The organism is Variovorax sp. OV329 (assembly GCF_900114785.1).
In the GTDB taxonomy this organism is placed as follows: Bacteria; Pseudomonadota; Gammaproteobacteria; order Burkholderiales; family Burkholderiaceae_C; genus Variovorax.
In genome coordinates, this window is the sequence record NZ_FOUG01000017.1 from 56,631 (window position 1) to 139,471 (window position 82,841).

Here is an 82,841-nt window from a genome sequence, read left to right on the forward strand (position 1 = left end):
CCGGCAGCGCCGATCAGCCCGCCCTCCTCGTCGAAGGCGCCGATCACGACGCTGTCCGCATCCTCGCCGGGCGGCAATCGCTCGGCCCACCAGGAGACCGGCAGGCGCGCGCGTTCGCTGGTGCTGCTGGTGAAGGCATCGGGGTGCCGCTCGTAGGCCTCCAGCATCAGGGCACGGTGCGCGGCGGCGTCGGCGGGCGTGAGGCGGCGGATGGTCGTGGGCATGAGCCAGGATTCTCACCGATGGCCCCGTTCCTGAAGGCTGGGCCGTCCTCGCGCAAAATGGCGCCATGCAACTCAATTTCATTGGCAATTCGAACGTTCTGTCTGCCTCGGGCAAGACCCTGCCGGTGCTCGATCCCTCCGACGGCCAGGTCTTCGACGAACTGCAGTGCAGCAACGCCGAGGACATCGACGCCGCGGTGCGCGCGGCCCGCGACTGCTTCGACAACACCTGGCACAAGGTGAGTGCCGCCGAGCGCGGCCGGCTCATGATGAAGCTGGCCAACAAGATCGCCGAGCACACCGACGAGCTGGCCCTGCTGGAACAGCGCGACTGCGGCAAGCCGGTGAAGCAGGCCCGCGCCGACGCGCTGGCCCTGGTGCGCTACTTCGAGTTCTATGCCGGCGCCTGCGACAAGCTGCACGGCGAGACCATTCCCTACCAGGACGGCTACAGCGTCTTCACCTGGCGCGAGCCGCACGGCGTCACCGGCCACGTCATTCCCTGGAACTACCCGATGCAGATCTTCGGGCGCAGCGTGGGCGGCGCCCTGGCCGCGGGCAATGCCTGCGTGGTCAAGCCGGCGGAAGACGCCTGCCTGTCGCTGATCCGCGTGGCGCAGCTGGCGGCCGAGGCCGGCTTTCCGCCCGGCGCCATCAACATCGTGACCGGCTACGGCCACGAGGTGGGCGACGCGCTGGCGCGCCACCCCGGCATCGACCACATCAGCTTCACCGGCAGCCCGCGCGTGGGCACGCTGATCCAGCAGGTGGCGGCCGAGCGCCATGTTCCGGTCACGCTGGAGCTGGGCGGCAAGAGCCCGCAGATCGTCTTCGCCGACGCCGACCTCGATGCGGCCATCCCGGTGCTGATCAACGCCATCGTGCAGAACGCCGGCCAGACCTGCTCGGCCGGCTCGCGCGTGCTGATCGAGCGCGGCATCTACGAACCGCTGCTGGACCGCCTGGGCAAGGCCTTCTCGGCCCTGCGCGTCGGCCCGGCCGCCATGGACCTGGACGTGGGCCCGCTGATCCGCCAGTCGCAGCAGCAGCGCGTGTGGGATTTCCTCAGCGACGCCCATGCGGCCAACATCCCGATGGTGGCCCAGGGCGTGGTCGTGGACGAGGCACCTGACTCGGGTTTCTACCAGGCGCCCACCCTGCTGCGCGACGTGCCCGTGGCGCACCGCCTGGCCCAGGAAGAGGTCTTCGGCCCGGTGCTGGCCGCCATGCAGTTCGCCGACGAGGACGAGGCCGTCGCCCTGGCCAATGCCACGCAGTTCGGCCTGGTGGCTGGCGTGTGGACCGAGAACGGCGCTCGCCAGTTCCGCATGGCCAAGCGCCTGCGCAGCGGCCAGGTCTTCATCAACAACTACGGCGCCGGCGGCGGCGTGGAACTGCCTTTCGGCGGTGTGAAGTCCTCCGGCTACGGCCGCGAGAAGGGCTTCGAGGCGCTTTACGGCTTCACCACCTTGAAAACGGTGGCGGTGAAGCACAACTGAGCGGAATTGACCACGGTCAGTGCGCTCTTCCCACGCATGCACTAAAACTGTCCTGACATGCCGCAAGCCGTCATCCCCATCGCCGACCTCGGCCGCGCCCGCCGCGCGGCCGTGCCGACACAGGCCGTGCCCACCAGCGGCTTGCTGCTCGACCAACTGGGGCGGCCGCTGACGGACCTGCGCATCAGCGTCACCGACCGCTGCAATTTCCGCTGCAGCTACTGCATGCCCAAGGAAGTCTTCGACAAGGACTACCCCTACCTGCCGCACAGCTCGCTGCTGAGCTTCGAGGAGATCACGCGGCTGGCGCGTATCTTCGCGGCCCACGGCGTGCACAAGATCCGGCTCACCGGCGGCGAGCCGCTGCTGCGCAAGAACATCGAGCTCCTGATCGAGCAGTTGGCGCAACTGCGCACGCCCGACGGCAAGTCGCTGGACCTGACGCTGACCACCAACGGCTCGCTGCTGGCGCGCAAGGCGCAGGCCTTGAAGGACGCCGGCCTGCAGCGCGTCACCGTCAGCCTGGACGGGCTGGACGACACGGTCTTCCGCAGCATGAACGACGTCGACTTCCCGGTGGCCCAGGTGCTGGCCGGCATGGACGCCGCGCACGCGGCCGGCCTGGGGCCGATCAAGGTCAACATGGTGGTCAAGCGCGGCACCAACGAGAACGAGATCCTGCCGATGGCGCGGCGCTTCCGCGGCACCGGCATCGTGCTGCGCTTCATCGAGTACATGGACGTGGGCGCCACCAACGGCTGGCGCATGGACGAGGTGCTGCCCTCGGCTGAGGTGGTGCGCCGCATCGCCAAGGAATTCCCGTTGGTGCCGCTGGAAGCCACCGCGCCGGGCGAGACCGCGCAGCGCTGGGGCTACGCGGGCGCCGATGGCGGGCACGACCCCGCCCTGGGCGAGGTCGGCGTGATCAGCAGCGTGACCCAGGCCTTCTGCCACGACTGCACGCGCGCGCGGCTGTCGACCGAAGGCAAGCTCTACCTGTGCCTGTTCGCCAGCGGCGGCCACGACCTGCGCCCGCTGCTGCGCGAGGAACAGGCCAGCGACGAGGACATCGCTTCGGCCATCGGCCACATCTGGCAGGGCCGCGCCGACCGCTATTCGGAACTGCGCAGCCAGCTCGCGCCCGACGACAGCGGCGCACCGGGCGCACGACGCGTCGAGATGAGCTACATCGGCGGATGACCCCACAGCGAACGCTTCGCGAGGGCCGATGGGCCCGCGCGTCCTGCTAAAACACGAGGCATGCAAATCACAGCAGACGACATCACCGGCCTGGTGCTGGCCGGCGGGCGCGGAACGCGCATGGGCGGCGTGGACAAGGGCCTGCAGAACTTCAACGGCACGCCGCTGGCCCTGAACGCGCTGCTGCGCCTGGCGCCGCAGGTGGGCCACACCATGATCAACGCCAACCGCAACCTCGCGGCCTACGAATCCTTCGGCACGCCTGTCTGGCCCGATGGCCTGGCCGACTATGCCGGCCCGCTCGCAGGCTTCCTGGTGGGGCTGGAGAACTGCGAGACGCCCTGGCTGCTCACCGTGCCCTGCGACACGCCCCTGTTCCCCACCGACCTGGCCGCGCGACTGGCCGAGGCCGTGTCTCGCGAGGACGCCGACATCGCCATGGCGAGCGGCGCCGAGCCTTCGCGCGACGGCAGCGTGCAGATGCGCACCCAGCCGGTGTTCTGCCTGCTGCGCGCCGACCTGCTGGAAAGCCTGGTGCGCTTCACCCAGGGCGGCGGCCGCAAGATCGACGCCTGGACGGCCACGCACAAGACGGTGGAAGTGCCCTTCGACCGCGAAGGCGACGCGTCCCAGGCCTTCTTCAACGCCAACACGCTGGCCGAGCTGCGCGCACTCGAGCAGCAGCGCCCCGGCACCTGACGCATGACCCGCATCGAAGAAATCGCCGCGCAGCTGGCCGGCTACGACCCCAAGGCGCTGGGCGTGGACGGCGTGCAGTCCTTCCTGGCAAAGATGGTGCAGCCGGCCATCATCACGCAGCGCGAGGAAGCCGCCCTGTTCGACGCGCTGGACCGCGTGCTGGCCGAGGACATCGTCTCGCCCTTCAACGTGCCGCCGCACGACAACTCGGCCATGGATGGCTTCGCCCTGGATGGCGCCGTGCTGGATGCAGCCGGGCCCGATCAGGAGATCGAGCTGCGCGTGATCGCCACCGCATTCGCGGGCGCGGCCTGGCGCGGCACGGTGGGCGCTGGCGAGTCGGTCAAGATCATGACCGGCGCGGTGATGCCCGAGGGCCTCGACACCGTGATCCCGCAGGAGTTCTGCACCGTCGAAGGCGACACCGTACGCTTTCCCGCCAAGGCGCTACGGCGCGGCGACAACCGCCGCCGGGCCGGCGAGGACCTGCGCCAGGGCGAGCCGGCCCTGCGCCGCGGCGACCGCTTCACGCCCGCGGCGCTGGGCATGGCCGGAAGCCTGGGCCTGCCGCGCGTGCCGGTGCTGCGGCGCCTGCGCGTGGCCTACTTTTCCACCGGCGACGAGATCCTCAGCGTGGGCGAATCGCCGCGCGAAGGCGCCGTATTCGACAGCAACCGCTACACCGTCTTCGGCCTGCTGCGGCGCCTCGGCTGCGAGGTCATCGACCTCGGCCTGGTGCGCGACGATCCGGCCACGCTGGAAGCCACGCTGCAGCGTGCCGCCAACGAGGCGGACGCCATCATCACCAGCGGCGGCGTGAGCGTGGGCGAAGCCGACCACACGCGCGCCGTGATGAAGCGCCTGGGCGACATGGCCTTCTGGCGCGTGGCGATGCGGCCGGGCCGGCCCATGGCAGTCGGCCTCATTCCCAGGCAGGACAAGGCCAGCCAACCGGCCGTGCTCTTCGGCCTGCCGGGCAATCCGGTGGCGGTGATGGTCACCTTCCTGGCCTTCGTGCGCCCCGCCCTGCTTCGCATGATGGGCTGCAACGAAACGGCCGGCGCACCCGCGCCGCTGCTGCGTGCGCGCAGCACCATGGCCATCCGCAAGAAGCCGGGCCGCACCGAGTACCAGCGCGGCTGGGTCACCCAGGTGCCGGGCGGGCTGCCCGAGGTGCGCATCGCCGGCAACCAGGGCTCGGGCGTGCTCAGTTCCATGGTCGAGGCCAACGGCCTGGTGGTGCTGCACCACGGCCAGGGCAACGTCGCGCCCGGCGAGGAAGTGGACGTGATGATGTTCGAGGGCGCCATCTAGGCGCCCTCGCTCTCTCGACGGCCCCGCTCAGCGTGCGCGCGGCGGGCGCTTTTCCAGCAGCGGCTGCGACACGCCCTGCACCCCCACCAGGCCCAGCACCGTCACCAGCGAGTTCTGCGCGCCCTTCCAGCCGTCGGTGACGTCGATCCATTCGGTCAGCGCGTGGAAGCCGCCGGTCTTGCCGCCGCCACCGATGATGATGGCCGGCACGCCCAGCGACATGGGCAAGTTGGCGTCCGTGCTGGCGCCGGTCAGCACCGTCTTCTGGCCGAAGGCGGTGTTGGAGCGCACGGCCGCCTCGACGATCACCGAGTCCGCCGCGGTCATGCCGCCCGGCCGGTCGCCGATCAGCTTGTTGCTCACGCTGAGGGTGTTGACGTTCCAGCGCTTGTTCTCTTCGACCACCGCCTGGTCGACGGCGGCGAGCACCTTCTTCTCGGTCTCCAAGAGCGGCGCCATCTGGTTGGAGCGGATGTCCACCGCCATGCGCGCATCCGGCGCGATGGTGTTGACCGAGGTGCCGCCCGCCACCGTACCCACGGTGAAGGTGGTCTTGGGGTCGCTGGGCGTCTGGATGTCGGCGATCTTGGCAATGGCGCGGCCCATGCCGTGGATGGCACTGGGCACTTCGCCGAAGGCGCCGAAGCTGTGGCCGCCGGGGCCCTTGAAGTTGAACTCGTAGCGATGGCTGCCCGTGCCCAGGATGAGCACGCCGCCATCGGCCACCGGCTCCAGGCCCACCATGCCGTCGATGTCGCGGTGCTCGGCGAAGAGGTGCTTCATGCCGCGCAGGTTGCCCAGTTCCTCCTCGCCCACGTTGCCGACGAAGACCAGGTCGCCCACGGTCTTCACCTGGTTGTCGTTGAGCACCTTCAGCCACGAAAGCAGCACCGAGAGGCCGCGCGTGTCGTCCGAAATGCCGGGCGCATACAGCTTGCCGTCGCGCTCCTTCACCTTCACGTCGGTGCCGGCGGGGAACACCGTGTCCAGGTGCGCGGAGATGACCAGCTTGGGGCCGCTGCCGCTGCCCTTGCGCACGCCCACCACGTTGCCTTCGGTGTCGATCCTGGCGTCGGCGAGGCCGAGCGCCTTCATGCGGGCCAGGAAGGCTTCGGCGCGCTTCTGCTCCTTGAAGGGCGGCGCCTCGATCTCGGTGAGCATCTTCAGGTCTTCGACGGAGCGCTCGTGGTCGGCCTTCACCGCTTCCAGCAGCTTCTGCACCTGCGGCGCGGCCATCAGCTGCGTGTAGGCCTGCTCGACCGCCGGCCGCACCTGCGAGGGCGTGGGCGCGACTGCGTTGAGGGTCTGGGCCGATGTCACCGCGCTGGCAAGCAGCGCAACGGTGGCCAGGGAGACAGCCGCCAGCGGGCGGCCCATGGGCTTGCAAATCATCTTGTGTTCCTCCTTGATCGAACTTTGTGTTGGCACCTGACCATGGCACAGGCAGGCCATGGCCGGAAGGCCTTTCTTCTTTTCAGGGCCGCAAACGGACCCGGGTGTTGTTCAGATGCGGCCCAGCGCCTTGTCCACGCCCTTGTTGGCGAGCATGTCGGCGCGCTCGTTGCCCGGGTTGCCCGAGTGGCCCTTGACCCAGCGCCACTCGATCTGGTGGCCACCCTTGCTGACCAGTTCGTCCAGGCGCTTCCACAGCTCGACGTTCTTCACCGGCTGCTTGGTGGAGGTGATCCAGCCCTTGGCCTTCCAGCCGCGGATCCATTCGGTGATGCCCTGGCGCACATACTGGCTGTCCAGGTACAGCACCACCTTGCACGGCCGCTTGAGCGCGGCCAGGCCCTCGATCACCGCGGTCAGCTCCATGCGGTTGTTGGTGGTGTTGAGTTCGCCGCCGAACAATTCCTTCTCGGCGGCGCCGGCCTTGAGCCATGCGCCCCATCCGCCCGGGCCCGGGTTTCCCTTGCAGGCGCCGTCGGTGTAGATCTGCACTTCCGTCAATTGATTTTTCCGTGTGTGTCTAGCGGCGTCTGCTTGGCGCCTGTGGGCCATGGTCTCGCGCGAACGGCGCTACGCCGTTTCCAAATCACGCCGTCGACCAGATAGTGATGAAAGTTCAAGGTGAAGTGCGCAATGAGCACGGTTGGAAGGCCAAGCCAGAGCAACTGGCTACCCATCCAATCGAGTATCTGGAACAGCGCAGCGCCTACCAGCAGGCAAACGCCGCCATACCTGACCGCGTTCCTCCGCAAATCGGTGAACTTGGCCCCGGCACTTGCATTGCCCTCGTCTTGCTGCACGCGCCGAATGTTCTGCACCCAGACAAAGAGAAGGTACTGAGCGTTGTGCCAGATGTTGAGCACCAGCCACCCCAGCGTGATGTCAGCGATCCACACGTAGGCTGCAAGGGAGACACAGACATGTGAGGCCACGAAAGTGTCGTGCCGCCAATCTAATGTCCCCGTCATGGCGGCGCGGAATCGTCGCTGCAACCACCACGCACCGCAGGCGATCGTCACAAGTCCCACCGCATCGACGAAGCCCGTGGAGACGACAGGAAGTCCAATCGGGTAGCCCAGGAACTCCCGAGGCGCCTGCGCACAACGTGCGAGCACTCCCCACGCAGGCACCATGTAAATCAGCGCATCCGCCGACCCGTCCGTTGCGAAGGGCGTCCCGCTTGCACGCCTGTAAGACCTTGCGATGCCGAAGGACTGACGAGTCACGTGATAGCACTGCGCGATGAAATAGAGAGTGAACAGTCCGGCCACTTCGTAAGCCAAGGCGACGAGCACCACTCCGGCGAGCACGAGCGCAGGCAGGCCAAAGATGAGGAATCGATGCCGCCTGACATCGGCAGCGCTAGAGGTGATTCGCGTGAATGTGGCCACCACATGCGGATTGGCAAAGAGCCATATGTCGACCAGAACCACCACCAGAAGCGCAGTCGAGGAAACTGACGCCAATGCTCCCAGGCTCAGGGCCAACACCAGCGTGCCGAAAATCAGAACGCCGTCGAAAGCCGGATGGTGGGGCAGGAGACCCGCGCTTTCATCCTTCGTCCGAGGGAAGCCCTTCATGTCACGACAGGCGAAGGAATCGGAGGCCGTGGCGACCCGAGAGGCGCCGGCTTCGGCGGAGTGACGAACGTGCTTCTGGGACGCAAGTATCGCTCGGTGGCGACCTTGAGTTTCTCAAAGGCAAGTGCCCGCGCAGCGCTGAAGCGCGATTCGAGCGTCAACCGACTCTGCATGCCTGACAGGCCCACCGGCGGCAGCGACTGGTGGGGATCGTAGAGCTCCATCATCTCGCAGGGATTGCATAGGCCATCGGAGTCCAGTTGACCGGCGAGACCCACCTTGTACTCAACACCTCGGGGCTGCTGTGGATCGATGGGAAACGAAAACTTCAAACTGGCAAAGGCAGGCCGAGAACCGTCCTTTCCCTCTTCCAGGAAGACAAACCCGGCGTCGCGATAGGAGTCCACGACGATGGCCCTGAAATCGGCCGAGCCCAAGCCGACAACGGAGTTGCCATAGCGATTCACTTCTCCTTGCCACTGGTTCTTGTAGTTGAAACCGGCTTCCTGTTCCATGAATCGCCGCCCATCGACTCGGATCTTGGCATACGCGAGATCGATCGCCGGAAACAAGCGACTGCTCAGCTCGTATTGGTCCATCCAGGAAAGCACACTGAGAGAAGCGAAATCCTGCAAGGTTGTGTATCGCAAAAAACAGCTTGCGCACTTCTTGCCTTTGTCGAGATTTTCATCGACCCGCAAGATCAGCGGGACCTTCCTGATGCCCGTGCTCATCGGGATTGCATAGGAAAACTCGTATTGAGCCTGCTCGTCGTTCGCGCGCCGGATACCGGTCAGCGAAAACTGCGACGCCTCAAACGCCCCAACGACCAGCGCCCTGAAATTCTGGACGGGGATATTTTGATAGGCTGCTACCGGCAGCGAGGTCGCGTTAGGAGCCGGGTGCAAGCGGATTTGACCGAACGCGTTCCCGGTCAGCACCAAGCCCGACACAAGGAACAGTGCGATGACTTTCAGTAGTTTCAACAGCATTCCTCCCTTTCCAATTTCTTCTGTGCGCCTTGCCGTTGCTGGCTTCGGTTGGCCACCGCCACCGGCGCGGCGGCAATAGCCGGCTTGCGCTTCCAATCGGCCTGCAGCAGGGTCATGCCGCGCACCCGCTTCACAGCCACGATGAAATACACCGCGCCGAAGATGGGCCACCAGCGCTCGCCGGCCTTGTCGAGCCAGCGGAAGCGCTCCAGCCACGACTGGCTGCGCACCGCGGGCCGGTACAGGCCGAAGGTGCCCGATTCCACCTCGAAGTCGAGCAGCCGCAGCCAGTCCCGCATGCGCCAGTAGCCGATGAATTCGCCCGCATCGGGCAGGAACAGCTCGCCGAAGCCCAGCCGCTGGTAAAGGCGGGCGCGCCGCTGGCGCATGCCCCACAGGCTGGTCGGGTTCAATCCGCAGATCACCACGCGGCCGTCGGGCACCAGCACCCGCTCCACTTCGCGCAGCGTCGCGTGCGGGTCGGGGCTCAACTCCAGCGCGTGCGGCAGCACCACCAGGTCCAGGCTGTTGGCCGGAAAAGGCAGCGCCGTGAAGTCGGTGAGCAGCGCCGAGGGCCGCAGCACCGAAGGCCGCTCGGTGGCCAGCCAACGCCGCGGCATGCGGTTGCTGCGCAGGGCGTCCACCTCGGCCAGGCCCAGCTGCAGCGCGTGGTAGCCGAACACGTCCGCCACCACCTGGTCGAATTGGGCTTGCTCCCATCCGAGCAGATAGCGTCCCGGTGGGGTCTCGAACCAATCCTGCAAACCTATAATTTGACCGCTCATGACCCTCGTTCCGCTGCCCGCTTTTGCCGACAACTACATCTGGATGCTGCACGATGGGGTCGGCGCGATCGTGGTGGACCCCGGCGACGCCAGGCCGGTGACCGAAGCACTGGCCCGCGACAATCTGAAGCTGGCCGCGATTCTAGTCACCCACCACCACGCCGATCATGTCGGCGGCGTCGACGAACTTCGCAACGCCACCGGCGCCCCTGTCTTCGGCCCGGCGGGCGAGACCATTCCGGAACCTTACCAGCCGCTGGCCGAGGGTGACAGCACGCAAGTGCTGGGCCTGACCTTCCAGGTGCTGGACGTGCCCGGTCACACGGCCGGCCACATCGCCTATTTCCTGCCGGCCCATGCAGCATGGGACGGCACTCCCTTGCTCTTTTGCGGCGACACGCTGTTCTCCGGTGGCTGCGGGCGTCTCTTCGAAGGCACGCCGCGCCAGATGCTGGCTTCGCTCGACGCGCTGGCCGCGCTGCCGGCCGACACGCGCGTATGCTGCGCCCATGAGTACACACTTGGAAACCTGCGCTTCGCCAAGGCGGTGGAACCCGGCAACGCCGAGTTGACTCAGTACCTGGCGCAGTGCCAGTCACTGCGCGACCGGGGCACGCCGACCCTGCCATCGCGCATGGACACCGAGCGTTCCATCAATCCCTTCTTGCGCAGCCGCGAGGCATCCGTGCGCCAGGCGATCCAGGCCCATGCGGGACTGGACCCCCAGGCCGCCGACGCCGAAGTCTTCGCCGCGCTGCGCCAATGGAAAAACGAATTTCGATGAAGTTTCTGATCGCTGCCGGCCTGGCCTTCTCGCTCCTCCTGGCGGGTTGCGCCACCCCCGGCTCCGCCCCGCCCGCCGGCACCACCGAGGCGGCCGCCGGCCCCGCCCTCGTTCCTTCCGGCCCGCTCCAGCCCATCCTTCCCGCCGCCAGCCAGCCCGGCTCGCGCAGCGTGGCCCTGATGGCGCCCCCGGCCGACATGTGGGACCGCATCCGCCGCGGCTTCGCCATGCCCAACCTGGACAGCGACCTGGTGCGCACCCAGGAGCAGTGGTATGCCACGCGCCCCGACTACATCCAGCGCATGACCGAGCGCTCCAGCAAGTACATCTTCCACATCGTCGAGGAGCTGGAGCGGCGCAACATGCCCACCGAGCTGGCGCTGCTGCCCTACATCGAGAGCGCCTTCAACCCGCAGGCCGTCTCCAGCGCGCGCGCGGCCGGCATGTGGCAGTTCATGCCCGCCACCGGCACGGACTACGACCTCAAGCAGAACCTGTTCCGCGACGATCGCCGCGACGTCATCGCCTCCACCCGCGCCGCGCTCGACTACCTGCAGCGCCTGTACGGCATGTTCGGCGACTGGCAGCTGGCCCTGGCCGCCTACAACTGGGGCGAGGGCAACGTGGGCCGCGCCATCCAGCGCAACCAGCGCGCCGGCCTTCCCACCGGCTACACCGACCTGAACATGCCGGCCGAAACGCGCAACTACGTGCCCAAGCTGCAGGCGGTGAAGAACATCGTGGCCAACCCGGACCGCTACGGCGCCGACCTGCCCTACATCGCCAACCACCCCTACTTCCAGACGGTGGCCCTCAAGCGCGACATCGACGTCACGCTCGCGGCCAAGATGGCGGACGTGCGCATCGAGGACTTCCGCGCGCTCAACCCGGCGGCGCACAAGCCCATCCTGCTGGCCAGCACCACCACCGACCTCCTGCTGCCCTGGGACAACGCGGCGGTGTTCGAGCGCAACTTCACCGCCTACACGGAAGGCCAGTACGCCAGCTGGACCACCTGGACCGTGCCCGGCACCATCACCGTGGCCGATGCCGCGCAGCGCACGGGCATGAGCGAAGCCGATCTGCGCAGCATCAACAACATCCCGCCGCGCATGCTCATCAAGAGCGGCTCCACGCTGATCGTGCCGCGCTCGGCGCGCGAGCAGGAAGACGTGGCCGCGGTGGTGGCCGAGAACGGCACGCTGAGCTTCCAGCCCGAGATCGTCACCCGCCGCACCACCGTGACGGCCGGCCGCTCCGACAGCGTGTCCAGCATCGCGCGCCGATACAAGCTCAGCCCCGCCAGCGTGGCCGACTGGAACTCTGTGGCCGCCAACCACGTGTTCAAGCGTGGCATCGCGGTGGTGGTGTACCTGCCGGTGCGGGCCAATGCCGGGGCCAAGGTCGGCAGCGGCAGCGGTGGCAGCAGCAAGGCAAAGGCCACCAGCCAGCGTGCGCCGGCCGTCAAGAGCGCGGCAAGCGCCAAGCCGGCCATCTCCAAGACGGCGCGGGGCGGCACGCCCTCGAAGAAGAAGCGCTGAGGACGGGAAAGCAGCGGCCATGGACAAGCATCGAATCTTCGCGATGCCCTTTGCCAAGGTCTATCCGCTGTACATCCAGAAGGCGCAGCGCAAGGGCCGCACGAAGGAAGAAGTCGACCAGGTCATCCGCTGGCTGACGGGCTATGACGAGGCCGGACTGGCACGGCAGGTCGAACTGCAGAGCGACTTCGAAAGCTTCTTCGCACAGGCCCCGGCCCTGCATCCGAATGCGACTCAGATCAAGGGCGTCGTCTGCGGCATTCGTGTCGAGGAGATCGAAGACCCGCTGATGCGCCGGATCCGCTGGCTGGACAAGCTCGTCGACGAGCTCGCCAAGGGCAAGCCGATGGACAAGATCCTGCGCAGCTAGCCAGGACCTTTTCTACCGCGGACTTCAGTGCGCCGAATGGCGCAGATGCCGCCGCCGCCACACCGACTCCAGCACGGCCACGGCCACCATGACCGCGGTGGTCGCCGTGCCCAGCGCGAAGATGCTCAAGTGCGGTGCCGCGAACACCAGCAACGCCAGCACCACGAGCCCGCCCACGTGCGACTGCGGCAGGAAGCCGAACACCACCCGCTTGAAGAGCGCGTTGCCGAAGAGGTAGAGGGCCGGACCGCCCAGCAGCGCACCGACCTGCGCCCACTGGGCATGGTGGCCGCCTTCGGCGATCACCAGTTCGTCCGCCACTGCCGAGACGATGATGCCGGCCAGCAGGATCACGTGCGTGTAGTGGAAGCGCGCGCCGATGCGCCCCGGGTCGTGGGAGTGCTCGATGACGTGCGCGGCCTCCTTGCTGCTGGTGTCGAAGTACATCCACCACATGGCGATGCTGCCGACGAAGCCCACCAGGAAGGCCGCGAGTTCCGCAAGATGCCAGGCATGGTGATGGCCGAAGGCCACCCCGCTGGCCAGCACCGACTCGCCCAGCGCCACGATCACGAAGAGCTGGCAGCGTTCGGCCAGGTGGCCGCCGTCGATGGTCCACTCGGCCGTGCTGGAACGGCCGAGGCCTGGAAACGGCAGCCCGAACATGGGCGACACGTACTCCGCCAGCACCGCGATGAACCACAGCGCCAGGCGCCATTCGCCGTGGGCGAAGGCACCGCCGATCCAGAACACCGCAGCCACGCAGTTCCAGGCCAGCAGGCGCCTGAAGTTCGGCATCAGCGGGCTGCCCCGGCCCACCGCCAGCAGCATGCCGGCGGTGCGCCCGACCTGGATGACGGCGAAGCACAGCGCGAACACCAGGCCGCGCTCGCCGAAGGCCTCGGGCAGCGCCGAGGCCATCACCAGCGCCAGCAGCATGATCGAGAACAACGCGCCGCGCATGGGCAGCGCGCCTGGGTCGAACCAGTTGGTGGTCCAGGCGGTGTATTGCCAGCCCAGCCACACGGCAAACCACATCACCAGGGTCTGCAGCGCACCCAGCAGCGTGAGGTGGTCGAGCAGGTAGTGCGAGAGCTGGGTGACCGCGAAGACGTAGACCAGGTCGAAGAACAACTCTTCGTTCGAGACCCGTGCCGCGGAATCGCGCGAGCGAAGGAATGCGTGGCGTGCAGTGGCCATGGTGCGCCCTCCTCCGGCGCGGAATTTTCTTTGTTCTTCAGAGCTTCTCGGTCTCTCCCGCCTGCGGCTGCCAGGTCATGAGCCGCCGTTCGATGAGACCCACCACGCCATCGAGCACCAGCGCGAAGGCGGTGAGCACGATGATGCCAGCAAAGACCGTGTTGACGTCGAAGGTGCCCTCGGCCTGCAGGATCAGGTAGCCCACGCCGCGCGCCGAGCCCAGGTACTCGCCCACCACCGCGCCCACGAAGGCCAGGCCCACCGAGGTGTGCAGGCTGGAGAACACCCAGCTGGTGGCGCTGGGCAGATACACCGTGCGCAGCAACTGGCGCTGGTTAGCGCCCAGCATCTTCGCGTTGGCCAGCACCGTGGGGCTCACCTCGCGCACGCCCTGGTAGACGTTGAAGAAGACGATGAAGAACACCAGCGTGACGGCCAGGGCCACCTTGCTCCAGATGCCCAGGCCGAACCACAGGCCGAAGATGGGCGCGAGGATCACGCGCGGCATCGAGTTGGCAGCCTTGATGTAGGGGTCCAGGATCAGGCCGGCCGCGGGCGACAGCGCCAGCCACAGCCCGCAGGCCAGTCCCAGCACCGTGCCGATGGCGAAGGCCAGCACCGTCTCCAGCAGCGTGGTGCCCAGGTGCAGGTAGATATCGGCATTGCCCGCCAGGCCATCGGGAAAGAGCAGGTTGGGTGCCACGCTCAGCGGCACGAACCAGCTCCAGATGCGGCCCAGCACCCCGATGGGCTGGCCGAAGAAGAAGGCGATCTTGTCGCTGCGCGCGGCCAGGTGCCACAGCACCAGCAGCAGCACCAGCAGTGCGATCTGCCATGGGCGCGCATTGCGTTCGTTGGGTCGAAGGCTCATCTCAGGCCGCCTTCCTCAACTGCTGTTCGTAGCCCTTGAGAACCTCGTCGCGCAGCACGCCCCAGATCTGCGTATGCAGCTCCACGAAGCGCGGATGGGTCCGCACCTCGGCCACGTCGCGCGGTCGCGCCAGGTCGATGGTGAACTCGCCGATGGGACGCGTGGCCGGGCCGGCCGAGAGCACCACCACGCGGTCGCTCATGGCGATGGCCTCGTCCAGGTCGTGCGTGATGAAGAGCACGGCCTTGCGCTTGGCGGCCCACAGGGCGAGCACCTCGTTCTCCATCAGCTGCCGCGTCTGGATGTCCAGCGCGCTGAAGGGCTCGTCCATGAGGATGATGTCCGGGTCCAGCGCCAGCGTCTGCGCCAGCGCGGTTCGCTTGCGCATGCCGCCCGAGAGCTGGTGCGGATAGCGGTCGCCGAAGCCCGACAGGCCCACGCGGGACAGCCACTGCTGCGCTTCCTGCCTCGCATCCGTCTTGCTCATGCCGCGGTACTGCAGGCCCACCGCCACGTTGTCCAGCGCGCTGCGCCAAGGCATGAGCGCCTCGGTCTGGAACATGTAGCCGGCGCGCGAGTTGATTCCTGAGAGTTGCTGGCCGAACACCTTCACCATGCCCGACGAGGGCGCCAACAGGCCGGCGCCCACGTTCAGCAGCGTCGACTTGCCGCAGCCCGTGGGCCCGACCACCGACACGAACTCGCCCTCGCGCACGCGCAGCGTGGTGTCGGCCACCGCGGTGTAGCGCTGGGAGTGGTCGTCCTTGGACCGGAAGGTGCACTGGATGTCTAGCAGTTCGAGCGCGTAGTCGGACATGTCAGTTATCGCGGAGGTTCAGAAACGAAAACGCCCGGCACAGGGGCCGGGCGGTGTGCAGTTGCCATTGCATCAGGCCTTGAAGCGCTCCTTGGCGCGGGAGGCGAAGTCGTTGGTGTAGGTGCGGCCCAGTTCGATCTTGTCGGCCTTGATGGTGTTGTCGAAGCTGGCCAGCGCCGTGAGCGCGGTCTTGGGGCCGGCGGCCGGCATCACGCCGTCGATGGCGATGGCCTCGCGGATCTTGTCGAAGGAAGCCAGGTACAGCGCCCGGTCGCCCAGCAGGTAGGTCTCGGGCACGGTCTTGATGATGTCGCCGGGCCCGGCCGTCTGCAGCCACTTGAGACCATGCACGATCGCATTGGCCAGCGCCTGGCAGGTGTTGGGGTTCTTCTGCATGAAGTCGGCCGAGGTGTAGAGGCAAGCCGCCGGCATGGGCCCGCCGAACACCTCCTGCGTGCCCTTGAGGGTGCGCGTGTCGCTGATGATCTTCACGTCGCCCTTCTGCTCCAGCATGGTCATCACCGGGTCGGTGTTGCTGATGGCGTCGATCTGGCCCGAGCGCAGCGCCGTGAGCGCGCCGGCGGCCACGCCCACGCCGACGTAGCTCACGTCGGCAGGCTTGATGTTCGCGCGCGAGAGCACCAGGTTGGCCACCATGTTGGTCGAGGAGCCCGGCGCGGAAACGCCGATCTTCTTGCCCTTGAGGTCGGCCAGCGTGGAGTAGCTGGCCATGTTCTTGGTGGACACGCCCATCGCGATCTGCGGCGCACGCCCCTGCAGCACGATGGACTGCAGGAACTGGTTCTTGGCCTGCAGGTTGATGGTGTGCTCGTAGGCGCCGGAACACACGTCGGCCGAACCGCCGACCAGGGCCTGCAGCGCACGCGCGCCGCCGGCGAAGTCGGAGATCTCCACGTCCAGGCCTTCGGCTTTGAAATAGCCCAGCTGCTCGGAGATCGTCAGCGGCAGGTAGTAGAACGCGGCCTTGCCGCCTACCGAGATGGCGACCTTGGTTTTCTCGAGCTTGGGTTGGGCGTAGAGCGCCGGGACTGCGATGGAAGCTGCCGCGGCGGCAGAGGCAGAAACGAAGCTGCGGCGATTGAGCATGCGACAGGAGCCAGAGGCCGTGACTGTTGAGGGCCGACCCAGCTTAGGTGGCGCTCTATGTCACGGCATCAGGAACATCCCGTGCGGGTTTTTACGTAAGCACGAAGACCACGTTTTCAAAGGCTCAGGCGCCGATGAAGAGGATGGCGATGTTCACCAGAAATGCGAGCGCCCAGACAGCGCTGCGCAGGCTGCCTCGCCCCGCCACGTACATGCCGACGTAGACCACGCGCAGCAGCACATAGGCCAGTGCGAAGAGGTCCACGCGCGCCTGGTTGTAGCCGAGCTGGTGCGCGATGAGCACGGCGCCGATGAAGAAGGCCAGCCCCTCGAAGCCGTTGGCCTGCGCGGCCAGGGCGCGGGCCCGCCATCCGCTCTGGCGCGTGGCCCATTCGCGCGGCTGCTGGTTGTCGCGCGGGCCGAAGCCGCCCGCCTTGCCGATGTAGGCGCTGAGGTAGGGCAAGAGCGCCGCCGCCAGCACGCACCAGTAGGCCAGAGTCAGTCTGGAGAAATCCACGTCAGTCTCCTTGTTCCTGCAACGACGAAGGCGCCTTCAGCGCCGGTCCACCAGGGCGTGGGCGATGGTGCCCAGGTCCACGTATTCCAGCTCGCTGCCGGCGGGCACGCCGCGCGCCAGGCGCGTGACCGTGAGGCCGCGCTGCCTCAGCGCTTCGCCGATGACGTGCGCCGTGGCTTCGCCCTCGGCGGTGAAGTTGGTGGCCAGGATGACCTCGCTCACCTGCCCGTCGAGCGCACGCTCGAAAAGCCGCGCCAGCCCGATCTCGTTGGGCCCGATGCCGTCCAGCGGGCTGAGCTTGCCCATGAGGACGAAGTAGTAGCCGCGGAAGGCCCCGGTGCGCTCGAGCGCCGCCTGGTCGGCCGGCGTCTCGACCACGCACAGCTTGGTTGCGTCGCGGCGGGGATCGAGGCAGACATTGCACACCGGCGCCTCGGTGAAGGTGTTGCAGCGCTCGCAGTGGCGTACGTTGAGCGAGGCCTGCTGCAGGGCGCGCGAGAGCAGCTGCGCGCCGTCGCGGTCATGCTGCAGCAGGTGGAAAGCCATGCGCGAGGCCGACTTGACGCCCACCCCCGGGAGGCGGCGCAGCGCCTCGACCAGGGCATCTAGCGAACCGGAATCGGCCATTCAGTGCGCGGGCCTTCTCTCAGAAGGGCAGCTTCATGCCGGCCGGCAGGCCGGGCATGCCGGCGGTGATCTTGCCCATCTTCTGCTCGCTGGTCTCCTCGGCCTTGCGCACCGCGGCGTTGAAGGCAGCGGCCACCAGGTCTTCCAGCATGTCCTTGTCGTCGGCCAGCAGGCTGGGGTCGATGCTCACGCGCTTGACGTCGTGCTTGCAGGTCATCACCACCTTGACCAGGCCGGCGCCGGATTCGCCCTCGACCTCGATGTTGGCCAGTTCTTCCTGGGCCTTCTTGAGGTTGTCCTGCATGGCCTGCGCCTGCTTCATGAGGCCGGCGAGTTGTCCCTTGTTGAACATGATCTGAGTCCTGAAGTTGAATGGATGAAAGAAAAAGGAGGAATGCCCGCGCGGCTCAGACGGGCCGCAGGCTGCCAGGCACGATGCGCGCATCGAAGTCGCGCATCATCGCCTGCACCAGCGGATCGCCGTGGATCGCCTCTTCCGCCGCCCGCTGGCGCGCCTCGGCGGCCAGCTTGTTGCGGCGGGCCGGGCTGTCGCCCACCGCGCCGATCTCGATCGCGATTTTGACGGAATGGCCGATGGCCGACAGCGCATTGGCCAATTTATCGCGGCTGCCCGACTGCCCCAGCGATTCGCGCTCGACCCGCAGGAGCCACTGGTCCTCGTCGCGCCCCACCAGTTGCGACTGCAGCGCCAGCTCGCGGGTCAGCGCGCCGATGAGTTCCTGCGACACCATGCTGGAGACCGTGGCATACCAGAAATCGCCCTCCTCGCTCGGCTCGATGGGCGCGGAGGCCGCGGCCTGCGGGATGTCGCGCATGCCGGCCGTGCCCTGCACGCGCAGCGGCATGGCCTGCACCCTGGCGGTTGCGTTGGTGTCGGAGGCGGCCGACGGGCGCGCCTGCGGCGCGTCGAGCACGCGCAAGCGCTGGCCCGGGGGTGGCGGCGCCTCGTCCAGGTCGGCCGCCATGTGCGCCGGCGGCTCCTCGACCGGCTCGCGCACCGGCTCGGGCGTCGGGTCTGGCTCCTGCACCGGAAGCTCCGGCTCGCGCGGTGGCGGCACGGGTGAAGGTGCGGGTGCGGGCGGCGGCGGGACCGCTGCCTCGGAATTCAGGCGCCGGACGGCCGGCGCAGCCTCATTCAGAGTTTTTTTTTCCGCGGTGCCCGTGGGCTTGAAGGCCAGCGGCCGCAGCAGCACCATGGTGAGCGCCGCGTATTCGTCGGGCGCCAGCCCCAGTTCGCCGCGGCCGTGCAGGCAAAGGCTGTAGAGCAGTTGCGTCTCTTCGGGCGCCATCCCGGCCGCGAGGCGCGCCATCTCGGCGGCTTCGGCGTCCGCCGGGTCCAGGGCGGCAGCGCGGCCGGGCACGGCCTGCAGCACGGCCATGGACTGCAGCACGGACGTCATCTCTTCCAGCGTGGAAGCGGCCGACAGTCCGTCGCGCCGCAGCCCTTCGGAGATCTCGACCACGGTCTTGCCGTCGCCCTGCGCCAGCGCGTCGATCAGGCGGAACACATGGCCGCGATCCACACTGCCCAGCATCTGGCGCACGCCGGTTTCGGTCAGCTCGCCGTTGCCGTAGGCGATGGCCTGGTCGGTGAGCGAGAGCGCGTCGCGCATCGAGCCGCGCGCCGCACGCGCCAGCAGGCGCAGCGAGGACGTCTCGGCCGGCACGCCTTCGCCGGACAGCACGTGGGTCAGGTGCTCCAGGATGGTCTCGGGCGCCATCGGCCGCAGGTTGAACTGCAGGCAGCGCGAGAGCACCGTGACGGGCACTTTCTGCGGATCGGTGGTGGCCAGCACGAACTTGAGGTATTCGGGCGGCTCTTCCAGCGTCTTGAGCATCGCGTTGAACGCGGTGTTGGTGAGCATGTGCACTTCGTCGATCATGAAGACCTTGAAGCGGCCCTGCACCGGCTTGTAGACGGCTTGCTCGAGCAGTTGCTGCACCTCGTCCACACCGCGGTTGGAGGCGGCGTCGAGCTCGGTGTAGTCGACGAAGCGGCCCGAATCGATGTCGCGGCAGGCCTGGCAGACGCCGCAGGGCGTGGCGGTGATGCCGCCGTTGCCGTCGGGGCCCTGGCAGTTGAGCGACTTGGCCAGGATGCGCGAGACCGTGGTCTTGCCCACGCCCCGGGTGCCGGTGAACAGGTAGGCATGGTGCAGGCGCTGGGTGCCCAGGGCATTGGCCAGCGCCTGGACCACGTGCTCCTGCCCGACCATCTCGTTGAAGTTCTTCGGACGGTGTTTGCGGGCGAGCACGAGATAGGCCATCGGCGCATTTTAGGCGGCGCGCCTATCCCTTTTTCCGGACCGGCGTAGACCGTTCTTCAGATGAAGGGCCAGACCTGCTCGCCTAGCATGGTTCGTAGACCACGGAGGAGGTTGACCATGGCTGCAGCCCCGCGCAAGCGCTCCCGCACTCCCGCCGCAACAGCGGCCGCCGCCGGCACCGGCCCGCGCCGCTACTGCGCGCAGCCGGTGCAGATACCGCGGCAGTTGGACCCGAGCGTGCCCGCGGGGCGCGCCTCGGCCATCATCGCGGCCAGCAAGAAATGGGTGGTGGGCACCGAGCTGAGCTACTACTGCTACAAGAAGGGCGATGCGGTGCCCTCGGCCTGGTTCGGCAGCAACACCGACGTGGCCGAGGTCGACACGGCCTTCCAGGGCTGGGCGGCCCTGGGCATCGGCCTGAGCTTTCGCAAGGTGGCGCAGCCCGGAGACGCGATGGTGCGCATCGGCTTCGACCCGAGCGACGGCTCGTGGTCGTACGTGGGGCGCGACGTGCTCAACGTGAAGGACCCGTCGCAGCGCACCATGAACTTCGGCTGGGCGCTGAACACGCCCTACGGCCGCGACACCGCGCTGCACGAGATCGGCCACAGCCTGGGACTGGAGCACGAGCACCAGAATCCCAACGCCGGCATCACCTGGAATACGCAGGCGGTGCTCGACTATTTCAGCGGGCCGCCCAACAACTGGCAGCAATCGCAGATCGACTGGAACATCCTGCGCAAGATCCCGGTGGCAGAGGTCAAGGGCACCAACTGGGACCCGGACTCGGTGATGGAATACCAGTTCGAGGCCGGCCTGATCCAGGCCCCGCCCAACTACCAGGCCGGGCTGATGCCCAAGGGCGGCCTCTCGGCAGCGGACAAGTCCTGGGTGCAGGAGTCGTACCCCGGCATCAAGCCACCGCAGGTGAGCCAGTTGAAGGTGGGCCTGTCGCAACTGCTCAAGCTCAAGCAGGGCGAGACGCGCCTGTTCGAATTCGCACCCACGCGCACCCGCAGCTACAACATCGGCACCTTCGGCGTGTCGGACACGGTGCTGGTGCTGTTCGAAGTGGCCGCGGACGGCAGCCGCACGCAGGTGGCCGAAAGCGACGACAGCGGCAGCGACCTCAATGCCAAGGTCACGCTGCGGCTGCAGAAGGGCCGGCGCTACCAGGTTGGCGTGCGGCTGTACTACGCGGACGCGGCGGCGGAAACCTCGATCCAGGTCTGGTAATCCGGCCACCTCGGCCGACCCCTGCGGCACCTCGCCTACAATGGGGGCTGACGGGCCTCCCCGCATGGTGAAGCGGCCAACCGGGTCAGGTGGGGAACCAAGCAGCCCTAACTGCGTAGTCAGTGCCGGGGGTAAGGCTCGTCAACCTCTTCTCATCGTCCAGCGGTTCTCGCTGGGTGCATTCTCCGCGTCCAAGTTGTAAGCCCACGCCGGTCGAAATCGACCCGGCGCCGAGGGCGCGCGCGCCTTTGCCGCAAGGACTAGGGTCTCTCCCAAGGCCTTGTCCACTGGACAAGCCCTTGCGCGGGACGTGTAATGCAAAAGTTACAATAACTCCAAGAGTGACACCATGTCTTCTGCCGATGGAAGCGGCCGGGTCGCGGCTGCGTGGATCGAGCTCGAACGCGTCGCGGCCTCCAGCCTTTCCTACGAGGCCTACCTCCAGCGCTACGTGAGGGCCGGGCGGCCGGTGGTCATCACCGGCGTGGCACCCGAGTGGGCCGCAATGCGCAAATGGACGCCGCAGTACTTCAAGGAGCGCTTCGGGTCCAAGCCGGTGGCCGTCAGCTACACCGAGAGCATGCCCTTCGATGCCTTCATCGACGCAGTGGTCGGATCGAGCGACGCACGCCCTGGGCCATACATGTTCCGCAGCTTCCTGCACGAGATCCTGCCCGAGCTGCTGCCGGACGTCATCCCGCAGAACAAGTACGCATTTCCAGGCCGCCACGCGAGCCCCCTGATGCCCGAGAAGTGGCATCGGCCGGACGGCTACCTGAAGCTGCTCATCGGCGGCGTGGGCAGCAAGTTCCCGGTCATGCATTACGACGGCGAGAACTCGCATGCCTTCATCACGCAGATCTACGGCGAGAAGGAGTTCGTGGTCTTCGCGCCGGCCGACGGGGCCTATCTCTATCCGGGCGAGTTCGCCAATCAATCCGAGGTCGACAATCCGATCCAGCAGGACCGCGAGCGTTTTCCACTGCTGGAGAAGGCCACGCCCTACCGCGCGATGCTGGGTCCGGGCGACATGGTGTTCGTGCCGTGCAAGTGGTGGCACTCGGCCCGTGCCGCATCCACCTCGATCTCGGTGTGCACCAACATGCTGGACCGCTCGAACTGGGATGGCTTCGTGGCCGAGGTTTCGGGGTCCAGGCGCAAGACGCCGCTGCGATTGAGGCTGCACGCGGCAAATGCCGTCATGTCGGTATGCGAATGGCTGCAGGATCGCGCGCCCGGGGTCGCGAAGGCGCTGGTGCTGCCCAGGCTGATGTCGCCGACTTCTGCGGAGGCTGCACCTGAGCCTTCCGCACGCCAGCTGAACATTCGCATTCCCACGGCCTGATGTCGGTCGCCGCTTCCTCGTCCGCACCGGGTACTGCAAACATGGCCGGGCAACTCGTCGCCCAGTTGAAGGCACTCTGGACGCACCATTTCTGCAAGCTGCCTTTCTACGCGGTGGCAGGCCCCCACCGTGAGATCTACCTGGACCCGGCATCGGTGCCCGATTTCTACAAGGCCGACATCGCGAGCTTCTCGTTCAGGACAGTGGCGATGACGCGTGCCGACTTCGACAGGCTGCCCGCTCATCTGCGGGCGTAGGATTGCCGCCGAGGGACCGCCGGGTGCGCGGTCGGCAATGACCGCATGCAACACGCCAACTCCATCTTTCTCGAAGCGCGTTTCTGGTTCCTGATGCTGGGCTCAGTGGTGCTGCCCTTCGGCATCTACGCGATGCTCATGCTCAAGCGGGCCATCTCCAGGCGCACGGTGCTCCTGCTGGGCTTTGCGCTCATCGCCATCGCGGGCTTCGACGTCTACGTGCTGCAGAAGCTCTCGCAGGCGGCGGCGCGCTCGCCCTCGCGCTTCGATGACGCGCTGTTCGCGGGCGAAGTGTCGGTGGCGCTGTACCTGCTGCCCGCCCTGTTTGCCGGCCTGGGCATCAACATCATTGCGCACGTGTTGAACAATCACCTCGACGCCGCCGAACGGCGCTTTGCCAGGCAGCAGGGCCAGGACGACGAAGACCTAGCGCCCTGAGCGCTCCAGCCACCGCAACGCGCCGCGGGCGGCCACGACGCCGCTGGCCATGCTGGCGGTGATCAGGTAGCCACCGGTGGGCGCCTCCCAGTCCAGCATCTCGCCTGCGCAGAACACGCCCGGCACCGCATGCGCCATGAGGCCCGCGTCCAACGCCTCGAGGCGGACACCACCCGCACTGCTGATGGCCTCGTCGACCGGACGTGGCGCCACCAGCCTGATCGGCAGGGCCTTGATGCCGTCGGCCACCTTCTCCATGTCGTGCATGCCGTCGCGCCCCAGCACTTCATGCAGCAGCGCGGCCTTGACGCCATCCAGGCCCAGGCGACCCTTCAGGTGCCCGGACACCGAGCGCGAGCCGCGCGGATGCGTGGCTTCGGCGAGCACCTGCGCGGCGCTGCGGTCGGGCAGCAGGTCCAGCGTCAAGGTGGCACTGCCGCTGGCGGCGATCTCGTCGCGCAGCAAGCCGGATGCGGCGTAGATCAGGCTGCCCTCGACGCCGGTGGCGGTGGCGACGAACTCGCCCTTCCTGCGCTCGAACTGGCGGCCACGCGAATCGCGGAACTCGATGGCAACCGATTTGAAGGGCTGGCCGGCAAAGCGCTCCGCGAAGTAGTTGCTCCAGCCCACGTCGAAGCCGCAGTTGGCCGGCAGCACCGGCGCCACGTCGATGCCCAGGTCGGCCAGCCACGGCACCCAGGCACCATCCGATCCAAGGCGCGACCAGCTGCCGCCGCCCAGGGCCAGGACGACCGCATCGGCACGGAGGGCGGTCTCGCCGGCCGGCGTCGCGAAGCGCAGGGTCCGGCCTGGCATGGACGCATCGGAAGGCGCCTCGAGTCCACCCAGCCAGCGGTGCCGCATGTGGAACTGAACGCCAGACGCCCTCAGGCGGTGCAGCCAGGCGCGCAACAGAGGCGCGGCTTTCATGTCCGCGGGGAAGACGCGGCCGGAGGTGCCCACGAAGGTCTGGATGCCCAGGCCGTGCGCCCACTCGCGCAACTGATGCGAACCGAAGGCATCCAGCCATGGGCCGATCTGCGCGCTTCGCTCGCCGAAGCGCGATGCAAAGCGTGCAGCGGGCTCCGAATGCGTGAGGTTCAGCCCCCCACGGCCGGCCAGCAGGAACTTGCGGCCCACCGAGGGCATCGCATCGAAGAGTTGCACCTGGGCGCCCGCGGCGGCCAGGGTCTCGGCGGCCATCAGGCCTGCGGGACCGCCGCCGATGACGGCGACAACGGAAGAAGAGGATTTCATCGGGCTTCGCACCGGCGTCGCGGCCCGCCTGGCGGCAAGCTTTCCGCTATGGCTGCCATAGCCTGCGGGCCGGCACGCCGATACTTGGTTTCTGTCACAATGGCCTGCACTTTAGCGGCACCTTCCACACTGCCGCGCAGCCTCGCGCAAAAGGACTATTCCAATGGCCACTGATCTCATCAAACACATTTCCGACTCCTCCTTCGAAGCCGATGTGCTCAAGTCCGGCACGCCCGTGCTGGTGGACTACTGGGCCGAATGGTGCGGTCCGTGCAAGATGATCGCGCCCATCCTCGACGAGGTATCGAGCACCTACGAAGGCAAGCTCACCGTCGCGAAGATGAACGTCGACGAGAACCGCGACATCCCCGCCAAGTTCGGCATTCGCGGCATCCCGACGCTGATGCTGTTCAAGGACGGCCAGTTGGCTGCCACCAAGGTGGGCGCGATGAGCAAGGCGCAACTCACGGCCTTCATCGACCAGCAACTCGCCTGATCGCATGCCCATGATGCCGGCGCGCAACGCGCCGGCACTTTCGTCTTACTTCCTTACCCCCTCGCTTTTTTTGCTGTCATAATCAGCACGAATCGCCGGCCAGGCCCGGTTCGAATTCCCCGGTTTGAGAGGCATCTCTCGCCTCTTGCTCAAACCTCCCCCCGTTTTTCGTCAGACTGCCCCGCTCAAGGGGACATTCCATGCACTTAAACGAACTCAAGGCACTGCACGTGTCTGAAGTCCTCAAGCAAGCCGAAGCGCTCGAGATCGAAAACGTCGGCCGCATGCGCAAGCAGGAGTTGATGTTCGGCATCATCAAGAAGCGCGCGAAGGCCGGCGAACAGGTGTTCGCCGACGGCGTGCTCGAGATCCTGCCCGACGGCTTCGGCTTCCTGCGCAGCCCCGACACCAGCTTCACGGCCAGCACCGATGACATCTACATCAGCCCCAGCCAGGTGCGCCGCTTCAACCTGCACACCGGCGACATGATCGAGGGCGAGGTGCGCATCCCCAAGGATGGCGAACGCTACTTCGCACTCACCAAGCTCGATTCGGTGAACGGCGGCCCGCCGGAGCAGAACAAGCACAAGGTGATGTTCGAGAACCTGACGCCGCTGTTCCCCAAGCAGCTGATGCGTCTGGAGCGCGACAACTTCAAGGGCGACGAGAACATCACCGGCCGCATCATCGACATCATCGCCCCCATCGGCAAAGGCCAGCGCGCCCTGCTGGTGGCGCCGCCCAAGAGCGGCAAGACGGTGATGATGCAGCACATCGCCCACGCCATCAGCGCCAACTACCCCGAGGTGCACATGATGGTGCTGCTGGTGGACGAGCGCCCGGAAGAAGTGACGGAAATGCAGCGCACCGTCAAGGGCGAGGTCATTGCCTCCACCTTCGACGAGCCCGCCGCCCGCCACGTGCACGTGGCCGAGATGGTGATCGAGCGCGCCAAGCGCCTGGTCGAGCTCAAGAAGGACGTGGTGATCCTGCTGGACTCCATCACCCGCCTGGCCCGCGCCTACAACAACGTCGTGCCCTCTTCGGGCAAGGTGCTCACCGGCGGCGTGGACTCCAATGCGCTGCAGCGTCCCAAGCGCTTCCTGGGCGCTGCCCGCAACGTGGAAGAAGGCGGCTCGCTGACCATCATCGGCACCGCGCTCATCGACACCGGCAGCCGCATGGACGAAGTGATCTTCGAAGAGTTCAAGGGCACCGGCAACTCCGAAATCCACCTGGACCGCCGCCTGTACGAAAAGCGCGTGTTCCCCTCGATCCAGCTCAACCGCAGCGGCACCCGCCGCGAAGAGTTGCTGCTGCCGCCTGAGATTCTTCAGAAGACCCGGATCCTTCGCCAGCTCATGTACAACATGGACGAGATCGAGGCGATGGAACTCATGCTCAAGAACATGAAGGCCACGAAGACGAATGTCGAATTCTTCGACATGATGCGTCGCGGCGGATAACGCCCTCGCCTTCAGAGAGAAATGCCCGCCGCTCGCGCTGCGGGCATTTTTCTTTTCAGGTCGGGAGGGCCCGGCCCTCTTCCGCGCTGCGGCGGCCCAGGTCCAGCAGTTCCATCAGCTGGACGGCCTGCTCGGGCGTGACCGGTGCCGGCCCGGTGCCGGCGATGGCGTCGCGCACCGCCGCGTAGTAGCGCGTGTAGTCGCCGGCCAGCGTTGGCACCGTGCCTGCTTCGGGCTGGCCGGAATCGCCGATGAGGGTCAGCGAGCCATCCTCGGGGTCCACGCCCCAACCCTCCCCGCCCGGCCTGGCGCCGGTTCGCAGTGCGTCTTCCTGCGGATCGACGCCGTACTTCACGTAGCTGCCGCGGGTTCCGTGCAGGATGTAGCGCGGCGCGGGGTCGGCAGCCAGCGTGGTGGCGTGCAGCACGGCGCGCAGCGGCGCATGGGGCCCCTGCTCCCAACGCAGCACAGCGTGGAAATAGTCCTCGACCAACGCGCCCTCGCGCAAGGCGGCCGTGTCCAACTGCAACGTGTCGGGCTTGCCGAAGAGCTGCACCGCCTGGTCCATGAGGTGCGCGCCCAGGTCCACCCACAGGCCGGCGCCGGGCACCTTCTGTTCGCGCCAGCGCACGCGCACGTCGGGGCGGTAGCGGTCGAAATGGGACTCGAAGAAGACGGGACGGCCGACCCGGCCCTCCGCCAGCACTTGGCGTAACGTGAGAAAATCCGAATCGAAGCGACGATTCTGATAGACGGACACAATCTTTCTACGGCTTCGCGCCAGGTCGGCCAGTTCGCTCGCCTGCGCCGCGTCCAGCGTGAAGGGCTTGTCGACCACCACGTGCCGGCCGGCGGCCAGCGCCGCCTTGGCCACCGGGAAATGGGCCTCATTGGGCGTGGCGACCACGACAAGGTCGATGGCCAGATCCGCCGCCATCAGCGCCTCCACATCGGGCACGATTGCCGCACCGGGCCAGTCGGCCAGGACCTTGTCGGCCTGGCTGCTGGCGACCGCGGCCAACTGGAGGCCCGGGACGACCGAAAGCACGGGCGCGTGGAAGGTCTGGCCGGCAAAGCCGTAGCCGACGAGTCCGACACGAAGCGGTGGCTGGGTGGGCATGAGGTTCTCTTTCCGGAATCTGCTCGATATGCGATAATCGAAGGCTACCAGCGAAAAGTGCAGCCGCTTTGGTCCCTGAATTGTTCGGGTGCCTCCCAAGTTCTTGCGTGCTGTGGCTCTCGCATTTGACCTCAAGGAAAGACCATGAAAGAAGGCATCCACCCCAACTACCGCGAAGTTCTGTTCGTCGACCTGTCGAACGGCTTCAAGTTCGTGACCCGCTCCTGCGTTCCTACCAAGGAAATGGGCAAGACCGACGACGGCCGCGAACTGCCCCTGTTCAAGCTGGACACCTCCAGCGAATCGCACCCCTTCTACACCGGCACGCAAAAGTCGGTGGACAACATGGGTGGCCGCGTCGAGAAGTTCCGCAACCGCTTCGGCAAGACCGCCGCCAAGTAAGGCGCGCGCCTCTCGCACCAGGGCAGCCCGGGTCACCGCGCTGCCCTTTTTCATTCCGGCCATCGCGCACAAGCCACAACAATACCTGCGTTGAACCAGCCAAACCCCGCCATCGTTGCCCAGAGCGCCGTGCGCCGCCTCCCGCGGTTCGCGCTGATCCTGCTGTGCGTCGCCTACCTGATGCCCGGCCTGCTGGGACGCGGGCCATGGAAGAGCGAGGACATCACGGCCTTCGGCTACATGATGGAGCTGGCGCACACGCAAGAGGGCGTCATGCGCTGGCTCGATCCGCTGCTCATGGGCATGCGACCCGAGACGCTGGCCCTCATTCCCTACTGGGTGGGCGCCTGGGCCATACAGATCGCGCCGGGCTGGATCAACCCCGACCTGGCGGTGCGGATCGTCTTTGCCGTGTTCCTCTGGGGCACCTTCAGCGCGACCTGGTACGCGGTCTACTACTTCGCCCGCACGCCGCAGGCCCAGCCCGTGGCCTTTGCCTTCGGTGGCGAGGCCCGGCCCAAAGACTATGCGCGCGCCATCGCCGATGGCGGCCTGATGGCCCTCATCGCTTCCCTCGGCCTGGCGCAGTTGGGCCACGAGACCACGCCTGCCCTGACGCAGCTCTTCTTCGTCGCCAGCATGTTCTATGGCATGGCCGCGCTTCCCTATCGCCATGTTGCCGGGGCCGTCGCCATGGCACTGGGCGTGGTGGGCATGGCCCTGAGCGGCGGCCCGACCGTGGCCATGATCCTGGGCGGCGGCTGCGCCTTGTACGCCGCCTACGAGTGGCGGCGCAGCACCCGCGGCGATGACCAGGAGACCGTTGCCGAGGAAGACGGCGAGCGCAAGACCTATGGCGCCATGTCCTTCGTAATCATCGCCGGCGCGACGGCGCTGGCCGGTGCCCTCGCCTTTGCGCTGGACCTGGTGCAGTGGCGCATCGAGCTGCCCGGCGCACGCCCCGGCGAGACGGTTGCCGGCGACCTGCGCAGCCTGCTGCGCCTGCTGATCTGGTTCACCTGGCCGGCGTGGTTGCTGGTGCTGTGGGCCCTGTGGCGCTGGCGCCGCCAGCTCAAGGCCCGCCACGTGGCGGTTCCGCTGTGGTTCGTGCTGGTGCCGCTGGTGGCCACCGCCATCACCGACTTCGCCCAACGCTCGCTGCTGCTGGCCCTGCCTGCACTGGCCACGCTCTCGGCCTTTGCGCTGCCCACCTTCCGCCGCAGCGCCTCTGCGCTCATCGACTGGTTCACCCTGCTCTTCTTCAGCGGATCGGCGCTGATCATCTGGGTGTACTACATCGCGATGCAGACGGGCTTTCCGGCCAAGCCGGCGGCCAACGTGGCCCGACTGGCGCCCGGCTTCGTGCCGCAGTACTCCACCGTGGCCCTGATCTTCGCCATTGCAGCCACCATCGCCTGGGCCTGGCTGGTGCGCTGGCGCACCGGGCGCCACCGCGCGGCGTTGTGGAAGACGCTGGTGCTGCCTGCCGGCGGCGCTGCGCTGTGCTGGACGCTGGTCATGACGCTGTGGCTGCCGCCGCTGGACTACGCTCGCAGCTACGTCCCGCAGGTGAAGGCGGTGCAGCAGCTGGTGGGCCGCGAAGACAATGGCTGCCTCGCCGAGCTTCAACTCGAGCGGCCCCACATCGCCGCCCTGCGCTACCACGGCGCGTTCACGCTGCAGCCGTTGACTTCCGACTCCAGGTGCCGCTGGCTGCTGGTCAACCCGGAAGCCATCGGCGGGCTGCACGACATCATCGACCTGCACCAGTGGCGGCTGATCCGTACGCTGCGCCGGCCCACGGCCAAGAGCGACGACCTGCTGCTGTACCAGCGCATGACGCCGTGACGGGCGGCCGCGCCGACAGCCGGTCCGAAGTCCGCTTCATCACGCGCCACGCCGGCACGGTGCTGGTGGGGCAGCTGGCGGTGATGGCCTTCAGCGTCACCGACACCATCGTCGCCGGCCGCTATGCCGAGGGTGCGCTGGCCGCCCTGTCGGTGGCCGCGGCCATCTTCATCAGCGTCTTCGTCTCCCTCATGGGGGTGCTGCAGGCGCTGCTGCCGGTATGGGCCGAGCTGCACGGCGCCCGCCGCGAGAACGAGGTCGGCCGCTCGGTACGCCAGTCGCTGTACCTGTGCGCCGCCACCATCGTGATCGGGATGGCGATCCTGCTGTATCCCGGCCCCCTGCTGCGCTGGACCGAGGTACCCGACTCCATGCGGGTCGAGGTCGAGCGCTACCTGGGCGTCCTGGCCTTCGCGCTGGCGCCTGCCCTGCTCTTTCGGCTGTTCAGCACGCTGAGCCAGAGCCTGGGCCTGCCCAAGGTGGTGACGATGCTGCAGATCGTGGCCCTCTTCATCAAGCTGCCTCTGTCGATCTGGTTCACCTTCGGCGGCGCGGGCGTGCCGGCCATGGGCCTGGTGGGCTGCGGCTGGGCCACGCTGGTGGTCAACTGGCTGCTGCTGGGCAGCGCGGTCTGGCTGCTGCGCCATGACCAGGCCTACCGCGCCTGCCGCATCTGGCAGCGCTTGGAGGCGCCCGACTGGCGGCAGATCGGCCAGTTCGCGCGCCTTGGCATCCCGGCCGGAATGGCGGTGCTGGTGGAGGTGACCTCTTTCACCTTGATGGCCCTCTTCATCGCCCGGCTCGGCACGGCCGCATCGGCCGCGCACCAGATCGCTTCCAACCTGACCGCGTTGGCCTACATGGTGCCGCTCTCCCTGGCCATCGCGACCAGCGCACGCGTGAGCTGGTGGCTGGGCGCCTCAAACCCGGCGCAGGCCCGCCGCGCCTGCGCAACGGGCCTGGTAATCGCGCTGGGCTGCGCCCTGCTGCTGGCGGCCGTCATGCTGCTGGGGCGACGGCAGTTGGCCAACATCTATTCGGACAACCCGCAGGTGATCCAGGTCGCCAGCCTGCTGCTGCTGGCCACCGCGCTCTACCACCTGGCCGACGCCATCCAGACCCTGTGCGTGTTCGTGCTGCGCTGCTACCGCGTGACGGTGGGCCCGCTGCTCATCTACTGCACGCTGCTGTGGGGCGTGGGCCTGGGCGGCAGCTACGCGCTGGCCTACCGGGGGCTGGGCCCCTGGCCGGCGATGCAGTCGCCGCTGGCCTTCTGGCTGATGTCGGCGCTGGCGCTGCTGCTGACCGCAGTGCTCTTCGCCGCCCTGCTGTGGCGGACGGTGAAGCGCTTCAGGCCCGCAGGCTGACAGCCGCGGCCGGCCGCACACGCGCCACCGGCAGCACCAGCGCGAAGCGCGAGCCCTTGCCCACCGTGCTCTCGATGCGCAGCTCGCCGCCGTGGCGCTGGGCGATGTGCTTGACGATGGCCAGGCCCAGGCCGGTGCCGCCCGTCTCGCGCGAGCGGCTGCGGTCGACCCGGTAGAAGCGCTCGGTCAGGCGGGGAATGTGCTCTGCCGACACGCCGGGCCCGGTGTCGCGCACCGAGTATTCGCCGCGGCCGTCGGGCAGCAGGCGCCAGGCCACCATGACTTCGCCGCCGCCCGGCGTGTAGCGGATCGCGTTGCTCAGCAGGTTGGACATGGCGCTCTGCAACTCGACCGAAGCGCCCGAGAGCTCCGACTCAGCTTCCTGCGAGAAGGAAAGCTTGTGCCCCTGCGTGGTGATCTGCTTCGAAAGTGCCCGCCCCTCTTCCTCGCAATGCGCCAGCAGCGCGCGCACCGGCGTCCACTGGCTCACGGGCGGCGGCGCATTGCCTTCCAGGCGCGAGAGGGTCAGCAGGTCGTTCACCAGCGTTTCCATGCGATGCGACTGCTGCGCCATCAGGCGCAGGTAGCGGGAACGCTCCTCGGCATCCAGGGGCAGGCTCTGCAGGGTCTCCACGAAGCCCGCCAGCACCGTGAGCGGCGTACGGATCTCGTGCGACACGTTGGCCACGAAGTCGCGGCGCATGGTGTCGGCCTGCTCCAGTGCCGTGATGTCGCGCGTCAGCAGCATGCGGCGGTTGCCGGCATAGGGATGGACCTGCATCGACAGCCGCACCGGCTGGTTGCGTCCGGTCGGCTGCGCAGGCGCGTCGATCACCACGTCGCGGCTGTAGTTCCAGGAAGCCAGGTAGGCCACGAAGGCCGGGTCGCGCACCAGGTTCGCCAGGTGCTGCTGCAGGTCGCGCTTGGGGTCGATGCCGAACTGCTGCGCCGCCGTCTCGTTGCACCACTCGATGCGGCCCTGCTCGTCGATCAGCACCACGCCGTTGGGCGAGGCCTGGATGGCCGCCAGGAACTCCTGCAGGCGGTCGTGCGACTGGCGGATCTGCAGGTCGCGCTCGCGCAGCACCTTGCGGATGCGTTCGGCCAGTTCGCCCCAGACGCCCGATCCGCGCGAGGGCAGCGCCGAGACGTCGCGCCGCATCACGTTCAGCAGGCGCTGGGCCCGAACGGCGTCGAGCAGCAGCCAGAAAGCCGCGCCCGCCCAGGCGCCGATCCAGAAGAAGGACGCGCGGAAGAAGGCGTAGGCAATGGCCCCGCCAACGATGGACGACAAAAGGAATGTGGCAACGCGGAAAGGCATTGCTGGAATTATCTGTGGCACAGGGCCCGCACGCTGCAAAGCGTGCGGGAGCAGGAAGCGCCAGGGATCAGACGGTGACCTGGGCGGTCAGCCGGTAGCCTGCACCGCGCACCGTCTCGATCATGGCCGCGGCCGCGCCCAGCGATTCGCGCAGGCGCTTGACGTGCACGTCCACCGTGCGTTCCTCGATGTAGACGTGGTCGCCCCAGACCTTGTCGAGCAGCTGGGCGCGGCTGTGCACCCGTTCGGCGTGGCGCATCAGGTACGCCAGCAGCTTGAACTCGGTCGGACCGACCTTCAGGGCCGTGCCCTGCCAGGTCACGCGGTGCGTGGCGGCGTCCAGCGCCAGCTCGCCGATCTCCACGCGCTCCGAGGTGGCCTCGGGCGCGCGGCGGCGCAGCACGGCGCGGATGCGCGCCAGCATCTCCTGCGTGGAGAAGGGCTTGGTGATGTAGTCGTCAGCGCCAGCGTCCAGCCCGGCGATCTTGTCGGGCTCGTCGCCGCGGGCCGTCAGCATCAGGATCGGGATGGCCTTGGTGCGCGCATCCTTGCGCCACTGGCGCGCCAGCACCAGGCCGCTCTGGCCGGGCAGCATCCAGTCGAGCAGGATCAGGTCGGGGGCCAGCGTATCGATCTCGCGCTGGGCAGCCTCGCCGTCCTCGGCCCAGATGGGGTCGAAGCCGTTGTGGCGCAGATTGACCGCGATCAGCTCGGCGATCGACGACTCGTCTTCAACGATCAGGACTCTTGGTTTCTTCATGGTGTCTTTTCGAGCTCCCTTCGTTCAGCGCGCCTTCACTGGACGGCCGATTCGATCTCTTCCATCGAAGTGTGCCGCACGTCGGCGCCCTTGACGATGTAGATGATGAATTCTGCGATGTTCTTCGAATGGTCGCCGATGCGCTCGATCGCCTTGGCCAGGAACAGCAGGTCCAGGCTGGCGGAGATGGTGCGCGGGTCTTCCATCATGTAGGTGACCAGCTTGCGCACGAAGCCGTCGAACTCGTTGTCGATCAGGTCGTCGTCCTTCAGGATCGACACCGCCGCGTTCACGTCCAGGCGGGCGAAGGCGTCCAGCGCCTTGCGCAGCAGGCCCGAGGCCAGGTCGCCGGCCACGCGCAGCTCGTTGGAGGGCAGCGCGCGGGCGGCGCCGCTCTCGATGATCGACTTGACCATGCGTGCCATCTTGTTCGCCTCGTCGCCCACGCGCTCGAGGTTGGCGGTGGTCTTGGAGATGGCGATGAGCAGGCGCAGGTCGCGCGCCGTCGGTTGGCGGCGCGCGATGATGGACGACAGCTCGCGGTCGATCTCCATTTCCAGCGCGTTCACGCGGTGCTCGGTCTCCATCACGCGGTCGGCCGCGTCGGCGTCGAAATGCGCCAGCGAATAGATCGCCTGGTGGATCTGCGCCTCGACCATGCCGCCGAGCTCCATCACGCGTGACGAGACGCCGTTGAGCTCGGAATCGAATTGACTGGACAGGTGTTTTTCGGTCATGAAAGTCCTTGTGCGTTGCGTGCTCAGCCGAAGCGACCGGTGATGTAGTCCTCGGTCTCCTTGCGCTTGGGCTTGAAGAACATCTGCTCGGTGGCACCGAACTCGATCAGGTCGCCCAGGTACATGTAGGCGGTGTAGTCGCTGCAGCGGGCGGCCTGCTGCATGTTGTGGGTCACGATGACCACGGTGTACTCGCTCTTGAGCTCGGCGATCAGTTCCTCGATCTTCGCGGTGGAGATCGGGTCCAGTGCGGAGCAAGGCTCGTCCAGCAGCAGCACCTCGGGCTTGATGGCGATGCCGCGGGCGATGCACAGGCGCTGCTGCTGGCCGCCGGAGAGGCCCGAGCCGCTTTGCTGCAGCTTGTCGCGCACCTCGGTCCACAGGGCGGCCTTCTTCAGCGCCCATTCGACGCGGTCGTCCATGTCGGAGGAGCTCAGGTTCTCGAACAGCTTCACGCCGAAGGCGATGTTGTCGTAGATCGACATCGGGAACGGCGTGGGCTTCTGGAACACCATGCCGACCTTGGCACGGATCAGGGCCACGTCCTGCTTGGAAGTCAGCAGGTTCTCGCCGTCCAGCTCGATGGCGCCCTCGGCGCGCTGCTCGGGATAGAGCTCGAACATGCGATTGAAGGTGCGCAGCAGGGTCGACTTGCCGCAGCCCGACGGGCCGATGAAGGCCGTCACCTTATTCTCGGGGATTTCGAGGTTGATGCCCTTGAGCGCGTGAAACTTGCCGTAGTAGAAGTTCAGGTCCTTGACCGAGATCTTGGCGCGCGACGGGGTCTGCACTTGGGTGGTAGGCATGGTGTTCTCTTCTGCTTAGTGTTTCGTGCGCGTCAGCACGCGCGCCAGGATATTGAGGGCCAGCACCGCCACGGTGATCAGGAACACGCCGGCCCAGGCCAGCTGCTGCCAGTTCTCGTAGGGGCTCATGGCGAACTTGAAGATGGTCACCGGGAGGCTCGCCATCGGCTGCGTCACGTCCGCGGTCCAGAACTGGTTGTTCAGGGCGGTGAAGAGCAGCGGCGCGGTTTCGCCCGAGATGCGGGCCACGGCCAGCAGAATGCCGGTCACCACGCCGGCGCGGGCGGAGCGCAGCGTGATGCTGCTGATCACCTTCCACTTGGGCGTGCCCAGCGCATAGGCGGCTTCGCGCAGGCCCGGCGGAATGAGCTGCAGCATGTTCTCGGTGGTGCGGATCACCACCGGGATGACGATCAGCGCCAGCGCCACCGCGCCTGCAATGCCGGAGAAGGACTTGAAGCGCGCCACGATCACGGCGTAGACGAACAGGCCGATCACGATGGACGGCGCCGACAGCAGGATGTCGTTGACGAAGCGCGTCAGGCTCGAGAGCCAGCCCTTGGGGTTGTACTCGGCCAGGTAGATGCCGGCCATGATGCCGATGGGCGTGCCCACGAAGGTGGCCATGAGCACCATCACCAGCGAGCCGAAGATGGCGTTGAGGATGCCGCCCGTCTCGTTGGGCGGCGGCGTCATCTCGGTGAAGGTGGCCAGCGCCAGGCCGCCCACGCCCAGGCGCAGCGTTTCCCAAAGGATCCAGATCAGCCAGAACACGCCGAAGGCCATGGCGGCCAGCGACAGCGCCAGTGCAACGGAATTCACGCGCTTGCGGGTGGCATAGCGAGCCGCGCGGGTTTCGGCCAGCTGTTGCTTGGCCAGCAGGCGTTGTGCGGTGCTCACGATTTCTTTCCTTCGCTCTTCTGCATGCGCTGCAGCAGCAGCTTGGACAGCGTGAGCACGACGAAGGTGATGAAGAACAGCACCAGGCCCAGGTACATCAGCGCGGCCTGGTGCAGGCCGGCGCCAGCTTCGGCGAACTCGTTGGCCAGGGCCGAGGTAATGCTGTTGGCCGCCTCGAAGACCGAGAGCGAATTGAGCTGGTTCATGTTGCCGATCACGAAGGTGACCGCCATGGTCTCGCCCAGGGCACGTCCCAGGCCGAGCATGATGCCGCCGACCACGCCGGCCTTGGTGTAGGGCAGCACGACCTTGGACACCACTTCCCAGGTGGTGGAGCCCAGCCCGTAGGCGGACTCCTTCAACAGCGCCGGCGTGACTTCGAACACGTCGCGCATCACCGAGGCGATGAAGGGGATGATCATGATGGCCAGGATGATCCCGGCCGACAGGATGCCGATGCCCACGGGCGGGCCCGACACCAGCGCGCCCAGGAAGGGCACGCCCGCGAAGAGCTTCTGCAGCGGCTGCTGCACGTAGGTGGCCAGGATCGGGCCGAACACCAGCAGGCCCCACATGCCGTACACGATGGAAGGCACCGCCGCCAGCAGTTCGATGGCCGTGCCCAGCGGGCGCTTGAGCCACGCGGGCGAGAGCTCGGTCAGGAACAGCGCAATGCCGAAGCTGACTGGCACCGCGATGAGGAGCGCGATGAACGAGGTGGCCAGCGTGCCGTAGATCATCACCAGCCCGCCGAAGTCTTCCTGCACCGGATCCCAAACGCTGCGCGTGAGGAAGCTCAGGCCGTACTTCGAGATGGCGGGCCAGGCGCCCATCACCAGCGAGATCAGGATGCCGATCAGCAGCGCCAGGGTCAGCAGGGCCGCCGACTTCGCGGCCAGGCCGAACAGCCGGTCGGCCATGGGCCCGGAGCGTGCGGCCTTGGCCGGTGGCGGATTGGCGCCGGAAGCGCGAGAGCGCTCGGCCGCGAGGTCGAGCGCACCCGCCGGAGCGGGAAATGTGGATGACACGGTGTGCTCCCTGGCCGGCGCGCCTTCTGCGGTGGTGCTCATGCGCTGCCGGCCTGGTGGGTTGGACTTACTTGTACGAAACGGCCTTGCCGGCGGTGTCCTTCACCTCGAGCCACTCTTCGGTGATCGCGGTCTTCACCGTGTTGGGCATGGGCACGTAGTCCAGGTCGTCGGCGGTCTTGTCGCCGTTCTTGTAGGCCCAGTCGAAGAACTTCAGGACGCTGGCGGCCTGGGCCGGCTTGTCCTGGGCCTTCTGCATCAGGATGAACGTGGCGCCGGTGATGGGCCACGAATCCTTGCCCGGCTGGTTGGTCAGCACCTGGTAGAAGGTCTTGCTCCACTCGGCACCGGCGGCGGCGGCCTTGAAGGCCGAGTCGTCGGGCGAGACGTAGCTGCCGGCCGCGTTCTGCAGCTGGGCGTAGGTCATCTTGTTCTGCTTGACGTAGGCGTACTCGACGTAGCCGATCGAGTTGGGCAGGCGGTTCACGAAAGCGGCCACGCCTTCGTTGCCCTTGCCGCCCGCGCCGGTGGGCCAGTTCACGGCCGTACCTTCGCCGACCTTCGACTTCCAGTCGGCGTTGACCTTGCTCAGGTAGTTGGTGAACAGGAAGCTGGTGCCCGAACCGTCGGCGCGGCGCACCGGGGCGATGGCAGCATCAGGCAGGTTCAGCGAGCCGTTCAGGGCCTTGATGGCCGGGTCGTTCCACTTGGTGATCTTGCCCAGGTAGATGTCGCCCAGCACGGCGCCGCTCAGCTTGAGCTCGCCCGGCTTGATGCCCTGGATGTTCACCACGGGGATCACGCCGCCGATGACCGTGGGGAACTGGACCAGGCCCTTGGCCTTGAGTTCTTCGTCCTTCAGGGGCATGTCGGAGGCGCCGAAGTCCACCGTCTTGGCTTCGATCTGCTTCAGGCCGGCACCCGAGCCGACCGACTGGTAGTTGATCTTCACGCCGGTGGCCTTGTTGTAGTCGGCCGCCCACTTGGCGTACAGCGGAGCCGGAAAGCTGGCGCCGGCGCCGGTCACGTCCTGCGCGAAGGCAGGCAGGGCAAAAGCCGCGGCAACGAACCCGGTTGCAGCAAAAGTGGAGATCTTCTTCATTGAATGCTTCCTAGATAAAGGTAGTCGATGCCCCTTGCGGGGTTGCGCGGACTCTAAAAAGCTTGTGTGACACGTCTATGACACCTCGTCTGAGAGGGAGGAACACGCTTCATTCACTTTCGGTTTCATGACGTGTCACGCAGTCGTCACAAAGCCGCCGGGGCCCAGCGGCTACCATCGATTCCTTTCTCCGGCCTTCTTCCCGCCTCAATAAAACCCATGCAAAACGGCACCCGCCTGGCGGCGGTCGATCTCGGCTCCAACAGCTTCCGTCTCGAAATCGGACAGGTCGACCACGGCCAGATCCAGCGCACCGAGTACCTCAAGGAAACCGTCCGCCAGGGAAACGGCCTGGACAAGGACCGAAACCTGACCCCCGACGCCATGCAGCGCGGCTGGGACGCCCTGGCCCGCTTCGGCGAGCGTCTGTCCGGTTTCAAGGGATCACACGTGCGCGCTGTCGCGACCCAGACATTGCGCGAGGCCCGCAACCGCGACGAGTTCCTGCTGCGCGCGCGCACTGCCCTGGGCTTCGGCATTGACGTCATTCCCGGCCGCGAAGAGGCCCGGCTGATCTACCAGGGCGTGGCGCACATGCTCCCGCACAACGACGAATCGGACCGCGAGCGCCGTCTGGTGGTCGACATCGGTGGCCGGTCCACCGAGATGATCCTGGGCCAGGCGCTGGAGGCCCACACCATGGAGTCCTACCGGGTGGGCAGCGTGGCTTGGTCGATGAAGCACTTTCCGGACGGCCAGTTCACCCACCAGGCCTTCCGCGCCGCCGAAGTGGCGGCCAAGGCGGTGCTCGACGACGCCCTGAGCGCCTATTCGCGCGTCAACTGGGACGTGGCCTACGGCGCCTCCGGCACCATCGGCGCGGTGGGCGACATTTTGGAGATGGCCGGCCAGAGTTCCGGCGTGGTCACCCGCGACGGCCTGAACTGGCTGGCGGACCGGCTGGTGAAGGCGGGCAGCGCGGACAAGATCCGCCTGGAAGGCCTGCGCGAAGACCGCAAGGCGGTGATCGGCGGCGGCCTGTCGGTGCTGCGCGCGGTGTTCGACCTGCTGGACATCGGCGAGATGCGCATCGCCCAGGGCGCCCTGCGCCATGGCGTGCTCTACGAACTGCTGGAACGCGACGAGAGCGTGGCCGACATGCGATCGGCCACCGTGGTGCGCCTGTCGGCCCGCTTCAACGCCGATGCGACGCAGGCCGCCCGGGTCACCGAATGCGCCTCGCAGCTGTTCGTGCAGATGGTGCCCGGAGGCCGCGGCGCCAGCACCACCACCCGCGAAGGCCGCGCGCTGCGCAAGCTGGGCTGGGCGGCCCAGCTGCACGAGGTGGGCGTGCAGATCTCGCACAGCGAGTACCACAAGCACGGCGCCTACATCCTGGACAACGCGGACGCGCCCGGCTTCGACGTGGAGGACATGCACATCCTCAGCCAGCTGGTGCTGGGCCACCACGGCAAGCTGCGCAAGGTCGAGGCCTCGCTGGCCGAGCCGATCTTCGCGACCCAACTGCTGGCGCTGCGCCTGGCCGTGCTGCTGTGCCACGCGCGGCGCGACCCGGACCCACTGGCACTGAAGGTGGCGACCGGCGGCTCGCGCGACTTCAGCGTGACTTGCAGGGCCGGATGGGCCGAGGCCTTTCCGCAGTCCGCCCACCTGCTGCGCGAGGAAGCGCTGGCCTGGCAGAAGGCGGGCTGGCGGGTGCGGCTCTCGGGCTGCTAGCGCCGCCTCGCAGGGCGAAGCTCAGACCAGCTCGGGCGACTGCACCGTGACCACCACGGTCTGCACGTCGCCATCGCGCTCGCGCGTGCGGATCCACCAGACCGCGCCCTTGCGAACGGGGCAGCTGTCCTGCTGCATGCCCAGCAGCAGCGCGATCGACTGGCCCAGCGAAGGCTGGTGACCCACCAGCAGCACCACCGACTTGCCATTGGGCCAGCCGGCCACCGACAAAAGCGCGTCGGGCGTGCTGTCGGGCGCCAGCTCGGGCCGCATCTTGTACCGGCGGCCCAGCGACAGCACCGTCTGCTCGCAACGCGTGGCCGGGCTGGAGATGATGCGCGTGCCCTCGGGCAGCTGGCGGTCCAGCCAGTTGGCCATGCGCTTGGCCTGCTTCTCGCCGCGTGAGGTGAGCGCGCGGGCCATGTCGTCGCAGCCTTCGGTCCAGTCCTCGGCCTCGGCGTGCCGCCAGAAAATCAGGTCCATGTGCGAGTCTCTTTCAGTCTCTGGATGCCAAGCGGCGCAGGCCGCGTGAGGCGTAGCGGCCCATGAGGGCCGTCTGGGCCCCGTGAGCTTCGATGGTGCGCGAAGCGCCCTCCTCGCCTGCATGGGTGTCGCGCAGCACGCGCTGGTACTCGCCGTCAGGCCCCAGTTCCCAGGCGTCGCGGCCGTCGTGCAGGTAGGCCACCAGGCACTCGTCGATCAGGCGCTGGCGCAGGCCGGGGTCGGTCACCGGCCAAGCCACCTCGACGCGCCGCAGCATGTTGCGGTTCATCCAGTCGGCGCTGGAGAGGTAGAGCGACTCGTCCTCGCCGCTTCTGAAGTAGAAGACGCGCGAATGCTCCAGGAAACGCCCGATGACCGAGCGCACCCGGATGTTGTCGGTATGCCCCGGCACCTGCGCCGCCAGGGTGCAGGCGCCGCGAATGATCAGGTCGATGCGCACGCCCTTCTGCCCGGCGCGGATCAGCGCGGCGATGAGCTGCTCGTCGGTGAGTGCGTTCATCTTCGCCACGATGCGGGTCGACTCGCCGCGCGCGGCGGCAGCGCCCAGCGCGTCCACCTGCGCGATCACGTTCTTGTGCAGGTCGAAGGGCGCCACCCACATCCGGTTGAGCTTGGGCAGCTTCACCTGGCTGGCCAGGTGCACGAAGACCGCGTCCATGTCGGCCGTGAGCAGCGGATCGGCCGTGAGATGGCTGATGTCGGTGTAAAGCCGCGCGGTCTTGGGGTTGTAGTTGCCGGTGGACATGTGGCCGTAGCGCACCAGGCGCCGGCCTTCCCGGCGGGTCACCAGCAGCATCTTGGCGTGCGTCTTCAGGCCCACCACGCCGTACAGCACCTGCGCGCCGATGGACTCCAGCATCTCGGCCCAGTTGATGTTGGCTTCTTCGTCGAAGCGCGCCTTGAGCTCCACCACCACCGTGACTTCCTTGCCGCGCCGCACGGCCTCGCGCAGCAGCTCCATCAGCTCCGAGTCGGTGCCGGTGCGGTAGATGGTCTGCTTGATGGCCAGCACCTGCGGGTCGTGCACCGCCTCGCGCAGAAAGCTCAGCACGCCCTCGAAGCTCTCGAAGGGCTGGTGGATCAGCGCGTCGCTGCGCTGCAGCCGGTCGAAGATCGACTGGCCAGTGGCCAGGCTCAGCGGATAGGAAGGCTGGTAAGGCGGGAAGAACAGGCCGGGCTCGTCCAGCAGGTCCACCATCTGCGTGAGGCGCGCCAGGTTCACCGGGCCGTGCACGCGGTACAGGGACTGCGGCGGCAGGTTGAATTGCGCCAGCAGGAAGCTGGCGAGCGACTCGGCGCAGCTGGCCGACACCTCCAGGCGCACGGCCTGGCCATAGTGGCGGTGCTCCAGGCCCCGTCGCAGCGCGGTGCGCAGGTTCTTCACGTCCTCCTCGTCCACCGCCAGGTCGGAGTGGCGCGTGAGGCGGAACTGCGAGAACTCGCCCACCTCGCGCCCGGGGAACATGCTCTGCAGGTGCGCCCGAACGATGGACGACAGCGCCACGAACAGCGTCTTGCCGCCCGACACCTTGGCCGGCAGACGCACGATGCGCGGCACCACGCGCGGCAGCTTGACGATGGCGATCGGGTTGTCGCGCCCGAAGGCATCCACCCCGCCCAGGCGCACGATGAAGTTGAGCGACTTGTTGGCCACCGCCGGAAAGGGATGCGCCGGATCGAGGCCCACGGGCACCAGCAACGGGCGCACCTCGCGCTCGAAATACTCGTGCACCCACTTGCGCTGCGCCGGGTTGCGCTCGCCGTGCGAAATGATCTGGATGCCCTGCGCCCCGAAAGCTGGCATCAGCGCCTCGTTATAGAGCGCGTATTGGCGCCCCACCAGGTCGTGGACGGCCGCGGACAGCCTCTCGAAGGACTCGACGCTGTAGTTGCCCTTCTGGTCACCCGCGCCGTAGGCGATCAGGTGCGGGGCCGCACGCACCTCGAAGAACTCATCGAGGTTGGAAGAAACGATACAGAGGTAGCGCAGGCGCTCGGCCAACGGCACGTCGGGGCGTTGCGCCCAGTCGAGCACTCGCTCGTTGAAGGCAAGAATGCTGTGGTCGCGATCCAGGAGGACGGAGCTCGCCTCTGCCGCAATGGATGCACTCAGCTGGGAAGAGTCGGTAAGCATGAACACGGATTCTGGAACCAAGCGGCGCCCATTGGCGCCTTGTGGCGGGAACATGACAGTCTCCCGTGTCTGTATGACAGTTCCGTGACGACGTCATATTCAGGATGACAACCGCTATTTCCCGAGGAAATGGCGGCGGTAGCGCGGCGGCAGGTCGTCCAGGCGCATCAGCATGGGCAGGTCGGCCGTGTTGAAGTCCGGGTCCCAGGCCGGGGCGCCCAGCACCTTCGCGCCCAGGCGCAGGTAGCCGCGGATCAGCGCGGGCGCCTCGACGTCGAGGCTGCCGTCCAGCCGCTCGACCGGCAGCGGCAGGCGCGGCTGCACGTGGTAGCGGATGGGCGCCATGTGGGTTGCCGACAATTGGCGCCAGATGCTGGCCGCGGCGTCGCCGCTGGTGACGCCATGGTGCCGCATCGGGATGCTGGCGCAGCCGATCATCGTGTCCAGCCGGTTGCGCTGCATGAAGCCGGCCAGCGCACCCCACAGGGCCAGGATCACCCCGCCCTGGCGGTGGTCGGGGTGCACACAGCTGCGCCCCAGTTCCACCATGCGTTCACGCAGGTCGCGCAGGCGGGTCAGGTCGAACTCGGTGTCGCTGTAGGTGCTGCCGACGCGCCGCGCCTGAGCGGGTGTCAGCACGCGGTAGGTGCCGATGACCTCGCGCGTGGCCTCGTCGCGCACCAGCAGGTGCTCGCAGAAGTCGTCGAACAGGTCGACGTCATGGCCGGGAATTGGCGTGGACAGGCGCGCGCCCATCTCACCGGCGAAGATCTGGTAGCGCAGGCGCTGGGCGGCGCGCACCTCGTCCTGGTGGCGCGCCCAGCTGACTTCGAGGCCGCTATTGGAGTCTGCGGGTTGCGGCTGCACTGCCGGCAACGCGATGCCGGACGGCGCCTGCAGCAGCGCGGCGACGGAGGGGGACAGGTTGGCGCCGGCGCGGCGCCGCTGGCCACGCAGGGCCAGGTTCGACAGGGGCAATGTCGGGGTGGGCAGTTCTCTCATAGGTGGCCACAGTCTCCGAGGGGGGCATGAATGCTGCATGTCAGTTGCATGGCATTTGCATGACGTGCGGCCATTCGCGCTTGGGCGTCTAATGCGCTCTTTTCCATCCCATCCGTCCTCAAAAAAGAAAGCTGGAGAACCCATGGCCAGTGAGCCGATCGACCTCGAAACGCGCCGCCACCAGATGTTCCCGGCGCTCACCCCGCAGGAGGTGGACCGCATCCGCCGCTTCGGCGGCGTGCGCCACTACGCCAGGGGCGAGTGCCTGTTCACGGCGGGCGAGCCCGGGCCGGGCATGTTCGTGGTGCTGTCCGGGCAGGTGTCCATCACCCAGCGCGACGGGCTGGGCCACGTGGTGCCCATCGTCCAGCAAGGTGCGGGGCAGTTCATGGCCGAGGTGGGGCAGCTCTCCGGCCAGCCCGCCCTGGTCGACGGCCATGCGGACGAGGACGTGGAGGTGCTGCTCATCCCCCCGGAACAATTGCGCGCCATGATCATTGCCGAGGCCGACCTGGGCGAGCGCGTGGTGCGGGCGCTGATCCTGCGGCGCGTGGCCCTGATCGAGGCCGGCGCCAGCGGGCCGGTGCTGATCGGGCCGCCGGGCGACGCGGACATCCTGCGCCTGCAGACCTTCCTCAGCCGCAACGGACATCCCTATCACCTGGTCGATGCCAGCACCGACGTGGACGCGGCGGCGCTGCTGGAGCAGTACGGGCAATGCCAGGTGCTGGCCGTCTGCCCCAGCGGCTCGGTGCTCATCAATCCGTCGGAAGACGCGCTGGCGCGCTGCCTGGGCATGCTCGACAGCGGCGAGCGCGAGGACCTCTTCGACGTGCTGGTCGTCGGCGCGGGCCCGGCGGGCCTGTCGACCGCCGTCTATGCCGCATCGGAAGGACTGCGTGTGATGGTGGTGGACTGCCGCTATTTCGGCGGCCAGGCCGGCGCCAGTGCCCGCATCGAGAACTACCTGGGCTTTCCCACCGGCATCTCGGGCGGCGCGCTTGCGGGCCGGGCCTACGTGCAGGCGCAGAAGTTCGGCGCCGAGCTCCTCATTCCTGCGCAGGTGGTCGGTCTGGATTGCGAGGCGGCCCACGAGGGCGGCCCGCTCACGGTCACGCTGGCCGACGGCCGGGTGCTGCGCTCCAGGACCATCGTGGTGGCCAGCGGCGCACGCTACCGGCGGCCCACCGTGCCGCGCCTGCCCGAGTTCGAGGGCCGCGGCATCTGGTTCTGGGCCTCGGCGCTGGAGGCGCGCTTCTGCGCGAACCAGGAGATCGCTCTGGTGGGCGGCGGCAACTCGGCCGGCCAGGCGGCGGTGTTCCTGTCGCAGCATGCCGCCAAGGTCAACGTGCTGGTGCGGGGGCCGTCCCTGGCGGCCAGCATGTCGCGCTACCTGATCGACCGGCTGGACGCCACGCCCAATATCGAGCTGCACCCGCACACCGAGCTGGTGCGGCTTCACGGAGAGCCCGACCGCGGGCTGGAAGGCGCCACCTGGTTCAACCGCCAGCTGGCCGCGGAGCACGACTGCCAGGCGCACAACATCTTCCTGTTCGTGGGCGCCGAGCCCGAGACGCAATGGCTCGCGGGCTGCGGCGTGGCGGTGGACTCGCACGGCTTCGTCCTGACGGGCGCGGCCGCTGCGGCATCTGTTGCACCACACAAGAAGGGGCATTCGCCGACCACGCTGGAGACCAGCGTGCCCGGCGTGTTCGCAGTGGGCGACGTGCGGTCGGGATCGGTCAAGCGCGTGGGCGGCGCGATCGGCGAAGGCGCGGCGGCGGTGGCCTCGATCCACCAGCGGCTGTCCAACACGCAGGCGGTGGCGTAGCAGTAGCGCACATCGATTAGTCCCGCCGGACACGGGTCATGGGGTGCGTGGCTATGCTGGCCGCGACCCTTCAACACAGTTATGGAAGAGCGCTCCATGCCCGACGCAAACAAGACCATCGACGTCTATTCCTGGCCCACGCCCAACGGCCACAAGGTCCACATCATGCTGGAGGAGTGCGGCCTGCCCTACCGCGCGCATCCGGTGAACATCGGCAAGGGCGACCAGTTCGCACCCGAGTTCCTGGCCATCAGCCCCAACAACAAGATTCCCGCCATCACCGACCCCGAGGGGCCGGACGGCGAGCCCATCTCCTTGTTCGAGTCGGGCGCCATCCTGGTGTACCTGGCGGGCAAGACCGGCAAGTTCCTGCCGCAGGGCGACCGCGCGCGCTACGAGGTGCTGCAGTGGCTCATGTTCCAGATGGGCGGCGTGGGCCCCATGCTGGGCCAGGCGCACCACTTCCGCATCTATGCGCCGGAGAAGATCGGCTATGCGATCGACCGCTACACCAACGAGGCCAAGCGGCTCTACGGCGTGATCGACCGGCAGCTCGCCAGGCACCGCTTCATCGCGGGCGACAGCTACACCATCGCCGATATCGCCGTCTTCCCGTGGCTGCGCAGCTGGCAGAACCAGGGCATCGTGCTGGAGGACTATCCGCACCTGAAGAAGTGGTTCGAAGCCATCGAGCAGCGCCCGGCCGTGCAGCGCGGCGTGAAGGTGCTGGCCGACCTGCGCAAGCCCCTCACCGACGACAAGTCGCGCGACATCCTTTTCGGCAAGTCGCAGTACGAGCGGCGCTGATCAAAAAAGAGGCAGTCCCGCGCGGGCTATAATCGTGGGCTTGTCGGGGCGTAGCGCAGCCTGGTAGCGCATCTGCTTTGGGAGCAGAGGGTCGCGAGTTCGAATCCCGCCGCCCCGACCATTGATACCGAAAGAAGGCCGCTGGCAGTTTCTGCCCGCGGCCTTCGACGTTTTCAGGCCTGCGAGGCAGTGTGCACGGCGTGCAACTTCTGCATGCCGCCCAGCCACCGGTCGTAGTCGGCTGCCTTGGCCTGGAAGTACTGCAGCACCTGCGGATGCGGCAGCACCAGGAATTTCTCTTCCTGCATGGTTGCCACCACCTCGCCCGCCACCTGCTCGGGGCTCAGGATGCCGTCATGTCCTGCGGAGCCGCCGTCGCCGGTGACCATGCCGGTCTGCACCGACTGCGGGCACAGACAGGACACGCGCACCCCCTTGCGACCGTAGGCGATGCGCAGCCATTCGGCAAAGGCCACGGCCGCATGCTTGGTCACGCCGTAGGGCGCGGTCTCCACGATGTTGAGCAGGCCGGCGGCCGAGGCCGTGACTAGGAAGTAGCCCTCGCCGCGCTGCACCATCTCCGGCACCACTGCGCGAGCGGCCCATACGTGGGCCATGCCGTGGATCTGCCACATCTTGTCCCACAGCGCGTCCACCAGTTCGAAGCCGCCCATGCGCCCGAGGATGCCGGCGTTGGAGATGTAGATGTCGACCTGGCCGAAGCGCTCGCGCGCAGCGGCGACCAGGGCCTGGATGTCGGCCTCCTGGCTCACGTCGCATTGAACTGCCAGGGCGTTCTCGCCGATGTCGCCGGCCACCGCCTGCGCGCCGGCCAGGTCGAGGTCGGCCACCACCACCCCGCGTGCGCCCTCCTGCGCGAATCGCATCGCGATGCCACGGCCGATGCCGCTGGCGCCGCCCGTGACCACTGCCACCTTGTTCCGGATTTCCATGTCAGTCTCCTGTACTTGCTATCGGCGGCATTCTCGACCGCGGCCGCCGCGATCGTCGGCCGCTTTGGCGACAGCAGCGCGGCGTTCAGGACATGCCTTCGAGCAGCGACAGGGTCAGCGGGTCGCCGCCGCCGGCGTAGTACTTCTCCAGCGTTGCCCTGAACAGGGGCTCCTCGGGCACCGCGGCAGCAAAGAGCGTCATGCAGGAGCGGAACTTGAGGTCGTCCGGTGAGTGGAAGACCTGGAAAGCGGTGCGCCCCTGCAGCGCCTGGACGAGCGCCGTGCAGTGCGCCAGGCGCGGGCCTAGCACCGCATGCCGCCAGTAGGCCTGCGCCTCGGCGCGCGAGCCGATGCCGTAGTACTGCGCCGTACTGCTGCGGCCCAGTTCGGCCAGTTGCGGGAACACGAACCACATCCAGTGGCTGCGCTTCTCGCCCGCCTCCAGCTCGATGCAGGCCTGCGCGTACACGGGGGCCTGCGCGCGCACGAAGCGCTCCAGTTCGAAGGGGTCGTCCTGCGGCTTGGTCATGATGGGTGCCTCCCGCGTGGCAAAATCGACGGCTGTCTGCCCGTAGCTCAGTTGGATAGAGCACCTGCCTTCTAAGCAGGTTGTCGGGGGTTCGATCCCCTCCGGGCAGGCCAGGTCACCACCCGGCCAGCCTCATACTTTCGGCTGACCGCCAAATGTCGTACGGCTAAGTACGCATATCAAGCCTTTCCCCGCACCCCTATCCTCGCGCACCCGAACTTTGCGCGCGCGCAACTCAATGGATCTGGATTTCATCTATCAGAAGGTGCAGGTGCTCAGCCCCAAGGCGGCGAAGATCGCGCTGCGGATGCTGGACAACGACCCCCATGTTCCCACCGAGTGGGTCCTGGCGCTGCGCCCCGCCCTGAAGATGCGCAGCAACGACGCGGCCTCCTTCGGCGGCACCGACTGGATGACCATGGTGGCGATCGAGCGCCCAGGCATGCGCAAGTTCACCGAACGCTTCGAAAGCCGGGAACAGCGCCACGCCCGGCTGTGGGTCACCAGCCTGCGCAGGGCCTCCCGCGCCGCCCTGCAGGCGCAGCAGAGCGTCTTCCCCGACGACGTCGAAAAAGCGGCCTGACAGGCCGTTGTCTCCGCGCGGGCGCATCGGGTGCGCCCCGGATGGGACATACCCCTAACTGGCAAAACCCGACATTTCGCGGCGCCCCGCTCCTCTACATTCCCGCCACCGACGCGCCGACGGCCGCAGTCGACATTCAAAAAAAAGCGAGACAAGAGGACATGCAAGAGAGCGCACTTTCCACCATCGGCCTGCCCGTGGCGCTGGCCATCATCATGCTGGGCCTGGGCCTGCACCTGCGGGTGGACGACTTCCGCCGCATCTGGCGCGAGCCACGCGCCGTGCTGGTGGGACTGGGCTGCCAGGCCATCCTGCTGCCGGCGATCTGCTTCGGCCTGGTGAAGGCCTTCGCCATGCCGCCCGAACTGGCAGTGGGCATGATGCTGCTGGCCGCCTCGCCAGGCGGCACCACCGCCAATCTCTACTCACACCTGTTCAAGGGCGACGTCGCACTGAACATCTCGCTCACCGCGATCAACAGCGTGCTGGCCATCGTCACCATCCCCCTCATCGTCAATTTGTCGCTGGAGCTCTTCATGGGCCAGCAGCAGTACGTGCCGCTGCAGTTCCGCAAGACGCTGGAGGTGATCGTGCTGATCCTCACGCCGGTGGCCATCGGCATGTTCATCCACGCCCGCTTTCCCGCCACCTCGCGCCGCATGGACAAGCCGGTGAAGATCGCCTCGGCGCTGATCCTGTTCGTGCTGATCATGGCGATCATGGTGCGCGAGCGCGGCAACCTGGCCGAGTACTTCCGCCAGGCCGGCCTTGCGGCGCTGGTGTTCAACCTGGCGAGCATGTTCATCGGCTACTACGCCGGCCGCCTGGCCCGCCTGGGCGAGGCGCAGAGCCGCGCCATCGCCTTCGAGATCGGCGTGCACAACGGCACGCTGGCGATCTTCCTGGCGCTGGCCATCCTGAACAACAGCGCCATGTCGGTGCCCGCGGCGATCTACAGCGTGATCATGTTCATCACCGCGGCCGGCTTCGGCTGGTGGGTGACGCGCAAGCGCCCCGCCGGCGCCGCGGTCGCGGGCACCCATCGCGGCTGAGACTCGCTCAAGCGCCCGGCATCGGTTCGGGCGAAGCCGGCGAACCTGCGGCGCGCAGTCGCTCCATGTCCAGGATCTCGATGCGCCCGTAGCGCAGGCTCAGCGCCCCTTCGCGGGCCAACGACTGCAGTTCCTTGTTCAGCGTGGGCCGGCTCACGCCCAGCATCATGGCCAGGTTGTCCTGCGAGCTCGTGATGTGCGGGCGCCCGCTGGCCGCCTGCGTGAGATCGCCGTGCGCCAGCATCACCAGGCGCCGCGCCACCCGCTCGCGCGTGGACTGCAGGGCCTGGCCCGCCAGCGCCTCGTAGGCCAGGCGAAGGCGTCCCGCGACCAGCCTGGCGATGGCATGCGCGAAGGCCGCCTCCCGCATCAGGATGTCGAAGCTGCCCGCATTCACGGCGGCCAGTTCGCAGTCGTCCAGCACGATGGCGGTGTGGGCGCGCCGCAGGGTGGTGTCCAGCAGCGCGACCTCGCCGAACCAGTTGCCAGGCTCGATCACGGCCAGGATGCCTTCCTTGCCGTCGCTGTGCAGGATGGAGAGCTTCAGGTTGCCGCGGGTCACGCCGAAGAAGGCGGCGGTGGCGGGGCCGATCAGGTCGCCCTGCCGGTACAGCACCTGGCCGGCCGCGAGCCGCATCGGCTGCGCGGCGGCCAGCAGCGCATCGGCCTGGACCTGCGGCAGGCTGAGAAACCAGGGGTTGTCTGGGAATCGGTTCATGTGAGGCGGTGCACACCCGGGGACTAACCCTGCATTGATAAGAAGCTAACAGTCTGGCGTCGGCGGGCTTCGCATCATGTCCGATTCCCCACAACACGACCTCCAGATCGCCATGAGCTCTGTCAGCGCCCCGCCCCGCACCAGTTTCTCCCGCATGGACCAGAGCACCCGCGAGGACTGGCAGATCCTCGGCGCCGAGTTCATGCACCTGGCCGGCCAGCTGCCCGGTCGCGTCATTGCCCACCTGAAGCTGCTGCAGGGCGACTTCGGCGGCTTTCCCATCGACCGCTTGCAGCACTGCCTGCAGACCGCCACGCTGGCGCAGCGCGATGGCCGCGACGAGGAGTACGTGGTGTGCGCCCTGCTGCACGACATCGGCGACACCCTGGGCAGCTACAACCATCCGGACATCGCGGCGGCCATCCTGCAGCCCTTCGTGTCGGAAGAGAATCTGTGGATGGTGAAGCACCACGGCATCTTCCAGGGCCACTACTTCTTCCACCACATCGGCATGGACCGCGACATGCGCGAGCAGTTCAAGGACCATCCCTGCTACGAGCGCACCGCCGAGTTCTGCGCGCTCTACGACAACCCGGCTTTCGATGCCGGCGCAGACACCTTGCCGATCGGGCATTTCGAGCCGATGCTTCGCCGCGTGTTCGCCACGCCCCGCCGCAGCGTCTACAAGACCGAATCCCTGTAACCCCATCCAAGGAGACACGCCATGAACATCCCCTCGCTGAAAGACAAGGTCTCGCCCGAAGAGTGGCAGCTGCGCGTCGACCTGGCCGCCTGCTACCGGCTGGTGGCGCTGTACGGCTGGAGCGACCTGGTCTTCACCCACATCAGCGCGCGCGTGCCGGGGCCGGAGCACCACTTCCTCATCAACCCCTACGGGCTGATGTTCGACGAGATCACCGCGTCCAGCCTCGTGAAGGTCGACCAGGACTGCAACAAGCTCAACGACTCGCCCTTTCCGGTGAACCCGGCCGGCTTCGTGATCCACAGCGCGGTGCACGCGGTGCGCGAGGACGTGCAGTGCGTGCTGCACACCCACACCCGCGCCGGCGTCGCCGTGAGTGCGCAAAAGGACGGCGTGCTGCCCATCAGCCAGCAGTCCACCTTCGTGCTGGCCTCGCTGGCCTACCACGGCTACGAGGGCGTGGCCTTCCGCGACGAGGAAAAGCCGCGCCTGCAGGCCGACCTGGGCAACGCCGACTTCCTCATGCTGCGCAACCATGGCCTGCTCACCTGCGGCAAGACCATCGCCGATGCCTTCCTGTCGATGTATGTGTTCGAGTCCACCTGCCAGATCCAGATTTCGGCGCAGGCCGGCGGCGAGCTCACGCAGGTCGACCCGCGCATCGTCCAGGGCGTGGCGCAGGCCATGAAGGTGCAGACCGGGGGCATGGGCGGGCAGTTCGCCTGGCCGGCGCTGCTGCGCAAGCTGGACCGCACCGACGACAGCTTCCGCCAATAAGAAGAAGTGTGGAAAGCGCGCGCGACAATGCGCGCTTTCCAACGATCCTGGAGGGACACAGAATGACCCAGCGCCACTGGCTCGCCTCGTACGGCGAGGTGCCGGCCGACATCAACCCCGACGCCTACCCCTCGGTGGTCGCCCTGGCCGAAGACGCCATGGCCCGCTACGCCGGCAAGACCGCCTTCGTGGGGGCGGGCCAGGCACTGAGCTACGCCGACATCGATGCGCTCTCGCGCGACTTCTGCGCCTGGCTGCAGAGCGTGGGCGTGATCAAGGGCGACCGCGTGGCGGTGATGCTGCCCAACATCATGGCCTTCCCGGTGGCCTTCCTGGGCATCGCCCGGGCCGGCGCGGTGCAGGTCAACGTCAATCCGCTCTACACGCCGCGCGAGCTGGAGCACCAGCTGGTGGACTCGGGCAGCGAAGCCATCGTCATCTACGCGGACGCGCTGCCCACGCTGGCCGGCATCCTCGCGAAGACGCCGGTCAAGCGCGTGATCGTGGCGCCCCGCCCCGGCGCGGGTGACGCGCTGGGCCGCGGCAGCGAGGTGCCGGCCACCATCGAAGGCTCGGTGGGCTTCAACGATGCGCTTGCCGCGGGCGCCAGGCTGGAACGCCAGCCGGTGCAGCTCGCCGGCGACGACCTGCTCTTCCTGCAATACACCGGCGGCACCACCGGCCCCAGCAAGGGCGCGGCCCTGTCGCACCGCAACCTGGTGGCCAACACCGAGCAGTTCAAGGCCTTCATGCGGGTGGCCACGCGGCCGGGCGAAGAGACCATCGTCACGGCCATTCCGCTCTATCACATCTTCGCGCTGATGGTGAATTTCATCACCTACTTCTCGGTGGGCGCGGAGAACTGGCTGGTGCCCAACCCGCGCGACGGGGAGGCCTTCGTCGGCGTGCTGGAGCGCGCCCGGCCCACCGTCTTCATGGGTGTGAACACGCTCTACGCCGGCCTCACGCAGCACCCGCGCCTGGGCCAGCTGGACTGGTCGCGGCTGCGCCTGGCCGGCGGTGGCGGCGCGGCGGTGATCCGCACCGTGTCCGACCGCTGGAAGTCGCTCACCGGCGTCTTCATCCGCGAGGGCTACGGCCTGTCGGAAACCTCGCCGGTGCTCTCCTTCAACCCGGTCTACATCAACGAATTCACCGGCACCACCGGGCTGCCGCTGCCTTCCACCGACATCAAGCTGCTGGGCGACGAGGACGAGGAAGTGCCGGTCGGCCAGCCCGGCGAGATCTGCGCAAAAGGCCCGCAGGTCATGGGCGGCTACTGGCAGAAGCCCGAGGCCAACGCCGCCGCCTTCACCGACGACGGCTATTTCCGCACCGGCGACGTGGGCGTGTTCGACGCCAAAGGTTTCCTCAAGATCGTCGACCGCAAGAAGGACATGATCATCGTCTCGGGCTTCAACGTGTACCCGAACGAGGTGGAGGAAGTGGCCACCGCCTGCCCCGGCGTGGCCGAATGCGCCTGCATCGGGGTGCCCGACGAGAAGACCGGCGAGGCGGTGCGCCTGTTCGTGGTGAAGGCGCCCGGCGCCAGCGTGGACGAGGCGCAGCTCATCGCCCACTGCCGCGCCGCCATGGCCGCCTACAAGGTGCCGAAGACGGTGACTTTCGTCGACGCGCTCCCCAAGTCCACCGTGGGCAAGATCCTGCGGCGCGACCTGCGCACCCTCGCCTGAGCCCGAGGCTGACGCGCGGCGTCAGTCTCTTCCGGCAGCGCTGACGGCGTGGGCGCGACTGAATGGGAGCGTGTCCGTCCTCGCCCCATCTTCCCCGCCCGTGCAGCGCGCGCCGCGTGCACCGGTCCGGGCCACGCACGAGCAGTTGCGCCAGGCGACCAACGCCTGCCGCGAATGCCCCATCGGCGAGCACGCCACCCAGTCGGTGATCGGCGAAGGCGCGCTGCGCGCCCGGCTGATGCTGGTGGGCGAGCAGCCCGGCGACCAGGAAGACCTGCAAGGCCGCCCCTTCGTCGGCCCTGCCGGCCGCCTTCTGCAGCGGGCCTTCGAGGAACTGGGCTGGCAGCGCGAAAAGCTCTACCTCACCAACGCGGTCAAGCACTTCAAGTTCCAGCTGCGCGGCAAGCGCCGCATGCACAAGACGCCCGGCCAGCGCGAGGCCCAGGCCTGCCTGCACTGGCTCGAGATCGAAGTGCAGATGGTGCGCCCGCGCGCACTCGTGGCCCTGGGCGCGACCGCGGCCCGGTCGCTGCTGGGCCGTCCAATCTCGGTGATGCAGATGCGCGGCCAGTGGATCGACAGCCGCTTCGGCCCGCCCATGCTGGTCACACTGCATCCTTCCGCGCTGCTGCGCGGCGACCCGCTGCGCCGCGAATCGACCTGGGACGCGTGGTTGCGCGACCTGTCGGCGGCCGCCTCCGTGCTGGCCTGACGCGGCCGGCGACTACGCGTGCCCGGCGTGCGAGCCCACAGCCGCACAGGCAGCTTGCGGTTCACCATCGCGGCGCGGCCATGGCGGCCCCGACTACCCGAAGAAGAAGCACCCCCATGAAATTCATCCTCCGCCTCTACGCCGTGGCCCATGGCTTCATGGCGCTGCTCTTCGCCGGCGCCGGCCTGATGCTGGTGGCCGCGGCAGCCCGGGCCGGCTGGCTGGCCAGCTTCGGCGACTGGGACTACGCCGCCTCCGAAGGCATGGTGGAGGCCATGGGCGTGCTGGCTGCCGCCGTGGTGGCCATGCAGATCTCGCAGACCATCGCCGAGGAGGAAGTGATCCGCGACGCCCACATCAGTGCGCCGACGCGGGTGCGCCGCTTTCTCTCGCGCTTCATGGTGGTGATCGTCGTGGCGATCGCGGTGGAGGCGTTGGTCACCATTTTCAAGGCGCGTTCCGAGCCGCAACTGATGCTGCACGCCGCCGCGCTGGTCGTGGCCGTGGGCGCGCTGCTGGTGGGCTGGGGCGTCTTCATCCGCCTGAACCGCTCGGCCGAGGAACTGGAGCCAGAAGCCATGGCCGAGGCGAAGGAAGAAGACCGCAAGCTCCAGTAGGTCAAGCCGCCAGCACTTGATGCCGGCGGGCCGAGGGCCCATGCTGGGCCCCATGACGCACGAACCGTCCTTTCCGCGCCGCAAGGTGGCCGCGGCACTGGTGGTCTTCCCCGCCCTGTGCCTGGGCCTCGCCCGCGCCCAGACCGGCGCGCGCCGGCCGACGCCGCGCCAGACCGAAGGCCCCTTCTACCCCGTCCAGTTCCCGGTCGACAGCGACAACGACCTGTTGCGCAACGGCACGCTGCAATACGGCAAGGGCGAGGCCGCCTGGGTCGAGGGCACGGTGGCCGACCTGCAGGGCCGGCCGCTGGCCGGGGCCACGGTCGAAATCTGGCAATGCGACGAGGCCGGCCACTACCACCACCCAGGCGATGGCGGGAAGGCGGATCCGGCCTTCCAGGGCTTCGGCAAGGTGCAGGCCGATGCCGACGGCCGCTGGCGCTTTCGCACGCTCAAGCCGGTGCCCTACGCCGGCCGAACGCCGCACATCCACGTCAAGGTCAAGCAGGACAGCCGGGAACTCCTGACCACTCAGCTGTATGTGCAGGGCGCCGCCGGCAACGAGCGCGACTTCCTTTGGCGCAGCCTGTCGCCGGAAGACCGCGCCGCCCTCACCCGCCCCTTCGAGCCCGCCGACCAGGGCTTGACCGCCCGATTCCCGATCTACCTCGCAGCCTGAGGCCGAGACAGCCGGGCGCGCGCAGAAGGCGCGACGCCGGTAGACTGCCGGCCAGTGCGCGGCATTGCCGCGAGACGCATCCGTTCGCCGACCCAGGAGGTCTGTCTCTCCATGGCCCCGCCCCGCTCCCGCTCCGCCCGCCTGCCCTCGCACCCATCCGCGCCGCGCGCCGCCGCTGGTCCGGTGCGCCTGGCCGACGCGCGCTCGGAGGCCGAGTTGTGCGAGCGCGTGCTGCGTGAAGCGCGGCGGCTGCTGGGGCCTCAGCGCCTGCTCCTGCTGCTCGAAGGCGGCGATGGGCGCCTGCACATCGCGGCCGAGCGCCTGCCGCGCGGCGAGGACGGCGAGGCGCTGCTGCGTGCCGTCGGCCACTGGCTGGGCGAGGCCCGGGCCATGGGCGAACCCCGGTTGCGGCACGGCCCCGACGGGGTTGCGCCGGCCGCCCAGCGTTCCTGCCTGGTCGCGCCGCTCAAGGGAAGCACCGGCGTCCTGGGCCATCTCTATGCCGACATCGAGGGCAGGCGCGGCCGCTACGAAGCGGCGCATTGCGAACTGCTGAACCTGATCGCCCAGCAGGCGGCGCAGGGCCTGGAGGGCTTGCGCGAATGCAATTCGCTGAAGTGCCAGCTCGAGTCCGGCGCCACCGAACTGGCGCGCCGCAAGAGCGAGCTGGACCTGATCAACAGCATCCAGCAGGGCATGACGCGGCGCCTGGGCTTCGACGCCATCATCCAGCTGGTGGGCGACAAGCTGCGCGAGATGTTCGACAGCGGCGACGTCAGCATCATGTGGTGGGAGCACGAGAGCAACCACGTGCGCGCGGTGTACCGCTACGAGCACAACCGCCCGCTGCCGCTGACGCCCCCGCGTCCCCTCAAGCCTGGCGAGCCCTTGGACCTGATGCTGCACTCGCGCCACGCCGGCGTGACCAACACCCGCGAGGAGCAGACGAAGCTGGGCCTCAAGCCCCATCCGGGCACCGACTGGGCCCACTCCATAGCCGCGGTACCCATCATCGGCAGCGAGCGCGCGCTGGGCGTGATCGGCCTGCAGAACCACGAGCGCGAGTACGCCTTCGGCCCGCACGAGATCCGCCTGCTGGAGACCGTGGCCACCGGCATGGGTCTGGCGCTGGAGAACGCGCAGCTCTTCGACGAGATCCGCCAGCGCGCCCGGGACACGCGCGAGGCCCTGGCGCATCAGACCGCCGCCGCCGAGGTGCTGCAGGTCATCGGCAGTTCCGTGGCCGACACCGGCCCGGTGTTCGACAAGATCCTGGAGTGCTGCGAGCGGCTGTTCGAAGCCGCCTCCTTCTCCCTCCTGATGAAGGACGAGCAAGGCAGGCTCGCGCTGGTCAGGCGCCGCACCACGAGCGCCGGGCGCAGCCAGATGGGCGCCGAGGCGGCCGACGCGCTCGACCGCGTGCTCGCGTCCTCCAACCCCACGCCCGTGGACGGCACCTCCGCGGAGATCGCCTTCCGCACCGGCGAGCTCTACGAGGTGGCCGACGTGCTGAACGACCCGAACGCGCCTCGCGTCATGCGCCTGCATGCGCAGAAGATGGGCCGCAGCTACGCCAACCTGGCGGCGCCGCTCATCTGGGAAGGACGCGGCATTGGCGTGCTGAGCATGCAGCGCCTCGAACTGGGCCCCTTCCGCCCGGGTGAGCGCGCCCTGCTCGAGACCTTTGCCGATCAGGCCGTGATCGCCATCCAGAACGCACGCCTGTTCAAGGAGACACAAGAGGCGCTGGAGCAGCAGACCGCCATCTCCCAGATCCTGGGCGTCATCAGCAGTTCACCCACGCAGACCCAGCCGGTGTTCGACGCCATCGTGACGGCTTGCCAGCGGCTGTTCGCAGGCCGCGCCGTGGCCTTCTCGATTCCGCGCAACGGCATGATCGAGGTGGTGGCCTTTGCCGACGACGGTACCCGTGGCGATCGCGAGGGCGGCTTCCTCAAGCCCTGGCCGCTGGACCGCGGCAGCGCCGCCGGCGCCTGCATGCTCGATGCGCGTGTGATCAACGTGGCCGACACCGCCGAGGGCGTCAAGGAGTTCCCGCGCATGCAGGACCTGGCGATCGCGCTGGGCTACAAATCGGGCCTGTTCATCCCGCTGCTCAAGGGCCAGCACGCCGTCGGCTGCATCGGCGTGCTGCGCGGGCAGACCGGCGCCTTCGGCGAGAAGGAAATCCAGCTCGCGCGCACCTTCGCCGACCAGGCGGAGATCGCCATCGAGAACACCCGCATGTTCAACGAGACGCACGAGGCGCTGGAGCAGCTCACCGCCACTGCCGACGTGCTGCAGGTGATCAGCGGCTCCATGGCCGATCCGCAGCCGGTGTTCGACAAGATCCTGGAAAGCTGCCAGCGCCTGTTCTCCAGCGCGCAGATGGGCATCTCGCTGGTCAAGGACGGCCACATGGTGCTGGGCGCGCACCGCGGCTCGGCGCGCGAGGTGCTGGAGAAGTTCTATCCGCGCCCGGTCATGCCCTCCAAGCCCGGCGGCGTGCAGTGGGGCCCCGACGTGCTGCACGTGCCCGACGCGCTGGCCGACGAGCACCTGCCCGAGTTCATGCGCGAGATCGCCAAGGCGATCGGCAACTACGCGGTGCTGGTCGCACCGCTGATGTGGCAGGGCGAGGACATCGGTTCGATCCACGTCACGCGCCAGCCGACCGGCCCCTTCAGCGCGAAGGACATCAAGCTGCTGAAGACCTTTGCCGACCAGGCAGTGGTGGCGATCCAGAACGCGGCCCTGTTCAAGCAGACCCAGGAGGCCCGAGCCGCGGCCGAGTCGGCCAACGAGGCCAAAAGCGCCTTCCTGGCCACCATGAGCCACGAGATCCGCACGCCGATGAATGCGGTGATCGGCATGAGCGGCCTGCTGCTGGACACCCGGCTCGATGCCGAGCAGCAGGACTACGTCTCCACGATCCGCGAGTCGGGCGATGCGCTCCTGACCATCATCAACGACATCCTCGACTACTCGAAGATCGAGGCCGGCCGCATGGAGATCGAGCAGCAGCCCTTCGAACTGCGCGACTGCGTCGAATCGGCCATGGACCTGGTGAGCACCCGCGCCACCGAGAAGCACCTGGACCTGGCCTACGTGTTCGAAGGCGAGGTGCCGCTGGCCATCCGCGGCGACCTGGCGCGGCTGCGGCAGATCCTGTTGAACCTGCTGTCCAACGCGGTCAAGTTCACCGAGGGTGGCGAGGTGGTGCTGAGCATGCGCGCGCAGCGCCAGCCCACGGGGATGCAGCGCCTGACCTTCTCGGTGCGCGACACCGGCATCGGCCTCACGCCGCAGGGCATGGCGCGGCTGTTCCAGTCCTTCTCGCAGGCCGATTCCAGCACCACCCGCAAATACGGCGGCACCGGCCTGGGCCTGGCCATCAGCCGGCGGCTGACCGAACTGATGGGCGGCACCATGTGGGCCGAGAGCGAGGGCCCGGGCCGCGGCGCCACCTTCCACTTCAGCATCGAGGCGCCCGCGGCGCAGGTGCCGCCCAGCCGGCGCCACGAGGTGCTGGGCGTGCAGGCGCAGCTTCAGGGCCGGCGCTTGCTGGTGGTGGACGACAACGCCACCAACCGCCGCGTGCTGTCGCTCCAGGCGGCCAAGTGGGGGATGGAATCGCTGCCGGTGGAGCTGCCGCTGGAGGCGTTGCGCGTGCTGGAGTCCGGCGAGGCCTTCGACCTGGCCATCCTCGACATGCACATGCCCGAGCTGGACGGCGTGGAGCTGGCGCGGCGCATCCGACAGTTGCGCCCCGACCTGCCCCTGGTGCTGTTCAGCTCGCTGGGCCGGCGCGAATCGGGCGATGCGGAAAAGCTCTTCGACGCCTTCCTGTCCAAGCCGATCCGCCAGTCGCAGCTCTTCGACACGCTCATGAACCTGCTGGCCAGCCAGGCGCCGGCCAAGTCGCGGGCCGGGCGCGCCAAGTCCGCCGCCGGCGCCGACGAGCGCAAGCCCCAGATCGACCCCGAGATGGGCCAGCGCCATCCGCTGCGCATCCTGCTGGCCGAGGACAACGCGGTGAACCAGAAGCTGGCGCTGCGCCTCCTGCAGCAGATGGGCTACCGCGCCGACCTGGCGTCCAACGGCGTCGAGGCGGTCGAGGCCGTGGCCCGCCAGGCCTACGACGTGGTGCTGATGGACGTGCAGATGCCCGAGCTCGACGGCCTGGATGCCACCCGCCAGATCTGCCGGATGCTGGCGACCGGCGAGCGCCCCAGCATCGTCGCCATGACCGCCAACGCCATGCAGGGCGACCGCGAGATGTGCATCGCCGCCGGCATGGACGACTACATCACCAAGCCGATCCGCGTGGACCGGCTGATCGAAGCGCTGGCCCGCGTGCCGGCCAACACCAAGGGACTGACTGCATGAGTCTTCAACCGCCCGTGGCCTGCCGGCCTTGCACCGCAGCGCCAGGCACGGAGCTTTTCCAATGACCGACATCATCGATACCGCCGCCTGGTCCGAGCTGGAACAGACCGCCGGCGCCGACTTCGTGGGCGAGCTGGTCCAGACCTTCCTGGAAGAGGCGCCCACCCTGCTGCAAGCGTTGCGCGACGCCTTCGCCGCCGGCGATGCCGATGCGTTCCGCCGCAACGCGCACTCGCTCAAATCCAACGGCCTGACCTTTGGTGCCCTGGGTTTCGCCGCCAAGGCACGCGCCCTGGAGCAAGGCGGGCTGCCCGCCGCCACGCAGGCCGCGCTCGACGAGCTGCACGACGACTGGCAAGGCGTGGTCGTCGCCCTGGAGGAGCGCATCGGCAATGGCTGAACCCGAATCCAACCCGGCCCGCCTGCTGGTGGTGGACGACAACAAAGTCAACCGCATGCTGCTCACCCGCGGGCTCGAGCAGCAGGGCCACCGCGTGGCCTGCGCCGAGAACGGCCGCATCGCCCTGGAAATGCTGCAGGAGGGCGAGTTCGACCTCATGCTGCTGGACATCGAGATGCCCGAGATGAATGGCTTCCAGGTGCTGGAGCGTCTCTCCGGCGACCCGCGCCTGCGCGACCTGCCGGTGGTGGTCACCTCCTCGCTGGAAGAGATGGCCGGCGTGGTGCGCTGCATCGAGTTGGGCGCGGAGGACTACCTGCACAAGCCGGTCAATGGCGTCCTGCTCAAGGCCCGAGTCGACGCCAGCCTGGAGAAGAAGCGCCTGCGCGACATGCAGAAGGACATGGTGCGGCGCTTCGCCACCTCCGAGGTGGCGCAGGATCTGCAGCAGTCGGGCTTCGCGCTGGGTGGCCGACGGGTGGAGGGCACGGTGATGTTCGCCGACATCCGCGGCTTCACCTCGCTGGTGGAATCGACGCCGCCGGAAGAGACCATCGAGCTGCTCAACACCTGGTATGCGCTGATGTTCGAGGCCATCAACAAGCATGGCGGCGTGGTCAACCAGATGATCGGCGACGGCCTCATGTGCATCTTCGGCGCGCCGCTGCCCATGGACGACCATGCGGCTCAGGCGGTGCACGCGGCGCTGGACATGGTGGCGATGCTTCAGGTGCTCAACAACCAGCGCACTTCGGCAGGCAAGCCGCTCCTTCGCATCGGCGTGGGCATTGCCACCGGCGAGATGGTGGCCGGCTACACGGGCACGCAGTCGCGTGCCACCTACACCTGCATCGGCAACACGGTGAACCTGGCGGCGCGTCTGGAGTCGCACACCAAGGAGGTGGGCCGCATGATCCTCATCGACCCCGACACCTGCCAGGCCGTGGGTGGCCGTTGCGAGACGGAAGCGCTCGGCAGGGTACACCTGCGCGGCAAGGCGGCGCCGGTGGAAGTGTTCGCGGTGCACGGGGCCGCCTGAAGACATTGCAGCAGTGATGGAGCTCCTTTCCGATCCCGCGACTTGGGTGGGCCTGGCAACCCTGGTCGTGCTGGAGATCGTGCTGGGCATCGACAACCTGCTGTTCATCGCCATCCTGGTCGAGAAGCTGCCGCCTGCCCAGCGGGACCGCGCACGGCTCATCGGCCTGAGCCTGGCACTGTTCATGCGGCTGGCGCTGCTGGCGGCCATCTCCTGGCTGTCCAAGCTCACCAGGCCGCTCTTCGGCCTGGGCGACTTCTCCTTCTCGGGACGCGACCTGATCCTGCTGGGCGGCGGCCTGTTCCTGCTCTTCAAGGCCACCTCCGAACTGCACGAACGGCTGGAAGGCCTGCCGCACTCGGGCGAACGCTCCACGGCGCACGCGGGCTTCGGCTTGGTGGTGGCGCAGATCGTGGTGCTCGACGCGGTGTTCTCGCTCGACTCGGTGATCACCGCGGTGGGCATGGTCAACGAGCTGCCGGTGATGATGGCCGCGGTGATCATCGCGGTGGGCGTGATGCTGGTGGCCTCGGGGCCGCTGGCGCGCTTCGTCAGCATGCATCCGACCGTCGTGGTGCTGTGCCTGAGCTTCCTGCTGATGATCGGCCTGAGCCTGGTGGCCGACGGCCTGGGCTTCCACATGCCCAAGAGCTACCTGTACGCGGCCATCGGCTTCTCCATCCTCATCGAGTTCTTCAACCAGTGGGCCCGGCGAAACCAGGCCCGCCACCTGGCCCAGCGGCCGCTGCGCGAGCGCACCGCCGAGACCGTGCTGCGCCTGCTGGGGAGCCGCGCGCAGGCTGGCGCGGGCATCGATGCGGGCACGCCCGCCGATGCGCAGGCGGTTGGCGCGCCGGCCTTCGCCGCCGAGGAACGCCACATGGTCAGCGGCGTGCTCACCCTGGCCGAGCGCACGGTGCGCACCATCATGACTCCGCGCGCCGACATCTCCTGGGTCGACCTGGAAGACCCGCCAGATGCGGTGCGAGCCCAGCTGCTCGAATCGCCGCACGGCATGCTCCCCGTGTGCCGCGGCTCGCTGGACGCCGTGGTGGGCGTGGGCCGCTCTAACGAGCTGCTCGCCGCCCTGTTCACGCACGGCCACCTGCCGCCCGAGGGCCCGCACCTGCGCCCGCCCATCTACCTGCCCGAGGGCACCACCGCCATCCGCGCCATCGACGTGCTGCGCCAGGCGCGCGGCCAGCTCGCGCTGGTCAGCGACGAGCACGGCACGCTCAAGGGCCTGGTCACGCCCATCGACGTGCTGGAGGCGATCGCCGGCGAGTTTCCCGACGAGGACGAGGGCCTGGAGATCCAGCAGGTGGACGCTTCCAACTGGCGCGTGGCCGGCAGCGCCGACCTGCACCAGCTGGAGCAGGAACTGGAGACCAGCGGCCTGGTCAGCGAGGAGGACCGCTACGTCTCGCTGGCGGGCTACCTGCTCGACAACTTCGGGCGGCTGCCGCGCGCCGGCGAGACCTGGCGCCACGAGGACCTGTGCTTTCGCGTGGACGAAGTGGATGCTCAGCGCATCCGCTTCGTCAGCATCCGGCGCGTGCAGCCCGAGGAAGAACCGGGCTGATTCCAGGACCTTGTTTTTTTCAGCGCTTCGCAATCAGCCGGCGCGGCCCGGCTCCCTCGTCGCCCAGCTTGTCCAGCGGATTGCGGAGCCTGCAGCGGTCGATCGACAGGCAGCCGCAGCCGATGCAGTCGTCCAGTTGATCGCGCAGCTTCTTCAACTGCGCCAGGCGCTCGTCCAGTTCGGCCCGCCAGTTGGCAGACAGGCGCGTCCAGTCTGCGCGGCTGGGCGCGCTGGCGGCCGGCAAGGCCTCCAGAGCAGTGGCGATGTCCGCCAGCGGAATGCCCACCCGCTGCGCCACGCGGATGAAGGCCACGCGCCGCAGCACCGCCCGCGCATAGCGGCGGTGGTTGCTCTCGGTGCGCTCGCTGTGGATCAGGCCCTTGCCCTCGTAGAAGTGCAGTGTCGACACCGCCACGCCACTGCGCTGCGCCACCTCGCCCACGCTGAGCGTGGCGGCCATGCCTTCGGGAAGTCGGATCTGCATGAGGGGCTCGGGATGAAAGTGCTTGACCTCAACTTTAGTTGAGGTTTGAGACTTCGCACCCGGTGCGGCCCAAAGCCCGCACGAATCATCTCGTCAATGAACGAAGGAGCCCTTCATGGCATCGCAGATTTCCGGATCCGTCTACCGCATCGACAAGTTCGCCGTCCCCGCCGACGCCCTGCCCGCCTTTCTCAAGCGGCTGCACTGGATCGACCAGGCCGTGGCCGCCCTGCCTGGCTGCCGGCAGAACCGCGTGATGACCGAGCGCAGCGGCAGTGAGTTCAACGTCGCCACGCTGGTGGAATGGAACAGCCCCGAGGCGCTGGCCGCGGCCCGCGCGCAGATCAGCCGCCGGTACGCGGAGGAAGGCTTCGACCCCACCGACTTCATGAAACGGCTGGGCGTGCGAGCCGACATGGGCCTTTTTTCGGGCGCCTGAGCCTCAGGGCACCGAAGCGTCCGGGTCGAATCGCCGGCGCAGGCGCAGCACGCCGCTGTCTACGGTGGTGAGCACGGGCACGGCCAGCCGCTCGCGAAGCAGCGGCGCAGCGCGCGCCAGGCTGAACTGCGCCAGTGCGATCACCTCGGCGCCACGCTCGACCAGGGCCTGCGCACCTGCAAGTGCCGCGGCGTCGTGCGCCCCGACATCGCCGGCGTTCAGCGCCGCCATCGCATCGCCGGCCAGTTGCACATCGAGCGAAACGCCAGCCGGAAACTCGGGCGGCATGCTGGTCAGCGTGGGCGCGAAGCTGGCGAGCAGGCCGATACGCCGGCCGCTCTTCGCCGCCTCGTCGATCATGGCCTCGTTGGGCTTGAGCACAGGCATGTCCGGATGCTGCGCCGCCACCGCCTCGATGCAGGGGCCGAAGGCCGAGCAGGTGAAGAGGATCGCGTCGGCGCCGCAGGCCACCGCGTAGTTGCCCAGCGTGGCGAAGCGCTGGTGCATCGCCTCGTCCAGGCCACCGCCGCGCAGCGCCAGGTCGCCCGAGAGGCTGTCGTCCAGCAGGTGCATGCGCCGGGCCTGCGGCCACAGGCGTTCGAAGGCCTGGTTGATCGGGGCCATCGAATGGACGAGCGCATGGATCAGCGCGATGCGTGGCGGCGAGGCGGGTGGCGTCATTTCCGCAGGATAGCCGCGTCGGATCAGTCCAGCTTCACGTTGGCCTGGCGGATCACCTTGCCCCACATGGCCCGGTCCGCCTCGATGAAGGCAGCGAATTCGGCCGGCGAGTTGCAGCGCAGCTCGCCGCCGTAGTCGCGCCACTTCCTGGCGAGTTCTTCGGACTGGCAGGCCTTGCGCATGGCTGCGCTCAGCTTCTCCAGGATGGGCTTGGGCGTGCCGGCCGGCGCGAGCACGCCTTGCCAGGCGATGGGCGCGTAGTCGGGCAGCCCCGACTCGGCGAAGGTGGGCGTGTCGGGGAAGCTGGGGTGGCGCTCCTTGCCGGTGATGGCCAGCAGCTTGAGCTTGCCCGCGCGGATGTTGCTGGCCGCCGCCGGCAGGCCGTCGAACATGGCCTGCACCTGGCCGGCCATGAGGTCGACATAGGGGCTGTTGCTGTTGTAGGGCACCAGGTTGGTCTTCACGCCCGCCAGGTCGTTGAACCAGATGGCCGACAGGTGCGAATAGCTGCCGATGCCCGCCGTGGCCACCGTCACCGAATCCGGCCTGGCCTTGAGCTCGGCGATGAGCGCCTTCGCATCCTTGGCCGGCAGGCCGGGCGTGGCGATGAGGCCTGTGTTGAGCACCCCCAGCAGGCTCACCGGCGCGAAATCCTTCTCCGCATTGAAGGGCAGCTTGCTGTAGAGGTGCGGCACCACCGACAGCGAACTCGTGGTGCCGATGTAGAGCGAGTAGCCATCGGCCGGCGCCTTGGCCGCCACCTCGGTGCCGATGATGTTGGACGCGCCGGGACGGTTCTCCACGAAGAAGGACTGGCCCAGGATCTTGGTCAGCTCCGCCGCGATCTCGCGCGCATTCGCATCCGGCCCGCTGCCTGCCGGGAAAGGGGCAATGATGCGCACCGGCTTCGTCGGGTAGTCGGCCTGGGCGGCCGCGCCGGCGGCCATCGCCGCCATCACCACGCCTGCCAGCCAGCGGCCGGCGCCCTTGTTCAGAACCTTCATCTGTTGTCTCCAGGTGGGAATGCGTGCCACTTGCACGTGTCGCCATGATACGAATAACGCTAGTATTGTCAAATTATGAGAATATGAATATCATTTCTCCATCGCATCGGCTGGTTCGATGCCTGTTTATCGCAAGGAGACATTGGAGATGAGCAAAAAGACCCCTTCGGATCTGCAGTTCAGCCACTTCGGGCTGTACGTGCGCGACCTGCCCCGCATGGCCGCCTTCTACAAGCAGGCCCTGCGCTTCACGCAGACCGACGCGGGCGACCTGGGCACGGTGCAACTGGTCTTTCTCAGCCGCGACCCGGCCGAGCACCACCAGCTGGTGCTGGCCACCGGCCGGCCGGAAGCACTGCCCTTCAACGTGGTCAACCAGATCTCCTTCCGCGTGCCCGACATCGCCACGCTGCGCCGCTTCCACGACCGCCTGTTGGCGCACGGCGCGAGCGACATGCACCCGGTGACGCATGGCAACGCGGTCTCCATCTACTGCCGTGACCCGGAGGGCAACCGCCTGGAGCTCTTCATGGACACGCCCTGGTACTGCGAGCAGCCGCTGCGCGAGCCCATCGACATCGCGCAGCCGGACGAAGCCATCCTGGCGCAGGCCGAGGCCATCGCGAAGCGCTTCCCCAAGTTCATGAGCCGTGCCGAATGGCAGGCCGAGGTCGCGCGCCGCATGCAGGAAGACCAGCGTGGCGACTGAGTTCGACGTCGCCATCGCCGGCCTCGGCCCCACCGGCGCGACGCTGGCGAACCTGCTGGGCGCGGCCGGCCTCTCGGTGCTGGTGCTGGACAAGGAAGCCGGCGTCTTCCCGCTGCCGCGCGCCATCCATTTCGACGGCGAGGTGCTGCGCATCCTGCAGAGCGCCGGCCTGCGCGACGAGGTGCTGGCCATCGCCCGGCCCGGCACGCAGGGCATGCATTTCGTCAACGCCGCCGGCGAGACCCTGCTGATCCGCGGCGGCACCGCGGCGCTGGGTCCGCACGGCTGCGCCAACAACTACTACTTCCATCAACCTGAGCTGGAAACCGTGCTGCGCGCCGGCCTCTCGCGCTTCCCGAAAGTGGAGGTGCGGCTGAACCATGAGCTGCTGGCGCTGGAACAGGACGCGCACGGGGTGCGCTTCGACCTGCGCGACCGCATCACCGGCAATCAGATCCAGCAACGCGCCCGCTATCTGGTCGGCTGCGACGGCGCCCGCTCGCCGGTGCGCCAGCACATGGGCAGCGCCCTGGTCGACCTGGGCCTGCGCCAGCCCTGGCTGGTGTTCGACGTGGTGCTCGATGAGGCCGTGGACCTGCCCACCCACACCGTGCAGTACTGCGACCCCGCCCGCCCCATGACCTACTGCAACGTGGTGGGCAACCGGCGGCGCTGGGAGATCATGGTGATGCCGGGCGACGACCGCGAGGCGCTGGTGCGCCCCGAGTCCCTGTGGAAGCTGGTCGCGCCCTGGGTGCGCCCGGAGCAGGCGACGCTGGAGCGCGCGGCCATCTACACCTTCCACTCCGTCATCGCCGAAGGCTGGCGCCAGGGCCGCCTGCTGCTCGCCGGCGATGCCTGCCACCAGACGCCGCCCTTCCTCGGCCAGGGCATGTGCGCCGGCATCCGCGATGCGGCCAACCTGGCGTGGAAGCTCGAAGCCGTGCTCACACGCCAGGCCCCGCCCGAACTGCTCGACACCTACGAGAGCGAGCGGGCCCCGCACGTGCGCTCGCTCATCGAGCTCGCGGTGCGCCTGGGCGACATCATCCAGACCACCGACCCGCAACTGGCGGCGCAGCGCGACGCGCGCTTCGCCGCCGGCCGCCCCGAGATCTTCGAGCTGCCGCCGCAGATGCTGGGCCGCGGCGCCTTCGACGAGGCCGCACCCGACTCGCCCGCCGGCCGGCCCTTTCCGCAGCCGCGCCTGCCGGACGGCCGCCTGCTCGACGAGCTGCTGGGCCGGCGCAGCGCCGTGATCGGCCGCGCCGACGCGTTGGCTGCCGCCTGCCCCGCCACGCTCGAGCGCTGGCAGCGCGCCGGTGCCATCGTCATCGACCAGCCGGCCGCGCCGCTGTCCGAGTGGCTCGAAGCCCACCAGGCCCGTGCGGTGATACTGCGGCCCGACCGATATATCGTCGGCATCGCGCGCACGGGGCCGGAACTGGATCGCATCTCGCAATACCTCCCTGTCGCGCCATGAAGAAGAACACGACGACAAGAAGGAGCCTGCGTGGCCGCTGCCGAAAAATCCATGTCCAGCCTGGGCCGCATGCTGGCCGTGCTCGACCTGTTCGACGACACCCACCTCACGCGCACCGCCGACGACATCTCGGCGCAGCTGGAAGTCTCCCTGCCCACCGGCTACCGCTACGTGCGGCTGCTGCTGGAGGCGGGCCTGCTGCAGCGGGTGGAGGATTCGCACTACGCGCTGGGGCCGCGCATCATCGTGCTGGACCACTACATCAAGAAGGCCGACCCGGTGCTGCGCGAAGGCATCCCGGTGATGCGCGAGCTGGTGGCCGCCACCGGCTTCGACTGCGTGGTGTCGGGCCTGTTCGGGCACCAGGTGCTGGACACGCACCGCGAAATGGGCAGCACCCCGCCGGCACTGGCCTACGGACGCGGCCGGCCGCGGCCGCTGTTCCAGGGCGCGGCGCCCAAGGTGCTGCTCTCCACCTTCACCTCACCGCAGCTGCGCAAGCTCTTCGATGCGCGGCAGAAGGAGGCGGTGAAGAGCGGCCTGCCCGGCGAGTGGAGCGAATTCCGGCGCCACTTCGCGGCCATCCGCAAGGCGGGGCACTACGTTTCCATCGGGGAGCTGGAGCCGCAGCTGGCGGCCATCGCGGCGCCCATTCTCAAGCACGACGGGGGCGCGTGGGCGGCCCTGTCGCTCGTCTTCGACACCTCTCGCCTGGCCATCGTCGACATCGACAAGCTGGTGTCGCTGATCACCGAGGCCGCAGGCCGGATCGGAGGTCGGCTGGCGTAGATCCATTTCCTTCACTTCACTCACTGACAGCAGGTACGACGGCATGAAACTCATCAGCTTCCAATACAACAGCATCGACAGCTACGGCGCGGTGCAAGGCGAACGCGTGGTCGACCTCGGCGCGGTCTTCGGCGCGCGCGCGCCCGACCTCAAGGCGCTGATCGCCGCCGGCCTGGTGGCCGAGGCCGCCAACGCCGCCGCGAACGCGAAGGTCAGCCTGCCCCTGAGCGAAGTGAAGCTGCTGCCGGTGATCCCCAACCCGGGCAAGATCATCTGCGTGGGCCTGAACTACGGCGAGCACGTGCGCGAGACCGGCCGCGAGATCACCGAGAAGCCCGCCCTCTTCCTGCGCGTGTCCGACTCGCAGCTCGCGCATGGCGAGGACATCATGCTGCCGCGCGAATCGACACGGCTGGACTACGAGGGTGAGATCGCCATCGTCATCGGCCAGGGCGGCCGCCGCATCGCCGAAGCCGACGCCTGGAAGCACATCGCCGGATACGCCTGCTACAACGACGGCACCATCCGCGACTGGCAGTCCGCCACCACGCAGTGGACCGCCGGCAAGAATTTCTGGCGCACCGGCGGCTTCGGCCCCTGGATGGTCACGCGCGACGAGATCGCCGACGACCGGGTGATGACCCTCGTCACGCGCCTGAACGGCCAGGAGATGCAGCGCACCACCACCGACAAGATGATTCACAGCATCCCGGCGCAGATCGCGCACATCTCGGCCTTCACGCCGCTGCATCCGGGCGACGTCATCGTGACCGGCACGCCCGGTGGCGTGGGTGCCAAGCGCAACCCGCCCGTGTGGATGAAGGCAGGCGACGTGGTGGAGATCGACGTGGACGCGATCGGCGTGCTGCGCAACGGCGTGCGCGCCGAGTAAACAAGGATGCCGCGCTAGTTGCGCGGCGCGCCGGTGCCGCTGGTGTCGCCGGTGCCGGTGCCTTCCGCGTTTCCAGGCCCCGCGGCGCCGCTCTGGCCACCCTCGGCGGGCGCAGGCCTCTGCTGCGTCGTCGGCGTGTCGGGGTTCAAAGGTCCAGCCCGCTCACGCGAGACCAGGTTGTAGCCCACGGCACCTGCGATGAGCACGGCCACGAGGACCGCGCCCCAGCGGAATGCGCGCTTGTTGTCCTGCCGGTCGTGGCGGGCGTTGGCTCGTGTCGAAGAGTCCATGATGTTGGTTCTCGCTGAAGGCCGAAGCCCTCACCTTAGGCATGAAGCTGCTGCGAGGGCGTAGGAGCATCGAAGCGGCCTGCGTAGGAGGTATCGGCGGTGCGCTGACACGCATGCCGAGCACGGCTGCGATCCGCTGCTGCGCCCTCGCGCGTCAGGCTTCCGGCGACTCCGTGTCCAGGCCGCCGCCGGCGATCGCATCGCGTGCCGATTGCGCCAGCTTCTCGTAGCGGTCGCGGAAGATCTGCAACTCCTTGTCTTCCAGTTCTTCCAGATCCAGCAGCGCGTTGTGGGCGCCGCGCGTGGCGCGGATCAGTTCGTCGAGCTTGATCTGGATCGCGGCGGTGTCCCGGTTCTGTGAGTTCTGGATCAGGAAAACCATCAGGAAGGTGACGATGGTGGTGCCGGTGTTGATCACCAGTTGCCACGTATCGCTGAAGCCGAAGAGCGGTCCGCTGACGATCCAGGTCAGCACCACCCCCACCGCGAGCATGAAAACGCCGGGCCGGCCGCAGAAGCGCGATGCATTGGTGGCGAAGCGCGTGTAGACATCAGGCTTCTTCATTCTCGCCTCCGCAAAGGCAATGAACACGCGAGGCAATATAGCCAAGCTCTCCCACGCACGGCGTGGGACACCACCGCGTTCCGGAATGCGCACTGCGCGGATGGCAGCCCTCGTCCTACAGCCTCGAAGCCGCGGCGGCGCACACTGGAATCTCCCTCTTGAAAGGAGCCTGACCATGCCAGACACCAAGAGAAAGCATGCGCGCCGTGGGCCTGCCTCGCCTGGCAGCCCGAGCGACATGAAGGGCATCGAGAAGAAACACAGCAACCCGGACGGCACGACGCCGCACGAGTTGCCGACAACGACGCCGCGCGTTCCCACGAACAGCCCGGCATCGAGAAAACAACCCTGACCGACCGGCGCCTACATGCACTTGGCCCCTTGCCCGATCAACGCGGGCCGGGTGGCGGGGGATAGTGGCCCCCAGGCGGCGATCATGCCGCCCACCCACCAGGAGATGTCACATGACCCCCGTGAGCGAAACGAGCCGCAACGTCATTTCTTCCGAGCGCGTAGAGGGCACCACCGTCTATGCGGCCAACGGCGACAAGCTGGGCACCATCGACGACCTGATGATCGACAAGGTCTCGGGCCAGGTCTGCTACGCGGTGCTGGAGTTCGGCGGCTTCCTGGGCATCGGCACCGACCGCTACCCCGTGCCATGGAGCATGCTGGACTACGACACCACGCGTGAAGGCTACGTAGTGCCGCTGGACAAGCCCACCCTGGACGGCGCGCCGCGCTACGCCAAGGATGAGGTCCGCGACTACGATCCCGACTACCGCAACAACATCAACAGCTACTACGGGGTGGGCCCGCTCTGAGGGCGCCTCTCAGCCAACGGCGCGAATGCGCCCTTCCCGCGCGGCCTGCGCCAGCAGTGCCGCGACCGCGACGGACGCCAGCCGCGCAGGCTCGGAGTCTGCGCGGCTGGTGAGGATGACGGGCACCTTCGCGCCCAGCACGATGCCGGCGGCATAGGCGCCGGCGAGGAAGGTCAGGCTCTTGGCCAGCATGTTGCCGGCGTCGAGGTCGGGCGCAATCAGCACATCCGCGTGACCCGCCACCGGCGAGACGATGCCCTTGATGCGCGCGGCTTCGGCGTCGATGGCGTTGTCCATGGCCAGCGGGCCGTCCAGCACGCCGCCGGTGATCTGCCCGCGCTCCGCCATCTTGCACAGCGCCGCTGCGTCGATGGTCGACGGCACCTTCGAGTTCACCGTCTCCATGGCCGAGAGAATGGCGACCCGCACCGTGGTCAGACGCAGCGCATGCGCCAGGTCGATGGCGTTCTGCACGATATCGACCTTTTCTTCCAGCGTGGGCGCGATGTTGATGGCCGCATCGGAAATGATGAGCGGCTGCTGGTGCCCCGGCACGTCCATGACGAAGCAGTGACTGATGCGCCGCGCCGTGCGCAGGCCGGCCTCGCGCCGCACTACCGCGCCCATGAGTTCGTCGGTGTGCAGGCTGCCCTTCATCAAGGCGTCGACCTTGCCGTCTCGTGCCAAGACAGCCGCCTGCTCGGCCGCCGCATGGCTGTGAGGTGCGTCGATGAGCTCGATGCCCTGCAGTGAGGCGCCCAGTTCCTGTGCCGCTGCCTCGATCTTGGCGCGCGGGCCCACCAGCACCGGCACCATGAGCCCCATCCTGGCGGAACTCAGCGCCCCTTCGAGCGAGGGCCCGTTGGCCGGATGAACAACGGCCACGCGAAGCGGCGGGAGCTGGCGCACGGTGGCGATCAGGCGGTCGTAGTGCGGATGAGGTGCGTTGTCGGACGACATGGTTGAGGCTTCCAGCGCGTTGGCCACAAATACCTGAGCGAACTCGTGGGTATCCGAAGAATTGACGCGCGAATGGTGCATGCTGCTGCGCAACATAGCAAGCCCGAGGAGGGACAAGCGATGAGCGCATCCGATCACGTACCGGACGCCGTTGCCCTGCAACGCGCGATCCAGGATCTTGCCGCCTACAGCCTGGACACCTGGCAGCGCAGCGTGCTGACCGCCGACGTGCTGCGCGAGCGCGGCAACGTCTTCCTCGAGCACCTGCTGGCGGGCAAGCCGCCGCTGCTGACCTTCGAACACGAGCTGGTGCTGGACGGGCGCACCCTGCCCCGCCCCTGCAACTACTCGCTGCTGCGCATCGTGCCCACGGCCGGCATGCCCGTCGACGCGGCCAAGCGCCCCATCGTCATCGTCGACCCGCGCGCCGGGCACGGGCCGGGCATCGGCGGCTTCAAGCCCGATTCGGAAGTGGGAGTGGCATTGCGAGCGGGTCACACGGTGTACTTCGTCACCTTCTCACCCGAGCCCGAGGAAGGCCAGACGCTGGTCGACGTGGCACGTGCCGAGGCCGCCTTTCTCGAAGAGGTGGTGCACCGCCATCCCGAATGCCCGCAGAAGCCCGCCGTCATCGGCAACTGCCAGGCCGGCTGGGCCATGGCGGCGCTGGCCTCGGTGCGCGGCGACGTGATGGGGCCACTGGTGCTCAACGGCGCGCCGCTGTCCTACTGGTCGGGCAGCGCCAAGCAGAACCCCATGCGCTATGCCGGCGGCCTGCTGGGCGGTGCCTGGCTCTCGGCCTTCACCGCCGACATCTCGGGCGACCGCTTCGACGGCGCCTGGCTGGTGAACAACTTCGAGAACCTCAACCTGGGCAACACCTACTGGGGCAAGCTCTACAACCTCTACGCCAGCGTCGACACCGAGCGCGAGCGCTTCCTGGAGTTCGAGCGCTGGTGGGGCGGCTACTTCCGCATGACAGGCGAGGAGATCGAATCCATCGTCGAGAACCTCTTCGTGGGCAACCGCCTGGCGCGCGGCGAGGTCGAGGCGGACGGCGTGAAGGTGGACCTGCGCAACATCACTTCGCCGGTGGTGGTGTTCGCTTCATGGGGCGACAACATCACGCCGCCGCAGCAGGCGCTCGACTGGATCCTGGACGTGTGGGGCAGCGAGAAAGCGCTGGTGGCCGCGGGCCGCACCATCGTCTACATGCTGCATCCGACCATCGGGCACCTGGGCATCTTCGTGGGCGGCGCGGTGGCCCGCAAGGAGCACGACCAGGTGGTGAACACGCTCGACCAGATCGAGGCGCTGCCGCCGGGCCTGTTCGAGATGAAGATCGAGACCAGCGACCCGAACGCCGCCTTCGCCGCGCTGGAGACCGGCGGCTACAGCGTGCGCTTCGAGATGCGCAGCTTCGACGACATCCGCGCGCTGGACCCCGACGGACGCGGCGACGAGGCGATGTTCAGCACCATCGCGCAGCTGTCCGAGATGAACATGCAGGCCTACCGCACCTTCGCGCAGCCCTTCGTGCGGGCCATGGGCAGCCGCGCGCTGGGCGACTTCCTGCGCTGGGCGCATCCCTTGCGCCAGCAGCACCTGGCGCTGTCGGACATGAGCCCCTTTGCGCCCTGGCTGCGCCAGGCGGCCGAGCAGGCGCGCGAGCATCGCGAGCCGGTGGCGTCCGACAACGTCTGGCTGGCCTGGGAACGGCTGGGCTCGGAGTGGATCACAAAGGCCCTCGACAAGCTGGGCACGGCACGCGACGACGCGTCCGAGAAATGGCTGACGCTCGCCTATGGTCCGCGCGGGCTCGGGGCGCTGCTGCCGCCGGCCGTGGCCGACGAGCTGGCAGCCCTGCACCGCGCCGGCACCGACGAGGCCAAGGCGCGCCGCATGGCGCTGGCCAACGTGGACAAGGGCGGCTTCGCCGAGGCGGTGTGCCGCATCGTGCTGGCGGGCATCACGCGCGGCGGCGGCATCGAGCGGCGCAACCTGCGCATCGCGCAGCTGCTGGGCAGCTCGCATCGCGAGATGGTGCGGCAGATGGTGGGCGTGCCCGCCAGCGCCGAGCCGCTGGACTGGCCGAAGATCTTCGACGCGCAGGCCCTCATCGTCACCTTCGCGCCGCAGGAAGCCATGGGCGCCCTGCCCAAGCTGCTGCCCACCCAGGCCGAGCGCGAACACGCACTGGCGCTGGGCGCCGCGGTGCTGATGGCCGAGCCGACGCTCTCCGACCCGAATTCGCCCGCTGCGCATTTCATCCGCGAGCGCCTGGGCGTGGACCCGGCGCGCATCGCCGCACTGTCGCTTTCACTGGCCCAGACCGTGGCGAGCGACCAGGCGCTGGGCAGCAGCGCGCCGGTGCCGGGCGTGTCGACCGACGCGCCGGCGAAAGAGCCGCGCCGCCAGACCAGGACGACCGCGAAATCCACCGGAAAGACCACGGTGAACGCGACGGCCAAGGCCACCGCGAAGTCCGCGCCTGAGGCGGCGCCCAGGACGGCGCCCGAGTCAGCGCCCAAGAAGGCGGCGAAGACGGCGGCCAGGAAGACAGCCAAAGCCGCGCCCAAGACCACGGCCAAGGCAGCGGCAGGCAGGGGCAAGGCCGAGCCCGCCGCCAAGCCCTCCCAGCGCGAACTGCGCCTGGTCGTGAACCGCCCCGCCACGGGCAAGGGCGCCACCGCCTCGCGGAAGCGTTCCTCATGAGCACCACCGTGCAGGCGCCGCTGGCCGGCAAGAAGATCCTGGTGACAGGCATCGCCAACGACCAATCCATCGCCTGGGGTTGCGCTGTCGCCTTCAAGGCGCTGGGGGCCGAGCTGGCCATCACCTACCTCAACGACAAGGCCAGGCCGCATGTGGAGCCGCTGGCCAAACAGCTGGACGCCGCACTCCTGCTGCCGCTGGACGTGACACAGCCCGGGGCGCTCGAAGCGGTGTTCGACGCGCTGCGCGAACGCTGGGGCGTGCTGCATGCCGCGGTGCATTCCATCGCCTACGCGCCCAAGGCCGACCTGCAGGGGCGGCTCACAGACTGCTCGTCCGCCGGCTTCGGCATGGCGATGGACGTGTCCTGCCACAGCTTCATCCGCATGGCGCACCTGGCCGAGCCGCTGATGCGCGATGGCGGCACGCTCATCACCATGAGCTTCCACGGCGCGCACAAGGTGGTGGAGAACTACAACGTCATGGGCCCGGTGAAGGCCGCGCTGGAAGCCTCGGTGCGCTACCTCGCCCACGAGCTGGGGCCGGGCGGCATCCGTGTGCATGCAGTGTCCCCGGGACCGATCCGCACGCGCGCCGCCTCGGGGCTGGCGGAGTTCGATGCGCTGCTGGACGATGCCACCGCGCGCGCACCGGCGCACCAGCTCGCGAGCATCGAGGACGTGGGCTACGCCACCGCCATGCTGTGCACCGACCATGCGCGCTTGCTGACCGGCTCGACGCTCGACGTCGACGGCGGCTATCACATCATGAATTGAGGACAGGCAATGATCGAAGCCTCGGCCGACGGCGGCATGGTGGCGGTGGCGAATGCGGGTTCGTCCAGCCTCAAGTTCTCGCTCTACGAGCCCGACGGCGGCGATCTGCGCCTGGTGTTGCGCGGCCTGGCCGAAGGCCTGGACACCTCGCCGCACTTCGTGGCCAAGGACCCCTCGGGCAAGGTCCTGCAGGAACACCGCTGGGGCGAAGGCCAGAAGCTGGGCCACGACGCGGCGCTGCACCACGTGATCTCGGCCGTTCGCGAACTGGTGCCCGGCGGCACGCTGCGCGGCATCGGCCACCGCGTGGTGCACGGCGGGCCCGACTACTCGCAGCCGATGATCGTCACGCCCGAAGTGATGCCCAAGCTGGAAGCGCTCTCGCCGCTGGCGCCGCTGCACCAGCCCAACAATCTCTCCCCCATCCGGCTGGCCTTCGAGGCCCTCCCCGGCGTGCCGCAGGTCGCCTGCTTCGACACCGCCTTCCACCGCAGCACGCCCGAGCTGGCGCAGATGTATGCGCTGCCCTACCGCTACTTCGAGGAAGGCGTGCGGCGCTACGGCTTCCATGGGCTCTCGTACGAATACATCGCCTCGCAGCTGCCGCAAGTGGCACCTGACCTGGCGCGCGGCAAGGTCATCGCCATGCACCTGGGCAACGGCGCCAGCCTGTGCGCCATGGACAGCGGCCGCAGCATCGCCAGCACCATGGGATTCAGCGCGCTGGAAGGCCTGCCCATGGGCACGCGCAGCGGCGCCATCGACCCCGGCGTGCTGCTGTACCTGCTGGAGCAGCGCGGCATGGCGCCCAAGGCGGTGGAGCGGATGCTCTACAAGGACTCGGGCCTGCTGGGTGTCTCGGGCGTGTCCAGCGACATGCGCGACCTGCTGGGCAGCGACGTGCCGCGTGCCGCGCTGGCGGTCGATCTCTACGTCTACCGCATCGTGCGCGAGGTCGGCTCGCTCGCGGCTGCGCTGGGCGGCCTGGACGGCGTGGTCTTCACCGCCGGCATCGGCGAGCACGCAGCGCCGGTGCGCGAGCGCGTGCTGAAGGGCCTGGGCTGGCTGGGCGCCGAACTGGACGCCGCGGCCAACGACAAGGCAGGGCCGCGCATCAGCACGGCCGGCTCGCGCTGCTCGGCCTGGGTGATCCCGACCGACGAGGAACTGATGATCGCGCGCCACACCCTGCAAGTGCTGGCAGCCTGAAACCACGGGGCGCTGGACGGTAGCGCTATCACGGTCTATAAAATGCGGGCATGGACCAGCCCAGCCCCGCCGCACCTGCTGCCACCCGTCGCTCACGCCGCGGCAGCGGCGCGGTCACCCTGCACGACGTGGCCAAGCTGGCGGGCGTGGCACCCATCACCGCGTCGCGTGCGCTCAGCTCACCCAAACAGGTCTCGCCCGAGGTGCTCAAACGGGTGACCGACGCGGTCAGCAAGACCGGCTACGTGCGCAACGGGCTGGCCGGCAGCCTGGCCTCCACGCGCAGCCGGCTGGTGGCGGCGGTGGTGCCCACCATCGCCGGACCGGTGTTCCAGAACAGCATCCAGTCCCTCACCGAGGCGCTGGCCGAGTCGGGCTACCAGCTCATGCTGGGCCAGAGCGGCTACGTGAATTCGCGCGAGGACGCCCTGCTCGAAGCCATCATCGGCAGGCGGCCGGACGGCATCGTGCTCACCGGCATCATGCATTCGGCCGAGGGCCGCAAGCGCCTGATGGCGGCTGGCATTCCCGTGGTCGAGACCTGGGACCTGACGCCCACGCCCCTGGACATGCTGGTGGGCTTCTCGCACGTCGACGTGGGCACGGCGATGGCCGAGTACCTCATCGGCAAGGGCCACCGGCGCCTGGCGGTGGTGGCCGGCGACGACGAACGGGCGGATCGGCGGCTGCTGTCCTTCGAGACCGCGGCGCGCGCTGCGGGCCTGCCCGAGGTGGTGGCCGTCCGGGTGCCGGCACCCACCACGCTCAAGAGCGGTCGGGAGGCGCTGGGCCAGTTGCTGGAAAGCGGCGCGGTGGACGCCGTGTTCTGCAGCTCCGACCTGCTGGCCCTGGGCGTGCTGACGGAGGCCCGCACCCGCGGCATCGATGTGCCCAAGGACTTGGCGGTGACGGGCTTCGGCGACCTGGAGTTCGCCGCCGACCTGGAGCCCTCCCTCACCACGGTGCGCATTGACGGCCAGGCCATCGGCCGGCAGGCGGCGCGTTTCATCATCGACCGCGCTGAGGGCCGCACGGCTGAAGCGGCGGTGGTGGACGTGGGCTTCCAGATCATCGAACGCGCGAGCGCCTGAGCCGCACGGCCCGGGTTATCCCTTAGTTCAAAACCTTGACGCCTCGAACGGTAGCGCTACCATTCATGCATCTTCATGGTAGCGCTACCGTACCGCGCCGCATCACGAAGCGACCTTTTCCGCTCCCTGCTCATCACTTCCCTCCGGAGACATCCACATGCTGACGAAAAAGCTCATCTGCACCCTGGCCCTCGGCTTGGCCGCCGTGGCCGCCCATGCCCAGACCTGGCCGTCCAAGCCCGTGACACTGCTGGTGCCCTTCCCGGCCGGCGGCTCCACCGACATGGTGGCCCGCGCCCTGAGCACCAAGCTGGGCACCTCGCTCAACCAGACCTTCGTGGTCGACAACAAGGCCGGTGCCACCGGCACCATCGGCGCCACGCAGGTCAAGCGCTCGGCGCCCGACGGCAGCATGTTCCTCGTCACCTCGCTGGGCCCGCTGGTGATCGCGCCGCACCTCATCAAGGGCATCCAGTACGACGCGCTGAAGGACTTCGACACCATCACCGTGGCCGTGCAGGCGCCCAACGTGCTGGTGGTGCCCGCCACCTCGCCGCACAAGACCCTGGCCGACGTGATCGCCTTCGAGAAGAAGAACCCCGGCAAGATGACCTTCGCCTCGTCGGGCAACGGCTCCAGCGACCACCTCACGGCCGAGCTGTTCTGGCAGCAGAGCGGCACCACGGGCCTGCACGTGCCCTACAAGGGTGGCGCTCCCGCCATCTCCGACCTGCTGGGCGCGCAGGTGGACGCCTCCTTCCAGAACGTGAACGCGGTCATCCCGCACATCAAGGCCGGCAAGCTCAAGGCCCTGGCCGTCACGGGCGACAAGCGCTCGCCGGTGCTGCCCGACGTGCCCACCATGGCCGAGGCCGGCGTGAAGGGCGTGGACGTCTATTCCTGGCAGGCCGTCGTCGCGCCCAAGGGCCTGCCCGCCGACGTGCGAGCCAAGGCGCACGACAGCATGGTCGCCGCGCTGAACGACCCGGCCGTGAAGCAGCAGTTCAGCGCCATCGGCCTGGAGATCGTCGCCAACACGCCCGAGCAGTTCGCCGCCTTCCAGGCGCAGGAATCCGCGCGCTGGAAAAAGGTCATCGAGACCGGCAAGATCACTGCCGACTGAAAGCTCTCCCCAAGTCTTCTGCTGTCACACATCACGCAAGCAAACCAAAGAAAAGCCATGAGTTCCACACCCACCATCACTGCCCTGCGCGCCATCCCGGTGGCTGGCCGCGACAGCATGCTGCTCAACCTGAGCGGCGCGCACGGCCCCTTCTTCACCCGCAACCTGCTGGTGCTCACCGACTCGGACGGCCGCACCGGCGTGGGCGAAGTGCCCGGCGGCGAGAAGATCCGCCAGACCCTGGAAGACGCCGCCCCCATGGTCGTCGGCCAGCCCATCGGCGCCCACCAGCGCGTGCTGCAGCAGGTGCAGCAGGCCTTCGCCGACCGCGACAGCGGCGGGCGGGGCTTGCAGACTTTCGACCTGCGCACCACCATCCACGCGGTGACTGCCATCGAATCGGCCATGCTCGACCTGCTGGGCCAGCACCTGGAAGTGCCGGTGGCCGCGCTCCTGGGCGAAGGCCAGCAGCGCGAATCCGTGGAGATGCTGGGCTACCTGTTCTACGTCGGCGACAAGAAGAAGACCGACCTGCCCTACGCCAGCGAGCCCGACGCTAACAACGACTGGTTCCGCCTGCGCCACGAGGAAGCGATGACCCCCCAGGCCATCGTCCGCCTGGCCGAGGCCGCGCGCGAGAAGTACGGCTTCGACGACTTCAAGCTCAAGGGCGGCGTGCTGCGCGGCGACGAGGAGGTCGACGCCATCGTCGCCCTGCACGAGCGCTTTCCGCAGGCGCGCGTCACGCTCGACCCCAACGGCGGCTGGCTGCTCAAGGACGCGATCCGCCTGGGCCAGCGCATGCGCGGCGTGGTGGCCTATGCCGAAGACCCCTGCGGTGCAGAAGATGGCTTCTCCGGCCGCGAGGTGATGGCCGAGTTCCGCCGCGGTACGGGCCTGCCCACCGCCACCAACATGATCGCCACCGACTGGCGCCAGCTGACGCACGCACTCTCGCTGCAGTCGGTGGACATTCCGCTGGCCGACCCGCACTTCTGGACCATGGCCGGCTCGGTGCGCGTGGCGCAGACCTGCCGCGACTGGGGCCTGACCTGGGGCTCGCATTCCAACAACCACTTCGACGTGTCGCTGGCCATGTTCACCCAGGTGGGCGCCGCGGCGCCGGGCAAGGTCACCGCCATCGACACCCACTGGATCTGGCAGGATGGCCAGCGCCTGACCAAGGAGCCGCTGCAGATCGTGGGCGGCCATGTGCAGGTTCCGAAGAAGCCGGGCCTGGGCGTGGAACTGGACATGGCCGAGGTCGAGAAGGCGCACCAGCTGTACAAGCAGCACGGGCTGGGCGCGCGCGACGACGCGATCGCCATGCAGGCGCTGCTGCCGGGCTGGAAGTTCGATCCGAAGCGCCCTGCCTTCGTCCGATAGATTCATCCAACACAACCAACGGAGACATCGATGAGAGCCAACCGCCTGCGTGAGATCTGGTCGTCCGGGGGAGCCGCCGTCAACGGCTGGCTCGCCATCCCGAACGGCTTTTCCGCCGAGACCATGGCCCACCAGGGCTGGGACACGCTCACCATCGACATGCAGCACGGCGTGATCGACTACCAGGCCATGGTGGGCATGCTGCAGGCGGTCTCCACAACCCCCACGGTGCCCATCGTGCGGGTGCCGTGGCTGGAGCCGGCATCGCTGATGAAGGCGCTGGACGCCGGCGCCTACGGCGTGATCTGCCCCATGATCAACACGCGGGAAGATGCGCAGAAGCTGGTCGAGTGGACCCACTACGCGCCGCGCGGCTCGCGCAGCTTCGGACCAGTGCGCGCCCTGCTCTACGGCGGCGCCGACTATCCGCAGCACGCCAACGACACCATCGTGACCTTCGCGATGATCGAGACCGCCAAGGCGCTGGACAACCTCGACGCGATCATGTCGGTCGAGGGGCTCGACGCGGTCTACATCGGCCCTTCCGATCTCTCCCTCGCGCTGGGCTGCCGGCCGGTGTTCGACGACGTCGATCCGCCGGTGCAGCAGGCCATCGACCACATCCTTGCGCGCGCCAAGGCACACGGCCTGGTGGCAGGCGTGCACAACGGCGACCCGGCGGTGGCGCTGTCGCGCATTGCCAAGGGCTTCCAGTTCGTCACCGTCGGCTCCGACGCGCGGCTGATGGCCGCCGGCGCGCAGGCCGCGCTGACCCGCATGCGTGGCGGCGCGGCGCCAGCATCTGCCCCCGCGCCTGCTTCGAACAGCAGCGCCAGCTACTGATGAACACTTTCAACAAGGAGAAGTCATGAACATCGGCTTTATCGGCCTGGGCATCATGGGCACGCCCATGGCCCTGCACCTGGCGGCCGCCGGCCACCAGCTCTTCGTGAAGACGCGCAGCAAGGTGCCGGCGGACATCGCTGCCGCCAACGCCAAGGTCTGCGCCAGCGGCGAAGAGGTGGCGCGCAATGCGGAAGTCATCTTCCTCATGGTGCCCGACACGCCCGACGTGGAGCTGGTGCTCTTCGGCGAAGGCGGCGTGGCCAAGGGGCTGTCCAAGGGCAAGACCGTGGTGGACATGAGTTCCATCTCGCCCATCGCCACCAAGGCCTTCGCCAAGCGCGTGGCCGAGACCGGCGCCGACTACATGGATGCGCCGGTCTCCGGCGGCGAGGTGGGCGCCAAGGCGGCCAGCCTGACCATCATGTGCGGCGCAGAGCCGTCGGTGTTCGAGAAGGTCCAGCCCCTGCTGGAGAAGATGGGCAAGAACATCACCCTGGTGGGCGGCGTGGGCGACGGCCAGACCACCAAGGTGGCCAACCAGATCATCGTGGCGCTGAACATCGCCGCGGTGAGCGAGGCGCTGGTCTTCGCCAGCAAGGCCGGCGCCGACCCGGCCAAGGTGCGCCAGGCGCTGATGGGCGGCTTCGCGTCCAGCCGCATCCTGGAAGTGCACGGCGAACGCATGATCAAGCGCACCTTCAACCCGGGCTTTCGCATCAAGCTGCACCAGAAGGACCTGGGCCTGGCGCTGCAGGGCGCCAAGGAACTGGGCGTGTCGCTGCCGCAGACGGCCAATGCCGCGCAGCTCATGCAGGCCTGCGCCGCCAACGGCATGGGCGACCTGGACCACTCGGCCCTGGTGCGTGCGCTGGAGCTGATGGCCAACCATCCGGTCGCCAAGGAATAGCGCCCCGCCCCGGCCCGCCGCCCGTGCGGGCCTAGTGCCTCTTGCCCGGCCCGCCCCGCGTCTGGTCCTGCTGCAGGCGAAGCCGCGTGATGCGGTCGATCAGCTCCAGCGGCAGCGGTCGGTCCATCGCGAAGCGCAGGTTGCCCTTCTCGCCGGCGTAGGGCGCCACCGCCTCCTCAAGCTCGGCACTGCCGCGCACCGGCGGGTAGAAGCCGATGTGCTTCTTGAAGGCCGCGAAATAAACCAGGATGCCGTGCGCCTTGAAGGCCGGGATCCGGTAGCTGATGACCTCCCGCGCATCGGGCGCGGCGGCGTGCACCGCCTGGCGCACCTGCTCCAGCAGCGCCTGCGTGGCGGGCGCGAAGCCGGAGATGTATTCGTCGATGTTGGCCGGAACGGCGATGGGCGGGGCGGCCGCGCCGGGTGCGGTCCGGGTGCGATGCGCCGAGCGGTGTGCTGTCATGCCCATGAATCTGGCCTCCTGGCGCCTTTGCCCAGGCTAGCGTAGCAGGAAGCCCGCGGCTTGGCCCCTAACGAAAGGCAGGGGGTCGCTTATGCAGATTGGCCTGTATCGCCTCGACCTGGTTGGGGCTGCCGATCAGCGCCTTCTGCTCCACCGACTCGCGCAGCAGCAGCCCGGCCGCATCCAGGCTGGTCGAGGCATTGAGCAGCCGCTTGCCGCCGCGGATGGCATCGGGGCTCCTGCCGGCGATCTCGGCGGCCAGCTTCAGGGCTTCGGACAGCGGGTCCTCGGCCAGGCGGGTGGCCAGGCCGATGCGGACCGCCTCCTCGGCCTCGACGATGCGACCACTGTAGGTCAGCTCGCGCACCAGGTCCGCGCGCACCAGCTCGCGCATCAGCACCATGCCGCCCATGTCGGGCACCAGTCCCCACTTGATCTCCATCACCGACATGCGGGTGCCGGGCGCGATCAGCCGGATGTCGGCGCCCAGCGCCACCTGAAGGCCGCCGCCGAAGGCCACGCCGTGCACCGCGGCGATGACCGGCACTGGCACCTCGCGCCAGACCATGGCCACGTGCTGCGCCACGTTGGAGATGCCGTGGGTGCGGGTCGTCAGGTCCACGCCAGTGGCGCCCTGCCCCAGCACCTCGCTGCCGCCGGGGCCGCCGCCGGCCATGCGGGCGAAGGACTGCATGTCCAGGCCGGCGCAGAAGGCCTTGCCCTGGCCGGAGATGACCACGGCGCGTGCCTCGCCTTCGGCCTTGAGGCGCTCGCCGGCGTCGATCAGGGCGTCGAACATGGCCGGGTCCAGCGCGTTCATCTTGTCGGGGCGTGCCAGCTGCAGCTCGACCACGCCGTTGTCGTGGCGGGTCCAGTGGATGCGGGCGTCGTCGGGCGAGAGGGTGATCATGGGTGTCTTGTATGGATGCCTCCCGGCTATGAGGAGTAACCCGCATCGGTGTTGTGAAGAAGTCGGCTGCTGCCTTGTATCCGGCCTGTTGTGTGAGGAG

83 protein-coding genes, 2 tRNA genes and 1 other RNA gene (1 of these 86 only partly in view) are annotated in these 82,841 nt (G+C 68.1%); 49 read left to right on the forward strand and 37 right to left on the reverse strand.

What is annotated here, in order from left to right:
• A protein-coding gene (locus BM345_RS23235) for a GNAT family N-acetyltransferase (RefSeq protein ID WP_093384310.1) crosses the window boundary here: on the reverse strand, positions 1-224 show its 5' portion. Its footprint begins 298 nt before the window's first position; the window shows 224 of its 522 coding nt (coding positions 1-224); the start codon lies at positions 222-224; the stop codon falls past the left edge of the window.
• Between the two features lie 65 nt (positions 225-289).
• Here BM345_RS23235 and BM345_RS23240 point away from each other — a divergent pair, with 65 nt between their 5' ends.
• The 4 genes from BM345_RS23240 to glp are packed head-to-tail and all read left to right on the forward strand — an operon-like array spanning position 290 to position 4,936.
• Positions 290-1,723 (forward strand): aldehyde dehydrogenase family protein, encoded by a 1,434-nt coding sequence (locus BM345_RS23240; protein WP_093384312.1) that lies wholly within the window; start codon positions 290-292, stop codon positions 1,721-1,723.
• Positions 1,724-1,780: 57 nt separating this feature from the next.
• Positions 1,781-2,923, forward strand: coding sequence for a GTP 3',8-cyclase MoaA (gene moaA, locus BM345_RS23245; RefSeq protein WP_093384315.1), 1,143 nt, complete (start codon positions 1,781-1,783; stop codon positions 2,921-2,923).
• 60 nt (positions 2,924-2,983) lie between these two features.
• Entirely contained in the window at positions 2,984-3,622 is a 639-nt protein-coding gene (gene mobA, locus BM345_RS23250) for a molybdenum cofactor guanylyltransferase MobA (protein WP_093384318.1), read from the forward strand.
• Positions 3,623-3,625: 3 nt separating this feature from the next.
• Positions 3,626-4,936 carry a molybdopterin molybdotransferase MoeA gene (gene glp, locus BM345_RS23255; RefSeq protein WP_093384320.1) on the forward strand — a complete coding sequence of 437 codons (1,311 nt, stop codon included), beginning with the start codon at positions 3,626-3,628 and terminating at the stop codon, positions 4,934-4,936.
• Positions 4,937-4,963: 27 nt separating this feature from the next.
• Here the strand turns inward: glp and BM345_RS23260 are convergent, their stop codons facing one another.
• The 5 genes from BM345_RS23260 to BM345_RS23280 form a co-directional block, all read right to left on the reverse strand.
• Positions 4,964-6,328, reverse strand: coding sequence for a M20/M25/M40 family metallo-hydrolase (locus tag BM345_RS23260; RefSeq protein WP_254789942.1), 1,365 nt, complete (start codon positions 6,326-6,328; stop codon positions 4,964-4,966).
• Positions 6,329-6,439: 111 nt separating this feature from the next.
• Positions 6,440-6,889, reverse strand: a complete 450-nt coding sequence (gene rnhA, locus BM345_RS23265) for a ribonuclease HI (protein ID WP_093384323.1) — start codon at positions 6,887-6,889, stop codon at positions 6,440-6,442.
• On the reverse strand, positions 6,886-7,968 hold the full coding sequence (locus BM345_RS23270; protein ID WP_093384326.1) for a hypothetical protein: 1,083 nt from the start codon (positions 7,966-7,968) through the stop codon (positions 6,886-6,888). The genes rnhA and BM345_RS23270 overlap by 4 nt, the downstream gene beginning before the upstream one ends.
• On the reverse strand, positions 7,965-8,960 hold the full coding sequence (locus tag BM345_RS23275; protein WP_093384329.1) for a hypothetical protein: 996 nt from the start codon (positions 8,958-8,960) through the stop codon (positions 7,965-7,967). Before BM345_RS23275 ends, BM345_RS23270 begins: the two co-directional genes overlap by 4 nt.
• A complete protein-coding gene (locus BM345_RS23280) occupies positions 8,951-9,745 on the reverse strand; it encodes a class I SAM-dependent methyltransferase (protein WP_254789944.1) in 795 nt (264 codons plus the stop codon). The genes BM345_RS23275 and BM345_RS23280 overlap by 10 nt, the downstream gene beginning before the upstream one ends.
• Between BM345_RS23280 and gloB the strand changes: the two genes are divergently transcribed.
• The 3 genes from gloB to BM345_RS23295 are packed head-to-tail and all read left to right on the forward strand — an operon-like array spanning position 9,744 to position 12,440.
• Positions 9,744-10,529, forward strand: a complete 786-nt coding sequence (gene gloB / locus BM345_RS23285) for a hydroxyacylglutathione hydrolase (protein WP_093384333.1) — start codon at positions 9,744-9,746, stop codon at positions 10,527-10,529. The two genes, BM345_RS23280 and gloB, sit on opposite strands and share 2 nt — an antisense overlap.
• Entirely contained in the window at positions 10,526-12,070 is a 1,545-nt protein-coding gene (locus BM345_RS23290) for a transglycosylase SLT domain-containing protein (RefSeq protein ID WP_093384335.1), read from the forward strand. Before gloB ends, BM345_RS23290 begins: the two co-directional genes overlap by 4 nt.
• Positions 12,071-12,089: 19 nt before the next feature.
• Positions 12,090-12,440 (forward strand): DUF2200 domain-containing protein, encoded by a 351-nt coding sequence (locus tag BM345_RS23295; protein ID WP_093384337.1) that lies wholly within the window; start codon positions 12,090-12,092, stop codon positions 12,438-12,440.
• 24 nt (positions 12,441-12,464) lie between these two features.
• Here the strand turns inward: BM345_RS23295 and BM345_RS23300 are convergent, their stop codons facing one another.
• The 8 genes from BM345_RS23300 to dnaX all read right to left on the reverse strand — a co-directional run bounded on the left by BM345_RS23300 (position 12,465) and on the right by dnaX (position 19,867).
• Positions 12,465-13,640 carry a low temperature requirement protein A gene (locus BM345_RS23300; RefSeq protein ID WP_093384340.1) on the reverse strand — a complete coding sequence of 392 codons (1,176 nt, stop codon included), beginning with the start codon at positions 13,638-13,640 and terminating at the stop codon, positions 12,465-12,467.
• Between the two features lie 37 nt (positions 13,641-13,677).
• Complete coding sequence (locus BM345_RS23305) at positions 13,678-14,511, reverse strand: ABC transporter permease (RefSeq protein ID WP_093384342.1); 834 nt, start codon at positions 14,509-14,511, stop codon at positions 13,678-13,680.
• Position 14,512: 1 nt separating this feature from the next.
• Positions 14,513-15,328 (reverse strand): ABC transporter ATP-binding protein, encoded by an 816-nt coding sequence (locus BM345_RS23310; RefSeq protein WP_093384345.1) that lies wholly within the window; start codon positions 15,326-15,328, stop codon positions 14,513-14,515.
• Between the two features lie 72 nt (positions 15,329-15,400).
• Complete coding sequence (locus tag BM345_RS23315) at positions 15,401-16,435, reverse strand: ABC transporter substrate-binding protein (protein ID WP_093384347.1); 1,035 nt, start codon at positions 16,433-16,435, stop codon at positions 15,401-15,403.
• Positions 16,436-16,559: 124 nt separating this feature from the next.
• Positions 16,560-16,952, reverse strand: coding sequence for an MAPEG family protein (locus BM345_RS23320; protein WP_093384350.1), 393 nt, complete (start codon positions 16,950-16,952; stop codon positions 16,560-16,562).
• A gap of 36 nt (positions 16,953-16,988) precedes the next feature.
• A complete protein-coding gene (gene recR / locus BM345_RS23325) occupies positions 16,989-17,579 on the reverse strand; it encodes a recombination mediator RecR (RefSeq protein ID WP_093384353.1) in 591 nt (196 codons plus the stop codon).
• Positions 17,580-17,598: 19 nt separating this feature from the next.
• The gene (locus tag BM345_RS23330; RefSeq protein ID WP_093384355.1) at positions 17,599-17,931 is read right to left on the reverse strand and encodes a YbaB/EbfC family nucleoid-associated protein; all 333 of its coding nucleotides are present in this window, start codon (positions 17,929-17,931) and stop codon (positions 17,599-17,601) included.
• Positions 17,932-17,986: 55 nt separating this feature from the next.
• Entirely contained in the window at positions 17,987-19,867 is a 1,881-nt protein-coding gene (gene dnaX, locus BM345_RS23335) for a DNA polymerase III subunit gamma/tau (protein WP_093384358.1), read from the reverse strand.
• A 117-nt stretch (positions 19,868-19,984) separates the two neighbouring features.
• Between dnaX and BM345_RS23340 the strand changes: the two genes are divergently transcribed.
• From BM345_RS23340 to BM345_RS23360, 5 genes are all read left to right on the forward strand, one after another.
• Entirely contained in the window at positions 19,985-21,103 is a 1,119-nt protein-coding gene (locus tag BM345_RS23340) for a zinc metalloprotease (protein ID WP_093384361.1), read from the forward strand.
• Positions 21,104-21,152: 49 nt separating this feature from the next.
• An RNA gene (ffs, locus tag BM345_RS23345) (signal recognition particle sRNA small type) lies at positions 21,153-21,249 on the forward strand.
• A 203-nt stretch (positions 21,250-21,452) separates the two neighbouring features.
• Entirely contained in the window at positions 21,453-22,448 is a 996-nt protein-coding gene (locus BM345_RS23350) for a cupin-like domain-containing protein (protein WP_093384364.1), read from the forward strand.
• 41 nt (positions 22,449-22,489) lie between these two features.
• Positions 22,490-22,705, forward strand: coding sequence for a hypothetical protein (locus BM345_RS23355; protein WP_093384367.1), 216 nt, complete (start codon positions 22,490-22,492; stop codon positions 22,703-22,705).
• 45 nt (positions 22,706-22,750) lie between these two features.
• The gene (locus tag BM345_RS23360) at positions 22,751-23,143 is read left to right on the forward strand and encodes a hypothetical protein (protein WP_093384369.1); all 393 of its coding nucleotides are present in this window, start codon (positions 22,751-22,753) and stop codon (positions 23,141-23,143) included.
• On the opposite strand, the gene BM345_RS23365 is transcribed toward BM345_RS23360, so the two are convergent.
• A complete protein-coding gene (locus BM345_RS23365) occupies positions 23,132-24,400 on the reverse strand; it encodes a TIGR03862 family flavoprotein (protein WP_093384372.1) in 1,269 nt (422 codons plus the stop codon). The genes BM345_RS23360 and BM345_RS23365 overlap by 12 nt on opposite strands.
• Before the next feature lie 163 nt (positions 24,401-24,563).
• Here BM345_RS23365 and trxA point away from each other — a divergent pair, with 163 nt between their 5' ends.
• Both trxA and rho read left to right on the forward strand, forming a co-directional pair.
• Positions 24,564-24,896: a thioredoxin TrxA gene (gene trxA / locus BM345_RS23370; RefSeq protein ID WP_093384374.1), complete on the forward strand. Its 333-nt coding sequence runs from the start codon at positions 24,564-24,566 to the stop codon at positions 24,894-24,896.
• Between the two features lie 200 nt (positions 24,897-25,096).
• Positions 25,097-26,362, forward strand: a complete 1,266-nt coding sequence (rho, locus tag BM345_RS23375; RefSeq protein ID WP_093384377.1) for a transcription termination factor Rho — start codon at positions 25,097-25,099, stop codon at positions 26,360-26,362.
• A gap of 55 nt (positions 26,363-26,417) precedes the next feature.
• On the opposite strand, the gene BM345_RS23380 is transcribed toward rho, so the two are convergent.
• Positions 26,418-27,482 carry an oxidoreductase gene (locus tag BM345_RS23380; RefSeq protein WP_093384379.1) on the reverse strand — a complete coding sequence of 355 codons (1,065 nt, stop codon included), beginning with the start codon at positions 27,480-27,482 and terminating at the stop codon, positions 26,418-26,420.
• A gap of 144 nt (positions 27,483-27,626) precedes the next feature.
• On the opposite strand from BM345_RS23380, the gene BM345_RS23385 reads away from it, so the two are divergent.
• From BM345_RS23385 to BM345_RS23395, 3 genes are all read left to right on the forward strand, one after another.
• Positions 27,627-27,884: a type B 50S ribosomal protein L31 gene (locus BM345_RS23385; RefSeq protein WP_093384382.1), complete on the forward strand. Its 258-nt coding sequence runs from the start codon at positions 27,627-27,629 to the stop codon at positions 27,882-27,884.
• A gap of 90 nt (positions 27,885-27,974) precedes the next feature.
• Positions 27,975-29,732 carry a hypothetical protein gene (locus tag BM345_RS23390; RefSeq protein WP_093384384.1) on the forward strand — a complete coding sequence of 586 codons (1,758 nt, stop codon included), beginning with the start codon at positions 27,975-27,977 and terminating at the stop codon, positions 29,730-29,732.
• On the forward strand, positions 29,729-31,099 hold the full coding sequence (locus tag BM345_RS23395; RefSeq protein WP_302847594.1) for an MATE family efflux transporter: 1,371 nt from the start codon (positions 29,729-29,731) through the stop codon (positions 31,097-31,099). The genes BM345_RS23390 and BM345_RS23395 overlap by 4 nt, the downstream gene beginning before the upstream one ends.
• On the opposite strand, the gene phoR is transcribed toward BM345_RS23395, so the two are convergent.
• The 7 genes from phoR to pstS all read right to left on the reverse strand — a co-directional run bounded on the left by phoR (position 31,083) and on the right by pstS (position 37,753).
• The gene (phoR, locus tag BM345_RS23400; protein WP_093384387.1) at positions 31,083-32,420 is read right to left on the reverse strand and encodes a phosphate regulon sensor histidine kinase PhoR; all 1,338 of its coding nucleotides are present in this window, start codon (positions 32,418-32,420) and stop codon (positions 31,083-31,085) included. The genes BM345_RS23395 and phoR overlap by 17 nt on opposite strands.
• Positions 32,421-32,487: 67 nt before the next feature.
• On the reverse strand, positions 32,488-33,180 hold the full coding sequence (gene phoB, locus BM345_RS23405) for a phosphate regulon transcriptional regulator PhoB (protein ID WP_093384389.1): 693 nt from the start codon (positions 33,178-33,180) through the stop codon (positions 32,488-32,490).
• A gap of 35 nt (positions 33,181-33,215) precedes the next feature.
• The gene (gene phoU, locus BM345_RS23410) at positions 33,216-33,917 is read right to left on the reverse strand and encodes a phosphate signaling complex protein PhoU (RefSeq protein ID WP_093384392.1); all 702 of its coding nucleotides are present in this window, start codon (positions 33,915-33,917) and stop codon (positions 33,216-33,218) included.
• A 23-nt stretch (positions 33,918-33,940) separates the two neighbouring features.
• Positions 33,941-34,723, reverse strand: coding sequence for a phosphate ABC transporter ATP-binding protein PstB (gene pstB, locus BM345_RS23415; protein ID WP_093384394.1), 783 nt, complete (start codon positions 34,721-34,723; stop codon positions 33,941-33,943).
• A gap of 15 nt (positions 34,724-34,738) precedes the next feature.
• Positions 34,739-35,623: a phosphate ABC transporter permease PstA gene (gene pstA / locus BM345_RS23420; RefSeq protein ID WP_093384397.1), complete on the reverse strand. Its 885-nt coding sequence runs from the start codon at positions 35,621-35,623 to the stop codon at positions 34,739-34,741.
• Positions 35,620-36,543: a phosphate ABC transporter permease subunit PstC gene (pstC, locus tag BM345_RS23425; protein WP_254789952.1), complete on the reverse strand. Its 924-nt coding sequence runs from the start codon at positions 36,541-36,543 to the stop codon at positions 35,620-35,622. Before pstC ends, pstA begins: the two co-directional genes overlap by 4 nt.
• A 175-nt stretch (positions 36,544-36,718) precedes the next feature.
• The gene (gene pstS, locus BM345_RS23430) at positions 36,719-37,753 is read right to left on the reverse strand and encodes a phosphate ABC transporter substrate-binding protein PstS (protein WP_093384402.1); all 1,035 of its coding nucleotides are present in this window, start codon (positions 37,751-37,753) and stop codon (positions 36,719-36,721) included.
• 219 nt (positions 37,754-37,972) lie between these two features.
• On the opposite strand from pstS, the gene BM345_RS23435 reads away from it, so the two are divergent.
• Positions 37,973-39,490: a Ppx/GppA phosphatase family protein gene (locus BM345_RS23435; protein WP_093384405.1), complete on the forward strand. Its 1,518-nt coding sequence runs from the start codon at positions 37,973-37,975 to the stop codon at positions 39,488-39,490.
• Between the two features lie 21 nt (positions 39,491-39,511).
• On the opposite strand, the gene BM345_RS23440 is transcribed toward BM345_RS23435, so the two are convergent.
• The 3 genes from BM345_RS23440 to BM345_RS23450 all read right to left on the reverse strand — a co-directional run bounded on the left by BM345_RS23440 (position 39,512) and on the right by BM345_RS23450 (position 43,130).
• Positions 39,512-39,973: a SixA phosphatase family protein gene (locus tag BM345_RS23440; protein WP_093384408.1), complete on the reverse strand. Its 462-nt coding sequence runs from the start codon at positions 39,971-39,973 to the stop codon at positions 39,512-39,514.
• A gap of 13 nt (positions 39,974-39,986) precedes the next feature.
• Positions 39,987-42,128, reverse strand: a complete 2,142-nt coding sequence (gene ppk1, locus BM345_RS23445; protein WP_254789946.1) for a polyphosphate kinase 1 — start codon at positions 42,126-42,128, stop codon at positions 39,987-39,989.
• A 114-nt stretch (positions 42,129-42,242) separates the two neighbouring features.
• The gene (locus BM345_RS23450) at positions 42,243-43,130 is read right to left on the reverse strand and encodes a GNAT family N-acetyltransferase (protein WP_093384413.1); all 888 of its coding nucleotides are present in this window, start codon (positions 43,128-43,130) and stop codon (positions 42,243-42,245) included.
• Positions 43,131-43,272: 142 nt separating this feature from the next.
• Here BM345_RS23450 and BM345_RS23455 point away from each other — a divergent pair, with 142 nt between their 5' ends.
• From BM345_RS23455 to BM345_RS23465, 3 genes are all read left to right on the forward strand, one after another.
• The gene (locus tag BM345_RS23455; RefSeq protein WP_093384416.1) at positions 43,273-44,961 is read left to right on the forward strand and encodes an FAD-dependent oxidoreductase; all 1,689 of its coding nucleotides are present in this window, start codon (positions 43,273-43,275) and stop codon (positions 44,959-44,961) included.
• A 96-nt stretch (positions 44,962-45,057) separates the two neighbouring features.
• Positions 45,058-45,768, forward strand: a complete 711-nt coding sequence (locus BM345_RS23460; RefSeq protein ID WP_093384419.1) for a glutathione binding-like protein — start codon at positions 45,058-45,060, stop codon at positions 45,766-45,768.
• A 44-nt stretch (positions 45,769-45,812) separates the two neighbouring features.
• A tRNA-Pro gene (locus BM345_RS23465) sits at positions 45,813-45,889 on the forward strand.
• A 52-nt stretch (positions 45,890-45,941) separates the two neighbouring features.
• Here the strand turns inward: BM345_RS23465 and BM345_RS23470 are convergent.
• Complete coding sequence (locus BM345_RS23470) at positions 45,942-46,721, reverse strand: SDR family oxidoreductase (RefSeq protein WP_093384421.1); 780 nt, start codon at positions 46,719-46,721, stop codon at positions 45,942-45,944.
• Positions 46,722-46,806: 85 nt separating this feature from the next.
• Positions 46,807-47,250 carry a DUF1810 domain-containing protein gene (locus BM345_RS23475; RefSeq protein ID WP_093384424.1) on the reverse strand — a complete coding sequence of 148 codons (444 nt, stop codon included), beginning with the start codon at positions 47,248-47,250 and terminating at the stop codon, positions 46,807-46,809.
• Positions 47,251-47,286: 36 nt separating this feature from the next.
• Between BM345_RS23475 and BM345_RS23480 the strand changes: the two genes are divergently transcribed.
• The 3 genes from BM345_RS23480 to BM345_RS23490 all read left to right on the forward strand — a co-directional run bounded on the left by BM345_RS23480 (position 47,287) and on the right by BM345_RS23490 (position 48,885).
• Positions 47,287-47,363, forward strand: a tRNA-Arg gene (locus BM345_RS23480).
• A gap of 125 nt (positions 47,364-47,488) precedes the next feature.
• Complete coding sequence (locus tag BM345_RS23485; RefSeq protein WP_093384427.1) at positions 47,489-47,833, forward strand: hypothetical protein; 345 nt, start codon at positions 47,489-47,491, stop codon at positions 47,831-47,833.
• Positions 47,834-47,994: 161 nt separating this feature from the next.
• Complete coding sequence (locus BM345_RS23490; RefSeq protein WP_093384429.1) at positions 47,995-48,885, forward strand: bile acid:sodium symporter family protein; 891 nt, start codon at positions 47,995-47,997, stop codon at positions 48,883-48,885.
• A 7-nt stretch (positions 48,886-48,892) separates the two neighbouring features.
• On the opposite strand, the gene BM345_RS23495 is transcribed toward BM345_RS23490, so the two are convergent.
• Positions 48,893-49,603: a Crp/Fnr family transcriptional regulator gene (locus BM345_RS23495; RefSeq protein WP_093384432.1), complete on the reverse strand. Its 711-nt coding sequence runs from the start codon at positions 49,601-49,603 to the stop codon at positions 48,893-48,895.
• A gap of 112 nt (positions 49,604-49,715) precedes the next feature.
• On the opposite strand from BM345_RS23495, the gene BM345_RS23500 reads away from it, so the two are divergent.
• The 10 genes from BM345_RS23500 (at position 49,716) to BM345_RS23545 (ending at position 62,195) form a co-directional block, all read left to right on the forward strand.
• Positions 49,716-50,306: an HD domain-containing protein gene (locus BM345_RS23500; protein ID WP_093384529.1), complete on the forward strand. Its 591-nt coding sequence runs from the start codon at positions 49,716-49,718 to the stop codon at positions 50,304-50,306.
• A gap of 21 nt (positions 50,307-50,327) precedes the next feature.
• Positions 50,328-51,083, forward strand: coding sequence for a class II aldolase/adducin family protein (locus tag BM345_RS23505; protein WP_093384435.1), 756 nt, complete (start codon positions 50,328-50,330; stop codon positions 51,081-51,083).
• Positions 51,084-51,145: 62 nt separating this feature from the next.
• Positions 51,146-52,777, forward strand: coding sequence for an AMP-binding protein (locus tag BM345_RS23510; RefSeq protein ID WP_093384438.1), 1,632 nt, complete (start codon positions 51,146-51,148; stop codon positions 52,775-52,777).
• Between the two features lie 70 nt (positions 52,778-52,847).
• Positions 52,848-53,489: a UdgX family uracil-DNA binding protein gene (locus BM345_RS23515; RefSeq protein ID WP_093384441.1), complete on the forward strand. Its 642-nt coding sequence runs from the start codon at positions 52,848-52,850 to the stop codon at positions 53,487-53,489.
• A 116-nt stretch (positions 53,490-53,605) separates the two neighbouring features.
• Entirely contained in the window at positions 53,606-54,106 is a 501-nt protein-coding gene (locus tag BM345_RS23520; RefSeq protein WP_093384443.1) for a hypothetical protein, read from the forward strand.
• Between the two features lie 52 nt (positions 54,107-54,158).
• Positions 54,159-54,785 carry a dioxygenase family protein gene (locus BM345_RS23525; RefSeq protein WP_093384532.1) on the forward strand — a complete coding sequence of 209 codons (627 nt, stop codon included), beginning with the start codon at positions 54,159-54,161 and terminating at the stop codon, positions 54,783-54,785.
• Positions 54,786-54,896: 111 nt separating this feature from the next.
• Entirely contained in the window at positions 54,897-59,174 is a 4,278-nt protein-coding gene (locus BM345_RS23530) for a GAF domain-containing protein (protein WP_093384446.1), read from the forward strand.
• A 61-nt stretch (positions 59,175-59,235) separates the two neighbouring features.
• Positions 59,236-59,574: an Hpt domain-containing protein gene (locus BM345_RS23535; protein WP_093384449.1), complete on the forward strand. Its 339-nt coding sequence runs from the start codon at positions 59,236-59,238 to the stop codon at positions 59,572-59,574.
• Positions 59,567-60,613, forward strand: a complete 1,047-nt coding sequence (locus BM345_RS23540) for an adenylate/guanylate cyclase domain-containing protein (RefSeq protein WP_093384451.1) — start codon at positions 59,567-59,569, stop codon at positions 60,611-60,613. Before BM345_RS23535 ends, BM345_RS23540 begins: the two co-directional genes overlap by 8 nt.
• A 16-nt stretch (positions 60,614-60,629) precedes the next feature.
• Positions 60,630-62,195: a TerC family protein gene (locus BM345_RS23545; RefSeq protein WP_093384454.1), complete on the forward strand. Its 1,566-nt coding sequence runs from the start codon at positions 60,630-60,632 to the stop codon at positions 62,193-62,195.
• 19 nt (positions 62,196-62,214) lie between these two features.
• On the opposite strand, the gene soxR is transcribed toward BM345_RS23545, so the two are convergent.
• Positions 62,215-62,679, reverse strand: a complete 465-nt coding sequence (soxR, locus tag BM345_RS23550; protein ID WP_093384457.1) for a redox-sensitive transcriptional activator SoxR — start codon at positions 62,677-62,679, stop codon at positions 62,215-62,217.
• A 115-nt stretch (positions 62,680-62,794) separates the two neighbouring features.
• Between soxR and BM345_RS23555 the strand changes: the two genes are divergently transcribed.
• Complete coding sequence (locus BM345_RS23555; RefSeq protein WP_093384459.1) at positions 62,795-63,118, forward strand: FNR family transcription factor; 324 nt, start codon at positions 62,795-62,797, stop codon at positions 63,116-63,118.
• Between the two features lie 3 nt (positions 63,119-63,121).
• Here the strand turns inward: BM345_RS23555 and BM345_RS23560 are convergent, their stop codons facing one another.
• Both BM345_RS23560 and BM345_RS23565 read right to left on the reverse strand, forming a co-directional pair.
• The gene (locus BM345_RS23560; RefSeq protein WP_093384462.1) at positions 63,122-63,799 is read right to left on the reverse strand and encodes an aspartate/glutamate racemase family protein; all 678 of its coding nucleotides are present in this window, start codon (positions 63,797-63,799) and stop codon (positions 63,122-63,124) included.
• A 23-nt stretch (positions 63,800-63,822) separates the two neighbouring features.
• Positions 63,823-64,803 carry a Bug family tripartite tricarboxylate transporter substrate binding protein gene (locus BM345_RS23565; protein ID WP_093384465.1) on the reverse strand — a complete coding sequence of 327 codons (981 nt, stop codon included), beginning with the start codon at positions 64,801-64,803 and terminating at the stop codon, positions 63,823-63,825.
• Between the two features lie 148 nt (positions 64,804-64,951).
• Between BM345_RS23565 and BM345_RS23570 the strand changes: the two genes are divergently transcribed.
• Genes BM345_RS23570 through BM345_RS23585 form a run of 4 tightly spaced genes read left to right on the forward strand, consistent with a single transcriptional unit; the run spans position 64,952 to position 68,676 of the window.
• Positions 64,952-65,512, forward strand: coding sequence for a VOC family protein (locus tag BM345_RS23570; RefSeq protein WP_093384468.1), 561 nt, complete (start codon positions 64,952-64,954; stop codon positions 65,510-65,512).
• Positions 65,502-66,995 carry a bifunctional 3-(3-hydroxy-phenyl)propionate/3-hydroxycinnamic acid hydroxylase MhpA gene (locus BM345_RS23575; protein WP_093384470.1) on the forward strand — a complete coding sequence of 498 codons (1,494 nt, stop codon included), beginning with the start codon at positions 65,502-65,504 and terminating at the stop codon, positions 66,993-66,995. The genes BM345_RS23570 and BM345_RS23575 overlap by 11 nt, the downstream gene beginning before the upstream one ends.
• A 30-nt stretch (positions 66,996-67,025) precedes the next feature.
• The gene (locus tag BM345_RS23580) at positions 67,026-67,784 is read left to right on the forward strand and encodes an IclR family transcriptional regulator (protein ID WP_254789948.1); all 759 of its coding nucleotides are present in this window, start codon (positions 67,026-67,028) and stop codon (positions 67,782-67,784) included.
• 43 nt (positions 67,785-67,827) lie between these two features.
• Positions 67,828-68,676 (forward strand): fumarylacetoacetate hydrolase family protein, encoded by an 849-nt coding sequence (locus tag BM345_RS23585; RefSeq protein WP_093384476.1) that lies wholly within the window; start codon positions 67,828-67,830, stop codon positions 68,674-68,676.
• A 14-nt stretch (positions 68,677-68,690) separates the two neighbouring features.
• On the opposite strand, the gene BM345_RS23590 is transcribed toward BM345_RS23585, so the two are convergent.
• The gene (locus tag BM345_RS23590) at positions 68,691-68,966 is read right to left on the reverse strand and encodes a hypothetical protein (RefSeq protein WP_093384479.1); all 276 of its coding nucleotides are present in this window, start codon (positions 68,964-68,966) and stop codon (positions 68,691-68,693) included.
• A 154-nt stretch (positions 68,967-69,120) separates the two neighbouring features.
• Positions 69,121-69,531, reverse strand: coding sequence for a low affinity iron permease family protein (locus BM345_RS23595; RefSeq protein ID WP_093384482.1), 411 nt, complete (start codon positions 69,529-69,531; stop codon positions 69,121-69,123).
• Positions 69,532-69,706: 175 nt separating this feature from the next.
• Here BM345_RS23595 and BM345_RS30260 point away from each other — a divergent pair, with 175 nt between their 5' ends.
• Together BM345_RS30260 and BM345_RS23600 are read left to right on the forward strand one after the other, a co-directional pair.
• A complete protein-coding gene (locus tag BM345_RS30260) occupies positions 69,707-69,883 on the forward strand; it encodes a hypothetical protein (protein WP_175545126.1) in 177 nt (58 codons plus the stop codon).
• A gap of 112 nt (positions 69,884-69,995) precedes the next feature.
• Positions 69,996-70,355: a PRC-barrel domain-containing protein gene (locus BM345_RS23600; protein WP_093384485.1), complete on the forward strand. Its 360-nt coding sequence runs from the start codon at positions 69,996-69,998 to the stop codon at positions 70,353-70,355.
• A 9-nt stretch (positions 70,356-70,364) separates the two neighbouring features.
• Here the strand turns inward: BM345_RS23600 and BM345_RS23605 are convergent, their stop codons facing one another.
• Positions 70,365-71,315 (reverse strand): phosphate acetyltransferase, encoded by a 951-nt coding sequence (locus BM345_RS23605; RefSeq protein ID WP_093384488.1) that lies wholly within the window; start codon positions 71,313-71,315, stop codon positions 70,365-70,367.
• A 120-nt stretch (positions 71,316-71,435) separates the two neighbouring features.
• Here BM345_RS23605 and BM345_RS23610 point away from each other — a divergent pair, with 120 nt between their 5' ends.
• From BM345_RS23610 to BM345_RS23645, 8 genes are all read left to right on the forward strand, one after another.
• Positions 71,436-74,030, forward strand: a complete 2,595-nt coding sequence (locus BM345_RS23610) for a DUF3141 domain-containing protein (protein ID WP_175545127.1) — start codon at positions 71,436-71,438, stop codon at positions 74,028-74,030.
• Positions 74,027-74,806 (forward strand): enoyl-ACP reductase FabI, encoded by a 780-nt coding sequence (gene fabI, locus BM345_RS23615; protein WP_093384491.1) that lies wholly within the window; start codon positions 74,027-74,029, stop codon positions 74,804-74,806. Before BM345_RS23610 ends, fabI begins: the two co-directional genes overlap by 4 nt.
• A 9-nt stretch (positions 74,807-74,815) precedes the next feature.
• On the forward strand, positions 74,816-76,015 hold the full coding sequence (locus BM345_RS23620) for an acetate/propionate family kinase (RefSeq protein WP_175545128.1): 1,200 nt from the start codon (positions 74,816-74,818) through the stop codon (positions 76,013-76,015).
• A gap of 50 nt (positions 76,016-76,065) precedes the next feature.
• Entirely contained in the window at positions 76,066-77,106 is a 1,041-nt protein-coding gene (locus BM345_RS23625) for a LacI family DNA-binding transcriptional regulator (protein WP_093384494.1), read from the forward strand.
• 157 nt (positions 77,107-77,263) lie between these two features.
• Positions 77,264-78,229 (forward strand): Bug family tripartite tricarboxylate transporter substrate binding protein, encoded by a 966-nt coding sequence (locus tag BM345_RS23630; protein WP_093384497.1) that lies wholly within the window; start codon positions 77,264-77,266, stop codon positions 78,227-78,229.
• Between the two features lie 57 nt (positions 78,230-78,286).
• The gene (gudD, locus tag BM345_RS23635) at positions 78,287-79,615 is read left to right on the forward strand and encodes a glucarate dehydratase (protein WP_093384500.1); all 1,329 of its coding nucleotides are present in this window, start codon (positions 78,287-78,289) and stop codon (positions 79,613-79,615) included.
• A gap of 30 nt (positions 79,616-79,645) precedes the next feature.
• The gene (locus BM345_RS23640; protein ID WP_093384503.1) at positions 79,646-80,458 is read left to right on the forward strand and encodes an HpcH/HpaI aldolase family protein; all 813 of its coding nucleotides are present in this window, start codon (positions 79,646-79,648) and stop codon (positions 80,456-80,458) included.
• A gap of 25 nt (positions 80,459-80,483) precedes the next feature.
• Complete coding sequence (locus tag BM345_RS23645) at positions 80,484-81,368, forward strand: 2-hydroxy-3-oxopropionate reductase (protein WP_093384506.1); 885 nt, start codon at positions 80,484-80,486, stop codon at positions 81,366-81,368.
• A gap of 31 nt (positions 81,369-81,399) precedes the next feature.
• Here BM345_RS23645 and BM345_RS23650 read toward each other — a convergent pair whose 3' ends face one another.
• Positions 81,400-81,837: an iron chaperone gene (locus BM345_RS23650; RefSeq protein WP_217654024.1), complete on the reverse strand. Its 438-nt coding sequence runs from the start codon at positions 81,835-81,837 to the stop codon at positions 81,400-81,402.
• 61 nt (positions 81,838-81,898) lie between these two features.
• Positions 81,899-82,741: a crotonase/enoyl-CoA hydratase family protein gene (locus BM345_RS23655; protein WP_093384508.1), complete on the reverse strand. Its 843-nt coding sequence runs from the start codon at positions 82,739-82,741 to the stop codon at positions 81,899-81,901.
• Between the last annotated feature and the right edge of the window lie 100 nt (positions 82,742-82,841).

Excerpts from the sequence above, each read along its gene's own strand:
- moaA (WP_093384315.1), top strand. The coding sequence starts at position 1,781 with ATGCCGCAAGCCGTCATCCCCATCGCCGACCTCGGCCGCGCCCGCCGC.
- phoU (WP_093384392.1), bottom strand. The coding sequence starts at position 33,917 with ATGACCGAAAAACACCTGTCCAGTCAATTCGATTCCGAGCTCAACGGC.
- BM345_RS23350 (WP_093384364.1), top strand. The coding sequence starts at position 21,453 with ATGTCTTCTGCCGATGGAAGCGGCCGGGTCGCGGCTGCGTGGATCGAG.
- BM345_RS23630 (WP_093384497.1), top strand. The coding sequence starts at position 77,264 with ATGCTGACGAAAAAGCTCATCTGCACCCTGGCCCTCGGCTTGGCCGCC.
- recR (WP_093384353.1), bottom strand. The coding sequence starts at position 17,579 with ATGGCCGATTCCGGTTCGCTAGATGCCCTGGTCGAGGCGCTGCGCCGC.
- BM345_RS23595 (WP_093384482.1), bottom strand. The coding sequence starts at position 69,531 with ATGAAGAAGCCTGATGTCTACACGCGCTTCGCCACCAATGCATCGCGC.
- BM345_RS23275 (WP_093384329.1), bottom strand. The coding sequence starts at position 8,960 with ATGCTGTTGAAACTACTGAAAGTCATCGCACTGTTCCTTGTGTCGGGC.
- BM345_RS23570 (WP_093384468.1), top strand. The coding sequence starts at position 64,952 with ATGAGCAAAAAGACCCCTTCGGATCTGCAGTTCAGCCACTTCGGGCTG.
- BM345_RS23470 (WP_093384421.1), bottom strand. The coding sequence starts at position 46,721 with ATGGAAATCCGGAACAAGGTGGCAGTGGTCACGGGCGGCGCCAGCGGC.
- soxR (WP_093384457.1), bottom strand. The coding sequence starts at position 62,679 with ATGCAGATCCGACTTCCCGAAGGCATGGCCGCCACGCTCAGCGTGGGC.
- dnaX (WP_093384358.1), bottom strand. The coding sequence starts at position 19,867 with ATGGCCTATCTCGTGCTCGCCCGCAAACACCGTCCGAAGAACTTCAAC.
- BM345_RS23440 (WP_093384408.1), bottom strand. The coding sequence starts at position 39,973 with ATGGACCTGATTTTCTGGCGGCACGCCGAGGCCGAGGACTGGACCGAA.
- BM345_RS23590 (WP_093384479.1), bottom strand. The coding sequence starts at position 68,966 with ATGGACTCTTCGACACGAGCCAACGCCCGCCACGACCGGCAGGACAAC.
- BM345_RS23455 (WP_093384416.1), top strand. The coding sequence starts at position 43,273 with ATGGCCAGTGAGCCGATCGACCTCGAAACGCGCCGCCACCAGATGTTC.
- BM345_RS23510 (WP_093384438.1), top strand. The coding sequence starts at position 51,146 with ATGACCCAGCGCCACTGGCTCGCCTCGTACGGCGAGGTGCCGGCCGAC.
- BM345_RS23565 (WP_093384465.1), bottom strand. The coding sequence starts at position 64,803 with ATGAAGGTTCTGAACAAGGGCGCCGGCCGCTGGCTGGCAGGCGTGGTG.
- BM345_RS23315 (WP_093384347.1), bottom strand. The coding sequence starts at position 16,435 with ATGCTCAATCGCCGCAGCTTCGTTTCTGCCTCTGCCGCCGCGGCAGCT.
- phoB (WP_093384389.1), bottom strand. The coding sequence starts at position 33,180 with ATGAAGAAACCAAGAGTCCTGATCGTTGAAGACGAGTCGTCGATCGCC.
- BM345_RS23650 (WP_217654024.1), bottom strand. The coding sequence starts at position 81,837 with ATGGGCATGACAGCACACCGCTCGGCGCATCGCACCCGGACCGCACCC.
- BM345_RS23340 (WP_093384361.1), top strand. The coding sequence starts at position 19,985 with ATGGCTGCAGCCCCGCGCAAGCGCTCCCGCACTCCCGCCGCAACAGCG.
- rho (WP_093384377.1), top strand. The coding sequence starts at position 25,097 with ATGCACTTAAACGAACTCAAGGCACTGCACGTGTCTGAAGTCCTCAAG.
- BM345_RS23330 (WP_093384355.1), bottom strand. The coding sequence starts at position 17,931 with ATGTTCAACAAGGGACAACTCGCCGGCCTCATGAAGCAGGCGCAGGCC.
- pstS (WP_093384402.1), bottom strand. The coding sequence starts at position 37,753 with ATGAAGAAGATCTCCACTTTTGCTGCAACCGGGTTCGTTGCCGCGGCT.
- gudD (WP_093384500.1), top strand. The coding sequence starts at position 78,287 with ATGAGTTCCACACCCACCATCACTGCCCTGCGCGCCATCCCGGTGGCT.
- BM345_RS23655 (WP_093384508.1), bottom strand. The coding sequence starts at position 82,741 with ATGATCACCCTCTCGCCCGACGACGCCCGCATCCACTGGACCCGCCAC.
- phoR (WP_093384387.1), bottom strand. The coding sequence starts at position 32,420 with ATGCCTTTCCGCGTTGCCACATTCCTTTTGTCGTCCATCGTTGGCGGG.
- BM345_RS23490 (WP_093384429.1), top strand. The coding sequence starts at position 47,995 with ATGCAAGAGAGCGCACTTTCCACCATCGGCCTGCCCGTGGCGCTGGCC.
- BM345_RS23530 (WP_093384446.1), top strand. The coding sequence starts at position 54,897 with ATGGCCCCGCCCCGCTCCCGCTCCGCCCGCCTGCCCTCGCACCCATCC.
- BM345_RS23385 (WP_093384382.1), top strand. The coding sequence starts at position 27,627 with ATGAAAGAAGGCATCCACCCCAACTACCGCGAAGTTCTGTTCGTCGAC.
- glp (WP_093384320.1), top strand. The coding sequence starts at position 3,626 with ATGACCCGCATCGAAGAAATCGCCGCGCAGCTGGCCGGCTACGACCCC.
- BM345_RS23280 (WP_254789944.1), bottom strand. The coding sequence starts at position 9,745 with ATGAGCGGTCAAATTATAGGTTTGCAGGATTGGTTCGAGACCCCACCG.
- BM345_RS23355 (WP_093384367.1), top strand. The coding sequence starts at position 22,490 with ATGGCCGGGCAACTCGTCGCCCAGTTGAAGGCACTCTGGACGCACCAT.
- BM345_RS23365 (WP_093384372.1), bottom strand. The coding sequence starts at position 24,400 with ATGAAATCCTCTTCTTCCGTTGTCGCCGTCATCGGCGGCGGTCCCGCA.
- ppk1 (WP_254789946.1), bottom strand. The coding sequence starts at position 42,128 with ATGCTTACCGACTCTTCCCAGCTGAGTGCATCCATTGCGGCAGAGGCG.
- BM345_RS23270 (WP_093384326.1), bottom strand. The coding sequence starts at position 7,968 with ATGAAGGGCTTCCCTCGGACGAAGGATGAAAGCGCGGGTCTCCTGCCC.
- BM345_RS23495 (WP_093384432.1), bottom strand. The coding sequence starts at position 49,603 with ATGAACCGATTCCCAGACAACCCCTGGTTTCTCAGCCTGCCGCAGGTC.
- BM345_RS23525 (WP_093384532.1), top strand. The coding sequence starts at position 54,159 with ATGACGCACGAACCGTCCTTTCCGCGCCGCAAGGTGGCCGCGGCACTG.
- pstC (WP_254789952.1), bottom strand. The coding sequence starts at position 36,543 with ATGGCCGACCGGCTGTTCGGCCTGGCCGCGAAGTCGGCGGCCCTGCTG.
- BM345_RS23485 (WP_093384427.1), top strand. The coding sequence starts at position 47,489 with ATGGATCTGGATTTCATCTATCAGAAGGTGCAGGTGCTCAGCCCCAAG.
- BM345_RS23540 (WP_093384451.1), top strand. The coding sequence starts at position 59,567 with ATGGCTGAACCCGAATCCAACCCGGCCCGCCTGCTGGTGGTGGACGAC.
- BM345_RS23605 (WP_093384488.1), bottom strand. The coding sequence starts at position 71,315 with ATGTCGTCCGACAACGCACCTCATCCGCACTACGACCGCCTGATCGCC.
- BM345_RS23295 (WP_093384337.1), top strand. The coding sequence starts at position 12,090 with ATGGACAAGCATCGAATCTTCGCGATGCCCTTTGCCAAGGTCTATCCG.
- trxA (WP_093384374.1), top strand. The coding sequence starts at position 24,564 with ATGGCCACTGATCTCATCAAACACATTTCCGACTCCTCCTTCGAAGCC.
- BM345_RS23380 (WP_093384379.1), bottom strand. The coding sequence starts at position 27,482 with ATGCCCACCCAGCCACCGCTTCGTGTCGGACTCGTCGGCTACGGCTTT.
- pstB (WP_093384394.1), bottom strand. The coding sequence starts at position 34,723 with ATGCCTACCACCCAAGTGCAGACCCCGTCGCGCGCCAAGATCTCGGTC.
- BM345_RS23305 (WP_093384342.1), bottom strand. The coding sequence starts at position 14,511 with ATGAGCCTTCGACCCAACGAACGCAATGCGCGCCCATGGCAGATCGCA.
- BM345_RS23520 (WP_093384443.1), top strand. The coding sequence starts at position 53,606 with ATGAAATTCATCCTCCGCCTCTACGCCGTGGCCCATGGCTTCATGGCG.
- BM345_RS23260 (WP_254789942.1), bottom strand. The coding sequence starts at position 6,328 with ATGATTTGCAAGCCCATGGGCCGCCCGCTGGCGGCTGTCTCCCTGGCC.
- BM345_RS23450 (WP_093384413.1), bottom strand. The coding sequence starts at position 43,130 with ATGAGAGAACTGCCCACCCCGACATTGCCCCTGTCGAACCTGGCCCTG.
- BM345_RS23435 (WP_093384405.1), top strand. The coding sequence starts at position 37,973 with ATGCAAAACGGCACCCGCCTGGCGGCGGTCGATCTCGGCTCCAACAGC.
- BM345_RS23560 (WP_093384462.1), bottom strand. The coding sequence starts at position 63,799 with ATGACGCCACCCGCCTCGCCGCCACGCATCGCGCTGATCCATGCGCTC.
- BM345_RS23500 (WP_093384529.1), top strand. The coding sequence starts at position 49,716 with ATGAGCTCTGTCAGCGCCCCGCCCCGCACCAGTTTCTCCCGCATGGAC.
- BM345_RS23290 (WP_093384335.1), top strand. The coding sequence starts at position 10,526 with ATGAAGTTTCTGATCGCTGCCGGCCTGGCCTTCTCGCTCCTCCTGGCG.
- BM345_RS23645 (WP_093384506.1), top strand. The coding sequence starts at position 80,484 with ATGAACATCGGCTTTATCGGCCTGGGCATCATGGGCACGCCCATGGCC.
- BM345_RS23625 (WP_093384494.1), top strand. The coding sequence starts at position 76,066 with ATGGACCAGCCCAGCCCCGCCGCACCTGCTGCCACCCGTCGCTCACGC.
- BM345_RS23360 (WP_093384369.1), top strand. The coding sequence starts at position 22,751 with ATGCAACACGCCAACTCCATCTTTCTCGAAGCGCGTTTCTGGTTCCTG.
- BM345_RS23545 (WP_093384454.1), top strand. The coding sequence starts at position 60,630 with ATGGAGCTCCTTTCCGATCCCGCGACTTGGGTGGGCCTGGCAACCCTG.
- BM345_RS23600 (WP_093384485.1), top strand. The coding sequence starts at position 69,996 with ATGACCCCCGTGAGCGAAACGAGCCGCAACGTCATTTCTTCCGAGCGC.
- BM345_RS23555 (WP_093384459.1), top strand. The coding sequence starts at position 62,795 with ATGGCATCGCAGATTTCCGGATCCGTCTACCGCATCGACAAGTTCGCC.
- BM345_RS23505 (WP_093384435.1), top strand. The coding sequence starts at position 50,328 with ATGAACATCCCCTCGCTGAAAGACAAGGTCTCGCCCGAAGAGTGGCAG.
- mobA (WP_093384318.1), top strand. The coding sequence starts at position 2,984 with ATGCAAATCACAGCAGACGACATCACCGGCCTGGTGCTGGCCGGCGGG.
- BM345_RS23535 (WP_093384449.1), top strand. The coding sequence starts at position 59,236 with ATGACCGACATCATCGATACCGCCGCCTGGTCCGAGCTGGAACAGACC.
- gloB (WP_093384333.1), top strand. The coding sequence starts at position 9,744 with ATGACCCTCGTTCCGCTGCCCGCTTTTGCCGACAACTACATCTGGATG.
- BM345_RS23640 (WP_093384503.1), top strand. The coding sequence starts at position 79,646 with ATGAGAGCCAACCGCCTGCGTGAGATCTGGTCGTCCGGGGGAGCCGCC.
- BM345_RS23310 (WP_093384345.1), bottom strand. The coding sequence starts at position 15,328 with ATGTCCGACTACGCGCTCGAACTGCTAGACATCCAGTGCACCTTCCGG.
- BM345_RS23620 (WP_175545128.1), top strand. The coding sequence starts at position 74,816 with ATGATCGAAGCCTCGGCCGACGGCGGCATGGTGGCGGTGGCGAATGCG.
- fabI (WP_093384491.1), top strand. The coding sequence starts at position 74,027 with ATGAGCACCACCGTGCAGGCGCCGCTGGCCGGCAAGAAGATCCTGGTG.
- BM345_RS30260 (WP_175545126.1), top strand. The coding sequence starts at position 69,707 with ATGCCAGACACCAAGAGAAAGCATGCGCGCCGTGGGCCTGCCTCGCCT.
- BM345_RS23460 (WP_093384419.1), top strand. The coding sequence starts at position 45,058 with ATGCCCGACGCAAACAAGACCATCGACGTCTATTCCTGGCCCACGCCC.
- BM345_RS23475 (WP_093384424.1), bottom strand. The coding sequence starts at position 47,250 with ATGACCAAGCCGCAGGACGACCCCTTCGAACTGGAGCGCTTCGTGCGC.
- BM345_RS23300 (WP_093384340.1), bottom strand. The coding sequence starts at position 13,640 with ATGGCCACTGCACGCCACGCATTCCTTCGCTCGCGCGATTCCGCGGCA.
- BM345_RS23585 (WP_093384476.1), top strand. The coding sequence starts at position 67,828 with ATGAAACTCATCAGCTTCCAATACAACAGCATCGACAGCTACGGCGCG.
- BM345_RS23610 (WP_175545127.1), top strand. The coding sequence starts at position 71,436 with ATGAGCGCATCCGATCACGTACCGGACGCCGTTGCCCTGCAACGCGCG.
- BM345_RS23240 (WP_093384312.1), top strand. The coding sequence starts at position 290 with ATGCAACTCAATTTCATTGGCAATTCGAACGTTCTGTCTGCCTCGGGC.